The sequence below is a fragment of the uncultured Gemmiger sp. genome (assembly GCF_934561205.1).
In the GTDB taxonomy this organism is placed as follows: domain Bacteria; phylum Bacillota; class Clostridia; order Oscillospirales; family Ruminococcaceae; genus Gemmiger.
Window position 1 is genome coordinate 1 of the sequence record NZ_CAKTFU010000004.1, and the last position, 112,186, is coordinate 112,186.

The 112,186-nt window shown below is 59.9% G+C and carries 117 protein-coding genes, 5 tRNA genes, 1 other RNA gene, 3 riboswitches and 1 other annotated feature; of the genes, 103 read left to right on the forward strand and 20 right to left on the reverse strand.

Annotated elements, in window-relative coordinates; all coding sequences use genetic code 11:
* Window positions 1-211 precede the first annotated feature (211 nt).
* Together Q0I19_RS03255 and Q0I19_RS03260 are read right to left on the reverse strand one after the other, a co-directional pair.
* A complete protein-coding gene (locus tag Q0I19_RS03255; protein ID WP_294759063.1) occupies window positions 212-574 on the reverse strand; it encodes a DUF6054 family protein in 363 nt (120 codons plus the stop codon).
* Between the two features lie 19 nt (window positions 575-593).
* On the reverse strand, window positions 594-776 hold the full coding sequence (locus Q0I19_RS03260; protein WP_294759061.1) for a hypothetical protein: 183 nt from the start codon (window positions 774-776) through the stop codon (window positions 594-596).
* A 133-nt stretch (window positions 777-909) separates the two neighbouring features.
* Here Q0I19_RS03260 and ligA point away from each other — a divergent pair, with 133 nt between their 5' ends.
* The 23 genes from ligA (at window position 910) to Q0I19_RS03375 (ending at window position 19,303) form a co-directional block, all read left to right on the forward strand.
* Entirely contained in the window at window positions 910-2,928 is a 2,019-nt protein-coding gene (gene ligA, locus Q0I19_RS03265) for an NAD-dependent DNA ligase LigA (protein ID WP_294759060.1), read from the forward strand.
* On the forward strand, window positions 2,928-3,746 hold the full coding sequence (locus Q0I19_RS03270; protein ID WP_294759059.1) for a sugar nucleotide-binding protein: 819 nt from the start codon (window positions 2,928-2,930) through the stop codon (window positions 3,744-3,746). The genes ligA and Q0I19_RS03270 overlap by 1 nt, the downstream gene beginning before the upstream one ends.
* A gap of 95 nt (window positions 3,747-3,841) precedes the next feature.
* Window positions 3,842-4,723, forward strand: coding sequence for an ATPase, T2SS/T4P/T4SS family (locus tag Q0I19_RS03275; RefSeq protein ID WP_294759058.1), 882 nt, complete (start codon window positions 3,842-3,844; stop codon window positions 4,721-4,723).
* The gene (locus Q0I19_RS03280) at window positions 4,705-5,193 is read left to right on the forward strand and encodes a hypothetical protein (protein WP_294759056.1); all 489 of its coding nucleotides are present in this window, start codon (window positions 4,705-4,707) and stop codon (window positions 5,191-5,193) included. Before Q0I19_RS03275 ends, Q0I19_RS03280 begins: the two co-directional genes overlap by 19 nt.
* A 10-nt stretch (window positions 5,194-5,203) precedes the next feature.
* Complete coding sequence (spoIIIAC, locus tag Q0I19_RS03285; RefSeq protein WP_294759055.1) at window positions 5,204-5,398, forward strand: stage III sporulation protein AC; 195 nt, start codon at window positions 5,204-5,206, stop codon at window positions 5,396-5,398.
* A gap of 6 nt (window positions 5,399-5,404) precedes the next feature.
* Complete coding sequence (locus Q0I19_RS03290) at window positions 5,405-5,785, forward strand: SpoIIIAC/SpoIIIAD family protein (RefSeq protein ID WP_294759054.1); 381 nt, start codon at window positions 5,405-5,407, stop codon at window positions 5,783-5,785.
* 59 nt (window positions 5,786-5,844) lie between these two features.
* Window positions 5,845-6,801 (forward strand): hypothetical protein, encoded by a 957-nt coding sequence (locus Q0I19_RS03295; protein ID WP_294759053.1) that lies wholly within the window; start codon window positions 5,845-5,847, stop codon window positions 6,799-6,801.
* 5 nt (window positions 6,802-6,806) lie between these two features.
* Window positions 6,807-7,241 carry a hypothetical protein gene (locus Q0I19_RS03300; protein WP_294759052.1) on the forward strand — a complete coding sequence of 145 codons (435 nt, stop codon included), beginning with the start codon at window positions 6,807-6,809 and terminating at the stop codon, window positions 7,239-7,241.
* Window positions 7,238-7,765 (forward strand): stage III sporulation protein AG, encoded by a 528-nt coding sequence (locus Q0I19_RS03305; protein WP_294759051.1) that lies wholly within the window; start codon window positions 7,238-7,240, stop codon window positions 7,763-7,765. Before Q0I19_RS03300 ends, Q0I19_RS03305 begins: the two co-directional genes overlap by 4 nt.
* The gene (locus Q0I19_RS03310) at window positions 7,762-8,379 is read left to right on the forward strand and encodes a SpoIIIAH-like family protein (protein WP_294759050.1); all 618 of its coding nucleotides are present in this window, start codon (window positions 7,762-7,764) and stop codon (window positions 8,377-8,379) included. Before Q0I19_RS03305 ends, Q0I19_RS03310 begins: the two co-directional genes overlap by 4 nt.
* A gap of 132 nt (window positions 8,380-8,511) precedes the next feature.
* A complete protein-coding gene (locus Q0I19_RS03315) occupies window positions 8,512-8,877 on the forward strand; it encodes an Asp23/Gls24 family envelope stress response protein (protein ID WP_294759049.1) in 366 nt (121 codons plus the stop codon).
* 20 nt (window positions 8,878-8,897) lie between these two features.
* Entirely contained in the window at window positions 8,898-9,314 is a 417-nt protein-coding gene (gene nusB / locus Q0I19_RS03320) for a transcription antitermination factor NusB (RefSeq protein WP_294759048.1), read from the forward strand.
* The gene (locus Q0I19_RS03325; protein WP_294759047.1) at window positions 9,308-10,249 is read left to right on the forward strand and encodes a glycoprotease; all 942 of its coding nucleotides are present in this window, start codon (window positions 9,308-9,310) and stop codon (window positions 10,247-10,249) included. The genes nusB and Q0I19_RS03325 overlap by 7 nt, the downstream gene beginning before the upstream one ends.
* Window positions 10,234-11,451: an exodeoxyribonuclease VII large subunit gene (gene xseA / locus Q0I19_RS03330; RefSeq protein WP_294759046.1), complete on the forward strand. Its 1,218-nt coding sequence runs from the start codon at window positions 10,234-10,236 to the stop codon at window positions 11,449-11,451. Before Q0I19_RS03325 ends, xseA begins: the two co-directional genes overlap by 16 nt.
* Window positions 11,448-11,663, forward strand: coding sequence for an exodeoxyribonuclease VII small subunit (xseB, locus tag Q0I19_RS03335; RefSeq protein ID WP_294759044.1), 216 nt, complete (start codon window positions 11,448-11,450; stop codon window positions 11,661-11,663). The genes xseA and xseB overlap by 4 nt, the downstream gene beginning before the upstream one ends.
* Window positions 11,660-12,547: a polyprenyl synthetase family protein gene (locus tag Q0I19_RS03340; RefSeq protein ID WP_294759042.1), complete on the forward strand. Its 888-nt coding sequence runs from the start codon at window positions 11,660-11,662 to the stop codon at window positions 12,545-12,547. Before xseB ends, Q0I19_RS03340 begins: the two co-directional genes overlap by 4 nt.
* Before the next feature lie 31 nt (window positions 12,548-12,578).
* Window positions 12,579-13,049: a divergent PAP2 family protein gene (locus Q0I19_RS03345; protein ID WP_294759077.1), complete on the forward strand. Its 471-nt coding sequence runs from the start codon at window positions 12,579-12,581 to the stop codon at window positions 13,047-13,049.
* 36 nt (window positions 13,050-13,085) lie between these two features.
* Entirely contained in the window at window positions 13,086-14,960 is a 1,875-nt protein-coding gene (gene dxs, locus Q0I19_RS03350; protein ID WP_294759041.1) for a 1-deoxy-D-xylulose-5-phosphate synthase, read from the forward strand.
* Window positions 14,957-15,778, forward strand: a complete 822-nt coding sequence (locus Q0I19_RS03355) for a TlyA family RNA methyltransferase (RefSeq protein ID WP_294759040.1) — start codon at window positions 14,957-14,959, stop codon at window positions 15,776-15,778. The genes dxs and Q0I19_RS03355 overlap by 4 nt, the downstream gene beginning before the upstream one ends.
* 22 nt (window positions 15,779-15,800) lie before the next feature.
* Entirely contained in the window at window positions 15,801-16,640 is an 840-nt protein-coding gene (locus tag Q0I19_RS03360; RefSeq protein WP_294759038.1) for an NAD(+)/NADH kinase, read from the forward strand.
* Between the two features lie 5 nt (window positions 16,641-16,645).
* Entirely contained in the window at window positions 16,646-17,107 is a 462-nt protein-coding gene (locus Q0I19_RS03365) for an arginine repressor (protein WP_294759037.1), read from the forward strand.
* A gap of 24 nt (window positions 17,108-17,131) precedes the next feature.
* Window positions 17,132-18,799 (forward strand): DNA repair protein RecN, encoded by a 1,668-nt coding sequence (gene recN / locus Q0I19_RS03370; RefSeq protein ID WP_294759036.1) that lies wholly within the window; start codon window positions 17,132-17,134, stop codon window positions 18,797-18,799.
* Between the two features lie 12 nt (window positions 18,800-18,811).
* Entirely contained in the window at window positions 18,812-19,303 is a 492-nt protein-coding gene (locus Q0I19_RS03375) for a cob(I)yrinic acid a,c-diamide adenosyltransferase (RefSeq protein ID WP_294759034.1), read from the forward strand.
* A 46-nt stretch (window positions 19,304-19,349) separates the two neighbouring features.
* Here Q0I19_RS03375 and Q0I19_RS03380 read toward each other — a convergent pair whose 3' ends face one another.
* A complete protein-coding gene (locus Q0I19_RS03380; protein ID WP_294759032.1) occupies window positions 19,350-21,290 on the reverse strand; it encodes an NAD(+) synthase in 1,941 nt (646 codons plus the stop codon).
* 156 nt (window positions 21,291-21,446) lie between these two features.
* Here Q0I19_RS03380 and Q0I19_RS03385 point away from each other — a divergent pair, with 156 nt between their 5' ends.
* From Q0I19_RS03385 to Q0I19_RS03395, 3 genes are read left to right on the forward strand one after another with little or no spacing between them, the layout of a single operon-like run.
* Window positions 21,447-21,644: a helix-turn-helix transcriptional regulator gene (locus tag Q0I19_RS03385; RefSeq protein ID WP_294759030.1), complete on the forward strand. Its 198-nt coding sequence runs from the start codon at window positions 21,447-21,449 to the stop codon at window positions 21,642-21,644.
* Window positions 21,645-21,647: 3 nt separating this feature from the next.
* Entirely contained in the window at window positions 21,648-22,124 is a 477-nt protein-coding gene (locus Q0I19_RS03390) for a DUF6773 family protein (protein WP_294759029.1), read from the forward strand.
* Window positions 22,111-23,091 (forward strand): type II CAAX endopeptidase family protein, encoded by a 981-nt coding sequence (locus Q0I19_RS03395; protein ID WP_294759027.1) that lies wholly within the window; start codon window positions 22,111-22,113, stop codon window positions 23,089-23,091. The genes Q0I19_RS03390 and Q0I19_RS03395 overlap by 14 nt, the downstream gene beginning before the upstream one ends.
* A 48-nt stretch (window positions 23,092-23,139) precedes the next feature.
* Here the strand turns inward: Q0I19_RS03395 and Q0I19_RS03400 are convergent, their stop codons facing one another.
* From Q0I19_RS03400 to asd, 5 genes are all read right to left on the reverse strand, one after another.
* The gene (locus Q0I19_RS03400; RefSeq protein ID WP_294759025.1) at window positions 23,140-23,595 is read right to left on the reverse strand and encodes an ACT domain-containing protein; all 456 of its coding nucleotides are present in this window, start codon (window positions 23,593-23,595) and stop codon (window positions 23,140-23,142) included.
* Window positions 23,596-23,615: 20 nt separating this feature from the next.
* Complete coding sequence (locus Q0I19_RS03405) at window positions 23,616-24,824, reverse strand: CapA family protein (protein WP_294759023.1); 1,209 nt, start codon at window positions 24,822-24,824, stop codon at window positions 23,616-23,618.
* The gene (dapB, locus tag Q0I19_RS03410) at window positions 24,821-25,588 is read right to left on the reverse strand and encodes a 4-hydroxy-tetrahydrodipicolinate reductase (protein ID WP_294759021.1); all 768 of its coding nucleotides are present in this window, start codon (window positions 25,586-25,588) and stop codon (window positions 24,821-24,823) included. The genes Q0I19_RS03405 and dapB overlap by 4 nt, the downstream gene beginning before the upstream one ends.
* Before the next feature lie 62 nt (window positions 25,589-25,650).
* Entirely contained in the window at window positions 25,651-26,541 is an 891-nt protein-coding gene (gene dapA, locus Q0I19_RS03415) for a 4-hydroxy-tetrahydrodipicolinate synthase (RefSeq protein WP_294759019.1), read from the reverse strand.
* 20 nt (window positions 26,542-26,561) lie between these two features.
* Window positions 26,562-27,638 (reverse strand): aspartate-semialdehyde dehydrogenase, encoded by a 1,077-nt coding sequence (gene asd, locus Q0I19_RS03420; protein WP_294759017.1) that lies wholly within the window; start codon window positions 27,636-27,638, stop codon window positions 26,562-26,564.
* A gap of 125 nt (window positions 27,639-27,763) precedes the next feature.
* Window positions 27,764-27,939, reverse strand: a riboswitch (Lysine riboswitch).
* Window positions 27,940-28,167: 228 nt separating this feature from the next.
* On the opposite strand from asd, the gene queA reads away from it, so the two are divergent.
* The 5 genes from queA to Q0I19_RS03445 all read left to right on the forward strand — a co-directional run bounded on the left by queA (window position 28,168) and on the right by Q0I19_RS03445 (window position 33,256).
* Window positions 28,168-29,196, forward strand: coding sequence for a tRNA preQ1(34) S-adenosylmethionine ribosyltransferase-isomerase QueA (gene queA / locus Q0I19_RS03425; RefSeq protein ID WP_294759015.1), 1,029 nt, complete (start codon window positions 28,168-28,170; stop codon window positions 29,194-29,196).
* A gap of 25 nt (window positions 29,197-29,221) precedes the next feature.
* On the forward strand, window positions 29,222-30,355 hold the full coding sequence (gene tgt, locus Q0I19_RS03430) for a tRNA guanosine(34) transglycosylase Tgt (protein WP_294759014.1): 1,134 nt from the start codon (window positions 29,222-29,224) through the stop codon (window positions 30,353-30,355).
* Window positions 30,356-30,483: 128 nt separating this feature from the next.
* Window positions 30,484-31,659 (forward strand): phosphopentomutase, encoded by a 1,176-nt coding sequence (locus tag Q0I19_RS03435; protein ID WP_294759013.1) that lies wholly within the window; start codon window positions 30,484-30,486, stop codon window positions 31,657-31,659.
* Window positions 31,643-32,476, forward strand: a complete 834-nt coding sequence (locus Q0I19_RS03440) for a YdcF family protein (RefSeq protein WP_294759011.1) — start codon at window positions 31,643-31,645, stop codon at window positions 32,474-32,476. The genes Q0I19_RS03435 and Q0I19_RS03440 overlap by 17 nt, the downstream gene beginning before the upstream one ends.
* Window positions 32,477-32,494: 18 nt before the next feature.
* Window positions 32,495-33,256, forward strand: coding sequence for an alpha/beta hydrolase-fold protein (locus Q0I19_RS03445; protein ID WP_294759008.1), 762 nt, complete (start codon window positions 32,495-32,497; stop codon window positions 33,254-33,256).
* Window positions 33,257-33,313: 57 nt separating this feature from the next.
* On the opposite strand, the gene Q0I19_RS03450 is transcribed toward Q0I19_RS03445, so the two are convergent.
* The 3 genes from Q0I19_RS03450 to rpmB form a co-directional block, all read right to left on the reverse strand.
* Complete coding sequence (locus tag Q0I19_RS03450; RefSeq protein WP_294759006.1) at window positions 33,314-34,507, reverse strand: ATP-grasp domain-containing protein; 1,194 nt, start codon at window positions 34,505-34,507, stop codon at window positions 33,314-33,316.
* Between the two features lie 17 nt (window positions 34,508-34,524).
* Complete coding sequence (locus Q0I19_RS03455) at window positions 34,525-34,698, reverse strand: DUF4250 domain-containing protein (protein WP_294759005.1); 174 nt, start codon at window positions 34,696-34,698, stop codon at window positions 34,525-34,527.
* 83 nt (window positions 34,699-34,781) lie between these two features.
* Window positions 34,782-34,970, reverse strand: coding sequence for a 50S ribosomal protein L28 (gene rpmB, locus Q0I19_RS03460; protein ID WP_294759002.1), 189 nt, complete (start codon window positions 34,968-34,970; stop codon window positions 34,782-34,784).
* A gap of 242 nt (window positions 34,971-35,212) precedes the next feature.
* On the opposite strand from rpmB, the gene Q0I19_RS03465 reads away from it, so the two are divergent.
* The 32 genes from Q0I19_RS03465 to Q0I19_RS03620 all read left to right on the forward strand — a co-directional run bounded on the left by Q0I19_RS03465 (window position 35,213) and on the right by Q0I19_RS03620 (window position 64,490).
* A complete protein-coding gene (locus Q0I19_RS03465; protein ID WP_294758999.1) occupies window positions 35,213-35,866 on the forward strand; it encodes a site-2 protease family protein in 654 nt (217 codons plus the stop codon).
* Entirely contained in the window at window positions 35,844-36,575 is a 732-nt protein-coding gene (locus Q0I19_RS03470; protein ID WP_294758996.1) for a segregation/condensation protein A, read from the forward strand. Before Q0I19_RS03465 ends, Q0I19_RS03470 begins: the two co-directional genes overlap by 23 nt.
* Window positions 36,568-37,149 (forward strand): SMC-Scp complex subunit ScpB, encoded by a 582-nt coding sequence (scpB, locus tag Q0I19_RS03475; protein ID WP_294758994.1) that lies wholly within the window; start codon window positions 36,568-36,570, stop codon window positions 37,147-37,149. The genes Q0I19_RS03470 and scpB overlap by 8 nt, the downstream gene beginning before the upstream one ends.
* A 6-nt stretch (window positions 37,150-37,155) precedes the next feature.
* Window positions 37,156-37,974: a hypothetical protein gene (locus Q0I19_RS03480; protein ID WP_294758992.1), complete on the forward strand. Its 819-nt coding sequence runs from the start codon at window positions 37,156-37,158 to the stop codon at window positions 37,972-37,974.
* An 18-nt stretch (window positions 37,975-37,992) separates the two neighbouring features.
* Window positions 37,993-38,388: a GerW family sporulation protein gene (ytfJ, locus tag Q0I19_RS03485; protein ID WP_294758989.1), complete on the forward strand. Its 396-nt coding sequence runs from the start codon at window positions 37,993-37,995 to the stop codon at window positions 38,386-38,388.
* A gap of 3 nt (window positions 38,389-38,391) precedes the next feature.
* Window positions 38,392-39,183 carry a pseudouridine synthase gene (locus Q0I19_RS03490; RefSeq protein WP_294758986.1) on the forward strand — a complete coding sequence of 264 codons (792 nt, stop codon included), beginning with the start codon at window positions 38,392-38,394 and terminating at the stop codon, window positions 39,181-39,183.
* Window positions 39,184-39,325: 142 nt separating this feature from the next.
* Window positions 39,326-40,648, forward strand: a complete 1,323-nt coding sequence (locus Q0I19_RS03495; RefSeq protein ID WP_294758983.1) for a carboxyl transferase domain-containing protein — start codon at window positions 39,326-39,328, stop codon at window positions 40,646-40,648.
* A 33-nt stretch (window positions 40,649-40,681) separates the two neighbouring features.
* Window positions 40,682-41,059, forward strand: a complete 378-nt coding sequence (locus tag Q0I19_RS03500) for a biotin/lipoyl-containing protein (RefSeq protein ID WP_294758980.1) — start codon at window positions 40,682-40,684, stop codon at window positions 41,057-41,059.
* A 20-nt stretch (window positions 41,060-41,079) separates the two neighbouring features.
* Window positions 41,080-42,483: an oxaloacetate decarboxylase subunit alpha gene (locus Q0I19_RS03505; RefSeq protein ID WP_294758976.1), complete on the forward strand. Its 1,404-nt coding sequence runs from the start codon at window positions 41,080-41,082 to the stop codon at window positions 42,481-42,483.
* Between the two features lie 172 nt (window positions 42,484-42,655).
* Window positions 42,656-43,534, forward strand: coding sequence for a YicC/YloC family endoribonuclease (locus tag Q0I19_RS03510; RefSeq protein ID WP_294758972.1), 879 nt, complete (start codon window positions 42,656-42,658; stop codon window positions 43,532-43,534).
* Window positions 43,535-43,543: 9 nt separating this feature from the next.
* Window positions 43,544-43,798: a DUF370 domain-containing protein gene (locus tag Q0I19_RS03515; protein WP_294758969.1), complete on the forward strand. Its 255-nt coding sequence runs from the start codon at window positions 43,544-43,546 to the stop codon at window positions 43,796-43,798.
* Entirely contained in the window at window positions 43,795-44,373 is a 579-nt protein-coding gene (gmk, locus tag Q0I19_RS03520) for a guanylate kinase (protein WP_294758967.1), read from the forward strand. The genes Q0I19_RS03515 and gmk overlap by 4 nt, the downstream gene beginning before the upstream one ends.
* Window positions 44,370-46,631 carry a primosomal protein N' gene (priA, locus tag Q0I19_RS03525; protein ID WP_294758965.1) on the forward strand — a complete coding sequence of 754 codons (2,262 nt, stop codon included), beginning with the start codon at window positions 44,370-44,372 and terminating at the stop codon, window positions 46,629-46,631. Before gmk ends, priA begins: the two co-directional genes overlap by 4 nt.
* Window positions 46,632-46,649: 18 nt before the next feature.
* Window positions 46,650-47,165: a peptide deformylase gene (def, locus tag Q0I19_RS03530; RefSeq protein WP_294758963.1), complete on the forward strand. Its 516-nt coding sequence runs from the start codon at window positions 46,650-46,652 to the stop codon at window positions 47,163-47,165.
* Between the two features lie 4 nt (window positions 47,166-47,169).
* Complete coding sequence (gene fmt, locus Q0I19_RS03535) at window positions 47,170-48,090, forward strand: methionyl-tRNA formyltransferase (protein WP_294758961.1); 921 nt, start codon at window positions 47,170-47,172, stop codon at window positions 48,088-48,090.
* Entirely contained in the window at window positions 48,087-49,397 is a 1,311-nt protein-coding gene (gene rsmB / locus Q0I19_RS03540) for a 16S rRNA (cytosine(967)-C(5))-methyltransferase RsmB (RefSeq protein ID WP_294758959.1), read from the forward strand. Before fmt ends, rsmB begins: the two co-directional genes overlap by 4 nt.
* Window positions 49,398-49,431: 34 nt before the next feature.
* Entirely contained in the window at window positions 49,432-50,499 is a 1,068-nt protein-coding gene (gene rlmN / locus Q0I19_RS03545; protein ID WP_294758956.1) for a 23S rRNA (adenine(2503)-C(2))-methyltransferase RlmN, read from the forward strand.
* Window positions 50,496-51,248 carry a Stp1/IreP family PP2C-type Ser/Thr phosphatase gene (locus Q0I19_RS03550; protein ID WP_294758954.1) on the forward strand — a complete coding sequence of 251 codons (753 nt, stop codon included), beginning with the start codon at window positions 50,496-50,498 and terminating at the stop codon, window positions 51,246-51,248. The genes rlmN and Q0I19_RS03550 overlap by 4 nt, the downstream gene beginning before the upstream one ends.
* Window positions 51,241-53,187, forward strand: a complete 1,947-nt coding sequence (gene pknB / locus Q0I19_RS03555) for a Stk1 family PASTA domain-containing Ser/Thr kinase (protein WP_294758951.1) — start codon at window positions 51,241-51,243, stop codon at window positions 53,185-53,187. Before Q0I19_RS03550 ends, pknB begins: the two co-directional genes overlap by 8 nt.
* A gap of 4 nt (window positions 53,188-53,191) precedes the next feature.
* A complete protein-coding gene (gene rsgA / locus Q0I19_RS03560; protein WP_294758949.1) occupies window positions 53,192-54,052 on the forward strand; it encodes a ribosome small subunit-dependent GTPase A in 861 nt (286 codons plus the stop codon).
* Window positions 54,040-54,681: a thiamine diphosphokinase gene (locus Q0I19_RS03565; protein WP_294758946.1), complete on the forward strand. Its 642-nt coding sequence runs from the start codon at window positions 54,040-54,042 to the stop codon at window positions 54,679-54,681. The genes rsgA and Q0I19_RS03565 overlap by 13 nt, the downstream gene beginning before the upstream one ends.
* Window positions 54,668-54,805: a hypothetical protein gene (locus Q0I19_RS03570; RefSeq protein WP_294758943.1), complete on the forward strand. Its 138-nt coding sequence runs from the start codon at window positions 54,668-54,670 to the stop codon at window positions 54,803-54,805. The genes Q0I19_RS03565 and Q0I19_RS03570 overlap by 14 nt, the downstream gene beginning before the upstream one ends.
* Window positions 54,806-54,915: 110 nt before the next feature.
* Window positions 54,916-56,439 (forward strand): SPOCS domain-containing protein, encoded by a 1,524-nt coding sequence (locus Q0I19_RS03575; protein ID WP_294758940.1) that lies wholly within the window; start codon window positions 54,916-54,918, stop codon window positions 56,437-56,439.
* 14 nt (window positions 56,440-56,453) lie between these two features.
* A complete protein-coding gene (gene spoIVA / locus Q0I19_RS03580; protein ID WP_294758937.1) occupies window positions 56,454-57,929 on the forward strand; it encodes a stage IV sporulation protein A in 1,476 nt (491 codons plus the stop codon).
* 24 nt (window positions 57,930-57,953) lie between these two features.
* Window positions 57,954-58,154 carry a hypothetical protein gene (locus tag Q0I19_RS03585; protein ID WP_294758936.1) on the forward strand — a complete coding sequence of 67 codons (201 nt, stop codon included), beginning with the start codon at window positions 57,954-57,956 and terminating at the stop codon, window positions 58,152-58,154.
* Complete coding sequence (locus Q0I19_RS03590) at window positions 58,151-58,408, forward strand: pro-sigmaK processing inhibitor BofA family protein (RefSeq protein ID WP_294758935.1); 258 nt, start codon at window positions 58,151-58,153, stop codon at window positions 58,406-58,408. Before Q0I19_RS03585 ends, Q0I19_RS03590 begins: the two co-directional genes overlap by 4 nt.
* A 60-nt stretch (window positions 58,409-58,468) precedes the next feature.
* Window positions 58,469-58,808: RNase P RNA component class A (gene rnpB, locus Q0I19_RS03595), an RNA gene on the forward strand.
* A 128-nt stretch (window positions 58,809-58,936) separates the two neighbouring features.
* Window positions 58,937-59,839 carry an RluA family pseudouridine synthase gene (locus Q0I19_RS03600; RefSeq protein ID WP_294758934.1) on the forward strand — a complete coding sequence of 301 codons (903 nt, stop codon included), beginning with the start codon at window positions 58,937-58,939 and terminating at the stop codon, window positions 59,837-59,839.
* A 55-nt stretch (window positions 59,840-59,894) separates the two neighbouring features.
* Entirely contained in the window at window positions 59,895-61,676 is a 1,782-nt protein-coding gene (locus Q0I19_RS03605) for a M23 family metallopeptidase (protein ID WP_294758931.1), read from the forward strand.
* Window positions 61,677-61,846: 170 nt separating this feature from the next.
* On the forward strand, window positions 61,847-63,130 hold the full coding sequence (locus Q0I19_RS03610) for a UDP-N-acetylglucosamine 1-carboxyvinyltransferase (protein WP_294758929.1): 1,284 nt from the start codon (window positions 61,847-61,849) through the stop codon (window positions 63,128-63,130).
* Between the two features lie 74 nt (window positions 63,131-63,204).
* The gene (locus tag Q0I19_RS03615; RefSeq protein WP_294758926.1) at window positions 63,205-63,993 is read left to right on the forward strand and encodes an MBL fold metallo-hydrolase; all 789 of its coding nucleotides are present in this window, start codon (window positions 63,205-63,207) and stop codon (window positions 63,991-63,993) included.
* Between the two features lie 11 nt (window positions 63,994-64,004).
* A complete protein-coding gene (locus Q0I19_RS03620; protein WP_294758923.1) occupies window positions 64,005-64,490 on the forward strand; it encodes a 23S rRNA (pseudouridine(1915)-N(3))-methyltransferase RlmH in 486 nt (161 codons plus the stop codon).
* 56 nt (window positions 64,491-64,546) lie between these two features.
* Here Q0I19_RS03620 and Q0I19_RS03625 read toward each other — a convergent pair whose 3' ends face one another.
* Window positions 64,547-66,070 (reverse strand): 4Fe-4S dicluster domain-containing protein, encoded by a 1,524-nt coding sequence (locus tag Q0I19_RS03625; protein ID WP_294758921.1) that lies wholly within the window; start codon window positions 66,068-66,070, stop codon window positions 64,547-64,549.
* Between the two features lie 172 nt (window positions 66,071-66,242).
* On the reverse strand, window positions 66,243-67,541 hold the full coding sequence (gene mtaB, locus Q0I19_RS03630; RefSeq protein WP_294758918.1) for a tRNA (N(6)-L-threonylcarbamoyladenosine(37)-C(2))-methylthiotransferase MtaB: 1,299 nt from the start codon (window positions 67,539-67,541) through the stop codon (window positions 66,243-66,245).
* A 123-nt stretch (window positions 67,542-67,664) separates the two neighbouring features.
* Here mtaB and Q0I19_RS03635 point away from each other — a divergent pair, with 123 nt between their 5' ends.
* From Q0I19_RS03635 to tyrS, 19 genes are all read left to right on the forward strand, one after another.
* Window positions 67,665-68,843: a D-alanyl-D-alanine carboxypeptidase family protein gene (locus Q0I19_RS03635; RefSeq protein ID WP_294758915.1), complete on the forward strand. Its 1,179-nt coding sequence runs from the start codon at window positions 67,665-67,667 to the stop codon at window positions 68,841-68,843.
* Window positions 68,844-68,951: 108 nt separating this feature from the next.
* Window positions 68,952-70,286 (forward strand): glucose-6-phosphate isomerase, encoded by a 1,335-nt coding sequence (locus tag Q0I19_RS03640; RefSeq protein ID WP_294758913.1) that lies wholly within the window; start codon window positions 68,952-68,954, stop codon window positions 70,284-70,286.
* Window positions 70,287-70,337: 51 nt separating this feature from the next.
* Entirely contained in the window at window positions 70,338-70,742 is a 405-nt protein-coding gene (locus Q0I19_RS03645) for a hypothetical protein (protein ID WP_294758911.1), read from the forward strand.
* A gap of 161 nt (window positions 70,743-70,903) precedes the next feature.
* Window positions 70,904-71,404, forward strand: a complete 501-nt coding sequence (locus Q0I19_RS03650; protein WP_294758909.1) for a YceD family protein — start codon at window positions 70,904-70,906, stop codon at window positions 71,402-71,404.
* A gap of 24 nt (window positions 71,405-71,428) precedes the next feature.
* Window positions 71,429-71,614 (forward strand): 50S ribosomal protein L32, encoded by a 186-nt coding sequence (gene rpmF, locus Q0I19_RS03655; protein ID WP_294758908.1) that lies wholly within the window; start codon window positions 71,429-71,431, stop codon window positions 71,612-71,614.
* 142 nt (window positions 71,615-71,756) lie between these two features.
* Window positions 71,757-73,103, forward strand: coding sequence for a DUF512 domain-containing protein (locus tag Q0I19_RS03660; protein WP_294758906.1), 1,347 nt, complete (start codon window positions 71,757-71,759; stop codon window positions 73,101-73,103).
* A 1-nt stretch (window position 73,104) separates the two neighbouring features.
* Complete coding sequence (gene der / locus Q0I19_RS03665; RefSeq protein ID WP_294758904.1) at window positions 73,105-74,448, forward strand: ribosome biogenesis GTPase Der; 1,344 nt, start codon at window positions 73,105-73,107, stop codon at window positions 74,446-74,448.
* 5 nt (window positions 74,449-74,453) lie between these two features.
* Window positions 74,454-75,146: a glycerol-3-phosphate 1-O-acyltransferase PlsY gene (gene plsY / locus Q0I19_RS03670; protein WP_294758902.1), complete on the forward strand. Its 693-nt coding sequence runs from the start codon at window positions 74,454-74,456 to the stop codon at window positions 75,144-75,146.
* A 128-nt stretch (window positions 75,147-75,274) separates the two neighbouring features.
* Window positions 75,275-75,589: an AtpZ/AtpI family protein gene (locus Q0I19_RS03675; RefSeq protein ID WP_296023285.1), complete on the forward strand. Its 315-nt coding sequence runs from the start codon at window positions 75,275-75,277 to the stop codon at window positions 75,587-75,589.
* A gap of 18 nt (window positions 75,590-75,607) precedes the next feature.
* The gene (locus Q0I19_RS03680; RefSeq protein ID WP_294758896.1) at window positions 75,608-76,024 is read left to right on the forward strand and encodes a hypothetical protein; all 417 of its coding nucleotides are present in this window, start codon (window positions 75,608-75,610) and stop codon (window positions 76,022-76,024) included.
* The gene (locus Q0I19_RS03685; RefSeq protein WP_294758893.1) at window positions 76,021-76,878 is read left to right on the forward strand and encodes a FoF1 ATP synthase subunit a; all 858 of its coding nucleotides are present in this window, start codon (window positions 76,021-76,023) and stop codon (window positions 76,876-76,878) included. Before Q0I19_RS03680 ends, Q0I19_RS03685 begins: the two co-directional genes overlap by 4 nt.
* Window positions 76,879-76,909: 31 nt before the next feature.
* Window positions 76,910-77,152, forward strand: a complete 243-nt coding sequence (gene atpE, locus Q0I19_RS03690) for an ATP synthase F0 subunit C (protein WP_294758891.1) — start codon at window positions 76,910-76,912, stop codon at window positions 77,150-77,152.
* A 36-nt stretch (window positions 77,153-77,188) separates the two neighbouring features.
* Entirely contained in the window at window positions 77,189-77,695 is a 507-nt protein-coding gene (gene atpF, locus Q0I19_RS03695; RefSeq protein WP_294758888.1) for a F0F1 ATP synthase subunit B, read from the forward strand.
* A complete protein-coding gene (gene atpH, locus Q0I19_RS03700; protein WP_294758886.1) occupies window positions 77,692-78,228 on the forward strand; it encodes an ATP synthase F1 subunit delta in 537 nt (178 codons plus the stop codon). The genes atpF and atpH overlap by 4 nt, the downstream gene beginning before the upstream one ends.
* A 32-nt stretch (window positions 78,229-78,260) precedes the next feature.
* Complete coding sequence (gene atpA, locus Q0I19_RS03705; RefSeq protein ID WP_294758884.1) at window positions 78,261-79,781, forward strand: F0F1 ATP synthase subunit alpha; 1,521 nt, start codon at window positions 78,261-78,263, stop codon at window positions 79,779-79,781.
* A gap of 33 nt (window positions 79,782-79,814) precedes the next feature.
* A complete protein-coding gene (atpG, locus tag Q0I19_RS03710; RefSeq protein ID WP_366012347.1) occupies window positions 79,815-80,657 on the forward strand; it encodes an ATP synthase F1 subunit gamma in 843 nt (280 codons plus the stop codon).
* Between the two features lie 18 nt (window positions 80,658-80,675).
* The gene (gene atpD / locus Q0I19_RS03715; RefSeq protein ID WP_294758881.1) at window positions 80,676-82,070 is read left to right on the forward strand and encodes a F0F1 ATP synthase subunit beta; all 1,395 of its coding nucleotides are present in this window, start codon (window positions 80,676-80,678) and stop codon (window positions 82,068-82,070) included.
* 12 nt (window positions 82,071-82,082) lie between these two features.
* Entirely contained in the window at window positions 82,083-82,493 is a 411-nt protein-coding gene (atpC, locus tag Q0I19_RS03720; RefSeq protein ID WP_294758879.1) for an ATP synthase F1 subunit epsilon, read from the forward strand.
* A 97-nt stretch (window positions 82,494-82,590) separates the two neighbouring features.
* Window positions 82,591-82,850, forward strand: a binding site (T-box leader).
* A gap of 63 nt (window positions 82,851-82,913) precedes the next feature.
* A complete protein-coding gene (gene tyrS / locus Q0I19_RS03725) occupies window positions 82,914-84,134 on the forward strand; it encodes a tyrosine--tRNA ligase (protein WP_294758877.1) in 1,221 nt (406 codons plus the stop codon).
* 71 nt (window positions 84,135-84,205) lie between these two features.
* On the opposite strand, the gene Q0I19_RS03730 is transcribed toward tyrS, so the two are convergent.
* The 3 genes from Q0I19_RS03730 to Q0I19_RS03740 form a co-directional block, all read right to left on the reverse strand.
* A complete protein-coding gene (locus tag Q0I19_RS03730) occupies window positions 84,206-84,607 on the reverse strand; it encodes a GNAT family N-acetyltransferase (protein ID WP_294758875.1) in 402 nt (133 codons plus the stop codon).
* Window positions 84,608-84,934: 327 nt separating this feature from the next.
* On the reverse strand, window positions 84,935-85,147 hold the full coding sequence (locus tag Q0I19_RS03735; protein ID WP_294758873.1) for a DUF6199 family natural product biosynthesis protein: 213 nt from the start codon (window positions 85,145-85,147) through the stop codon (window positions 84,935-84,937).
* 664 nt (window positions 85,148-85,811) lie between these two features.
* Window positions 85,812-86,873: a mechanosensitive ion channel family protein gene (locus Q0I19_RS03740; RefSeq protein WP_294758871.1), complete on the reverse strand. Its 1,062-nt coding sequence runs from the start codon at window positions 86,871-86,873 to the stop codon at window positions 85,812-85,814.
* Window positions 86,874-86,949: 76 nt separating this feature from the next.
* A riboswitch (FMN riboswitch) is annotated at window positions 86,950-87,087 on the forward strand.
* Window positions 87,088-87,228: 141 nt separating this feature from the next.
* On the opposite strand from Q0I19_RS03740, the gene Q0I19_RS03745 reads away from it, so the two are divergent.
* The 11 genes from Q0I19_RS03745 (at window position 87,229) to Q0I19_RS03795 (ending at window position 101,294) form a co-directional block, all read left to right on the forward strand.
* Complete coding sequence (locus Q0I19_RS03745) at window positions 87,229-87,825, forward strand: ECF transporter S component (RefSeq protein ID WP_294758869.1); 597 nt, start codon at window positions 87,229-87,231, stop codon at window positions 87,823-87,825.
* 120 nt (window positions 87,826-87,945) lie between these two features.
* A riboswitch (SAM riboswitch) is annotated at window positions 87,946-88,042 on the forward strand.
* 98 nt (window positions 88,043-88,140) lie between these two features.
* Window positions 88,141-89,289: a methionine adenosyltransferase gene (gene metK, locus Q0I19_RS03750; RefSeq protein ID WP_294758868.1), complete on the forward strand. Its 1,149-nt coding sequence runs from the start codon at window positions 88,141-88,143 to the stop codon at window positions 89,287-89,289.
* A 164-nt stretch (window positions 89,290-89,453) separates the two neighbouring features.
* On the forward strand, window positions 89,454-91,685 hold the full coding sequence (locus Q0I19_RS03755; protein ID WP_294758866.1) for an ATP-dependent RecD-like DNA helicase: 2,232 nt from the start codon (window positions 89,454-89,456) through the stop codon (window positions 91,683-91,685).
* Window positions 91,682-92,458: a phosphoribosyltransferase family protein gene (locus tag Q0I19_RS03760; protein WP_294758863.1), complete on the forward strand. Its 777-nt coding sequence runs from the start codon at window positions 91,682-91,684 to the stop codon at window positions 92,456-92,458. Before Q0I19_RS03755 ends, Q0I19_RS03760 begins: the two co-directional genes overlap by 4 nt.
* Window positions 92,455-93,513 (forward strand): rod shape-determining protein, encoded by a 1,059-nt coding sequence (locus Q0I19_RS03765; RefSeq protein ID WP_294758861.1) that lies wholly within the window; start codon window positions 92,455-92,457, stop codon window positions 93,511-93,513. The genes Q0I19_RS03760 and Q0I19_RS03765 overlap by 4 nt, the downstream gene beginning before the upstream one ends.
* Before the next feature lie 15 nt (window positions 93,514-93,528).
* Window positions 93,529-96,123: a UvrD-helicase domain-containing protein gene (locus Q0I19_RS03770; protein WP_294758859.1), complete on the forward strand. Its 2,595-nt coding sequence runs from the start codon at window positions 93,529-93,531 to the stop codon at window positions 96,121-96,123.
* 15 nt (window positions 96,124-96,138) lie between these two features.
* On the forward strand, window positions 96,139-96,921 hold the full coding sequence (gene thyX / locus Q0I19_RS03775) for an FAD-dependent thymidylate synthase (RefSeq protein WP_294758857.1): 783 nt from the start codon (window positions 96,139-96,141) through the stop codon (window positions 96,919-96,921).
* Complete coding sequence (locus Q0I19_RS03780; protein WP_294758855.1) at window positions 96,914-97,588, forward strand: thymidylate kinase; 675 nt, start codon at window positions 96,914-96,916, stop codon at window positions 97,586-97,588. Before thyX ends, Q0I19_RS03780 begins: the two co-directional genes overlap by 8 nt.
* A 319-nt stretch (window positions 97,589-97,907) precedes the next feature.
* Window positions 97,908-98,726 (forward strand): hypothetical protein, encoded by an 819-nt coding sequence (locus Q0I19_RS03785; RefSeq protein WP_294758853.1) that lies wholly within the window; start codon window positions 97,908-97,910, stop codon window positions 98,724-98,726.
* A gap of 41 nt (window positions 98,727-98,767) precedes the next feature.
* Complete coding sequence (mltG, locus tag Q0I19_RS03790) at window positions 98,768-100,045, forward strand: endolytic transglycosylase MltG (protein ID WP_294758851.1); 1,278 nt, start codon at window positions 98,768-98,770, stop codon at window positions 100,043-100,045.
* A 19-nt stretch (window positions 100,046-100,064) separates the two neighbouring features.
* A complete protein-coding gene (locus Q0I19_RS03795) occupies window positions 100,065-101,294 on the forward strand; it encodes a U32 family peptidase (RefSeq protein WP_294758849.1) in 1,230 nt (409 codons plus the stop codon).
* 38 nt (window positions 101,295-101,332) lie between these two features.
* Here the strand turns inward: Q0I19_RS03795 and Q0I19_RS03800 are convergent, their stop codons facing one another.
* The gene (locus Q0I19_RS03800) at window positions 101,333-103,693 is read right to left on the reverse strand and encodes an ATP-dependent DNA helicase (RefSeq protein ID WP_294758847.1); all 2,361 of its coding nucleotides are present in this window, start codon (window positions 103,691-103,693) and stop codon (window positions 101,333-101,335) included.
* Window positions 103,694-103,710: 17 nt separating this feature from the next.
* Entirely contained in the window at window positions 103,711-104,277 is a 567-nt protein-coding gene (locus tag Q0I19_RS03805) for a uracil-DNA glycosylase (protein WP_294758845.1), read from the reverse strand.
* A gap of 70 nt (window positions 104,278-104,347) precedes the next feature.
* Between Q0I19_RS03805 and Q0I19_RS03810 the strand changes: the two genes are divergently transcribed.
* The 9 genes from Q0I19_RS03810 to Q0I19_RS03850 all read left to right on the forward strand — a co-directional run bounded on the left by Q0I19_RS03810 (window position 104,348) and on the right by Q0I19_RS03850 (window position 108,972).
* Entirely contained in the window at window positions 104,348-104,956 is a 609-nt protein-coding gene (locus Q0I19_RS03810; protein WP_294758843.1) for a glycerol-3-phosphate acyltransferase, read from the forward strand.
* 178 nt (window positions 104,957-105,134) lie between these two features.
* Window positions 105,135-105,211: transfer RNA gene (locus Q0I19_RS03815), tRNA-Asp, on the forward strand.
* A 3-nt stretch (window positions 105,212-105,214) separates the two neighbouring features.
* Window positions 105,215-105,290: transfer RNA gene (locus tag Q0I19_RS03820), tRNA-Thr, on the forward strand.
* Between the two features lie 45 nt (window positions 105,291-105,335).
* Window positions 105,336-105,411, forward strand: a tRNA-Trp gene (locus Q0I19_RS03825).
* Window positions 105,412-105,540: 129 nt separating this feature from the next.
* Window positions 105,541-105,617: transfer RNA gene (locus tag Q0I19_RS03830), tRNA-Asp, on the forward strand.
* 3 nt (window positions 105,618-105,620) lie between these two features.
* Window positions 105,621-105,696: transfer RNA gene (locus Q0I19_RS03835), tRNA-Thr, on the forward strand.
* Window positions 105,697-105,898: 202 nt separating this feature from the next.
* Window positions 105,899-107,275, forward strand: a complete 1,377-nt coding sequence (locus Q0I19_RS03840) for an MATE family efflux transporter (protein WP_294758842.1) — start codon at window positions 105,899-105,901, stop codon at window positions 107,273-107,275.
* 83 nt (window positions 107,276-107,358) lie between these two features.
* Complete coding sequence (locus Q0I19_RS03845) at window positions 107,359-108,621, forward strand: diaminopimelate decarboxylase (protein ID WP_294758840.1); 1,263 nt, start codon at window positions 107,359-107,361, stop codon at window positions 108,619-108,621.
* 18 nt (window positions 108,622-108,639) lie between these two features.
* Window positions 108,640-108,972, forward strand: a complete 333-nt coding sequence (locus tag Q0I19_RS03850) for a hypothetical protein (protein WP_294758838.1) — start codon at window positions 108,640-108,642, stop codon at window positions 108,970-108,972.
* A gap of 65 nt (window positions 108,973-109,037) precedes the next feature.
* On the opposite strand, the gene Q0I19_RS03855 is transcribed toward Q0I19_RS03850, so the two are convergent.
* Window positions 109,038-109,433: a hypothetical protein gene (locus tag Q0I19_RS03855; RefSeq protein ID WP_294758836.1), complete on the reverse strand. Its 396-nt coding sequence runs from the start codon at window positions 109,431-109,433 to the stop codon at window positions 109,038-109,040.
* Between the two features lie 13 nt (window positions 109,434-109,446).
* Window positions 109,447-109,908, reverse strand: a complete 462-nt coding sequence (rnhA, locus tag Q0I19_RS03860; RefSeq protein ID WP_294758834.1) for a ribonuclease HI — start codon at window positions 109,906-109,908, stop codon at window positions 109,447-109,449.
* Window positions 109,909-110,206: 298 nt separating this feature from the next.
* Between rnhA and Q0I19_RS03865 the strand changes: the two genes are divergently transcribed.
* Window positions 110,207-112,183 carry an RNase J family beta-CASP ribonuclease gene (locus Q0I19_RS03865; RefSeq protein ID WP_294758833.1) on the forward strand — a complete coding sequence of 659 codons (1,977 nt, stop codon included), beginning with the start codon at window positions 110,207-110,209 and terminating at the stop codon, window positions 112,181-112,183.
* The last annotated feature ends 3 nt before the right edge of the window (window positions 112,184-112,186 follow it).

Consider the following 112,186-nt stretch of genomic DNA (forward strand, 5'->3'; position numbering starts at 1 on the left):
ACTTGTGCCGAAGATAGTTGGCTGGAGACGGCCTGTGAAAATAGGTAGATGCCGGCTTCTCGAAACGCCTTATCCCGTAAGGGATAGGGCGATTTTTGTTTTATGCGCAAAATGCAGGAAATACAAGAGAACCCCCGCCCTGACGAGCATCGCCAAGACGGGGGGTTGCATTTTTGAGAAATCGCGCGTGGTAAAGCTGTTTTTGCGTGTATCAGACATCGACCTTTGTAAAGCCGTACTTTGCAAGGGCGGCGGCAAGGGCAGCAGTAAGGTCCGCGTGGGACCCGTAGTTCGTATTCAGAACACCGCTGCCACCGCCTGTGCCGATGATCGTGGCGGTTTGCTCGGTGCCGGAGTCCAGAATTTGTACGGTGGCTGCCGTCGCACTGCTGTTTCTCAGGTAAAATTTTTCAAAAACCATAAGAAAGACGGGGACACCGTTGACGTCCGAAAGCTCTTGGTAGACAAGCTCCGGCGCAAAGGTTTTTCCCTCGAACGAGGCAAGAATATTTACGGGCAGTTCCCGGAAATCCTGACGCGAGGGACGGTTCATTTTGATTGCGGTGCAGCTCATGGCAAACTCCTTTCCAAAATCAGCGGGACTTAGGGATATCAAAGACCATGGCAAGACCCAAGCAGCCCACAATAAGCCCCACAAAAGAAAACGGAAGATCCACCGCACTGTAAAGCAGGGTTGTGTTCAATTCCGGTCCGGCGGTGCTGAGAAGAATGGCGAACAGCAGCAGGGCAATGCCCTTACAGGTTTTTTCGTTCATGGGAAATCCCTCCTTTTTTATCAATATAGCATATTTTTTTTGTCGTGACAAGGGGGAAAAATTATGGAGAAATTGCGTCAGCGGCAAAAATGTGGTATACTGAACTATATAAAAATTACAGGGGAGCCTTGCCATGACCTTTGCAGAATATACACAGCTTGTTAAGACCATCGACCACCATATGGAACTGTATTATAACGAAGATGCGCCGGAAATTTCCGACTTTGAATATGATGCGCTGATGCGCCAGCTTAAGAGTGCCGAGAAGGAGCATCCCGAATGGGTGACGCCCGATTCCCCCAGCCAGAAGGTGGGCGGTCGGGCAACCGGTGCGGCAGAGGGGAAAATCAAGCACAATGTACCGATGCTGTCCATTGAGGACGTTTTTACGCTGGAGGATGTCACCGCGTGGACGGACAAGGTGCGCGCCGTGCATCCCGACGCGGTGTTTTCGGTGGAAACCAAGGTGGACGGACTGAGCCTGACACTGCGTATGCGCGGCGGCGAAAACGGCAAAATGCAGCTGTATATGGCGGAAACCCGCGGCACCGGGTTTCAGGGCGATGACGTGCTTGCCAATGCGCAGGAAATTCCTGATATCCAAAAAGAACTCGATCTGCCGTACAAATATCTGGAGCTGCGCGGCGAGGTCTATATGACCCATGCGGCGTTTGATGCCTACAATGCGGCGCAGGAGGCGGCGGGCAAACCGATTTCCGCCAACCCCCGCAATCTGGCGGCCGGCACGCTGCGCCTTTTGAATCCTGCCCTGACGCGCGAGCGCGGGTTGAGTATGTTTGTTTTTAATGTACAGGACGGTCCGCAGGAGCTGATGCAAAGCCACTGTGCCGCGCTGGACGCACTGGAAGCCGCCGGTGTGACCTGCGTGTACCACAAGCGCTGCGAAACGGACGCGGAAATTTTGCAGACGATCCGCGAAATCGGCGAACTGCGCGCCGAGCTGCCCTACGATATTGACGGTGCTGTGGTAAAAATTGACCAGATCGCCTACCGAAAGGATTTCCCGGCAGGGGCAAAATACAGCGCCGGACACATCGCCTACAAGTACCCGCCCGAGGAGCGCACCGTGACGATGGACGAAATCGAGGTGGCAGTCGGGCGCACGGGCAAGCTGACCTTTACGGGCATTTTCCACGACAGTGAAACCGGAAAGCCCGCGCGGCTGTGCGGCACCAGTGTGTCCCGCGCCACGCTGCACAATCAGGACTATATCAACGAGTACAAGGTCGGCATCGGCGGGCAGTATCGGCTGTACAAAAGCGGCGAAATCATCCCCAAGCTGAACGGCTGCGTCAAGGAGCCGGAGCATATTTTTACAGCGCCGACAACCTGCCCGGTCTGCGGCGAGGCGCTGATCCGTGAGGAGGACACCGCCGATATCCGCTGTGTCAACCCCGCCTGCCGCGCACAGCTTTCGCGCACTATCTCCTACTTTGCGTCGGTCAACTGTATGAACATTGTGGGTTTAGGCGAAACGCTGGTGGACGCGCTGGTGGAGCAGGGCTACCTGACCAGCTACGCCGACATCTACAAGCTGAAAAACCACCGCGACCAGCTGGTCGAGGCGGGTATCATCGGCAAGGAGAAAAACACCGACAAGGTGTTGAAGGCGATTGAAAATTCCAAGAACAACTCGCCGGTGCGGCTGGTGGCGGCGCTGGGCATCCGCAATGTGGGGGTGTCCACGGCGCGGGCGCTGATGGCACGGTTTGCCAGCGTGCAGGCGTTGGCGGCAGCTTCCATCGAGGAGTTGACCGCGATCCAAGACATCGGCGAAACGACGGCAGCCTGCATTTACGAGTTCTTCCGCCACGAGAGCAACGAGAAGATCTTGCAGGAGCTGACGGCGGACGGCGTAAATATGCAGATGCCGCAAAACGGCGATGCTACGCAGAAACTTGGCGGGAAAACCTTTGTGATCACCGGCACGCTGCCCACACTTGGGCGCAAGGAGGCGCAGGAGCTGATCCTGAATAACGGCGGCAAATGCACAGGCAGCGTCAGCAAAAAGACCGACTATCTGGTCGCTGGCGAGGCGGCAGGCTCCAAGCTGACCAAGGCGCAGGAGTTGGGCATCACCGTGCTGGACGAGGCGGCGCTGCTTGCGATGGCAAACGGAGGGAACGAGTAATGCGCGTTCTGGTGACGGGGGCAGGCGGCTTTGTGGGCAGCCGCGTTATGCGGATGTTGGCAGGGCAGTACGAGCTGCACCCGCTGCCCAAGGGGATGGCGGCAGGGAACCCCGATGCCGTTTTGCGTGAGGTCGCCCGCGTGCAGCCGGATATCATTTTGCACACGGCGGCCATCTCCGATACAGGATATTGCCAGCAGCACCCGGAGGAATCTTACCGTTCCAACGTGGTTTTGCCGCTGGCGTTGGCAAAAACCGGCATAAAACTGGTGGCGTTCAGCTCGGATCAGGTGTACACGGGGCTGGGCGGCTGCACACCGTTTGCCGAGGACGTACCCCTGCAGCCGACCAACGTCTACGGGCAGCATAAGCGGGAGATGGAGCAGCGTGTGCTGGATGCTGACCCCGACGCCGTGCTGCTGCGGGCAACCTGGATGTACGATTTTGCCGGGGACGGTCTGCCGCTGCGGGGCAATTTGCCGCTGAACCTGCTGCGCGCCGCGCAAACAGGGGAGACACTGGGATTTTCTGCGAATGACTTTCGCGGTATAACGTGGGTGCGCGATGCCGTGCGAAACCTGCCCGCGGCGATGCGGCTGCCGGGCGGCGTGTACAATTTCGGCTGTGAGAACTCGCTGGATATGTGGCAGACAGTACAGGAATTTTGCAAAATTTTGGACATTGCACCGAAACTTATGCGTCAGGATTGGCAGCGCTGCCTTGCCATGGACACCGCCAAGGCACAGCGCGGCGGCGTGGTGTTTGCCGACACGGTACAGGCATTTCGAGAATGCGCCGAACAATGCCGCCAGAGGTAAAATTCAGGAAAGAGGGCTTCGGCCCTCTTTTTTGTTTTGCGGTTCTATCCCCCCGCGCGGCGTCATACAGTGGCAATGGGGAGGTGACAGAGAAAATGGACGAGTATTATCAGGCAGCGGCGGCTTTACCGCCGCCCTTTGCGGGGGCGCTGGCGTCATTAAGCCCGCGCATCGCCCCTGCCGTGCAGGAGATACGGCTGCGGGTAGGGCAAAGTGTGCAGTTTACCATGCAGGGAAAATTGACCGCGGCGAGGAAGTATCTGCCGAGTTTGGCAGGGGAAATCAGCGAAGAAATGCTGAAAACCTGCTTTTTGCATCTGTGCCGCCACTCGGTTTACGCCTATGAAGATGAGCTTTCGCGGGGGTATTTTACCCTGCCCGGCGGCAGCCGCGTAGGGGTGGCGGGCTGCCGCGGCGGGCGGGGCTTTGGCAGGGTGACTTCGTTGAATCTGCGCATTGCCCGCCCGATTTTGTGCAGCCTGCCCAAAGAACTGACGGATTTTTTGGCGGCGCCGACAGGCGGCGTGCTGGTCGTTGGCGCGCCCGGCAGCGGGAAAACAACCTTCCTGCGCTCGATTTTGCAGTATCTCATCGAGCAGCGTCAGATCGTTGCAGTAGCGGACGAGCGCGGCGAGCTGACAGGTATAGACTGTAAAGGTAAAATGCTTGTCAGGGAAGGGTGCGATGTCTACACCCGCTGCAGCAAGGCGGCGGCGGTGGAAATGGCCCTGCGGTGCATGAACCCGCGCTTTATTTTGTGCGACGAGTTAGGCACGGCGGAGGACGCCGCCGCGCTGGAATGGGGCGTTGCGTCCGGCGTGGTGTTTGCGGCATCGGTGCATTGCGAAAGTTTGCGGTCGCTGCAAAAACGCCCCCAGCTGGCGCGGCTGCTGCAGACGGGTGCCTTTGCGCGGGCGGTGCTTCTGGCGGGCGGGCATCGTCCCGGCGAGGTGGCCGAGTGGAAAACACTGTGCTGAACGCGGCTCTGCGCTTGGTATCGACCCTGCTGCTGTGCGCGGCGGGCGGCGGGCTGGGGCTGGCGGCAGCCCAAAAGCAGGAACGCCGATGGCGGCAGGTACATACCTTTGCACGGCTGCTTTCGTACATGGGGCAGACGCTGCGGTATCTGCCGCTGCCGGCCGATGAATTGCTGGCGCGCGCCGCCGCTTACCCGGAGTTTGCCGCAATCGGTCTGGCGGACTGTACCGCCTTGGCTGCGCTGCCGCCGCCCGCTGCCCTGCCCGCCCCGAAACGGGACGAGGTGCAAAGCCTGTTGTGCGCAGCGGGGGAAAGTGACCGCACGGGGGCGTGTGAAATGCTTACGGCAGCGGCAGCCCTGTGCGAGGAATCTGCCGCCGAGAAAGCCCCGACACTGCGGCAGGTGCGCAGTCTGTGGCCCAGGCTGGGCGTTTGCGGCGGACTGCTGGCGGCGGTTTTGTGGGGATAGGGGGCGCAGCGTGGAAATCGACCTTGTGTTCAAAATTGCGGCGACAGGCATCATTGTGGCGGTGCTGAACCAGCTTTTGATCCGCTCCGGGCGGGAGGATCAGGCCATGATGACCACCCTCGCGGGGCTGGTGGTGGTGCTGACGATGCTGGTGCGCCAAATCAGTGATTTGTTTGTGCTGATCAAGGCATTGTTTGAATTATGACGCTATATGGTGATATTTCAGTGGGCAGTGCTGGCATTTGCGGCGGCGGTGCTGCAGCTTACCTTAAAAAAAGACCAGCCTGCGTTTGCCTTTTTGGTGTCGGTGTGTGCGGCGGCGGGGCTGCTGGGTGCCGTGGCGGGGCAGGTGCGCCCCATCCTTGTCTGGCTGCAGGGGCTGGAGGCGTATTTTCCGGGCGAGGGCTTGGGCTGCCTTGTGCGGGTGCTGGGCATTGCGCTGGTGGCGCAGTTCGCCGCCGACCTTTGTCGGGAAGCCGGGCTGACGGCGGCCGCCTCGGCGGTGGATCTTTGCGGGCGGGCGCTGGCGCTTTTGCAGGCGCTGCCCCTGTTGCAGCAGCTGCTGGATGCCTTTGCGGGGTACTTGCAGTAACGCTTCTGCTGCCGACTGCCGCCTTTGCGGCGCAGCTGCCCGAACAAACGCAGGAAATTTTGCGCACGGCACCCGACATTGCGCAGGTGTCGGGCTGGACGCTGGACGGGCTGTGGGCGGCGGCACTGCGGGTCTTGGCACAGCCTGCCGCCGCACCGCTGCGCTTTTTTGTGCAGCTGTGTGGGTATCTTTTGCTGTGCGGGGTGCTGGGGCTTTTGTGCGGCAAAACGGGCTGGCGCGCCTGTCTGGACTGCCTGGCGGTGCTGGGCTTCGGCGGTGTGAGTTTGTCGGCCATGATGCAGCTGGTGCAAAGGGTGTCGGCCACGGCGCTGGATTGCCGCAACTATCTGGCGGCATTTATCCCCGTGTACAGCGGTGCGGTGGCACTGGGCGGGCAAAGCGCCGGCGCGGCAGCATACAGCGGGCTGTTTTACGCGGTATCGGGGCTGGTGGGCGGCGTCATCGGGCAGGTGCTGCTGCCCGTGATGCAGGTGTATTTCTGTTTTGCGGCGTGCGCCTGCATCTGGGGCGATGCGGGTATTGAGGAGGCGGCGCGGCTGTTTTCGCGCTGCCTTGTCTGGCTGCTCAAGGGCTGCGGGGCGGTGTTCGGGTTTGTGCTGGGGCTGCAAAATATTTTGACCGGCGCGGTGGACAGCGCCGCCCTGAAAACCGGACGCAGCGTTTTGCAGGGGCTTTTGCCGGTGGTAGGGGACGCCGCCGCTGCGGCGCTGACGGGGGCTGCTGCTGCTGTGCATCTGTTAAAAGGCTCGCTCGCCCTGGCGGGCATGGCGGCGTTGACCGCGCTGTTTGCGCCGGGGCTTTTGCAGTGCTTTTTGTATGCGGCGGCGTTCGGCGCGGCGGGGGCGTTGGCGTCCTTCGGCGGGCAAAAGCAGTGTGGGCGGCTGTGCGCCCTGTATGGCGAGGGTGCCAAGCTGTGCGCGTCGGTGCTGGTTTTGTACCTGTTTATGGTGCTGCTGTCCACGGCGCTGCTGCTGTTGACAGGAAACGGAGGTTGACCGAATTGGAAAGTATCCGTCATCTGGCGCTGGGCTGCTGCGTGGTATCCACGGCGGCGGGACTTTTGCGGGTGTTCTGGCCGGACAACGGCTACAAACCCGTCATAAATGCGGTGCTGATGCTGTATATTATAACGGCGGTGTGGCAGTTTGCCCGCACGGCGGACTGGCACGGTCTGGCGGGGCAGCTGCAGAATTTAAGCGCGGCGGCCGAGACCGACTACGAGCCGTATGCCCAATCGCTGGCAGAGCAGGTCAGCGCACAGGCGGTGCGGGAAATTTTGCAGCAAAACGGCATCGAGGCCGCCGTCAGCCTGCGGGACGGCACACTGTATGTGACCCCCGCCCGCCCGGCGGATGCCCCCCGCGTGCGGCAGCTGTTGGAGGAGAACTGCGGCAGCCTGCCCTACGCGGTGCAAAGCGGGGGTGATGCCCCGTGACGGCGCTGTGGCAGCGGCTGAAACCGCTGTGGGACGATGAAAAACGCCGGGTGCAGCTGTTGGCCGCCGTGGGCATGGCGGGGCTTTTGCTGTTGGCTGTGTCCGAGTGGCTGCCCGCCGAAACCACCGCCGAGCCGCCCAATACCGCCGAAATACAGGATACCGACTACGCCGCACAGCTCGAACAGCAGATGGCAGAGCTTTTGACCACGGTCGAGGGGGCGGGCAGCGTGCGGGTCATGGTCACGGTATCTCACCGCGAAAAAACCGTCTATGCCGCCGACACCGAATCCCGCGCCGACGGCAGCGCCGCCAGCACGCCGGTGCTGGTAAACGGCAATACGGCGGGGCTTATCGAGACCGTCTACGCGCCGGAGGTGTTGGGCGTGGCGGTGGTCTGCACCGGCGGTGACGACCCAGCGGTGCAGGCAAACATCACGGCGCTGGTGCAGGCGCTGACCGACGTGGGCACACATCATATCACCGTTGCCAAGATGGCAGCCGACAAGGAGGAAGCACGATGAAACAGCCTGTTATCCGTAAATTCAAAAGCACCGGTGTCACGGCGGCCTTTTTGACCCTGGCGATGGGCGGGGCGGTCTATCTGAACTGGAGCTACGCCCGCGCCCTGCCTGCTGCGGCACAGACCGTGGGCGCTGCGGCAGGGGAAACCGCCGCCGTGACCGACCCGCTTTTGCCCGCCGCTGCCGACGCCGATGCCGAGGGTGCTGCCAAAAACTACGGCGAGGCGCAGCTGGTCAGCGTTGTAAAGGACGCGGGCACGTCTTTTTTTGAGTCGGCGCGCTTATCGCGCGACAAGGCCCGCGACGAGGCGCTGGAAACCCTGAAAAAGGCGCTGAAAAACGCCAAACTCTCGGACGAGGAAAAGACATCACTGACCGAAAAACTCTCCGCCCAGGTCAGCAGCATCACCACCGCCGCCGAGCTGGAAAGCCTGATCAAAGCCAAGGGCTTTGCGGACTGTCTGGTGGCTTTGGACGAAAACGGCGCGAGCGTAACTGTCATGACCGAAACGGGGACTTTGAACGGCGACCAGGTGGCGCGCATACGGGACGCCGTGCTTACCAAATGCCCGCAGCTCTCGGCGCAGCAGCTTACCATCGTGGAAGTAAAATAAAATCGCGCTGTGGTTGCAAAAACATTCATTTTGTGGTACACTACTGTATATCATCAAAGACTATGGCTGGAAAAGGTGCGTGAATTGAAATGTCGCGCACAATAGGCCGTATGCAATGGGAGGGTACACAAAATGGATGTACGCAATACCATCGGCGGCAGCTTGCAGATCTCGACCGAAGTGCTGGCCAAGATCGCACGTCTGGCAGCTTTGGAAGTGGACGGCGTGGCTGATGTCACCGCCGGCGACCCGCAAAAAAATGTACGCGGACTTTTGAGCCGTACCGGTCTGCAAAAGCCGGTCGAGGTCGTTATGGAGGACGGCATTGCCACCGTTACGGTGCATCTGGCCGTCCGCTATGGCACCAAAATTATGCCCCTGTGCGAAAAAGTGCAGGAGAATGTCAAGCAGGCGATCCAGAACATGTCCGGCATTACCGTGGCGCGCGTGGACGTGCAGGTGGTCGGCCTGGCACAGCAAGACAAGGAAACCAACTAAGAAAGACAGGAACGTAACTTATGGACAAAAAGCCTACCCGCCGCGAATCCCGCGAAGCCGCCTTTTTAACCGCCTTTGCCTCGACCTTTGAGCCGGAAATGCCCACCCTGCCCGCCGAGGAGCTGGAAGTGCAGCCCGATGCCTTTGCCGCTGAACTGCTGGCGGCGATGAACGAACACAGCGACGAGCTGGACAGCATCATCACCGACCACCTCAAGGGCTGGACGCTGAGCCGTGTGCCGCGCGTCAGCCTGGTGGCACTGCGCCTTGCCCTGGCCGAAATGCTGTACGGCAAAGAGCAAAAGCCCGGCGTTGCCATCAATGAGGCGGTCGAGCTGGTCAAAAAATACGGCGCTGATACCGACTACCAGTTTGTCAACGGCTTGCTGGGTGCGGTAGCGCGCGAGCAGGGCACCGAGCCCGAAGCATCATGCTGACCCTGGGCATAGATACCAGTAATTACGCAACCTCTCTGGCCGTGTTTGACGCGGATGCCGGAGAGGTTGTTTGCGATTGCAAAAAGTTTTTGCCTGTCAAGGCGGGGCAGCTGGGGCTGCGCCAGAGCGATGCGCTGTTCCACCATACCGCCGCCTTGCCGGAGCTTATGCAAAAAATCAACGATGCCGTGCCGCTTTCTGAAATTCAGGCGGTGGCAGTGTCCGAAAAGCCCCGCCCTGTGCAGGGGTCCTATATGCCCTGCTTTTTGGCAGGGGTCAACGCAGCAACGGCGTTTTCTTTGGCGGGCGGTGTGCCGCTGCACAGGCTGACCCACCAGCAGGGGCATATTGCCGCCGCCCTGTACGCGGCAGGGGATAAGACCCTGTTTGAAAGAGAGAGCCTTGTGTTCCACGTTTCGGGCGGCACCACCGACCTGCTTCTGTGCCGCGGGGCGCAGTCCATCACCCCGCTGGGCACCAGCAGCGATCTGTACGCCGGGCAGGCGGTCGACCGCCTGGGCGTAAAGCTGGGTTTTGCCTTCCCGGCGGGCGTGTATGTCAGCGAGCAGGCCGCCCTGTGCGAGGAACGTATCAAGCCCAAGGTCAGTGTGCGCGGCACCGCGTGCAGCCTTTCCGGGCTGGAAAACCAGTGCGCCAAGCTGCTGGAGCAGGGCAAGACCGCGCCCTACGTCTGCAAATACTGCCTGCTCTGCGTTGCCGAAACGCTGCTGCGTATGGCGCAGAATGCCCTGCAGGAGCATCCGAATCTGCCGGTCGTGTTTGCGGGCGGCGTGATGAGCAGCGACCTGATCCGCAGCTATATCACGGCCCGTCTGCCCGATGCCCGCTTTGTGCCGGCAAAATTTGCCAGCGACAATGCCATCGGCATTGCGGTGCTGGCCGCCAAGGAGTGTGGCGCATGGCCGACTTTATAAAGGTAACCGACCTCAACCGTCTGGCCAAGCAGGTGCTGGCGCAGTGCGACCCGCTGAACGATGTCATCGTCTGCGGCGAAATTTCCGGCTTTGTCCGGCACTACAAAAGCGGGCATATCTACTTTACCCTCAAGGACGAAAACGCCGGGGTCAAGGCGGTAATGTTTCGCAGCCAGGCGCGGCTTTTGCCGTTTGAACCGCAAAACGGGATGCAGGTGCTGGTCTACGGCCACGCCACCATCTATGAGCGCGACGGCAGCTTTCAGCTGTATGCCGACTATATGCGCCCCTTCGGCGCAGGTGCGGCACAGATGGCGTTTGACGCGCTGTACAAAAAACTGGAAACCGAGGGACTTTTTGCGCCCGAGCGCAAGCGCCCGCTGCCCGCCGTGCCAAGGTGCATCGGTGTGGTCACCAGCAAGACCGGCGCGGCCTGGCAGGATGTGCAGAACGTCATTGCCCGCCGCTGGCCTGGGGTGCAGCTGCTGCTGGCACCCGTCAATGTGCAGGGGCTGGAAGCCGAGCGCAGCATTGTGGCGGGCATCCGCGCGCTGGACAACGACCCCCGCCCGGATTTGATTTTGGTCACACGCGGCGGCGGCAGCAAGGAGGATCTGTGGATCTTCAACAGTGAGCGCATTGCCCGCGCCGCCGCAGCCTGCCGCAAACCGCTGGTTTCGGCCGTGGGGCATGAGATCGACACAACGATTTTGGACTATGTCGCTGACCTGCGCGCGCCCACGCCCTCGGCCGCCGCCGAGCTGTGTGTGCCGGATCGCCGCGAAATGCAGCGGAAAATATTCATTTTACAGCAAAATATTCAAAATAATATACAGAATCGCTGCCGGATATGCTATAATAAGGTAGAAAGTCTTTCGACCGGTCAGGCGATGCAGCGCACACGGCAGGCTGTGCAGCGCCGCGCGCAGAATCTGGCCGCCGTCAGCGAGGCCGTGCAGGCGCAAAGTGACCGCCGCATAAGTGCGGCGCAGGCGCAGCTGCAAAGCGCGGCAGCCCTGGCGGCATCGCTGAACCCCTATGGGGTGTTGGCGCGCGGCTACACGGTGGCCAGCGTCGGCGGCACCGTGACTGCGGTAGACCACCTGATGCCGGGGCAAACCGTGACACTGCGCGGCGATAAGGCCGAGGCAGACTGCACGGTGCAGACCGTGCGCAAGCCGGAAAGGAACGCAACGCTATGAAACAGCCGAAATCCTTTGAGGAGGGCATGCAGCGCCTGAACGACCTGCTGACCCAGATGCAGGATGATACGACCCCCTTGGCCGACGCCGTAAAGCTGTACGCCGAGGCGGCGTCGCTGATACAGTATTGCAACAAAACGCTGGAGACCGCCAAGCTGAAGATCGAGGAGATCGACGCCTCGCTGCTGGCCGCACAGGAGGAGCCGCAATGACCGAACAGGAATACAAAGCAACATTCAGCCGCTATCTGGCCGAAACCGAGCAGCGCCTTGTAACGCTGTGCGACGCTTACCTGCCTGCGGGGCGCGCCATCTGCGATGCCGCCCGCTACAGCCTGTTGGGCGGCGGCAAGCGCATCCGCGCCGTGCTGACTTTGGCAGCGTGCGAGCTTTGCACGGGCAGCGCAGAACCGGCGCTGGACTATGCCTGTGCGCTGGAAATGCTGCACTGCTACTCGCTGATCCACGACGACCTGCCCTGCATGGACAACGACGACTTCCGCCGCGGCCGCCCCAGCTGCCACAAGCAATATGACGAAGCTACGGCACTTTTGGCGGCAGACGCCCTGGTGACCGCCGCCTTTGAGGTGGTGGCGAACGCGGAACTTTCCCCCGCAAGCCGTGCCGAGGCTGCCGCCGTGCTGGCCAAGGCGGGCGGTGCGCGCGGGATGCTGTACGGCCAGGAACTGGACAAGCATTTTGAGACCGTCAAGGCGAGCGAGAGCGAGCTTTTGCAGCTGCACGCCCACAAGACCGGCGCGCTGATCGTCGCCGCTGTCGAGCTTGGCTGCACGGCCGCCGGGGAAACCGGTGCCAAGCGCGAGGCCCTGCGCCGTTATGCGGCGGAGATCGGCCTTGTGTTCCAGATCGTGGACGATATGCTGGACGTGACCTCCACCACGCAGGAGCTGGGCAAGCCGGTAGGCAGCGATGCCGAAAACGATAAAACGACCTTTATTACCCTGTACGGTCTGCAGGGCGCAGGGGAAAAGGCCCGCACCCGCAACGCTGCGGCGCTGGCCGCCCTGGAACCCTTGGGCGAAAACGCGGAGTTTCTGCGGATCCTCGCACAGGAGCTTTTGACCCGAAAAAAATAACTACTATACCGTGAGGACGTGAGCGATCTTGATGCATCTGCTGACCACTGCGCTGAACTGGAACTATGTGCTGGTAACGGCCATTTCCGCTTCGCTTACGGCGCAGTTTATCAAAGTTCTACTCAATCTTTTTATTTTTCACCGCTTTATTGCCGAGCGCATGTGGGGCGCGGGCGGTATGCCCAGCTCCCACTCGGCAACGGTCTGCGCCATGGTCGTGGCGACGGGGCGCTACTGCGGCGTAAACTCCGCCGTGTTTGCCGTGGCGGCAGTGCTTTCCATCATCGTTATGTACGATGCTATGGGTGTGCGCTACGAAACCGGCGAACAGGCCAAGCTGCTGAACCGTATGTTTGCCGAGTGGATGGACCAGGAAAGCGAAGCCCTGCCCTTTTTGAAAAACGGAAAAAAGCTCAAGGAGATGGTGGGACATACCCCCATCGAGGTGCTTACCGGCGCCGTGCTGGGCATATTGATCGGCTTTGCGATGCCGATGCCGTAACAGGCAGTAAATACAAAAAAAGAGGTGTCTATCTGTATGCAGACTGATCTTCTGGACAAGATCCAAGCACCGGGTGACATAAAAAACCTGCCGGCAGAGGATATGCCGGCTTTGTGTGAAGAAATCCGAAATTTCCTGATTCGCAGCGTCACCGCCACAGGGGGGCATCTGTCCTCCAACCTGGGTGTGGTCGAGCTTACCGTGGCGCTGCACCGCGTCATGAACTTCCCGCAGGATAAACTCCTGTTTGACGTGGGTCACCAGTGCTACACCCACAAGTTGCTCACAGGCCGCCGCGCAGGCTTCTCGCAGCTGCGCGGAAAAGACGGGATATCGGGTTTTCCCAACCCCAAGGAAAGCAACTGTGACAGCTTCATTGCCGGGCACGGCAGTGCGGCGCTTTCGGCTGCCATCGGCATGGCGCAGGCCAAAAAAATCAAGGGCGAGCGCGGCAAGGTGGTCGTCATTATAGGCGACGGCGCATTCACCGGCGGTATGGTCTATGAGGGCATGAACAATGTCAGCAAGCTGGACAATCTGGTCGTGATTTTGAACGACAACAAGATGTCTATCTCCAAAAACGTCGGGCAGATGGCCAACTATCTGACCCGCCTGCGCACCGACCCCAAATATTTCCACGTTAAGGCGCATATGGAAACCGCGCTCGAGCGCATTCCCGTAGTCGGTGATGCCATGGTCAGGGTGCTGCAGGACGGCAAGCAGTTTATCCGCCGCGGCATCTACAAGCAGGCCACCCTGTTTGAGGAGATGGGCTTTCAGTACATCGGCCCTGTGGACGGTCATGACGTCGAGCTGCTCAGCCGTATGCTTTCCAATTTGCGGGAGCAGTATGCCCCGCTGTTTCTGCATGTCGTCACCCAGAAGGGCAAAGGTCTGAAACCGGCCGAGGAAAACCCCGGCGAGTTTCACGCCGTGGGCAAGCTGGACCTAAGCCACCTGACCGACCCCGAACTTTCGCCGTCGGACTCCTTCTCGTCCACCTTTGGCCAGACGCTGGCAGAGCTGGGCAGCGAGGAACCGCGCCTGTGCGCCATCACGGCCGCCATGAAATACGGCACGGGGCTGAACTTCTTCAAGCAGGCGCACAAGGAACGCTTTTTTGACGTCGGCATGGCCGAAGAACACGCCGTCACCTTCGCGGGCGGCCTGGCAAGCCAGGGGCTGCTGCCGACCGTGGCCATTTATTCAACGTTTTTCCAACGTGCCTACGACCAAATTATCCACGACGTCAACCTGATGCAGCTGGATGTACTGTTTTCCGTGGATCGCGCGGGGCTTGTGCCCGGCGACGGCGAAACGCATCAGGGCATCTATGACCCGGCATTTTTCTCCGGCGTCGGCATCCCTGTGTACGCGCCCGCCAACTATGCGGAGCTGCGCTACTGGCTGGGCGTGCTGGTCAGGGAATGCCGCGGCCCGCGCGCCATCCGTTACCCGCGCGGCGGCGAAAGCACCGCACTGGCAGCACTCGGCTGCAGCGAGCAGCCGTTCGATATTTACAAGGGGGCAGCGCCCGCCAAAACGGCCATCATCAGCTACGGCGCCGAAACCGAGGAAGTCCTGTCGGCGTGTCAGGAGCTGGCAGACAAGGGCTGCCGCGCCGACGCCGTCAAGCTGGTGCAGCTGTACCCGCTGCCCGAAGGGCTGGTGCAGGCCCTTTGCGGGTATGACACCATCCTGTTTGCCGAGGATACCATCCGCACCGGCGGCATCGGCCAGCAGCTGGGCTTTGCCCTGCAGCAGGCGGGCTGGCAGGGACGTTACCTGCTGCACGCCGTAGATAACGCACATCTTTTGCACGCCAAGGTGCCGGAGCTGCGCGCCGACCAGAAGCTGGACGCCGCCGCACTCTGCCGCGCCCTGCTGCAAACTGAGGAGAATCCGCAATGAGTAAGATACGCCTGGATCAATACCTGTGCCAGAACGGGCTGGTGCAAAGCCGCGAACGCGCCAAGGCGCTGATCATGTCCGGCATCGTCTTTGTCAACGAGCAAAAGGCAGACAAGGCGGGCGAGATGATCGCCCCCGATGCCAAGGTCGAGGTGCGCGGGCACGACATCGGCTATGTCAGCCGCGGCGGGCTCAAGCTGGAAAAGGCCATGCAGGTGTTCCCGATGCGCCCGGACGGCAAGGTCTGTATGGACATTGGTGCCTCCACCGGCGGCTTTACCGACTGTATGCTGCAAAACGGCGCCGTCAAGGTGTACGCCGTGGACGTGGGCTACGGGCAGCTTGCGTGGAGCCTGCGCACCGACGAGCGCGTCATCAATATGGAGCGCACGAATATCCGCAATGTCACGCCGGAGGATCTGCAGGAACCCGTTGAATTTTTCAGCGTAGATGTGTCTTTTATTTCGCTCAAGCATATTTTCCCGGTGGCGGATGCCATCTGCACGCCGGGCGCTGTGGGCGTATGCCTGGTCAAGCCCCAGTTTGAAGCCGGGCGCGAAAAGGTCGGCAAAAAGGGCGTTGTGCGCGAAGCTGCCACCCACCGCGAGGTGTTGGAGATGGCGCAGGGCTACGCCCTTGCCAACCACTTTGCCCCGGCAGGCCTGGATTTTTCGCCCATCAAGGGCCCTGAGGGCAACATTGAATTTTTGTTGTTTGTGCAGCACTGCGAAACCCCGCAGCCGCTGCCCGACGGCGTGATCGAACAGGTCGTGGCAGCCGCCCATGCGGCGCTGGACAAGACCCCCAACCTGCACTAAAGACGAAAGGGGAGCCGGGCAAATGTCGGTTCTGTTGATCCCAAACCCCACCAAGGACGAGGGGCTGACCGTCACCCGCTGTGCCGCGCAAATTTTGCAGCAGGGCGGACAGACGGTACTTATGCCCGATACCCTGCAAAGCGGGCAGCCGCTGCCGGGTGTTGTCTATCTGCCGGAAGCCGACGCCTACGCCAAAGCCGACCGTGTGGTAACAGTCGGCGGGGACGGCACACTGCTGCGGGCGGGCAAGACCTGCGCGCGGCTGGGGCTGCCGGTCTTGGGGGTAAACCTGGGACGAACCGGCTTTCTGGCAACCTGCGAGGTCGCCGAGCTGGAGGATAAGCTGCAGCGGCTGGCTGCCGAAGAATTTTCCGTCAGCCCCCGCCTTATGTTAAAAGCCGAAACCGAGGGCTGGCAGGCAGAGGCAGTCAATGACGTGGTCATTTTCGGGCACAGCCGTCTGCACCCCATGGACTACCGCGTCCTGTGCGACGGCACCCCCGTGGGGCGCTACCGCAGTGACGGGCTGATTTTTGCCACGCCCACCGGCAGCACGGCGTATTCGTTTTCGGCGGGGGGGCCGGTGCTGGACGCCGATGCCCCCGTACTGGTGCTGACCCCCGTTTGCAGCCACGATGCAGGGGCTGCGCCCATCGTGTTCGGCCGCGGCCGAACGCTGGAGGTCACGGCGGATGCCGACAACCGCGACCTTTGTTATGCCTGCGCCGACAGCGACGCCCGATGCGATCTGCACCCCGGCGAAACGCTGCGTATCACCGCAGCCGAAAATACATTGAATCTTGTCAGCTTTGCCAAAGCTGAACAATTCGACGCACTTGCCAATAAATTGATGAGGAGATGACCTTGATGAAAAGCGCGCGCCATCAAGCAATTTTGGATCTGATCACCCAGCATCCGATCGACCGCCAGGAGGAGCTGATCGCCCACCTGCGCGAGGAAGGCTATGACGTTACCCAGGCCACCGTGTCCCGCGATATCCGCGAGCTGCAGCTGGTCAAGACCGCCATGCCCGACGGAAGCTACCGCTACATGCCCGCCGCCGCATCCGGCAAGGTGGCACATTCCCCCAGCCGGTTTGAGATGATTTTCCGCGAGTCGGTGCTGAAAATCGACTACGCGGGGCATATGGTGCTGGTCAAATGCTTTTCCGGTATGGCCAACGCCGCCTGCGAGGTATTTGACGCCAAGCAGTGGGACAACGTTGTCGGCACACTTTCCGGCGATGACACGTTCTTTATTCTGATGCGCAGCGAGGAGGACGCCGCAGCCATCTCCAAAGAGCTGCAGCGCTATCTGCGCAAAGTCTGATACCGTAAACTGGGGGACTGACCGATGCTGTCAAACCTGAAAATTGAAAATGTAGCCGTCATCGAAAAAGCCGAGGTGCATTTTACCCCCGGCTTTAACGTGCTTACGGGTGAGACGGGCGCGGGCAAGTCCATCCTGATCGACTCCATCAACGCCATTTTGGGCAACCGCACCTCCCGCGAGCTGGTGCGCAGCGGTGCGCAAAAGGCGTGTATTTGGGCGACGTTTGAGGATATCCCGCAGTCGGTAAAAAAGCAGCTGGAAAAATGCGGCTATGAGGCTGCCGACGACCTGCTTTTGTACCGTGAGATCAACGCCGAAGGCAAGGGCAGCTGCCGTGTCAACGGTATGCCCGCGACGGCGTCGGTGGTGCGCGATATCTCGGCAGGGCTGCTTTCCATCCACGGTCAGCACGACAGCCAAAGCCTGACCAACCCCGCCTTGCACCTGGGGCTGCTGGATCAGTACGCCCGCAACCAGGAGCTGTTTGCACCCTACTACGCGCAGTACCGCGAGCTGATCGGCATCAAGCGGCAGCTGGACGCGCTGAACGCAGGCGAGGCAGACAAGCAGCGCCGCATCGAAGCCCTGACGGCGGAAATCGACGCCATTGACGCCGCCGCCCTGCAGCCGGGCGAGGAAAAAACCTTGCAGGAACGCAAAAATGTGATCACCCACGCCCAAAGCATTTTGCAGGGCATCACCGCCGCGCATATGGCGCTGGCAGGGGACGAGGACGGCGAACAAAGCGGTGCCGCCGACCTTTTGGGTGGTGCCGTGGACGGGATGCAGAACAGCGCCCGCCTGGATGAATCGCTGGTACCCTTATCCGAGCGCTTGAACGAGCTGTACTATAACGCCCGCGACCTGGCCACCGAACTGGCCGACAGGCTGGACGCCTACGGCTTTGACCCCGGCGAGCTGGATCAGATCGAAAGCCGGCTGGATGTCATCTACCGCATCAAGCAGAAATTCGGCATGGAGGTCGAGGAGCTGCTGGAACGGCGGGAGGCAGCCGCCCGCGAGTTGGAAACCTTCCAGACCTCCGGCGAAAAAATCGCCGAGTTGAAGGCCAAAATGCAGGCGCTGTACGCCGACGCCAAAAAAAGCGCCGAGGCGTTGACCCAAAGCCGCCTGCAGGGCTTTGCCGCCATGAACCGCGAAATGCGCGCCGCACTGGAATTTCTGAACATGCCGGGTATCCGCTTTGCCCTTAAACACAGCAGGGGGGCGCTTGGCTCCCACGGGCAGGACACGGTGGAATTTCTCATCTCCACCAACCCCGGCGAGGACCCCAAGCCGCTGGCAAAAATTGCCTCCGGCGGCGAGCTTTCCCGCATTATGCTGGCGTTCAAAAGCGCCCTGGCCGACCGCGACGCGCTGCCCACCGTCATTTACGATGAAATCGATACCGGCGTATCGGGTCTGGCGGCGGGGCGCATCGGCCAGCTGCTGCATCAGACGGCGGCAGGGCATCAGGTGCTGTGCATCACCCACACGCCGCAGGTGGCGGCCTTTGCCGATAACCAGCTGCTGATCCAGAAAAACGTCAGCGGCGAGCGCACCTACACCGAAATTCACACCCTGGATATGGACGGCCGTGTGCAGGTATTGGCGCGGATGATTTCCGGCGATAAAGTCAGTGACCTGAGCCTTGCCAGCGCGCGGGAGCTGATTGAAAAATCCCGATAAAAGGGGGCTGTCATGCTGCATCTGTATTTTGGTAGCGGCAAGGGCAAGACCACAGCGGCGGCAGGGCTTGCGCTGCGCGCGCTGGGACACGAAAAAAAGGTCGTCATCGTGCAATTTTTGAAGGACGGCACCAGCGGCGAGATCGAACCCCTGCGCCGTTTGGGCGCAGCCGTTTTTGCCTGCCCCAACGCAAAATTCACCTGGTTGATGACGCCGCAGGAAAAGGCGGCGGCGCTTGCCCACAACACAAAAACGCTGGAAGTCGCCCTGCAAATGCCCTGCGACCTGCTGATTCTGGACGAGGCGTGCGCCGCGCTGCGCGCAGGGCTTTTGCCCGAAACACTTTTGCAAAAGGCGGTTCTGAACGCACCCTATGAAGCCGTTTTGACGGGGCGCGACCCGGCAGACTGGATGCTGCAAAGCGCCGATTACATCACCGAGTTCACCGCCCGCCGCCACCCGTATGAAAAAGGCATCCCCGCCAGAGAAGGCATAGAGTACTAAAAAATCCCTGTAAAGCAACTTCGCTTTACAGGGATTTTTACTTTATTTAATCCGCTTGCAGGGTTTCCAGCTCTGCCATCCACAGGGTGTTGCAGGCATCGCTCGGCATACGCCAGTCGCCGCGGGGCGACAAAGTCACCGAGCCGACCTTGGGACCGTCCGGCAGGCAGCTGCGCTTAAATTGCTGCGCAAAGAAACGGCGGTAGAAGTTTTTCAGCCACGCCAGCAGTACCTCCGGCTCGTATTTGTCCGCAAAGGCGGTGCGGGCAAGGCGGTAAATTTTGGCAGGCGGGAAGCCGAACCGCAGCACATAGTACAGGTAGAAATCGTGCAGCTCATACGGGCCGACCAGCTTTTCGGTCTGCTGGGCAATGGTGCCGTCGGCGGCGGTGGGCAGCAATTCGGGGCTGACCGGCGTGTCCAGAATATCCAGCAGCACGCTGCGCAGGGTTTCCTGCCCGCAGGTGTCGGCGACATACTGCACAATGTGGCGCACCAGCGTTTTGGGTACGCCCGCGTTGACGCCGTACATGCTCATATGGTCGCCGTTGTAGGTCGCCCAGCCCAGGGCCAGCTCGCTCAAATCGCCGGTGCCGATGACAAAGCCGCCGTTTTTGTTGGCGTAGTCCATCAACTCCAGCGTGCGCACGCGGGCCTGGCAGTTTTCAAAGGTGACGTCATAGCTTTCGGGGTTCTGACCGATATCGGCAAAGTGGCTTTGTACGGTCTTTGTAATATTGATTTCCCCAAAGCTCACGCCCAAGGCCTCGCACAGGATTTCGGCGTTGGAGCGTGTGCGCCGGGTCGTGCCGAAGCAGGGCATCGTCAGGGCGACAATGTCCTTGGCGTCGCGTCCCAGCACCTTGCAGGCGCGCACCGCCACCAGCAGGGCAAGGCAGCTGTCCAGCCCGCCGGAAATGCCCACCACTGCGCACTTGGCGTGGGTATGCTCCATCCGCTTGGCAAGCCCCTCGGCCTGGATGCGCAAGATCAGCTCGCAGCGCTCGGCGCGGGCGGCGGTGTCCTGCGGCACAAACGGCGTGGGGGAAACCGGGCGCGTCAGGCTGATTTCCGCGTCACGCAATTCAAATTCCACGGTGGTGTAGCCGGAGGTTTCGGGGCAGAAGCTTGTATTGCGCATACGCTCCTGCTGCAGGCGGCTCACGTCCAGCTCGGTCACGGCGGCACCGCCCGCAAACGGGCGGGCTTCGCTCAGCAGGCTGCCGTTTTCGGCAATCAGGTTGTGGGCGGCAAAGGTCATATCGGTGGTGCTTTCGCCGTGTCCGGCGTCGGCATACAGGTAGGCGGCCAACAGACGCGCGCTCTGCCCGCAGACCAATGCACGGCGATAGTCCGCCTTGCCGACGGTTTCGTCGCTGGCGGAAAGATTGGCGATCACCGTTGCGCCCGCCAGCGCGTGGCGGCAGCTGGGCGGCACGGGCGCCCACAGATCCTCGCACACTTCAACGCCCAGCACAAAATCCGGCAGCTGCTTGCAGGCAAACAGCAAGTCGGTGCCGATCAGCGTTTCCTGCCCGGCAAACTCGATGCACTCAGCCTCGCGCATGGCGGGCACAAAGTGCCGCTTTTCGTAAAATTCGCCGTAGTTGGGCAGATAAGTCTTGGGTACAAGCCCCAGCAGCTCGCCGTGGCAGACGACCGCCGCGCAGTTGTAAAGCTTGGCGTTGTGGCGCACAGGCAGCCCCACCAGCGTGAGGATGTCCAAATCCACGCTGGCGCTCAGAATATCAGCCAGACCTTTTTCGGCACCCTGCAAAAGGGTAGCCTGCAAAAACAGGTCGCTGCAGGTGTAGCCGGTCAGGCAGAACTCCGGCAGGCAGAGCAGCTGCACGCCGTTGGCGGCGTGGGTGCGCATGGTGTCGATAATTTGCTGTGCATTGTAGGCGCAGTCCGCCACGCGCAGGGCAGGGCTGGCAGCGGCTGCGCGGACAAAACCGTTTTCAAAAGCGGAAAAACTGTACTTCATAGGAAAGCTCCCTTGTATCAGATATATATTCTATGATAGCACAGCGGGCGGCTGACCGCAAGTAAAATTATATCAAACAAAATGTAATATATACTTGACATAATGAAAGAAATATGATACGGTATAGCCACAGCAAAACAAAAGGAGCATATCACTATGGCAAAAAACCTGATGCTGAAGGCCGCCCGCGCCCAAAAGGATATGACGCAGGCAGACCTGGCGGCGGCGGTGGGTGTGTCGCGGCAGACCATCAACGCCATTGAAAAAGGGGAGTATAACCCTACGATCAACCTGTGCCGCAGCATCTGCAGGGTGCTGGGCAAGACATTGGACGAGCTGTTCTGGGAGGAATAAGCAATGAATCTGAAGGAATTTTTTAAGCACGACAATCTGGACGAAATGCAAAAACAGACCCTTTTAAAAATCGAGTCCCGTGGCTTCGGGGCGTTGTGGGTGCTGCTGCTGGCGGCGCTGATTATCGAAAGTCTGCTGGGCTTTACCCCGCGGGAGATGGCGGCGGAATTCTTTATCTTTATGCTGGGGTGCGCCTATACGCTCATTAGTGATCTGCGTGCCGGTATCTGGGATCGTCACCTGAAGGCGAACACGAAAACCAATGCGGCTGTGGCCGTTGTGGGCGGTGCTGCCGTGTTTGTGTGGGGGCTTATCAAATTTGTGGAGTTTGGCGTGGGTGTTGCGGTGCTGTTGGCGGTATTTATGGGGGCGTGTACCTGGGTGCTGTGCTTTGCATTGCTGCAGCTCAGCATGCAGGCTTACAAAAAACGCCACGCGGAACTGGAAAACCCGAAGGAGGACGACGATGAAAACGAATAAAAAAGAGCTGACTGTCTTTGCGCTCTGTGCTTACGCAATTCCGTTTCTGATGATGCCGCTTTTGTACATCTGCCTGCAGAACGGGCAGGACACCTCGATTTTTGCCAACGCCCAGATGTTCTACCCGGCGGCGGGTGTTATGCTGGCGTTTTTGCTGGCAAAGCGGCAGGATATCCCGAAGCGGTTTTACATATTGCACCTGCTGGCTACAGCTATTATGCTGATTATGAGCGTGCTGTCCGCCGTTATGCCGCAGGCACCGTGGCTGGGGATTGCCAACTTCGTTATTATTATTGCGTCGGTGCTGGGCTGGATTTTCCTGCTGACCGAGAAAAAGGAAAAGCGCGAAGCCTACGGGCTGCGCCTGCACGGCAAGCTTATAACAGCGCTGGGCATCTGCGTTTATTTCCTTGCGGTCAAGACCGGTATGGTCTTTCTTTCGATGGCGATGCAGGGCGGCGATAGCTGGGCTGAATATCTGGCTTATTGGCGCACAGCTGCACCGTGGGTCATCGCGGTGGCACTTATACCGAACTTCTTTTTGAGCTTTCTGCCGTTTTTTGGCGAGGAATACGGCTGGCGCTACTACCTGACGCCCGCCCTGCAAAGCCGCTTCGGCGCACGGCGCGGCGCGTTGGCGGTGGGTGTGCTGTGGGGGCTGTGGCATCTGCCGCTGAACCTTTTCTTTTACAGCCCGGAAACCTCCCTGCAGAGCATCGCGTCGCAGCTGATTGTCTGCGTGACGATGGGCGTGTTCTTCACGTTTGCTTATGAAAAATGCGGCAAAAACATCTGGGTGCCCGTACTGCTGCATTACCTGAACAACAATATGATCCTCGTCTGGACAGGCACGGCGGATATCGGCAATCAGGTCATCGCATGGGGCGATGTTGCAATCAGCGCCATTATGTATGGGGTTGCATTCCTGCCGTTTCTGGCGGCAAAGTGCTACCGTAAAAACAAATAAAAAACAGGTGCAGCCCTTCAATGGGGCTGCACCTGTTTTTGACTGTCGTTAAACGGCAAATGCCTTGTGCAGGGCGGTCAGGGCACCGTCCTCGTCCTGCTGGCGGATCAGCAGCGAAATATCAAGGTCGCTGGTGGTGATCAGCGCGATCTCGATATCGACCTCCGCCAGCGCCGCCAAGGCGCGGGCGGCAACGCCGCAGCTGGTGACCATATCCTCGCCGAACAGGTTGATTTTGCAGTACCCGCCCGAAACCAGCGGGGGATTGACCTTGGCGGCGGCGGGCAGGGCTTTCATGACGGCGGCAAAATTGTCGTTGGCGGTGGTAAAGCTGAAATCCACCGCGGCGCCGCGCGGGGCGCTCTGGCAGATCATATCCACCACAATGCCCGCATCGGCGAACACCTTCAGGTAGCCCGCAAGGCTTTGGGCGCTGTATTTTGCGCCGGGAAACGTGGTAAGCAGGATATCCTGCTCGCTGCTGATTTTGCTGACACCGTACATAAAAATGCCGTCCTTTCGTATTATTCTAACGTAAGATACTGCTCGTCAATGCTTTGCCGCAGCACGTTTTCTATGTAGTCGCGGCTTAAAGTAAAGCAGCCGTGCGCCGCGCCCAGCTCGTCCGTGTAGGCGGGGTAAGGGTAGACGCGGATATTCTGGTACCCGGCTTCGTATTGCGTCACAACGCAGTGCAGCTTGGGGTCCAGCATCGCCACGGCGCTGCTGCCGTCGGGCTGGGTGGTCTTTTCAAAGGTGATGTCCAGCACCGCGCCGATGACATTGTCCGCGCTGGACTGGGCGTTGGCAAAGTTGCCCAGGCTGTACGCCACAAAGGTCCGGTTGCCGTTGGCCCCCGTCAGCCATTCGGCGTTCTGGGTCACATGGGGGTGGGTGCCGATGACAAGGTCAACGCCCTGATCCGCCAGCCACTGGGCGGTGTCCTTCTGAAAATCATTCACCGTGTGGCTGCCCTCGGTACCCATATGGCAGCTGACGATCAGCACATCGCAGTGGGGGCGCATATCGGCGATCTGCTTGGCAATCGTTTCGCGGTCGCTTAAGTAGATCACGCCGTGTTCGGCTTGGCTCGGCGTCGGGATGCCGTTGGTATGCTCGGTGTAGGAAAGATAGCCGAAGGTAATGCCATTCACGGTCTGGTAGACGTACTCGGTGGGGTCCGCCAGCGTGTAAAAGCCCATGTAGCGCACGTCCTCCGGCATGGCTTCCCAGTGCTGCAGCGAAGCCTCAATGCCCGCCGCGCCCTTGTCGTAGCTGTGGTTGTTGGACAGGCTGAACACACGGAACCCCAAATCATACAGCGCATCGGTAATGTCGCCGGGGGTGGAAAAGCACGGGTAGCCGCTGGGGGCAAATTCGTCGTTGACCAGCGTTTCCTGATTCAGCCAGTTTACATCAAACTGGCTGTAGAATTCCCGCATATTCTCATACACATAGGAAAAATCATAGTACCCGTCGGTGCCGCGCTGGCGCGCCTGAATATACAGCCCGTCGTGGATCAAGTCATCCCCCGTGGCGGAAAACCGCACCGTGTCCACCGTGGGGGTGGGTTCGGGCGTCGGCTCCGGCGTGGGTTCGGGGGTGGGCTGCACGGTCGCTGTCGGAACAGGGGCGGAAACCGGCGCGGTCGGCTCGGTCAAAAGCGAACCTGCCACCACGCCGCAGACCCCCAGCGCGATCACGCAGCAGGCCAGAATTTCGTTACTTCTCATTCGCACGGCAGCTTACCTCGCAGCAAATCGGTCATGGCATACATACCGGGCTGCTGCCCGTCCAAAAACAGCGCTGCCTGAATGGCACCCTCGGCAAAGACGGTGCGCGCCCCGGCGCTGTGGCTCAGGGTCAGGACTTCCTCGGCGCCGCAGAACAGCACCTCATGCTCGCCCACAATGCCGCCGCCGCGCACGGCGCTGATGCCCAGCTCCTTGTCGCCGCGCTTTTGCCGCACCTGCGAGCGGTCGTAGACATATTCGTACTGCCCGCCCGCCTCGGCGTTGATGGCGTCGGCGATCATCAGGGCGGTGCCGCTGGGGGCATCCAGCTTGTTGCGGTGGTGCTTTTCAACGATTTCAATGTCGTACTCACTGCCCAGAACGCGGGCGGCCTGCTTGGCAAGCTCGATCAGCACATTGACGCCCAGCGACATATTGGCGCTGCGGAAGATCGCCGTTTTTTCGGCAGCCTTCTGCAAAATGTCCAGCTCCTCACTGCCCAGACCCGTGGAGCAGATGACGCAGGGCATACCGTGCTCTGCGCCCCAAGCGGCGGCGGCTGCCGCCCCGGCGGGGGAGGAAAAATCGATCACAATGCCATTGCAGGCAACGTCCTGCCAGCTTGCGTACACCGGGATCTCTCCCACGCGCCCCGCCTCGCGGTCCACACCGGCGGCAACGCGGCAGTCCGTGCGGGCGGCAATTTTTTCCACAAGGGCGCGACCCATGCGCCCGTAAATGCCCTGAATGATAATGTCCGTCATATCGGAAAATTCCTTTCGTGTTTTACAAAATCAGCCCGCGGCGTACCTGCGGGCTGAAGGGTTTATGACAGCAAACCGAACGCACGCAGGGCGCTGTCCAGCTGTGCCTGCACGGCTTCATTCGGGTCGACCAGCGGCAGGCGGCAAGCCCCGGCGTGCCAGCCAAGGCGGTTCATCGCCCACTTGACCGGGATGGGGTTTACATCGGCAAACAGCGCCTTGCACAGCGGCAGGGCGGCCAGCTGCATCGCAAGGCTGCCGGCGGTATCGCCCGCAAACCACTTGGCGCAGATGTCATGGGTGTAGCGCGGCGCCACGTTGGACAACACGCTGATCACGCCCTTGCCGCCCAGCGCCAGCAGCGGGACGATCTGGTCATCGTTGCCGGAGTAGATGTTCAGCTCCTCCCCGCAGGCTGCGGCGATCTCCGCCACCTGGCTGATGTTGCCGCTGGCCTCCTTCACCGCGTTGATGTTGGGGTGCTTGGCAAGCTGTTTAAGGCTTGCGGCGGTCAGGTTGCAGCCGGTGCGGCTGGGGACATTGTACAAAATGCAGGGCAGGTCCACGGCATCCGCAATGGCGGTGTAGTGGGCAATCAGACCGGCCTGGCTGGTTTTGTTGTAGTAGGGGGTGACCAGCAGCAGGGCGTCGGCGCCGTCCGCCTGCGCCTGACGGCTGAGCCAGACGGCGTACTTGGTATCGTTGGAGCCGGTGCCCGCAATGACAGGAACCCGCCCGGCGGTCTTTTTGACGGCGTAGCGGATGCACGCGGTATGCTCCTCATCCGTCATGGTGGGGGACTCGCCGGTGGTGCCGCAGATGACAATGGCATCGGTGCCGTTGTCGATCTGGTCGTCAATGATGCGCCCCAGCTCCTCAAAATCCACGCTGCCGTCGGCACGCATGGGGGTGATGATCGCCACGGCGGCGCCGGTAAAAACGGGCTTCTTCATAGGGAACACTCCTTCAAAAATCAGTCAAAATAGCCCTTGGCTGCCAGCAGCTCGGCCAGCAGCACACCGCCGCCGGCAGCGCCGCGCAGCGTATTGTGGGAAAGGCAGACAAACTTGTAATCGTACTGGGTATCCTCGCGCAGGCGTCCGATGCTGACCGCCATACCGTTTTCCAGCATACGGTCCAGCTTGGGCTGCGGGCGGTCGTTTTCCTCAAAATAATGCAGGAACTGCTTGGGGGCGCTGGGCAGTGCCAGCTCCTGGGCAGGACCGCGGAAGGTTTTCCATGCTTCCAGAATTTCCTCCTTGGAGGGCTTATGGGCAAAGCGCACAAAGACAGCGCCCATATGCCCGTCGGACACCGGCACGCGCAGGCACTGCGCGGTAAAGCGCGGACCATCGGCGCAGACGATCTTGTCGCCCTCGATGTGACCCCACAGCTTCAGCGGCTCCTGCTCGCTCTTCTCTTCCTCGCCGCCGATGTAGGGGATGACGTTATCCAGAATATCGGGGAAGGTTTCAAAGGTCTTGCCCGCGCCGGAAATTGCCTGATAGGTGCAGACCAGCACGTCGGTGATGTCATACTTGCGCAGCGGGTGCAGGGCGGGGACATAGCTCTGCAGGCTGCAGTTGGACTTTACGGCAATAAAGCCGCGCTTGGTGCCAAGACGCTGGCGCTGGGCGGGGATGATGTCGATGTGGTCGGCGTTGATCTCCGGCACGACCATCGGCACATCGGGGGTAAAGCGGTGGGCGCTGTTGTTGGAAACCACGGGGCATTCTGCCTTGGCGTAGGCTTCCTCCAGCGCTTTGATCTCCTCTTTTTTCATATTGACGGCGCAAAAGACAAAGTCCACCTTGGCGGCGACCTCTGCCACGTTGGCGGCGTCCAGCACCACCAGCTTTTTCGCCTGTTCGGGCATGGGGGTCTGCATCAGCCAGCGGCTGCCCACAGCCTCCTCATAGGTCTTGCCGGCGCTGCGGGCGCTGGCTGCCACAGCGGTCAGGCGGAACCAGGGGTGGTTTTCCAGCAGGGTTACAAAACGCTGCCCTACCATACCGGTTGCGCCGATGACACCTACATTGTACTGTTTCATTGTTCCTTTACCTACCTTTCTCATCCCACTCTATGCAAAAACAACGGTTTTGCCACCAAATTTGCATAGATAATAAAAAAACCGGTTGAAAACCGGCACAAAATGCAATATAATATCATATTGCATAACCACACAGCGCAACACGCCTTTTGGGCGTGACAGTCCCGCGTCTGTTCGACCGCGGACCCAGGTCGGTATGTGCCGCATACCGCCTTCGGCGAAACGCCCTTTTGCCTATCCTATGCCCTTGGCAGGGCTTGCAGAACAGGCTACTGATGCGTCCCGCACCTCTGTGCTTGGGTTTATTATAGTATCCCCGCAAGGGAATGTCAAGGCAATACCGCATATTTCTAAGTGCCGATACGGCGAGCGAGGTGCGGCAGCTGCTAAGCCAAAAGCGCAGATAATACTGGATGTCTTATCGAGCATTTTGGCAACGCAGATGCCGTGCCGCAGCCGCCGGAGCGGTGCTTAAGCCGTAAGGCGGGAAGTATGCGGTATTGACAAAAAGACTAAAGGAAAGAAAATCATGTTAAAAAAAGATTTTTGGTACGACCTGCCCAAAGAACTTATTGCGCAGGAACCCGCCGAGCCGCGCGATGCCGCCCGCCTGATGGTGCTGGACCGCAAGAGCGACAAGATCCTGCACTCGGTCTTTCACGAGCTGCCCCATTATCTGGAAAAGGGCGACCTGCTGGTGGTCAATAACTCCAAGGTCCTGCCCGCCCGCCTGATGGGTACCAAGGTGCCCACGGGCGCGGTTTGCGAGCTGCTGCTGCTGCGGCAGATAAAAGGGGATACCTGGGAGTGTCTGGCCCGCCCCGGCAAGCGTATGCAGGTGGGTACCAGGGTGGCATTCGGGGACGGCAGCCTGACCGCCACCGTGGACGAAACCCTGCCCGACGGCAACAAATATGTGACCTTTCAATATGACACCGAAACGCTGTACGAAAAGCTGGACGAGTTCGGCAAAATGCCGCTGCCGCCCTACATCACCAAGCAGCTGGAGGATCAAAGCCAGTACCAGACCGTCTACGCCAAGGAGCTGGGCAGCGCCGCCGCCCCCACGGCAGGGCTGCATTTTACCCCGCAGCTGCTGGATACCATCCGCTCGCGCGGCGTAAAAGTGGCGGAGGTCACCCTGCACGTCGGGCTGGGTACCTTCCGCCCCGTCAGCGAGGAAACCGTCGAGGCGCATCAGATGCACAGCGAGTGGTACAGCGTCAGCGAGGAAACGGCAAAGCTCATCAACGAGACCCGCGCCGCCGGGCATCGCGTCATTGCCGTGGGTACGACCAGCTGCCGCACGCTGGAATCCGTCTGGGCAAAGTACGGCAAGATCGTACCCTGCAGCGGCAACACCAGCATCTTTATCTACCCCGGCATTGAGCTGCACGCCATCGACGGGCTGATCACCAACTTCCACCTGCCCGAAAGCACGCTGATCATGCTGATTGCCGCCTTCTACGGCTACGACAAGACCATGGCTGCCTACAAGGTGGCTGTGGAGCAAAAATACCGCTTCTTCAGCTTCGGCGATGCTATGTTCATCCGCTGACACGACCCAGAAAGGAGTTTGCCCCATGCCTTACCGCCTTATCAAACAGGAGGGTACCGCCCGCCGCGGCGAATTTACTACGGTACACGGTACCGTGCAGACCCCCGCCTTCCAGAACGTTGCCACCGCCGCTGCCATCAAGGGCGGGCTTTCGGCGCTGGATCTAAAGGACATCCGCGCACAGGTCATGCTGTGCAACACCTACCACCTGCATCTGCGCCCCGGCGACAAGCTGGTGGCCGATATGGGCGGGCTGCACAAGTTCACCAAGTGGGACGGTCCCATTTTGACCGACAGCGGCGGGTTTCAGGTGTTCAGCCTGGCCAAGCTGCGCCAGATCACCGAGGAGGGCGTGACCTTCAACTCCCACCTCGACGGTCACCGCATCTTTATGGGACCCGAGCAGAGTATGCAGATCCAGGCCAACCTCGGCTCCACCATCGCCATGGCGTTTGACGAGTGCGTCGAAAATCCCGCCACCTACGAGTACGCCAAAAACAGCTGTGCGCGCACCGCACGCTGGCTGCTGCGCTGCAAGGACGAGATGGCGCGCCTCAAGCATGAGGAAAAGGCGGTCAACCCTGACCAGCTTTTGTTCGGCATCAATCAGGGCTGCACCTTTGCTGATCTGCGCGTGGAGCATATGAAGCAGATCGCCGAGTACGACCTGGACGGCTACGCCATCGGCGGCCTGGCCGTGGGCGAGCCTGCCGAGGTGATGTATGATATCATTTCCGCTGTCGAGCCTTTTGCCCCCAAGGACAAGATCCGCTACCTGATGGGCGTGGGCACGCCCGGCAATATCATTGAGGGCGTCTACCGCGGCGTCGATCTGTTCGACTGCGTTATGCCCAGCCGCAATGCCCGCCACGGCCACCTGTTCACCTGGGACGGCATCATCAACATCAAGAACCTGAAATATGAGCGCGACGAGTCGCCCATTGACCCTCACTGCGACTGCCCGGTCTGCCGCAATTTCAGCCGCGCCTATATCCGCCACCTGCAAAAGGCGGACGAAATTCTCGGTATGCGTCTGGCGGTCATGCACAACCTGTATTTCTACAACCACCTCATGGAGCGCATCCGCGAGGCGCTGGACAACGGCACCTTCCAACAGTTCCACGACACCTATGTAAAGCGTCTGGACACCCGCATCTGACACGCCACCCCCGCAGGACGGTTCGCCCGCCCGGCGGGGGTGTTTTGTGTGCATACTTTACTTTTTTCTGCGTTTCGGGTATAATACAATCAAATATACCCACTGCATCGAAGTAAGGAGAAACCACTATGGCAAAACGAGTTTTCCTGATCGTTCTCGACAGCTTCGGCATCGGCGCCGAGCCGGACGCCGCCGCGTTCGGGGATGCCGGCACCAACACGCTGGGCAGCATCGCCGCCCACCCCGCCTTCAAGGGCGAACACCTTGCCGAGCTGGGACTATTCAACATCGACGGCGTACAGGGCGGCACCCCCGCCGCCGCACCCTTGGGCAGCTTTGCCCGCCTGCGCGAAGCCAGCGCCGGCAAGGACACCACCATCGGGCATTGGGAAATTGCGGGGCTGCTCAGCGCCGAGCCGCTGCCCACCTTCCCGAACGGCTTCCCCCGGGAGCTGCTGGACGCCTTTACCGCCAAGACCGGCTACAAGGTGCTGTGCAACAAGCCCTATTCCGGCACGGACGTCATCCGCGACTACGGCGAGGAGCACATGAAAACCGGTGCGCTGATCGTCTACACCTCCGCCGACAGTGTGTTCCAGATCGCCGCCAACGAGGCGCTGGTTCCCGTGGAAAAGCTGTATGAAATTTGCGCCGCCGCCCGCGAGCTGCTGGTGGGCAAATACGGCGTGGGGCGCGTCATCGCCCGCCCCTTTGTGGGGGACTGCGCCGCCAACTTTACCCGCACCGCCCGCCGCCACGATTACAGCCTTGTCCCGCCGCATGACACCATGCTGGACGCTTTGCAGGCTGCCGGCAAACAGACCATCGGCGTGGGCAAAATTTACGATATTTTTGCGGGCAAAGGCATTGGCGAAACCATCCGCACCGCCGGCAATACCGAGGGGCTGCAGGTCACGCTGGCGCTGGCAGACCGCGACTTTGAGGGGCTTGCCTTTGTCAATCTGGTGGACTTTGATATGCTGTACGGCCACCGCCGCGACATTGCGGGCTACGCCGCCGCCGCTGCCGAGTTCAACGACTGGCTGCCCGGCTTTATGGGCAAAATGCGCCCCGGCGATATCCTGATGATCACCGCCGACCACGGCTGCGACCCCGGCTACACCAAGACCACCGACCACACCCGCGAGTATGTGCCGCTGCTGATCTACGGCGACGAGGTCCGCCCCGGCGTCAACCTGCATACCCGGTACAGCTTCGCCACCATTGCCGACACCGTCTGCAAGGCGCTGGGCGTGGACTATTGCCCCGCAGGCTGTGGGGTGTACGATGAAATTGCCAAGTAAAATGGGCGTTGTACTGCTGAATTTTCTGGCGCTCGCCTTGGCTGTGTACGCCGTGGGGCTGGCATTTACCAGCAACTTTAATATGGGCAACCTGCTGGTGTGGCTGCTGGCGGCGGCGGTGGCGGGGTACGCGGTATTCCGCAAGCCGCTGAACGTCTGGTTCTCCCACGGGGCAGGCAGGGTCGTGCTGGTGCTGTTGTGCGCCGGGCTTGCCGTGCAGGCGGGCATCATCGGCTTTCTGGCAATCAGCGGTTATGCCGACCGCCCCACAGGGCAGGAACAGGTCATGATCGTGCTGGGCGCAGGGCTTCGCAAGGATAAGCCCAGCACCCTTCTGCGGATGCGGCTGGATGCGGCGTATGCCTACGCCGAGCAGCACCCTGAACTGCTCATCGTCACCAGCGGCGGGCAAGGGCGCGACGAGACTGTGGCAGAGGGTACCGCCATGCGGGACTATCTGATCCAAAAGGGGATAGACCCCGCCCGCGTTCTGGCGGAAACCAAGTCCACCTCCACAGAGGAAAACTTCGAGTTTTCGCTGGATATCCTGCGCGGGTACGGCGTCAGCGAAACTACGCCCATCGTCTATGTTAGCAATGCGTTTCACTGCTACCGCGCAGGGCGCTACGCCGAAAAAGCGGGCTTTACCCATGCGGCGGCGCTGCCTGCCCGCACCCCGCCGCGCAGTCTGCTGCCCTGCTACCTGCGCGAGGTCTTTGCGGTTTTGTATTACTGGGTGTTCAAAACCTCCGAAAGCGGCTTTATGCACGCGATGGTGGGGGTCCTGAGCCTGAACAAGCGCTTTTTCTACAAATAAACGGAGGAGGGAACTGCCATGCAGATCCGCTACTACAAAGAATACAGCCGGTTTTTGAACCGTTTTATGGAGTTTAAGGTCTACGGCCACGCCGGACGCCCGATTTTGATTTTCCCCTGCCAGAGCGGGCGCTTTTATGACTGGGAGGATCGCAATATGTGCAACCTTGCCGCGCCGTGGATCGACGCGGGCAAGCTGCAGATCATCACGGCGGACAGCATCGACCCTGAAAGCTGGGACAACCACGGCCCCTGCCGCCCGCGCATTGAGATGCAGGAGCGCTGGTACAACTATGTCTGCGAGGAGCTGACCCCCCGCTTGCTGGAGATCAACCGCGAGCAGGGCCCCGACCACACCGGGCAGGTGCTGGTGGGCGGCGCCAGCATGGGCGGCGGTCATGCCGTGAACTTCTTCCTGCGCCGTCCGGATTTATTTAACGGCACTATTGCCCTCAGCGGGCTGTATTCCTCCGGGATGTTCTTCGGCGATTACATGGATGACCTCGTCTACCGCAATTCCCCCTGCGATTACATGCGCAATTTCCCGGAAAATCACCCCTACAAAAAGCTGTTCGCCAAAGCGGACAAGTTTATTCTCTGCTGCGGTCAGGGACAGTGGGAGGAGGATCTGCTTGCCTCCACCAGGGAATTGCAGGCCATTCTCGAAAGCAAGGACATCCACCCCTTTGTGGACATCTGGGGTACCGATGTTTCGCACGACTGGTACTGGTGGGAAAAGCAGTGGGTCTATTTCCTGCAGATGACGCTGGGCGATGCCTGATTTTAGACTTACAAACAAAAACGGCTGCACCCCTTTGCGGGGCGCAGCCGTTTTCTCTTACTTTACTTCCTGCACATACCGGATAAACGCATCGCGCTCGGCGGTGGATTTGACCACGGCGGTGTACATCATATCGCCCATGTCCAGCCGCAGGGCTTCGGGCAGACGCTCATACATTTTGATGCGGCTGCCGTAGCGGTTCATGATCTGCTGGTGGCTGTGCTTGTACATGTGGCAGTCGCGGCGGGCAGCGTATACGCAAAAATACTTCGGTCCGTTCAAATCAAGATTGCGCACCTCGTCATAGCATACCATGTCCGCCCAAATCTGGTAACAGTCCACCGAGTTGGCAAAGTTGATCATATCGGGGGTGTAGCCGCCGGCGGGGCGCATATTGACCTCCAGCGCGACGTAATCGCCCTTTTTGCCAAGACCCGGCTTGTCCTCATTCAGCTGGAAAAACTCGCAGTGGAAAAACCGACTCTTGGCGCCGAACGCCTTGATGGTGCGAAAGCCCACGTCCTTTAAGGCGGCGGGCACCTTTTTCTGCGTCCAGTAGCACAAGTCTCCGTTGCTGCTCACGATATCCAGCAGCGGGGTGGGGAATACGTTGCTGGTGTAAAACAGCGGCACACAGTGGCTGTCTGCCACGCCGTCAAAGCTGACGATGGTGCCGTTGATAAATTCCTCCATAATATAGGGCACGGCGTGGGGTTTTGCGTAAAATGCTTTCAGCTCGGCAAAGTTTTTCAGCTTGTAGGTCGCCTCTGCCCCGCAGCCGTTGTCCGGCTTTACGATGACAGGGTAGCCGACCTCCTTAATAAAAGCCCGTGCCGCCGCAAGCGTGCTGACCATATGGTGGCGTGCCACCGGCACCCCGGCGGCGATGTAGCTTTCCTTCATGCGGCTTTTGTACTTGATGCGCTCGATAAAATCGTTTTTGGCGCCGGAATTGATGTTAAAATCGGTGCGCATCTGGGCGTCCATTTCCAGCCAGTATTCGTTGTTGGATTCCACCCAGTCGATCTTGCCGTAGTGGAAGGTAAAATACGCCATCGCGCGCAGCATCTCATCGTAGCTGCCCAGATCGTTGACCCGGTAATATTCGGTCAGGCAGTGCTTTAACTCCCACGGAATCTCATCAAAAGAAGCATCCCCGATACCCAGAACGTTTACGCCGTTGCGGTGCAGGCGGTCGCAAAAATTCCAATAGGTACGGGGAAAATGGGGGCTGACAAAAACAAAATTCATAACGGTTGAAACTTCCCTTACACAAACTGATTATGCTCGGCGTCGTACTCGTAGCCGATCTCCGCCAATTTGGCGCACAGGGTGGCCTTGTCGGCGTTTTCCTGTTCACACAGGGCATCCAGCGCGGGGCAGCGATCCCGCAGTTGGGTGTTTACATAGCTTAAAAGGATCACAGGGTCCTGCGGCAGCATAACAATAACCCCTCTCAAAAAACAGTACAGTATAAAAGAGAAAAAGCCGGTCACACGATGTGACCGGCATTTTTTCTTTCCAATCAGACCGCGCGGGTAACTTTACCAGAGCGCAGGCAGCGGGTGCAGGCGTAGATATACTTCGGGGAACCGTCCACGATTGCCTTCACACGCTTGACGTTGGGGTTCCAGGTACGGTTGCTCCGACGATGAGAGTGAGAAACCTGAATGCCGAAAGAAACGCCCTTATCACAGCAAGAACATTTGGCCATAATTGCTTGCACCTCCTTTTCAATAGCTGTACTATTATACCTGATAATTTGACGGATTGCAAGCCCCCTTGGCCTAAAATTTCAACTTTTTTGCAAAATTTTTTGGCGCAGCAGCGCACAGGGGCAAAAAGTGCGGCTTGCTGCCGCTGCGGGACTTGTGTTTGACGCGCTTTTACGCTATAATAGGAACAGTATATTTTAATGGGGCGGTGTTTGTTCTGAACGGGTTACTCTCTCCGACAATGGTTTTGCAGTACCTTCTGCGGGCCATGGTGGTGCTCATCGCGCTGCCGTTTCACGAGTCGGCGCACGCGCTGGTCAGCCACTGGCTGGGGGACGATACCGCCAAGCGGCAGGGGCGCATCTCGCTGAACCCGCTGCATCATCTGGACCCCGTCGGCGCAGTGTGTATGTTGGTGGGCGGCGTCGGCTGGGCCAAGCCTGTGGGCATCAACGCAGCCAACTTCCGCAACCCCAAGGTGGGCATGGCGGTTTCCGCTGCGGCGGGTCCCGCGTCCAACCTGCTGCTGGCGTGGCTGAGTATGGTTTTGTACCGCATCGGCTATTGGGCGGGCTGGCAGCAAACCCTGCCCGTGGCGATGATGTTCCTTTATTATATGATCGTGATGAATTTAAGCCTGGCGGCGTTCAACCTGATGCCGCTGCCGCCCTTTGACGGCAGCCGGGTCGTGCTGCTGTTTTTGCCGCAGCGGCTGTACTTCCGCGTCATGCAGTACGAGCGCTATATCATGCTGGCCATGCTGTTTCTGACCTTTACAGGTCTATTGGACCGCCCGCTGGCGGCGGTGGTCAACTTTTTGTGGGGCGGGCTGGTAGACGCAACCAACTTTGTAGATACAATCGGGGGTTATTTTGCAAGAGGCATTAACGTTTAAGATAGAGGATTTTGAAGGCCCGCTGGATATGCTGCTGTATCTGGTCGGCAAAAATAAGATGAACCTCTACGACATCAACCTGATGACCCTCATCGACCAATATACCGAGGCAATCCGCACCCTGCAGCAGGACCGTATGGACATCGCCAGCGAGTTCATTGATATGGCGGCGCATCTTGTCCAGATGAAAAGCGCGCTGCTTCTGCCCCGCAGCCCCGAGGCCGAGCGCATGAAAGCCGAGCTGACCGGGCGCTTGATTGAGTACAGCGCCTGCAAGGAGGTCGCCGCCCAGCTGGGCGGCCGTGCGCGGGATATTACCACCTTTGTGCGCGAGCCGATGCCGCTGGTCGGCGCGGCAGAGTACACCCGCCCGCACGACCCCTACAAGCTGGTGCAGGCGTGGTTCGGTCTGATGGGACGCGGCACCCGCAAGCGCAAGCCCACGCAGGAACGCTTTGAGCCGCTGGTCACCGCGCCGTTTGTGTCGGTGGCCAGCCGTGTATCGCACATGCTGCGCGGACTGCTGAAAGGCTCGCTGCACAAGATGGGGCAGCTATTCAGCGCCGAGGAAAGCCGCAGCACCAACGTGGCCACCTTTTTGGCACTGCTGGAGCTGATCCGCGCAGGGCGTGTGCAGGTGGCCGACGACGGCGGGCTGAATTTAGACCGCACCCACCGCCGCAGAAAGGAGAACCCCACCCATGAATGAGAACCAACATCTGGGCGCACTGGAAGCCATGCTGTTTGCCCACGCCGAGCCGGTGGAAACCGCCCGCCTGGCCGATGCCCTGCGCCTCGAAAAAGCGCAGACCGAGGCGCTTTTGCAGCGCTTGCAGCAGCGCTATGACGAGCAGGAAAGCGGCCTTGCCCTTTTGTATTTTGCCCCCGACCGCTGGCAGATGACCACCCGCCCGTACTACGGCGAACTGGTCAAGCGAATTCTGGACACCCGCCGCAATGCCCCGCTTTCGCCCGCCGCGCTGGAGGTGCTGGCGGTCATCGCCTACAACCAGCCGGTGTCCCGCAGCTTTATTGAGCAGGTGCGCGGCGTGGATTCCTCCGGTACGGTGGCGAAGCTGCTGGAAAAAGGTCTGATCGAGGAAGCCGGGCGTCTGGACCTGCCGGGCAAGCCGGTGGCATTTCAGGTCACCGACACCTTCCTGCGGGTATTCGGGCTGGGCAGCCTGGCCGATCTGCCGCCGCTACACGGCGAGGTGGGGGAGGACACCCCCGAACCCGACCCTGACCCCGACGCCGAGGCAGAACAGCTGGAATGGAAGTGACAGCCCGTGACGATACTGTTGGTGATCCTTAAAATTTTGGGCGCTGTGCTGTTGCTTTTGCTGCTCTTGCTGCTGGCGGCGCTGCTGCTGCCGCTGGGGCTGGATATCCGATACAAGGCGGGACGCTGGCAGGTGCAGGCGCGGTATGCGATGCTGCACTTCACACTGTACCCGCCCAAAAGTGCACCGCAGCAAACGCCAAGCCCCGCACCCGAAACACCCAAAGAAAACCCGCCCGCCGCGGAAAAACCAAACCCGCCGTCCGCAACCGAGGCGGAACCCGCGCAGAATACGCAAAAGGCGGACAAGCCCCAGCCGCCCCCAAAGCAGCCGCCGGAGACGAAACCTGCCGCCAAGGCACAGGCAAAGCCGGAGCCGAAACCCCAAGCTGGGGGGCTGCCGTTCGGCATCGGGGCGCGTCTTGACGCCGCCCTTGCGCTGCTGCAAAGGGACCCGGTTGCGTTTGTAAAATGCGCCTTCGGGCATCTGGGCTGGCTGGGCAGGGGGCTTGCCAAAAGCCTGCGCCTTGACCATGTAACGGTTTTCTGGACGGTCACGGGGCAGGATGCCGCCGCCACCGCCGTAAGCTACGGCGCGCTGCTGGGGGCGCTGAACACCGCGTGGGCGCTGCTGCAGCAATCGGTGCGGGTACAGGCGGACAGCCTGCGCCTGGAACCCGATTTTACAGGGCAGCAAAAGGCAAACCGCTGTATCTCTTTGCAGGTGCGTTCCTGCGCCGCCGTTTTGCTGTGGCTGGCGCTGCGTTTCGCACGGCGTTTATACAAAGAACCCCTCTGGCAGCCTCAAAAACAAGAAACATGTTGATATAAGGAGGAATCTACTATGGCAGAGCATCCTATTCAGGGTATGATGGGCGTTACCATCGACAAAATTCGTGAAATGGTGGACACAAGCACCATCATCGGTGAGCCTATCCACCCCGACGAAAAAACCACCATCATTCCCGTCTCCAAGGTGACCTTCGGCTTTGCCTCCGGCGGGTCGGATGTCGGCCCCCAGTCGAGCAAGCAGATGTTCGGCGGCGGCAGCGGCGCCGGTGTGTCGGTAACGCCGGTGGCATTTCTCGTCATTTCTGACGGCAATGTGCGCACCGTGCAGCTGATCGACAAGGTTACGGCCGTCGATAACGTCGTGGCGTCGCTGCCCGAACTGGTGGACAAGGTCACCGCACTGATCAAAAAAGAAAAACCCGCCCCCGCGCAGGACAACAAGGAGTAAATGATGGCAGAACAACGCATCCAAAAAGTATTGGCAGATCAGGGCATCTGCTCCCGCCGTGAGGCCGAGCGCCTGATCGCCGCCGGCAAGGTCAAGGTCAACGGCCACCCCGTGGGTCTGGGCGACAAGATGGACCCCGATTTTGACAAGGTGTCCATCGACGGCAAGACCCAGCGCATCGTGCGCAAGCGCCAGTACACCTATATCATGCTGCACAAGCCCCGCGGCTTTTTGACCACCCGCAGCGACGACCGCGGCCGCAAGACCGTTATGGATCTTGTGGCGGACGTGCCCGCCATGCTGCGCCCGGTGGGCCGCCTGGATAAGGACAGCGAGGGTCTTTTGCTGCTCAGCGATGACGGCGCGTTCATCAACCTGCTGACCCACCCGTCCGGCGGCGTGGGCAAGCTGTACCGCGTTACCGTCAACCCCCGCGCCACCGAGGAACAGATCATCGCCATGTCCAGCGGCATCGTGCTGGACGACGGCGTCAAGACCCAGCCCTGCGTGATCCACGTTGTCACCGATGAGCCGGGCCGCACCGTGCTGGAAATTACCCTGCACGAGGGGCGCAACCGCCAGATCCGCCGTATGTGCAGCGCCGTGGGGCTGCAGGTCGTGCGCCTCAAGCGCACCGCGCAAGGCCCCGTCAAGCTCGGTATGCTGCAGCCCGGCGAGTACCGCGAGCTGAAAAAGAGCGAGGTCAGCGCCCTGCGCAACGCCGCGCAGAAATCCGGCGGCAGCGCCAAGGCGGCACCCCGCCGCCCCGGCCCGCTGCCCACCAAGGAAAACTGACGGCAAAAATTTGGCAAAAAACCTGAAAAATGCAAGAAATTCTCTTGTCTATTTTTACACAAAGTAGTATAATCGTTGTATATGGCAGATTTTTGTAACAAGGTTATAGCGTCTGCCGCTTTTACCATAGGGAGGAAACTGTATGGCAGCAAATAAGCCCGGCAAGGCAGAGATCCTTGCAGCATTTTTTGACGGCGGTGTCTACTCTCCGCTGTTTACGGACGGTGCCGTAAGTGCAGCTTTCGGCAGCGCCAACGGCCAGAGCACCTACGCCGTTTTTGAGGATGGCAGCGCTGTGGGCGTGCAGGACATCGAAAAAAATATCCGCGTGCTGGAAATGGCCGCACAGACCGGTGCGCCGGTCGTGACCTTCTACGACTCTGTCGGCGCTAAGCTGGAGGGCGGTCTGGAGCTGCTCAACGCCAACGCCCGCCTGACCGCCGAGATCGCCCGCGTGTCCGGCGTTGTGCCCCAGATCGCCGTTGTCACCGGCACCTGCGCCGGCACCAACGCCATCAACGCCGCCGCCGCTGACCTGTGCATTATGGCCGAGGACGCCGAGCTGTTCCTCAACGCGCCCTTCAATGCCGAGGATAAGCTCGCAGGTGCCGGCTCCGCCGCCTTTGCCGCCAAGGCCGGTGTGGCTGCCGCCACCGCCGCCGACGCCGTCGAGGCTGCCAAGAAGGCTGCCGAGATCGTCGCCCTGATGCCCGCCAACAACCTGGCCGGCCCCGCGCTGTTCGACTTCGCCGCCCCCGCCGCTGCGCTGAACACCGCCGCCTACACCGCCGCCGATGCCGTCAAGGCTCTGGCCGATGAGGGCACCGCCGTCACCCTGTACGAGGGCTACGGCAAGAACATTGTCACCGCGCTGGCTACCGTCAACGGCAGCACCGTGGGCATCGTCGCCACCGAAAAGGCTGCCCTGTGCCACAAGTGCACCGCCAAGGCTGCCCGCTTTGTGCGCCTGTGCGATGCATACAGCATCCCCGTAATCACCGTCGTCAACACCGAAGGCTTTGTCAAGAGCGAGGGTGACGATCAGGCCGGCGGCATCCGTCAGGCTGCCCGTATGGCAGGTGTCTACGCCGAGGCTACCACCGTCAAGGTGGCTGTGCTGGCGGGCAATGCCGTGGGCGCTGCCTACACCGTTTTTGCCGCCAGCGCTGACTGGCGCGTTGCCGTCAATGGCTGCACCGTGGCACCCCTGGCACCCGAAGCCGCTGTCACCGTTCTGTACAAGGACGAGATCTTTGCTTCCGACAATATCGTGAACGCCACCAAGGCGAAGGCTGCCGCCTACGCCAAGGACGTTTGCAGCGCCGACGCCGCCGTCAAGAACGGTGCCGCCGATCTGGCTGTGAACGCCGCCGATGCCCGCGCCGCCGTTGTGCAGGCGCTGGATATGCTGGCCAGCAAGCGCGCCGTCCGCCTTGCCAAGAAGCACGGCAACATCACGCTGTAAAAATCAACCCGCTGATTTAAGGAGGATATTCCTATGAAAAACCTGATCGTTACCGTAAACGGCGTTGCTTATAATGTCACCGTTGAGGAAGGCACCGGCGCCCCCGTGGCCGCTGCTGCCCCCGCCGCCGCTCCTGCCGCTGCCCCCGCACCCGCTGCGGCTCCGGCTCCCGCCGCTGCCCCCGCCGGTGCTGCCGGTGCTGTTTCCGTCAATGCCCCCATGCCGGGCAACATTCTGGATGTCAAGGTCAAGCCGGGCGACTCCGTCAAGGCCGGCGACACCCTGCTGATCCTCGAAGCCATGAAGATGGAGAACGAGATCAGCGCTCCCCAGGATGGCACCATTGCAAGTGTCAACGTTCGCAAGGGCGACGTGGTCAACTCCGGCGACCTGCTCTGCACCATGAACTGAGAAAGACGGGGTGAATGACATTGGCTAAGAAACCCATCAAGATTACTGAGGTCGTTCTGCGCGATGCCCACCAGTCTCTGCTGGCCACCCGTATGACGATGGACGAAATGCGTCCCATCCTGCCTGAAATGGACAAGATCCCTTACTTCTCCGTAGAGTGCTGGGGCGGCGCAACGTTTGACTCCTGCATCCGTTTCCTGGACGAAGACCCGTGGGAGCGTCTGCGCATCCTGCGCAAGGAGCTGCCCCACCAGAAGCTGCAGATGCTGTTCCGCGGCCAGAACATGCTGGGCTACCGTCCCTACGCTGACGACGCTGTCGAGTACTTTGTCAAGAAGTCTGTCGCCAACGGCATTGACGTTATCCGTATTTTCGACGCCCTGAACGACCCCCGCAACCTGCAGACTGCCATCAAGTCCGCCAACAAAGAGGGTGCTCATGTTCAGGCATGCATCAGCTACACCTTAAGCCCTGTCCACAATAACGAGTACTTTGCCCAGTACGCCAAGACCCTGGAGGAGATGGGCGCTGACTCCATCTGCATCAAGGATATGGCCGGTCTGCTCAAGCCCTACACCTGCTCTGAGCTGGTCAGCGAGCTGAAAAAGACCGTCAGCATCCCCGTGGACATCCACAGCCACTACACCGCCGGTCTTGCCTCCATGTCCATCCTGAAGGGCATCGAGGCCGGTGCCGACATCGTCGACACCGCCATGAGCCCCTTGGCTCTGGGCACCTCCCACATGCCGACCGAGAGTCTGGTCGCTGCCCTGCAGGGTACCGATTACGACACCGGTCTGGATCTGAACCAGCTCAATGTCGTGCGCGCTTACTTCAACAAGCTGCGCGAGAAGTACATCGCCAACGGTCAGATCAACCAGAAGTCCCTGGGTGTTGACGCCAACACCCTGCTGTATCAGGTTCCCGGCGGCATGTTCTCCAACATGCTCAAGCAGTTGAAGGACGCCGGCAAGGAGGACAAGCTCCAGGACGTTCTGGAGGAGATCCCCCGCGTTCGCGAGGATGCCGGTTACCCGCCGCTGGTCACCCCGACCAGCCAGATCGTCGGTACGCAGGCCGTGTTCAACGTGATCATGGGCGAGCGCTACAAGATGGTCACCAAGGAGTTCAAGGGTCTGGTTCACGGCGATTACGGCAAGACGCCCGCCCCCATCAAGAAGGAATTCAGCGACTTTATCCTCAAGGGCGAGCAGCCGATCACCTGCCGCTTTGCCGACACGCTGGAGCCTGAGATGGAGAAGCTGAAGGCCGAGGCCGCCAAGTACGCCATCCAGGAGGAGGACGTGCTGACCTACGCCATGTTCCCGCAGGTTGCGCCCAAGTTCTTTGAAAAGCGCAACGCCCGCCTGCAGGGTGTCGATGCACTGCACGCCGACTACGAGAACAAATCCCACCCCGTTTGATCTGTAAAAGCATTTGCCGCCTCTGCCGCAGGGCAGGGGCGGCTTTTTTGTGTCCAAGCTGTAAAAGAACGCCCTTTTTGCTTGCATCTTGCGGTGAAAAATAGTAAAATATATGATATATATGTGTGCCCGGCGGCAGAGCTGCCGAATATGATACCGAGGTGTAAGGCGTATGGTTTTAAGTATGACCGGTTACGGCCGCGCAGGGGCTTTGCTGCATGGCCGTGATATCAAAGTAGAGCTGCGCAGCGTCAATGCGCGTTTTTTTGAGTATTCCTCCCGTCTGCCGCGCTCCTGCGCATTTTTGGAGGACAAGCTCAAAAAACTGGTGGCTGCCAAGGTCAGCCGCGGCAAGGTGGAATTGAGCCTGTCCATCCAGACGGTCACGGCGGCGGACACGGTTGTGTCGGTCAACTGGTCGCTGGCGCAGGGCTACCGCGCCGCGCTGGATTCCCTGATTGAGAAAATGGACCTGAAAAACGACGTCACAGCGGGCATGATCGCCCGTTTTCCCGAAGTTTTGACCCAGACGGCCGCCCCCACCAACGAGGACGAGCTGTGGCAGGACGTGCAGAGCGTGGCGTTGCAGGCAGTTGATGCCTTTGTGGCGATGCGCGCCGTCGAGGGCGAAAAGCTCAAGGCGGACGTGGCAGGGCGTCTGGACACGATCGAGGAATTGGTTGCCAAGATCGAGCAGGGAAGTGCGGGCCGCGTACAGGCATACAGCGACAAATTGTACGCCCGCCTGCAGGAGCTGCTGGGCGACCGCAGCATTGACGAAAGCCGCCTTGTGACCGAGGCCGCCATCTTTGCCGACAAGACCGCCATTGATGAGGAAACCGTGCGTCTGCACAGCCATGTGGCGCAGTACCGCGAAATTCTGGCGCTGGATGAGCCGGTGGGACGCAAGCTGGACTTCCTGACGCAGGAGCTGAACCGCGAATCCAACACCATCGGCTCCAAATGCCAGGACGTTGCCATCACCCGTCTGGTCGTTGAACTGAAATCCGAGATCGAAAAGATCCGTGAGCAGATCCAGAACATCGAGTAAGGAGCCGCCATGAAACTCATCAACATCGGCTTTGGCAACATGGTCAACGGCGACCGCGTCATCGGCATCGTCAGCCCGGATTCAGCCCCCATCAAGCGTCTGGTGCAGGACGCCCGCGAAAAGGGCGCACTCATCGATGCATCTTACGGGCGGCGCACCCAGGCTGTTCTGATTATGGACTCGGATCATGTGATATTATCGGGCATCGCGCTGGAAAGTCTGACCGGCCGTTTTGCCCAGGAAGAAGAGGAAAAGAACGTATGAAAGGCGAAAAATACCTGTTTGTCGTGTCCGGCCCGTCCGGCACCGGCAAGGACACCGTGGTGGCCAGTCTTTTGAAAAAGCACCCGGAGATCCAGCACACCGTTTCCGCCACCACCCGCACCCCGCGCGAGGGTGAGAAGGACGGCATCAACTACCACTTTATGACCACGGCGGACTTTGAGAACCACCTTGCCAACGACCAGATTGTCGAGCATACGCAGTATTGCGGCAACTACTACGGCACACTGCGCAGCGAGATCGAGGGGCGTATGGCGCTGGGCATCCCGGTGATTTTGGTCATCGAGGTCGAGGGCGCGGGCAACATCAAAAAGATCTACCCCGGTGCCACCACCATCTTTGTGCTGCCCCCCGATATGGAGGAGCTGGAGCGCCGCCTGCGCAGCCGCGGCACCGAGAGCGAGGAAACCATCCGCCGCCGCCTGCAGCGCGCCGAGACCGAAATTGCCAACTCGGTCAACTATGACGAGCATATCGTCAACAATCAGGTCGAGGCCTGTGCCGACGGCCTGTATTCCATCATTCAGTTCAAGCTGAAGCACGGCGCCGAGGAATGAGCCTGCAAGTTGCCCAGGCGGCCGTAAATGATGCCAACATCCATTTTGACAGGCTGTATTCCTACTGTGTGCCGCCCCGTCTGGTGGGCAGGATCTGGCCCGGCAGCATGGTGCTGGTGCCCTTCGGACGCGGCAATAAACCGCGTATGGCCGTCGTTTTAGACGTGCAGGAGGTCGAGGACGCGCCCGACAAGCTGAAAACTCTGCTGGATGCCGCGCCCGAGGAAGCCCGCCTGACCCCCGACCTGATGGAATTGGTGCGTTTCTTGAAGGAGCGCACCTTCTGCACCTGGTTTGAGGCGGTCAAGGCGGTCATACCCTACGGTGCGCAGTACCGCCCGGCCACGGAGAACGGCCGCCCCGTCATGCAAAGCAGGCTGAGCCGTTCCACCGAGCGGCTGTACACCCTGGCCGGTGAACTGCCCGCCGCCCCCAAACCAGGCCCGCGCCAGCTTGCGGCGGTACAGGCGCTGCGCCAAGGCCCCCTGACGGCCCGCCGGCTGGACGAGGTGGGCATCTCCAAGTCAACGCTGGACACCCTTTGCAAAAAGGGCGTGCTTACCGTCAGTGAGCAGGACAAGGAAATCGACCTGTTTGCCGACATTCCCTTTGACCCCAAGCCCATCACCCTTTCGCCGGAGCAGCAGGCCGTTTTTTGGGAGCTGCTGCCGAAATTGGAGGACGCGCAGCCCCATGCGGCGCTGCTGCACGGGGTCACGGGCAGCGGCAAGACGGTGGTTTTCCTGAAGCTCATCGAGCGCACGCTGGAATTGGGGCGCAAGGCGCTGGTGCTTGTGCCGGAGATCAGCTTAACACCGCAGATGATCCGCCGCTTGAAATCCACCTTCGGCAGTCGGCTGGCTGTGCAGCACTCGGCGCTCAACAACACCGAGCGCCTTCTGCAGTGGCGGCGCATCCAGCAGGGGAACGCCGATATCGTGGTGGGCACCCGCAGCGCGGTGTTTGCGCCGCTGCAAAATGTCGGGCTGATCATCATGGACGAGGAGCAGGAGCACACCTACCAAAGCGAGTCCGCCCCGCGCTACGATGCCCACGACATCGCCAAAAAGCGCGCTGCGATGGAAAATTCCCTGCTGTTGTTCGCGTCTGCCACGCCGCTTACGGAAACCTACCACGCCGCGCAAAGCGGCCGCCTGCAGCTGGTACAGCTAAAACACCGCTACGGCGGCAAGCCGCTGCCGCAGGTGGATTTCGTCGATATGCGCGCCGAACTGGCGGCGGGCAACCCGCGCGAGGTCAGCGGGCGGCTGGCGCAGGAGCTGCAAAAAAACCTCGACAACGGGGAACAGAGCATCCTGCTGCTGAACCGGCGCGGCTACCGCACGGTGGCCATGTGTACCGCCTGCGGCCATGTGCTGAAATGTCCCCATTGCAGCGTGCCGCTGGTCTACCATAAGCCCCAACAGGCGCTGATGTGCCACCATTGCGGGCACACCGTGCAGCCTGCGCCCACCCTTTGCCCCGACTGCGGCGGCAAGCTGGCATACAGCGGGTTCGGCACCCAAAAGGTGGAGGAAGAACTTGCCCGTCTGCTGCCCGCCGCGCGCATTTTGCGGATGGATCAGGACTCCACCACCAAAAAGAACTCCCACGAAACGATGCTGGCACAGTTTGCGCGGCACGACTACGATATCCTACTGGGTACGCAGATGGTCGCCAAAGGGCTGGACTTTGAAAGGGTCTCGCTGGTGGGTGTTCTGGGCATCGACTCGCTGCTGTTCGGGCAGGGGTTCCGCGCGTATGAAAGCGTGTTCAGCCTGGTCACGCAGGTCATCGGGCGGGGCGGGCGCGCCGATATCCCCGGACGGGCGCTGATCCAAACCACCGTACCCGACCACCCCGTTTTGCAGCTGGCCGCCGCGCAGGATTACGAGGCGTTCTACCGCGAGGAGATCACCTTCCGCAAATTCGGGCTGTACCCGCCGTTCTGCGCGTTCTGCGTGGTGGGCTTTGTGGGGGACAAGGAGCAGGAGGTATTGGCCGCCGCCGTGCGGTTTGGCCAACTGCTGGGCGAAACCGCCGCTAGGACCCCCAAAATGCCGCTGCGCATCCTCGGCCCTGCGCCCATGAACATTGTGATGCTCAACAGCAAATACCGCTACAAGCTGACCCTGAAATGCCGCAACGACGCACAGTTCCACGCCGTGATGCGGCAGACACTGGATGCCTACGACAAGGAAAAGCTCCCCGCCAAGGCATCGGTGATTTTGGACTTCAACTCTGACGGAGATATTTAATTCAGGAGGAAACTATTTATGGCACTGCGTACTATCGTGCAGGACGGCGACCCGATTTTGAAGAAGGTTTGCCGCCCCGTAACCAAATTTGACGACCGTCTGGGCATTTTGCTCGACGATATGAAAGAAACTCTCATCGACGCCAACGGCTTGGGTCTGGCAGGCCCGCAGGTGGGCATGATGCGCCGCCTGTTCATCTGCCTGGATGACCGCGACATGCCCGAGGAAGTACCCGCCAACTACGAGTACAAGTTTATCGAGTTCATCAACCCCGAAATTCTGGAGCTGAGCGACGAAAAGGTCGAGCTGTACGAGGGCTGCCTGTCCTTCCCCGGCCACAACGGCGCGATTTCCCGCTCCAAGCACGTCAAGGTCAAGGCACAGGACCGCCACGGGGAATGGTTCGAGATGGAGGCCGACGATATGCTTGCCCGCTGCATCCAGCACGAGAACAACCACCTGGACGGCATCACCATCATGGATCTGGCAGAGCATTTCTATGAGGACGACTACCCCGAAGAAAAAGAGGACTGATTCTATGCGCATCCTTTTTATGGGCACACCCGATATCGCCGCCGACAGCCTGGCCGCCCTGCTGGGGGCCGGGCATGAGGTGTGCGCCGTGTTTACCCGCCGCGACAAGCCCGTGGGGCGCAAGCAGATTCTGACCGCGCCCCCGGTCAAGCAGCTGGCGCAGCAGCACGACATACCGGTCTACCAGCCCCGCACGCTGCGCGACGGTTCGTCCGACGCGCTGATTGAGCAGCTGGCACCCGACATCATCGTGGTGGTGGCGTATGGCTGCATCATTCCGCCGCAGCTGCTGCATACCGCCAAGTACGGCTGCATCAACCTGCACGTTTCGCTGCTGCCCAAGTACCGCGGCTCGGCACCCATCCAATGGGCGGTGCTGAACGGCGATGCCGAGACCGGTGTTTCCATTATGCAGCTGGACGAGGGGCTTGACACCGGCGATGTGCTGATGGTCGAGCCGGTCGCCATCGACCCCGAGGAAACCAGCGGCGAATTGTTTGACCGTGTCAGCGCCGTGGGTGCTAAGACGCTGGTCGATGCGCTGGCAAAGATCGAGGCAGGGCAGCTTACCCCCGTGCCGCAGGACCACAGCAAGGCAACACTGGCGCCGCCGCTGTCCAAGGACACGGCCCGCTTTGCCTTTACCGAGGACGCCGCCCACATCCACAACTGGGTGCGCGGTATGAACCCGTGGCCCACCGCCTGGTTTGAGCAGGACGGCAAGCGCATCAAGGTCAGCGAGTGCCGCCTGGCAGAAAACCCGCAGAACGCCGCGCCCGGCACCGTGCTGGCGTTGAAGCCGCTGACGGTGGCGGCACAAAACGGCGCGGTGGCCCTGCTCAGCGTTACGCCCGAGGGCGGCAAGCCGATGGCGGGTACCGCCTGGGCGGCAGGCCGCCGCCTGAAAACGGGGGACTGCCTGTGACGCCCCGCCGTCTGGCGGTGCAGGCGCTTTTGCATCAGGAACAGGCGGGCTACGCCAACCTGGTGCTGGACGCCGAGCTGAAAAAATGCACCCCGCCACTGTCCCCACGCGATGCCGCCTTTGCGGCGGGCATCTTCTACACGGCGGTGGAGCGTATGCCCCTGCTGGACTACCTGCTGGGGCAGTTCCTCAAAAAGCCGCTGGCAAAGCTGGATGCACCGGTGCGTGCGATCTTGCGCGCAGGGCTGGCGCAGGCGCGGTTCATGCAGGTGCCGGTCTCGGCAGCGGTGAACGAGAGCGTCAAGCTGACCAAGGCGTTTGGCAAAACCAGCGCCGCCGGTATGGTCAACGCGGTCTTGCGCCGCGCCGCCGCGCAGCCTGTCAGCGAGAGCGATTTTGCCGACCCGCTGCAGCGGCTGCAAATCTACTACTGTCTTTCCGCGCCCGTGGCGGCGCTCTTGTACAGCCAGTACGGCGACGAAGCATTTGCCATGGCAGCGTCCTTTTTTGAAAAGCCTGCCGCCGCCGTGCGGGTCAATACCTTAAAAACCACCGATGCGGCGCTCACCGCGCGCCTGCAAAGCGAGGGCTGCGATGTCACGCACGGGCCGTGGGAACACTGCCTGCTGACGAAATTCAGCGGCTCCCCGGCGGCGACAAAAGCCTTTGCCGAGGGTCTTTACCATGTGCAGGGGCTGGCCAGCCAGTATGCGGCGCTCTGTGTGCAGGCACAGCCGGGGCAAAAGGTGCTGGATCTGTGTGCCGCGCCGGGCGGCAAAAGCCTGACGCTGGCGCAGTGCATGCAGGACAAAGGGCAGCTGATCAGCGGCGAGTTTGTGGCAGGGCGTGTCTCGCTTTTGCGCAAGGCGTTTGACCGCTGCGGCGTACACTGCGCCGAGGCCGTACAAAACGATGCCGCCGTGCCCCGCCCGCAGTGGGGTGTGTTTGACCGTGTTTTGTGCGATGTACCGTGTTCGGGTCTTGGTGTCATAGCCAAAAAACCGGATATTCGCTGCAAAGATTTGGCAGGTATGGAGAATTTGCTCCAAACCCAGCAAAAAATCCTGCAAAACGGGGCAGATTCCCTTGCTGAAAACGGGCGTTTGGTGTATTCTACCTGTACAGTCAATCGGGACGAAAACGAGCGTCAGGTGCAAAAATTCCTGGCAGCCAACCCCGATTTCACACTGGCTGCCCCGCCGCTTGCCTACCCCGGCACGGTGGATACCGGCTATGGTACGCTGTTTTTGCCGCACAAGACGCACACCGACGGCTTTTTTGCGGCCGTTCTGCAAAAAAAGCATTGATTCTTTCGTTTATACGATTTAGGAGGACTCCCGCATGGAACAGGCCGCAGGAATTTGCCTTTCGGATATGACCCTGGACAGGCTGACGGCGTATATCGTCAGCCTGGGTCAGCCGAAATTCCGCGCCAAACAGATTTTTAAGTGGCTGCACCAAAAGCTGGTGACCGAGTTTTCGCAGATGACCGACCAGCCCAAAGCGCTCATCGCCCTGCTTGAGCAGCAGTGCACGATCGCCGCGCCCGCCATACGCCGCCGTCAGCAGTCGGCGGACGGCACGGTCAAATATCTGCTGCAGCTGGCGGACGGCAACTGCATTGAAACGGTTCTGATGCGCTACAAATACGGCAACACCGTCTGCGTGTCCACCCAGGTGGGCTGTGCGATGGGCTGCCGCTTTTGTGCATCCACCCAGGCGGGGCGTGTGCGCGACCTGACGCCGGGGGAGATCGCCTCCGAAATTTATACCGCACAAAAGGATACGGGGGAGCGGGTGTCCCACATCGTCCTGATGGGCATCGGCGAGCCGCTGCATAACTTTGACAACGTGATGGACTTTCTGGAGATCATCTCCTGCCCAGAGGGCGTCAACATCGGTATGCGCAACATCAGCCTGTCCACCTGCGGTTTGGTGCCGAAAATCGACGAGCTGGCCAAGCGGCATTTGCAGCTGACGCTGTCGGTGTCGCTGCACGCGCCCGACAACGCGGTGCGTTCCTCGATGATGCCGGTCAACGATGCCTTCCCGCTGGAGCAGTTGATCCCGGCCTGCCGCCGCTACCAGAAGGAAACGGGGCGCCGCATCAGCTTTGAGTATTCGATGGTGCGCGGCGTCAACGACTCCTCCGAGATGGCGCAGAAACTGGCGGACTTGATTCGCGGCATGGGCGCGCATGTCAATCTGATCCCCATCAACCCCGTGGACGGCAGCCCCTATTCCGCCACAGATGACGCCAACGTCCACCGCTTCCGCAAGGAGCTGGAGGCGCTGGGCGTCAATGCCACGGTGCGCCGCCGTCTGGGCACCGATATCAGTGCCGCCTGCGGGCAGCTGCGCCGCGAGGATGCCCAAGAGACTTTACAAGGAAAGGACGAAACGCAATGAAGATTGCAGCCATCACCGACATCGGCAGCTGCCGCCAGGAAAATCAGGACAACTATTGCGCGCAGCAGCTGCCGGGGGGAACTGCATGGGGCATTGTGTGCGACGGCATGGGCGGCGTAAACGGCGGGCGGGTGGCCTCCCGCATTGCAACCGACACCATGCAGCAGTATTTTGCCAGGGAACTGCCGGAATTGCAGCCCGGTGCAGAAAAAGCCTTTTTGCTGCGCGGATTCGATATTATCAACCGCGCCGTGTACGACAAGGCAACGGCCTCCCCCGAAATGCTGGGCATGGGTACCACGGGTGTCTGTGCCTATGTGGGGGCAAACGGCATGGCGCATATCGCACATGCCGGGGATTCCCGTGCGTATCTGTACCACGCGGGGGAGCTGACGCAGATCACCCACGACCACTCGATGGTGCAGCAGCTGGTGGACAGCGGCCAGATCACCCGCGAGCAGGCCGCCCAGCACCCGCAGAAAAACCTGATCACGCGGGCGTTGGGGGTGTCTGCCAACATCGTGCCGGAATACAGCCGCTGCCAGGTGGCGGTGGGGGATATCCTGCTTTTGTGCACAGACGGGCTGACCAACATGATACCGGATACAGAAACTGCGCGTATTTTGCGCGATGCAACGTTCTTTGATGCCACAAGAATTCTTGTGGATCATGCTTTGCAGGCCGGCGGCCAGGATAACATCACCGTCCTGCTGATGGGTGTGGAGACTACGGAGGTCAACAATGGATAATATGATCGGTAAGCGGCTGGACGGCCGCTATTCCATAGAGGGTCTGGTAGGCGTCGGCGGTATGGCCAACGTCTACCGCGGCACCGACCTGAAAACCGGCAACCCGATTGCCGTCAAGGTGCTCAAGGAAGAATTTCTCGACAATGAGGAATTGGTGCGTCGGTTCAAGAACGAGTCCAAGGCAATCTCCATTTTGGATCACCCCAACATCGTCAAGGTGTACGATGTTTCGGTCACCGACAAATTGCAGTATATCGTCATGGAGTACGTCGACGGTATCACCTTAAAGGAATACCTGCGCCAGCGCGGCGGTGCGCTTACCTGGAAGGAGGCCGTCTACTTTGCCTCCCAGGTACTCAGCGCTTTGCAGCATGCCCACGCCAAGGGCATCATCCACCGCGACGTCAAGCCCCAGAACATCATGCTGCTGGCCGACGGCTCCATCAAGATGATGGACTTCGGCATCGCCCGCTTCTCCCGCGCGCAGAGCCAGACCGTCAGTGACAAGGCCATCGGCTCGGTGCATTATATCAGCCCCGAACAGGCCAAGGGCGAGCGCACCGATGCCCGCACCGATATCTACTCGGTGGGCGTTATGCTGTACGAGATGCTGTCCGGCAAGCTGCCGTTTGACGGCGACGGCGCGGTTTCCATCGCCATTATGCAGATTTCCGATAAAGCCCGCCCGCTGGCGGAGGTTGCCCCCGACGTGCCGGAGGGCATCCGCCAAATTACCGAGAAGGCCATGGAAAAGGACCCCGCCAAACGGTTCCAGAGTGCCGCCGAAATGCTGGATGCCATCGAGGCGTTCAAGAAAAACCCCTCCATTCACTTTGAGTACGAGTACAGAAATATGCAGGACAATCCCGAAAAGCAAATCAGCCGCGTGGTGAACAGCGCCAAGCCCGGCAGCAACCTGCGCACAGGCAGCGCCCGCCGTGCAGGGGCCGCCGCAAGCGGCACCAAAAAGAAAAAGAAAAACCGCAAGGAGCCTAAGCCCTTTGCCATGTTCCCGATTTTTGCGGGCATGGCGGTGGCGTTTGTCATCGGTGCGGCCATTCTTGTCTACCTGATCTTCACCAATTCCAACAACCTCCTGTTCTCCAACCGTGAGGACGTGACGCTGATCAACTTTGTCGGCATGACCAAGGACGAATACCTGGCCTCCGACTACAACAAGCTGCTGAAAGCCGAATTTGACGAAACCTACGACAGCTCCAGCGCGGCGGGCACCATCATCCGCCAGACGCCCGGTGCCGGGCGAACCGTCAAGGAAAAGCAGAAGGTGACCCTGACCGTAAGCCTCGGCACCGAGTATGTCACCGTGCCCGAAACCAAAAACATGGACGCCGACGATGCCAAGCAGACCCTGCTGGACAAGGGCCTGCGTGTGACCAAAAAGCCCATTGTGGACGCTACGGTCGCCACCGGTGCGGTGGCTTACACCGAACCCGCCGCAGGGGAAACGGTGGAGGGCGGCTCCACCGTCATCATGTATGTCAGCCGTGAGGCGGCCCAGACCGAGGCCGTTGTGCCCAGCCTGAACGGACGCACCATCGAGGAAGCCCGCGAAGAGATCAAGAACAGACTGATTTCGCTGTCGGTCGTCGAGCAGGCCAGCGAGCAGCCGGCCGGCACGGTCATCAACCAGTACCCGGAGGCCGGTACCAAGGTGCGCATCGGCAGCGGCATCACCGTGTATGTTTCCACGGGTGTGCCCGAAGTGGTCCCGGAAACGCCGACTGAACCCCAGCCTGTTCCCGGTCTGCCCGAGGGCACGATGGGTGACCCGAATGAAGGTGCGACCTGGGCCGAAATGTACTGGTTCCCCGACGGCACCTACGAGTGGCGTGCCGTGTACGAGCACGACTATGCCGTGTACTGGTACGGCACAAACGAGCCTTACGTCAATAACGCCCCGACCACGTCCGGGGGTTGATGCCATGGACTATATCACAAAGGGCATCGGCGGCTTTTACTATGTAAAAACGCCCGACGGTATCGTGGAATGCAAGGCCCGCGGCGTGTTCCGCAAGCGGGGCATCACCCCGGTAGCGGGCGATAAGGTGTGCCTGTCGGCAGACCGCGCGGCCATTGAGGAGATCCTGCCCCGCAAAAATGTTTTTATCCGCCCGCCCATTGCCAACCTGGATGTGCTGTTTATCGTTGCCAGCACGGTGCAGCCGGTGCCCAGCACGCTGGTGCTGGATCAGCTGGCCGCAGCGGCCGTGTACAAGGATGTGCAGCCGATACTCGTCATCACCAAGGCGGATCTGGCGGCGGCCGACACCCTGCAGCAGGCCTACGCCCACAGCGGCATTCCGCTGATCATGCTCAACTACGAGACCGGCGAAGGGCTGGACGAGATACGCGCGCATATCAAGGATCATCTGTGCGCGTTCTGCGGAAACTCCGGCGTGGGCAAGTCGACGCTGCTCAATCATTTAGCACCTGAATTGCAGCGCGAAACAGGGCAGATCAGCCGCAAGCTGGGCCGCGGCCGCCACACCACCCGCGAGGTGGAAATCTTTGAGATTTGCGGCGGGCGTCTGGCCGACACGCCGGGCTTTGCCAGCCTGGAGGCACAAAAGCTCTGCCGCATCCCCAAGGACGAATTGCAGCACACCTTCCCGGAATTTGAACCGTATTTCGGGCAGTGCAAGTTTACCGGCTGCTCCCACCGCAGCGAGACCGGCTGCGCCGTGCGTCAGGCGCTGGAGGCGGGCAAAATCAGCCAAAGCCGCTATGCGAGCTATCTTGCCATGTACGCCGAGGCCGAAACGAGGAAAGAATGGGAAAAATAACAAAAAACGCCGTTATTCTTTCGGCTGTGCCGGTGGCGTCGGAAATGCGGCGCTACCTTGCGCCGGACGCCTTTGTGGTGGCCTGTGATGCGGGCTACCGCAATGCCGAGCGTCTGGGTGTGCGGCCGGATTTGATCGTGGGGGATTTCGACTCTGCCCCGCGGCCGCAAACCACCGACGAGACCATTGTCTTGCCCCACGTCAAGGACGATACCGACACCCACTATGCCGCCCGTTACCTGCTGGAGCAGGGCTATACCCGCATCACAATGCTGGGGGCTTTGGGCGGGGCACGGCTGGAACACAGCCTGGCCAACATCGCCACGGGGCTGTTTCTGGCGCAAAACGGGGTCGAGGTCCTGCTGGCGGACGCCAAAAGCGAGCTGCATTACCTGCTGCCGAACGCGCCGCTGACCCTGCAAAAGGGGGACTGGCAGTATCTTTCGCTGTTTCCCTTGCAGGGGACTTTACAGGGCGTGACGCTTGCGGGCGTCTACTACCCGCTGCAAAATGCAGCCCTTACGGCTGATTATCCGCTGGGCGTCAGCAATGAATTTGTGCAGGACACAGCCGTGATTTCCTGCACGGCGGGCTGCGGCCTGGCAGTGCTGACCCGTGCCGACGGGTAACACAACCGCCGTGTGCGGCATACTATGGCACAAACCCGAAAGCGAGGTGTGCGCCATGAATGTTGTTGTGATCCGCTGCCCCAAGGCGCTGCGTTGGCTGCTGCGCGTGACGTTCAAGGTATAAAGGAAAAACCTCCGCTGCCCTTTTGGGGCGGCGGGGGTATTTTTTTGCCCCTGCGGCCATATAGATACACAAGAGGTTTTCCGCTGCCGGAAAAAAGGGAGGTATCGTTTATGGAACTCAAGGTGTTCAAGGACACCGTGACCGCCTATGCGGGGCGCTGGGAAACACGGCTGGAGCTGCCTGTGGAGACCGAGATCCTCATCCCCGACTATCAGCCCGCCGTGTTCAAAATTGTAAAATGCCTGATAACACCGGTCATTCTGCAAAATGCCGTGGCCGACGGCCGCTGGACGGCGCAGGGATATCTGCGCTGTACCGTGTATTATCAGAGCGATGAACCGGGCAGCCGCCTGTGGCGCATGGAACAGAAGCTGCCCTTTGAAAAATCGGCCGAGCTGCCCGCCGATACCTGCGCCGAGGGTGCGGCTGCCGTGGACGGCGAGGTGGAGTATTGCAACTGCCGTGCTGTCAGCGAGCACCGTCTGGATCTGCGCGGAGCGTACATTCTTGCGGTGTCGGTGCCTACTTTCCGCACGGGTGAGGTGCTGACCGCCCTGGCCGACTGCGGCATAGAGCAGCGCACCGCCGAACTGCAGGGGCTGCAGCGCATCGCCGCCGAGGAAAAGACCTTTACCGCACAGACGGGTGTACCCCTGCAGGGCGGCGAGACCGTGCTGGACGTGGACGGCATGTTTGTGTCCGGCAGTGCTGTGGCGGGCGCGGGGCAGCTGCATATTCAGGGAACGCTGCGGGTGCAGCTTTGCTGCCAACCGCCTGACAGCGAGGCACTGACAACCATTTCCAAGGAGCTGCCCGTGCAGCAGACCCTGGAGCTTGCCGCCGTGCAGGACGAGGATCGTGTGCTTTTGTGGGGCGATGTGCCCGCCTGCACGATCAGCAGCGACGATGCCGGCGAGACCTCGCTGGCTGTCACCTGGCGGCTGCACACCGAGGTGTGGCGGCAGCAAAAACGCACCGTGGTGGCAGACGCCTACTCGACCGTCTGCCGGACCCAAACCGTGGGCACGGTTTTCCGTATGCTGGAGGAAACCGCCGACCTTTCAGGGTGTGTTTCCGTCACCGTGGAGGACGACCTCCCGCAGGAGGATATGCTGGTTCGGGGCTGCTTTGTCACGCTGGGCGCGGCGGGTATCGTGCCGACCGACAAGGGGCTGCAAATTGAGGGCAGGGGCACGGCGCATGTGCTTTGTTCCGATGAACGGGGCGAACTTGCCTGCTATGACAAGCCGTTTTCCTGGCAGACGGGCAGTGCCTTTGGCGGCAAACCGGAGGACTGCTGCCTGTGTCTGCATGCGGCAGCGGCGCATATCCAGAGCAGCAAGGCGGGCACAAGGCTGCGGGTGGAGCTGGATATCGAGACCACGGGCAGCCTTTTGCAGGCAAGACCGATGCAGCTGCTGACTGACGTGGAAACGGGGGAGGAATACCCCGCCGACGACATTGCGCTGTATCTTTACTACGCGCGGCAGGGCGAACCCATTTTTGACATTGCCAAGCGCTACCATGCCCGCGCCAAGGATCTGGCACAGGCAAACGGTATGGACTGCGCCGACACCGCCCCGCAGGAGCTGACGGCCCAAGCCGCCGTTTTGCTGATCCCGGCGGCACTGTAAAGGAGGAACGGCCTGTGACACAGGAACAAATCTACGAAAATATCGCCAAGCGCACAGGCGGGGATATCTACCTGGGGGTCGTCGGCCCGGTGCGCACCGGCAAAAGCAGCTTCATCAAGCGCTTTGCGGAGCTTATGCTGCTGCCGCATATCCAAAACGACGCCCGCCGGACCCGCGCGCAGGATGAACTGCCCCAGTCTGCCGCGGGGCGCACCATCATGACGACCGAGCCGAAATTCATCCCCGAAAAAGCCGTGTCGGTCGAGCTTTCCGGCGGGGTAAAGTTCCGCGCACGGCTCATCGATTGTGTGGGCTACATGGTGCAGGGGGCTTTGGGCAACGAGGAAAACGAGGCCCCGCGCCTGGTCAAAAGCCCCTGGTTTGACAAGGAGGTCCCCTTTGATCTGGCCGCCGAGACAGGCACCCGGCGGGTCATCCGTGAGCATGCCACCGTGGGGGTCGTTGTGACAACCGACGGCTCGATCGCGGATCTGCCGCGCGAAGCCTACTGTGAGGCCGAGCAGCGCATTTTTGCCGAGCTGGACGACATCGGCAAGCCCTATGTGATCTTAGTCAACTGCACCGAGCCGAGCAGTGACGAGGCCCGTAAACTGGCGGCACAGCTGAGCGAGCAGACCCACCACACAGCGCTGCCCATCAACTGCCTGACAATGACCGCCGAGGATCTGGACGGCGTATTGCAGGCGCTGCTGTATGAATTTCCCCTGCAGGAGATCGCCGTGCAGATGCCCGGCTGGGTCACCCTGCTGGAGTCGGGGCATTGGCTGCAGACCGCTGTGTACGAAACCATGCGGGAGCTTGCCGAACGGCTGCGCAAAATGGGGGACGTAACGGGGAGCAACCTGCGCCCCGACTGCCCGTATATTACCGAGCTGCGTCTGCTGGCTGTGGAACCCGCCACCGGCCGTGTGCGGGTCGCGGCTGCATTGCAGCCGGAGATCTTCTATAAGATATTGGGTGAGCAGACGGGGCTGGATATCGTGGATGAGGCGGGGCTTTTGCCCTGCATCGTAAGCCTGGCCAAGGCCAAGCGCGCCTATGACAAGATCAAGCCCGCACTCGATCAGGTCGAGGCCACGGGCTACGGCATCGTGATGCCGGGGTTGGAGGAACTTACGCTGGAAGAACCGCAAATCGTAAAGCAGGGCGGGCAGTACGGTGTCAGGCTGAGTGCCAGCGCCCCCAGCCTGCACATCATGCGTGCTGCTATCCGCACCGAGCTTTCGCCCACGGTGGGCAGCGAACAGCAGGGGGAGGAGCTGATCAAAAATCTGCTGGCGGATTTTGAAACCGACCCCGGCAAGCTGTGGAACACCAATATCTTCGGCAAAAGCCTGGACGTTCTGGTCAACGAGGGGGTGCAGGCCAAGCTGCTGCACATGCCGCAGGCAGCGCGCAACCGGCTGCAGCAAACGCTGGAACGCATCATCAACGAAGGCTGCGACGGGCTGATCTGCATTTTGCTGTAAGGGGGTGGCGGGGTGTTTCACCGCATGACAAGGCAGGAAAAACAGCGCCGCGCCGCCAAGGCGGAGCTGACGCGCACGATGCAGGCGTTACGGCGCAACGAAAGCGAATTTAACGAGGCGCAGGAGCCTTTTTATATCGAGCAGCTTACCTACCAGCACGCCGCGCTGCAATGCCGCTGCCGCGCCCTGCTGCGCCTTTTGCGCAGCGAGGGGCAAAACGTATGAGCTGGGGCATCTATGCGGCGGCGGGGGCGATCCTGCTGGTGCTGCTGCGCTGTGCTCTGGCGCAAAAGCGCGGTGTGCGGTGCTTTTTGGCGGGCAGTGTCTGCGGGCTGGGGGCGCTGGCGGTGCTGGCGCTTTTGCAGCCCGTGACGGGGATCGACCTGCCCCTGAACCGTTTTACCGCCTTTGCCGCCGCCGCATTGGGGGTGCCGGGCGTGGCGGCGGTGCTGGTACTGCGGGTGATTTTGCGCGTGTAAGCGCTGCCAAATATTTCCGCTTGCCAAAGAAAAGGCGGTATGGTATAATAACCAAGAAAACGAGTGGAACATACGGCGGCGGGACAGCCCGCAAGGGCTGCCTGAGGAAAGTCCGGGCTTCACAGAGACAGAGTAACTGCTAACGGCAGCCGGGGGTGACCCCAGGGATAGTGCAACAGAAAGAAACCGCCGCATTTTGCGGTAAGGATGGAAAGGCGAGGTAAGAGCTCACCAGCGCACTGGCGACTTTGCGGCTATGTAAACCCTGCTCGAAGCAACATCCGTATGGGACATTATGCGGAGTCTCGCGCGTCCCGGTGATGGCGTGAGCCTTGCGGCAACGCAAGGCCAAGATAGATCGTCGTTTGATACAGAACCCGGCTTACGGTCCAGTCGTTTTTTGTGGGAAAATTGCGGCACATTTGCTTGAAATTTTTGGGCAAATGTGCCGTTTTTGCGTGGAATAATTGCATCTTAGCGCAAATTGTGGTATACTGTAATGGCTTAGACGTAAAAAGGGGAGCATCTATGACTCAGCTGGAATATACGCTGCCGCCCGATGCGGCACCGCAGCGGCTCAACCTTTTTTTGCGCGCACAGGGTCTGACCGCCGGGCTGATCAAGTCGGTCAAATATGACGGCGGGGGCTTTTTCTGCGGCGGTGCCTCGGTACATACAGACTATATCGTGCACCCCGGCCAGACCGTCCGCTTTGCGTTGCCGCCTGAGCAGCAGACCGATGTTGTGCCGCAGGATATCCCGCTGCACATCGCCTATGAAGATGATTTCGCCGCCGTGCTGGACAAGCCGGCGGGCATTGCCGTGCACCCCACGCTCAACTACCCCGACGGCACCTTGGCCAACGGCTGGCTGCACTACCTGCAAACGCAGGGGCGCAGCGGTGTGTTCCGCCCCGTGAACCGGCTGGACAAAAACACAAGCGGCCTTGTGCTGTGTGCCCAAAACGCCTTTGCGGCGCCCGCCCTGGCTGCCACGGCGCAAAAGACCTATCTGGCGGTCGTGGCGGGTCGGCTGCCGCAAAGCCACGGCTATATCGAGGCCCCCATCGGCCGGCAGGGGGATTCCATCATCGGCCGATGCGTCACACCGAACGGCAAATACAGCCTGACAGAATACACCGTGCTGGCGGAAAACGACCGCTGCACACTGGCGGCCTGTCGGCTGCACACCGGCCGCACCCACCAGATTCGGGTGCACATGGCCTATATCGGCCACCCGCTGGCAGGGGACAGCCTGTACGGCGGCTCTGTGCAGGACATCGCCCGTCAGGCGCTGCACTGCGCCGTCATGCGCTTTCAAAACCCTTATACCCATGTGCCCGTGCGGGTGCAAAGCGCACTGCCGCCCGACATGGCAGCGCTGCTGGAAAAAGAGGGGCTGCTTGACAAATGGCAGCCGGATGCGCTATAATGCAGCATTTGTGGGGGTATAGCGCCCCCTGAAACAGATAAAGGAGCAACTTGTTTTGAACCCTACGCAAACAGAACATCAGGCTGAAGGCCGTACACAAAAGCCCGGCATAAAGCAGCGCATGGTCGCCTTCTGGGTCGACAATGCGGTGGGCGATTTCCTGTACCGCGTCGGTTTCCTGTTTGAATATGTGCTGGTCTGCCTGGGCCGCAAGGTCTATACGGTGGCGCGCGGCTTTGCCGTCACGGTGCGCAACCTGCTGGCCATGATCCTGCGCCCCATTCTGCTGGGGCTTATCACCCTGCTGGAGGATCTGCTCAGCCCGTTTATGCATATGGCATCGGGCTTTAAGCATATTCGGGAGCTGCCGCAGACGCTGGAGGAACAATCCGACACCGAACTGCAGCCGCAGGAGATCCGCATTGCCAAAATCGAATATTTTTTCCGCGGCGTCAGGCGCTATCTGCCCACGGTCTGGACGGCGGCCACCTACTTTTTCCCCGCGCTGGCGGCAGCCGCGCTGGTCATGGTGGTGCGCCGCGGTTTAAGCCTGCAATTTGTGCTGGAAGTACAGGTCAACGGCGAATCCGTCGGCTATGTGGCCAGCGAACAGGTGTTTGAAAAGGCCCGCGACGATGTGCAGGGCCGTATCCTTACGGCCGAGCGTCTCTTGCAGGGTACCGACGACGCAAAGACCGACTGGGAGGTAAACCCCACCTTTACGCTGGCCGTGGCAGGGCAGACGATGACCGAGCGCGAGATCGCCAACGCCATCCTGAAAACCGCCAGTGACGAGATCGTCAACGCCACGGCTGTGTACATCGACGATGAGCTGCAGTTTGTCACCACCGAGGGCGACCATCTGCGCAGCTATCTGGAAAACATCAAGGCCCCGTATGAGGACGCGTTTGATGCATCGGTAACGACTGCCTTTGTCCATGACATCCGCATGGTGGACGGTGTGTTCCTGCAGAAATCCGTCAGCTCCTACGCGGACGTTATCAAGGCGTTGAACCAGGGCGCAGGTCTTACCAAGTATACCGCCCACGAGGGCGACACCGTGCAGGATGTGCTGGATGCCACCGGCGTCAGCTTTGACTCGCTGGCACAGATCAACCCCGAACTGCACACGCTGGATCAGGAAATTCCGGAAGGCACCACGCTGGTAACGGGGGCCGTCAACGCAGACCTGCTCAAGGTCAAGGTCGTGCGCTATGATACCGAGACCATTCCCGTTGCCTACGAGACCGAAAACTCCACCTCCTCCGAGTACGCCTACGGCAAGGTGGTCGTTGTGCAGGAAGGCGTGGAGGGCACGGCCGACATCACCTACGAAACGACCTACATAGACGGTGTGCCTGTGGATCGTCAGGCTGTGGAATACACGGTCATTACCCAGCCCGTCAACAAGATCACCATCACCGGCACCAAGCTCAAAACCGGCATGGTGGCGCAGGTCGGCTCCGGCAGCTTTATGTGGCCGGTGCCCGGTTACAGCTATGTCAGCCGCTGGGCCAGTCTGCCCGGCGGACACCGCGGCGCGGATATCTGCGCACCCTACGGCACGCCCATTCTGGCGGCGGACTCCGGTTCTGTGGTGGCGGCGGGCTGGCACTGGTCCTTCGGCAACTATGTCGAGATCGACCATGGCAACGGCTACCGCACACTGTATGCGCACATGTCCAGCATCAGTGTGACGCAGGGGCAGGCTGTAACGCAGGGGCAGGAGATCGGCAAAGTCGGCTCCACAGGCAACTCCACGGGTAACCACTGCCACTTTGAGGTATCCAGCGGCGGTACGCTGATCAGCGCGCGCCAGTTCTTCCCCGGTATGTAAGGCATGCTGTTTTCGGAAAAGCCGCAAAATCTTTGCGGCTTTTCTGCCGGCAGGACTTTTCAAGTCGGTGAAATTGGTGTATAATATAATGTGTATAATCATGTAAGATATAGCGATTTTGCCGTGCAGCACAGGGCTGTGGGCAGCCGGCAGCACAAAGGAGAGCTATCTTGGAAAAATATGTTATTCACGGCGGAAAACCGCTGTCGGGCGAGGTCGTCATCGGCGGCGCCAAAAACGCGGCGGTCGCCATTTTGCCCGCCACCATTTTGGCGGGGGGCAAATGCCTGATTGAAAACCTGCCCTGCATCAGCGATGTTATGGCATCGCTGCAGATATTGAGCGAGCTGGGGGCCGGCATCCGCATGGTCACCCGCAATATTTACGAAATCGACACCACCAACATCAACAGCACCGAGGTGTCCAACGAGCTTTCGCGCCAGATGCGCGCCAGCTATTATTTCCTGGGTGCACTGCTGGGACGGTTCGGTTCCGGCCAGGTGGCCATGCCCGGCGGCTGCAATCTCGGCCCGCGCCCCATCGATCAGCACCTGAAGGCCTTTACCGCCTTTGGGGCCGAGGACTCGGTGGAGTACGGCCAGATCCGCGTCAAGGCCGACCGTTTGGTGGGCAGCCATGTGTTTTTTGACACTGTATCGGTGGGCGCTACCATGAACGCCATGCTGGCCGCCGCCACGGCACAGGGCACCACCGTGCTGGAAAACGTTGCGCGGGAGCCGCATATCGTCGACTTGGCCAACTTCCTGAACATGATGGGGGCCGATATCCACGGTGCGGGCACCGATGTCATCAAAATCCACGGCGTCAAGCAGCTGCACGGCTGCAACTATTCCATCATCCCCGATCAGATCGAGGCAGGCAGCTACATGGTGGCCGCTGCCATCACAAAGGGTGATGTGACGCTGCGCAACGTTACCCCGAAGCATCTGGAGCCGATTACCGCCAAGCTGCGGGCAGCCGGCTGCGATATTGAAGAATATGACGATGCACTGCGCATCCGCCGCACCGGCGATCTGCACCCGCTGAAGGTCAAGACCATGCCGCACCCCGGTTTCCCCACCGATATGCAGCCCCTGATGACCACACTGCTGACGATGGCGGACGGAACCTCCATCGTGACCGAGGGCATCTGGGAAAACCGTTTCCGCTATGTGGATGAGCTGCTGCGCATGGGTGCAAATATCCAGGTGGACGGGCAGGTGGCCGTGATCGAGGGCGTTAAGAAGCTGCGCCCCGCGCCGCTGCGTGCTACTGACCTGCGCGCCGGTGCCGCCATGGTCATGGCAGCGCTGTCAGCCGATGGCATCAGCGAGGTGGACGAGACGATCCACATTGAACGCGGCTACGAAAACATCGTCGAAAAATTGCAGCTGCTGGGCGCGGATATCCGCCGTGTCGAGGCACCCCCCAGCGCCATCAACCGCGCCATGTAACCGTAATATTTCCGGGCCGACCCTTTGCGGCGGCCCGTTTTTTGTGCGCCTGTCAAAGAAAGAGGATTCCATCTATGGCACTATTTACTACGCTGTACTCCGGCTCCTCCGGCAACTGTGCCCTGGTTCGTTCCGGGCAGCAGTATCTGCTGGTGGACATGGGCAAAAGCTGCCGTACCACGCTGTCGGCATTGAAAACACTGGAACTTCCCGTCAGTGACTGCGCCGGTATCCTGCTGACCCACGAGCACTCGGACCACGTTGCGGGGCTGGACACCTTCCTAAAAAAGCATCCGCTGCCGGTCTACGGCTGCGCCGATACGCTGGATACGCTGGATTCCCGCGGAACGCTGCCCCCCGCGGTGGAGGCAACGGCCATTGACGGGCAGACGGTGGATATCGGCGGCTTTACCGTGACCTGTTTCCCCACCAGCCACGACGTGCCCTGTTGCGGCTACCGTATCCGCACGCCGGATGGCCGCGTTATGGCGCTTGCCACCGACCTTGGGGTGCTGACCAAGGTAGTCATTGACAACCTTTCCGGCTGCGATCTGGTGGCCTTGGAGGCTAACTACGACGCATTCAGCCTGCACGGCGGGCCGTATCCCTACTACTTAAAGGTGCGCATTGCCAGCGACCGCGGACATCTGGACAACAAGGCCTGCGCTGCCGAGATCCTGGACCTGATTCAGGACGGCTGCAAAAAGTTTGCGCTGTGCCATCTCAGCCAGACCAACAATTCCCCCGAACTGGCGCTGACCACCGTCTACAACGTGCTGCTGGCGGCGGGCATCCAGCCGGGGCGCGATGTGCTGATCCAGGCGCAGGAGCGCAACGAGGTCAGCCCGTACATTGAGTTTTAAGGAGGGTGTGTATGCAGAACATTGACCTGATCTGCATCGGCAAGATGAACGCCGCCTACTTTGCCGCCGGGGTCGAGGAATACCGCAAGCGGCTGGGCGGGTTCTGCAATTTCCGTATCATCGAATTGCCGGAGTACGCCATTGCCGACAAAAACGCCGGCGACAAGCAGATCGCCAAAGCCCTGCAAAAGGAGGCGGACGCCATTCTTGCCTCGGTGCGCAAGGGGGCGTATCTGGTGGCGCTTTGTGTGGAGGGCAAGCAGATTTCCAGTGAGGAGCTGGCCGAAATGCTGGCGCAGCGCGCGGGCAGCGGGGCAGGGGATATCGCCTTTGTCATCGGTTCCTCTCACGGGTTGGACGACCGCGTCAAGCAGGCTGCCAAGACGCGCATCAGCATGGGACGCATCACGCTGCCCCACCAGCTGGCACGCCTTGTGCTGACCGAGCAGCTTTACCGCGCCTGCACCATCAATGCAGGGATGAAATACCACAAATAACAGCAAAAAGCCCGCGCCTTTGCAAACGCAAAGGCGCGGGCTTTACTTATACCGTATTAGTAGTGCAGAAGATCCAAGGAATCCTGGAACGGGGTCTCGGTGGCGACCTTCATCTCAGCCTCTGCCTTGTACTTGTTCAGCATGGCAATGCTCTTGGCGGGGTCAGCCAGCGTACCGGCACCGGCAATGCAGCCGCCGGGGCAGGCCATGCCTTCCAGCAGGTAACCGTTGTACTTGCCGGCCTTGGCCATGGTCATCATCTTTTTGCACTCGGCCAGACCCTGGGCACTGGCAACCTTGACCTCGCGGTCGGGGTCCATCTTCTTGATGGCGTTGACAACCGCCTGGGCAACGCCGCCGGAGGTGGCAAAGCCGCGGGCGTCGGCACTGGCGCTGTGGAAAGCATCCTCGGGGTTGTCGGGCAGGTCGGCAAAGTTGACCTGCTTGGCCTCAAACAGACCCATCAGCTCCTCAAAGGTCAGCACGAAGTCGACCTCACTGCGCACGGAACGGCGGCTGGCCTCCAACTTCTTGGCGGCGCAGGGGCCGACGAAGCAGATGCGGGCGTTGGGGTGCTCCTTCTTGAGCAGGCGGGCAGTCAGAACCATGGGGGTCATGGCCATGCTGATGCACTCTGCCTGCTGGGGGAACAGCTTCTTGGCCATAACGCTCCACGCGGGGCAGCAGGAGGTACCCATGAAGGGAATCTTGGCGGGGACTTCTTCCATAAAGTCCTTGGCCTCGTCGATGGTGCACAGGTCGGCGCCGATGGCAACCTCGGTCACATCGCTGAAGCCCAGACGGCGCATGCCTTCCTTCAGCTTGGAGGGGGTCATGCCGGGGAACTGGTTGATGAAGGCGGGGGCCACGATGGCAATGACATCATCGCCGCGCTTGATGCTCTGGATCAGCTGGAAGATCTGGCCCTTGTCCACGATGGCACCGAAGGGGCAGTTGACCAGGCACATACCGCAGGATACGCACTTATCGTAATCGATCTCGGCACGACCATGCTCGTCAGAGTGGATGGCACCCATGCCGCAGGCGGCGGCGCAGGGACGCTCGGTCTTGACGATGGCGCTGTACGGGCAGCTGTTGACGCAGCGGCCGCACTTGATGCACAGGCTCTGGTCAATGTGGCTCTTGCCGTTGCGGAAGCTGATGGCGTGCTTGGGGCAGACCTCCTGGCAGGGGTGAGCCAAACAGCCCTGGCACATGGCAGTGACCTTGATGACCTTTTCCGGGCAGGCGTTGCAGGCGAACTTGATGACGTTGATCAGTGGCGGCTCGTAGTACTTGTCGGCGCTGATGGTTTCCTTCAGACCGGCAGTGGCAGGCACGCTCTCGTCCAGAGGACGCAGGGACATACCCATGGCCAGGCGAACGCGCTCGGACACGATGGCTCTCTCCAGGAAGATGCTGCTGCGCAAAGATTTTTCCTCACCGGGAATGATCTTGAAGGGCAGCTCACGCATCAGATACTCGAAATCGTGCATCTCGTTGACCTCATAGGCCATGCGGGCGACTTCGGTGAACACCTTACGACGGATATCCGTTACGGGGGTGTAAATGCCTCTCATTGTTTTTGCTCCTTTTTGCTCTGATTACTCTCAATGCTCTCTATCAAGCGCCGGCACAAGGCTATGGCGCTCCTGTTAAAATTTTACCAAAAAACCGCGCCTTTGGCAAGGGGCGCGGCAACGTTTTTTGTGAAAAAGCGAAAGATTTTACACGCTTTTTGCCAAAAGGGCATTAGATCAGCTCGGCACGGCAGCGTTTTCCGTCCCATTCGCCTAAGGCGACACGCACGATATCACCCGATGCGTGCCCGGCGGCGTTCACCAGAACCGGCAGATACTGCTTGGTGTAGCCGGTAAACAGCGTGGCGGACAGTGGTGTTTCCAAAAGCACCTCGGCGCTGCGCCCCTGCATGGCAGCGGCCTGCTCGGCGCGCATGGCTTCTACGGCCTCGGTCATGCGGCGGCTGCGGGCTTCCTTTTCATGCTCCGGCAGCTGGTCGGCAAAGTCGTAGGCGGGCGTACCCTCGCGGCGGGAATAGGGGAAAACATGCACCTTCAGGAACTTTTGCGAAAGCACAAAGTCCATGCTGGCCTGAAAATCCTCCTCGGTCTCGCCGGGAAAACCCACGATCACGTCGGTGGTGAAGCTGACGTTTTCTGCGCCGAACGCGGCGCGCAGCTTGGCGGCGATATCGGCAAAAACGGCGGTGGTGTAGGGGCGGCGCATGGCGCGCAGGGTCTTGTCGCAGCCGCTCTGCAGGCTTAAATGGAACTGCGGGCAGAGCTTCTTGACGGCTGCCATACGGCGGATATCCTCATCGTGCAGCATGTCGGGGTCCAGGCTGCCCAGACGCAGGCGCTCGATGCCCGGCACGGCGGCGGCCTTCTCGATCAGCTCGACAAGGCTGGTGCCGGTGTCGGTGCCGTAGCTGGGCAGGCTGATGGCAGTCAGCACGACCTCCTTGTAGCCTGCGTCCGCCAGGCGGCGCAGCTCCTGCAAAATGCTCTGCTCATCGCGGCTGCGCACGGGACCGCGCGCGCGGGGGATAACGCAGTAGGCGCAGCGGCGGTTGCAGCCGTCCTCGACCTTGACAAAGGCGCGGGTGTGGTCGGCAAACTTATTCATCGGCAGTTCCTCGAACTGCTCGCCCTTTTCGTGGGGGCGGATATCCACCACGCGCTCGGCATCGCCGTTCAGCACCTTCTGCACGTCGGTCAGCACGGCGTGGCGGTTGCCGGAGCCGGTCACCACGTCCGCCTCGATGATGGCGGCAGCCTCCTCAGGGAAAGCCTGCGGATAGCAGCCGGTCAGCACCGTGACGGCACCGGGGTTCTCGCGCTTGGCGCGGCGCAGCCATTTGCGGCTTTTCTGGTCACCGAAATTGGTCACGGTGCAGCTGTTCACCACATACACGTCCGCCGGTTCGTCATTGGGCACCACGGTGTAGCCGTTTGCTTCAAACAGCTGCTCCATGGCGCCGGTTTCGTTCTGGTTGACCTTGCAGCCCAAGGTATAAAATGTTACCCGCATAAATACGTTCCTTTTCTCTATATTAATACCTCTATTATAATAAATGCGCCGCAAAAGCGCAATACTAATCTGACCCATCGCTGCATAGGCTGAAATAAAGCCATAGCATGGGGGTGACCTGCGATGAAAAAGAAAATCGTGCTTGCCGTTTTATGCCTGCTGCTGGCGGTAACGGCGGTGCTGCGCAGCTATGCCGATGCAGTGCCCGATGTGCGGCCGGCAGGGGTGCAGGACTTTGATGTGCCCTGCGCCGCCGCCGTGCTGATCGACGAGGATTCCGGCACTGTCTTGTACGAGAAAAACGCCGATGACCGCCGCCCGGTGGCGTCCATCACCAAAGTGATGACGATGCTGTTGACCTTTGAGGCGTTGCAGGCAGGAAAAATTTCCTTGACCGATATTGTCCCGGTCAGTGAGCACGCCTACCATATGGGCGGCAGCCAGATCTGGCTGGAACCGGGGGAGCAGCTGACCCTGCAGGAGATGCTCAAGGCGGTCTGCATTTCCAGTGCCAACGATGCCGCCGTGGCGGTGGCGGAGTTTGTGGCAGGCAGCGAGCCGACTTTTGTAGAAAGAATGAACGCCCGCGCCGCCGAGCTGGGCATGACCGCCACCCATTTTGCCAACGCCTGCGGCCTGGACGAGGAAGGGCATCTTTCCAGTGCGCGGGATGTCGCCGTGATGAGCCGCGAAATGCTTTTGCACCACCCCGAGGTGCGGGACTACTGCACGGTCTGGATGGACACCCTGCGCGGTGGCAAGACCCAGCTTGTCAATACCAACAAGCTGCTCAAAAGCTACCCCGGCATTACGGGGTTAAAAACCGGCACCACCGGCAAGGCGGGGGTGTGTATCACCGCCAGCGCCGAGCGCGACGGTCTGCGGCTGATCGCCGTTGTGCTGGGTGCGGCCTCCGGCAAAGAGCGCTTTGAAGCCGCCAAGGCGCTGCTGGACTACGGCTTTGCCCACTACGACAGCGCCGAGGTCGCCCTGCCCGACGATGCGCCCGAAACGCTGCGGGTGCAGCGCGGCACTGCCGAGACCGTGCCGTTGGATTACGCCGCGCCTGAGCGCCTTCTGGTGCCCAAGGGCGAGGGCGGCGGCTTGCAGACGAAAATCCTGCTGCCCGACGATGTGCCCGCACCGATAGAGCAGGGGACCCCCGTGGGCAGCTGGCAGCTTTTGCGCGGAGAAACCGTTTTGCAGGAACTGCCCATCTGCGCCGCACAGGACGTTCAGGCGTTGAGTTTTGGATATTGCCTGCAATATCTCCTCCATGGGATACTGATAAACGGACTGTGATTTGTGCATAATAAATGAAAACTTGGAAAAATTCCCGCATTTTTGCTTGACAATGACCAGATAAAACAGTATCATTGTGGTATATAAAAGACAAAGGAGGAACGGAACATGGCTGTTGCATTTAACGGCAAGCATCTGACTAAATTTATCCGTCCTGAAGAATATGAATCGATTTTCCCGCAGGTCAAGCTGGCACACGATCAGCTGGAGTCCAAGACCGGCTCCGGCAATGATTTCCTGGGCTGGCTTGACCTGCCTGTTACTTATGACCGCGAGGAGTTCGCCCGCATCAAGCAGGCGGCGGAAAAGATCCGCTCCGACTCCGACGTGCTGCTGGTAGCCGGCATCGGCGGTTCCTATCTGGGCGCCCGTGCCGTCGTCGAGGCCGTCAAGGGTCAGTTCCACAACGAGACCGAGGATGGCCCCAAGATCTACTTCTGCGGCAACACCATCTCTCCGTCTGCCCTCAATGACATCATCAAGCTGACCAAGGGCAAGCGCTTCTCCATCAACGTCATCTCCAAGTCCGGCACCACCACCGAGACCGCGCTGGCATTCCGCGTGCTGCGCAAGCTCCTGGAAGATTCTGTCGGTGCCGAGGAGGCCAACAAGCGCATCTACGCCACCACCGACCGCGCCAAGGGCACGCTGAAACAGCTGGCCGATGAGCAGGGCTGGCCCACCTTTGTGGTGCCCGACGACGTCGGCGGCCGCTATTCCGTGCTGACCGCCGTGGGTCTTTTGCCCATCGCCTGTGCCGGCATCGACATCGACGCCCTGATGCAGGGCGCTGCCGACGGCCGCGAAAAGTTCGGCAAGTGCACCATGGACAACGATGCCTACCGTTACGCCATGACCCGCAACATCCTGTACCGCAAGGGCAAGAGCGTCGAGACGCTGGCTTGCTTTGAGCCTGACTTTACCATGATGAACGAGTGGTACAAGCAGCTGTTTGGCGAGAGCGAGGGCAAGGATCAGAAGGGTCTGATGCCCACCTCCTGCATCTTCTCCACCGATCTGCACTCGATGGGTCAGTTCCTGCAGGACGGCAGCCGCATCATGTTTGAGACCTTCGTGGACGTCAAGAACACCCGCGAGGACTTCTACATTGAGCCGCTGGAGGGCAACTTTGACGGCCTGAACTTCCTGGCTGACCAGAATATGAGCGTCGTCAACCGCAAGGCGATGGAGGGCACCATTCTTGCCCACACCGACGGCGGCGTGCCGCTGGGCTTGATCGAGGTGGACAGCCTGGACGCCCACGATGTCGGCGAGCTGATCTACTTCTTCTGGAAGGCCTGCGCCGTGTCCGGCTACCTGCTGGCCGTCAACCCGTTTGACCAGCCCGGCGTCGAAAGCTACAAGAAGAACATGTTCGCCCTGCTGGGCAAGCCCGGCTACGAGGACCGCAAGGCGGAACTGGAAGCAGCCCTGAGCGAATAAACCCAAGGAACCATGGCGCGCAAGCGCTTACGAAATAAGGAGGTAACCCCTATGTTGAAACTCATCGTTGGTACCAAAGGCTCCGGCAAAACCAAAACTATGATCGAGATGATCGATAAGGCCACCAAGACCACTTCCGGCAACATCGTTGTCATCGAAAAATGCATGAAGCTCACCACCGAGATCAACCACGCTGCCCGCCTGGTTGACGTGGACGAGTATGGCGTTGTCGGTGCCGATATGCTGTACGGCTTTGTTGCAGGCGTTCTGGCCGGCAACTACGATATCACCGAGCTGTTCATCGACGGCATCCTGCGCATCATCGACCACGACATGGCCGCTGCTGCCAAGGTTCTGGCTGCCATCGACAAGATCACCCAAAATATCGAGGTCGTCGTCACCGTGTCTGCCAATGTGACCGACCTGCCCGAAGAACTGAAGAAGTACGTTGTCTGATCGGGTCTTTGACCGCAAAAAGTCTGATTTTGGGGCAGGAAAGCTGGCTTTCCTGCCCTTTTTTTCGTAAAATAATAAAAAATCGCAACTTTTTGGGTTTTAGTTGTTGACAACCCCCCGCAACTTGTGTATACTATTTAAGCAACCTTTTGAGGTGTACTATGCAATTTGATCTGCGTTCCTTTTTAGACGGTGCCCGCAAACCCTATGAAACAGAATTTGCAGCAGATTTGTCTATGGCGGATTTCGGCGCTTTTACGCTGAATACCCCCGCACAATGTACCTTTACGGCAACGCCCACCGAGGATGGCGCGGCGTTGCTGCTTTGTGTAAAGGCGGATATCCAGTCCGAATGTGCCCGCTGCCTGGAACCTCTTTCCCGCAGCTATGACTTCGAGAGAGAGTATTTTGTGCGTCGGCGCGATTTGGATGACCCGGATTTTGAATTGCCCTGCAACGAACAAGGTTGTCTCGATCTTCAGGAACTGGTTTTTCAGGAACTGCTGTTCGAGGTCCCGTCGGTGCTGCTTTGCAGTGCGGATTGTCAAGGCCTATGCCCCGTCTGCGGAAAGAAAAAGTCGGCAGGATGCTCCTGCCAAACGGCAGAAGAAACTGCCCCTGTGGATGCACGGCTTAGCATATTAAAACAACTGCTCAGTTGAATTTCGCCAAGGAGGTGTCCGATTATGGCTATCGTACCCAAGAGAAAGCATTCTCAAGCCCGCCGCGACAAACGTCGCTCTAATGTCTGGAAACTGGAGGCGCCTACGCTGGTGAAGTGCCCGCAGTGTGGCGAACTGAAGGTTCCCCATAAGGTTTGCGGCAAGTGTGGCTACTACAAGGGCCAGGAAATCATCAAGAAAGAGGCTTGATCTCTTTTTTGAAGGATATGGCTTTTCCACTCCTGCGCGGTTGATATTCAGCCGGGGAGTGTAAGGAGACATGCAGGGGAGGGCGTAGCCTTCCCCATTTTTTGTTAGTTATTGTCATTCTGACGCGAAAGGAGGCCGCCCGATGCCGCTATACGTCACGGCGGTGGACGAAAATTCCCCCGCCCAAAAGCTGGGGCTGCAGCCCGGCTGCGCACTGTTGGCCATCGACGGCCATCCGCTTGCCGATGCACTGGACTACCAATTTTATACAACGCCCCCTGCCTTTTCGCTGGAGATCTGCGCGGACGGGCAGCAGCGCACCCTGCAGGTGCAAAAGGGCGAGTACGAGCCGCTGGGCTGCAACTTCAAAACCTATTTGGGCGACGAAAAGCACAGCTGTTCCAACCACTGCATGTTCTGCTTTATCGACCAGCTGCCCCCCGGTATGCGTGAACCGCTGTATTTTAAGGATGACGACGAGCGTTTGTCCTTTTTGTTCGGCAACTATATCACGCTGACCAACCTCTCGGAGCATGAGATCGACCGCATCATTCAGATGCACATCAGCCCGATTTTCGTCTCGGTGCACACGACCAACCCCGCACTGCGCGTGCGGATGCTGGCCAACAAACGGGGCGGGGAAGTACTTGACTATCTGCCCAAATTGGCGGCGGGCGGCATCGAGCTGAACTGCCAGCTGGTTTTGTGCCGCGGCATCAACGACGGTGACGAGCTGCGCCGCACGCTGAACGACTTGCTGGCGCTGCGCCCGCAGGTGGGCAGCATCGCCGCCGTGCCCGCCGGTGTGACCGACTACCGCGAGGGGCTGTACAAGCTGACCCCCTACGATCAGCAGTCCGCCGCCGAAACGCTGGATATTCTGGAAGAATTTGCCCAAAAATGCCGCGCCGAGTACGGACGCAGCATCGTGTATCCCAGCGATGAGTGGTACCTGACCGCCGAAAGGGAAGTGCCGCCCGCCGAATTTTACGACGAGTTTGCCCAGCTGGAGGACGGCGTGGGAATGTGGCGGCTCTACCATGACACCTTTTTGCAGGAGCTGGAGGACTACCGCGGCCTGGTCCTGCCCCATGCGCTGGACGTTGCTACCGGCACGCTGGCTGCCCCTTTAATAAAGGAATGTATGCAGGCGCTGATGCAGCGCTACCCGCAGGTGCATGTCACGGTACATGCCATCGAGAACCGCTATTTCGGCGGCAACGTCAGCGTGACCGGACTTGTGACCGGCACCGACATCGCCGAGCAGTGCCGCGGCGCCTTGCAAAGCGGTACGCTGGCGGTACCTGAGGTCATGCTACGGGACGAAAAAGACCGCTTTCTGGATGACGTGACCCCCGCCGGTCTGGGCGAAAGTCTGGGCTGCCGGGTCATCACCATCCCCACGGACGGCGCAGGCTGCTGCAAGGCGGTCCTGGCCACCCCCCGCCGCAAACGATTGATACGAAAACCAACGAGGGAGGAAAGCTGATATGGCAAAACCTATCGTAGCCATCGTGGGCCGCCCCAATGTGGGCAAGTCCACCATCTTTAATAAGCTGACCGGCCAGCGTCTTGCCATTGTGGAGGACACCCCCGGTGTCACCCGCGACCGCATTTTCTGCGATTGCGAATGGTGCGGCCACAAATTTCTGCTGGTAGATACAGGCGGTATCGAGCCGCGCATTGACGACGGTCTGCTGGCGCATATGCGCGAACAGGCGCAGATCGCCATTGACTCGGCGGACTGCATCGTCATGGTCACCGAGCTGACCAACGGCGTCACCCCGCAGGATCAGGACATTGCCGGTATGCTGATGCGCAGCGGCAAGCCCGTGGTGCTGGCGGTCAATAAGTGCGACAAAGTCGGCGAGCCGCCCATGGAATTGTACGATTTCTACTCGCTGGGTCTGGGCGAGCTGATTCCCGTTTCCGGTGTGCACGGACACGGCACCGGCGATCTGCTGGACGCCGTGTGCGAGCATCTGCACTTTGATGATGAAAACGAGGACGAGGACGACCGCATCTCGGTAGCTGTCATCGGCCGCCCCAACGTGGGCAAGTCCAGCCTCATCAACCACATTCTGGGCGAAAACCGCCTGATCGTTGCCAACGAGGCAGGCACCACCCGCGATGCCATCGACACGATGGTCGAGAATAAGTACGGCAAGTTTATCTTTACCGACACCGCCGGTCTGCGCAAAAAGGGCAAGGTCGAAAGCGGCGTCGAGCGTTACAGTGTGCTGCGCAGCCTGGCCGCCGTGGAGCGCAGCCGCGTCTGCGTCATTATGATCGACGCCACCGTCGGCTTTACCGAGCAGGACTCCAAGGTCGCGGGCTACGCCCACGAGCAGGGCAAGGCGTGCATCATCGCTGTCAACAAGTGGGATGCCGTCGAAAAAGACAGCTACACCATGGACACCATGCGCAAAAAGCTGCAGGAGGACTTCAGCTTTATGTCCTATGCGCCGATTCTGTTTATCAGCGCCAAGACCGGGCAGCGCGTGGACAAGCTGTTTGAAACCATCCACTTTGTGGATGTCCAGAACGGCACCCGCATCCCCACCGGCGCACTGAACGAGATGCTCGCCCGCGCCACCGCCAAGGTGCAGCCGCCCTCCGACAAGGGCAAGCGCCTGAAGCTGTTCTACATCACCCAAAGCTCCACCCGCCCGCCGACGTTCGTCTGCTTCGTCAACCAGAAGGTCTTGTTCCATTTCTCGTACCAGCGTTATATCGAGAACCAGATTCGCGAGACCTTCGGCTTGACGGGTACCCCTATCCGTATGATCACCCGTGAACATGGCGACGGCGTAGCCCGCGCCGGAAAGGTGTAACGGTTATGAACATTCTGCACATCCTTGCCGCCTGCCTGCTGACTGCGCTGGGCGGGTACCTGCTGGGCAGCATCCTGTTTGGCGTCCTGATTTCCAAGGTGCTGTACAATGATGATGTGCGCAGTCACGGCAGCGGAAACGCCGGCATGACCAACGTTTTGCGTACCTACGGCAAACTGGCGGCTGTCTTGACCACGCTGGGCGATGTGGGCAAAAGCGTTGCCGCCGTCCGGCTGGGGCGCTTTATCTTCGACGCCCTGCTTTCCGGCACGGGCGCAGCCTGGCAGAACCCGCTGGACCCTGTCTGCGGTGCCTATCTGGCTGCCATTTTCTGTATGATCGGACACAGCCGCCCGCTGTTTTTCGGCTTTAAGGGCGGCAAGGGCGTGCTGGTGGGTGCCGGTGCGGCGCTTGCCACCGAGCCGCTGGTCTGCGCCGTCCTGCTGGGGATCTTTTTGGTAGAATTTGCCATCACCCGCATCGTGTCCCTGGGCAGCATTATCATTGCCGCGCTGTACCCGGTGGCGACGCTCATCAACCTGCTGGCGCACGGCGCCGATGCCGCAACGGTCGCCTTCAGCACGGTGTGCTGCGCCATTATGGCAGCGATGGTCATCTGGCTGCACCGCTCCAACATCGAGCGCCTGAAAAACGGCACCGAGTACCGTTTTGGCGAAAAAAAGAACAGCAGCAAATAAATTTTCAGCGTTCGCGCCTTGGCGCGGGCGCTTTTTTTGTACATTGCTTCCAAATGTGAATAATCTGTTAAGTTGCACAAAAAATAAAAATTGCACGGCAAATACCTGTTGAAAAGTCCGGCGGTTTCGTGTATACTGGTAATAAATCTTGGGTCTGGATCGGGGTGCGCGTTGTTATGAAAACCTTCTATGACATCGCCCGCCATCTGGTCTGGCTGACCCAGTTCGGTATGTCGGTGGCAGTGCCGCCGGTGCTGAGCCTGTGGGGGGCTGTGTGGCTGCAACGCCGGTTCGCCTTGGGCGGCTGGGTCGTGGCGGCAGGCTTCATTGTGGGTCTGCTGGCGGCGGTCGGGGGGCTGCGCAGCTCGCTGAAAGCCATCGACCGGCAGGCGAAGCCCCCCAAGAAACCCGACCCGCCCCCGGTATCATTCAACCGCCACTAAGGCAGAAAGGAGCCGCCTATGCAGAAACAACGGGAGGTTTTTCAGGAAATTGCCCGTGTGGCGGCGGCGCTTGCTGTGTGTGAGGGGCTGATGCTGGTTGTGTATGCGCTGGCAGGGCAGTTTACGCTGCGCACGCTGGCGGGTGCGCTGGTGGGCTTTGTGCTGGCGTTGGGCAATTTTGCGGCGCTCAGCATCACGGTGTCCAACGCCATGGACCGCGCAGCCCAAACCGGTGACGCCAAAAAAGCCCAGATGGAGATACAAGGCTCCAGCGTGGTACGCCCGCTGATCTTGTTGGCGGTGTATGTTCTACTCTTTCGCATGGATCTGTGCGAGCCGGTGCCGGCGATCTTGCCGCTGCTGTTCGCCCAGCTTTCCTTAAAAATTTTGGAATTTTTCCGCAAGGACACAAAAGGCGGTGAAGCTGCAAAATGAACGGACCGAAAATTTACTGGACCCTGCCGCTGGGCATTACCATCACCCAGACCACGGTCGCCAGCTTTGTGGTCATGGTGCTGCTGTGTACGGCAGCGGTGGTGTTGGGGCGCAATCTGGAAAAACGCCCCGGTCGCAGGCAGGTGCTGGTAGAAAAAGGCGTAACGATGCTGTATGACATGGTGGGCGACACCATGGGCAAGCACAACCTGTACTGGGCGCCGTATATGGGGGCGTTGTTCCTGTCCTCGGTATGCGGGTCTTTTATCGGTATGACGGGTATTTTCCGCTCTGCCACGGCAGACCTTTCCACCACGGCAACGTGGGCGATCATGACAAGCGTGCTGTGCTGGGGCTGCTCCATCAAGCGCAACGGCGTCGGGGGCTGGCTCAAGGGCTTTACCGAGCCTGTGGTGGTCATGACGCCGATGAACCTGGTTTCTGAAATCGCACAGCCGCTGTCGATGGCGTTCCGTCATTTCGGCAACATCGCGGGCGGCAGCGTGCTGACAAGCCTTGTCTACACCGCGCTGGCGACCTGCTCTGCCTTGCTGCTGGGGCTTGTGGGCAAAAGCGTCGTCATCGGCGCAGCGGTGCTGGTCATCGGCATGGCGCTGCTGGTCGCGGGCGTTAAAAACAAGAAGCTGGCAAAGAAGATTTTCGGCATTGTTTTTATCGCCACCGGCGCACTCTCTCTTTTGGGGCTGACAGGCGTTCCTTATCTGGAGGTCGGTATCCCCGGCATCCTGAGCCTGTATTTTGATGTATTCTCCGGCGGGGTTCAAGCCCTTGTTTTCAGCCTGTTGACAATGGTGTATGTGGGCAATGCCTGCCCGCCGCCGGAAGAAGCATAACAACGTATTTTATAACTGGGAGGATTTCAATATGGAAACTGCAATCGTAAAAGCCGCCTGTGCGATCGGTGCCGGTATTGCCATTGGTTTTGGCGCTATCGGTCCTGCTATCGGTGAAGGCAACGCCGTCGGCAAAGCTCTGGAAGGTATGGCACGCCAGCCCGAAATGGTCAGCGACCTGCGTACCAATATGATCCTTGGCTGCGCCATTACCGAATCCACCGGCATTTACTCGCTGGTCATCTCCTTGCTGCTGCTGTTCGTTTTCCACTAATCGGGAAAATGAACATCACGAAAGGAGGGACAGCAAGTGACAGGCTTTGAAAGCTTTGTAGGCATCAATCCGTGGACAGCGCTGTTTACCTTTTGCAATATGCTGATCACCTTTTCTGTGCTGAAACATTTTTTGTTTGAGCCGGTCAAAAAGATGATCGACGACCGCCAGAACGAGATCGACACGATGTACGCCGATGCCGACGCGGCCAAGCAGAAAGCGGCTGCGCTGGAAAGCGAATATCAGGCGCATCTGCAGTCCATCAAGGACGAGCGCGATGCCATGCTGCGGGAAGCGACCCGCCGCGCGCAGAAGCGTGAGGAGGAGATCGTGGGCGAGGCCAAGACCGAGGCCGCGAACATCCGCGCCGCTGCCGAAGCGGATATTGCGCAGGAACGCAAAAAAGCAGTCAATGACCTCAAGAACGAGATCGGCGGTATGGCCGTTGAGATCGCCGGCAAGGTCGTTGAGCGCGAGATCAAACAGCAGGATCATCAGGCACTCATTGACGAATTTATTCAGAATGTGGGGGATGCGTCGTGACCGAAACAGCCAAACGGTACGGCGGCAGCCTGTATGAGCTTGCCAAAGAAGAACAGCTGACCGACGAGCTGCTCAGCGAATTGGAAACCGCTGTGATCTGCTTTGGTGAAAATGCGGACTATATGCGCTTGCTCACGGCAGAAAATCTGCCCAAGAAAGAGCGCTGCGATCTGCTGGACGCGGCGTTTGAGGGTGCGCATCCGTACCTGATCAACTTTATGAAGCTGCTGTGCGAGGAAGGTCTGCTGCCGGAGCTTTTCGGCTGTGTGCAGGCGTACCGTGCGCAGTATAACGCTGACCACGGCATAATCGAGGTTACGGTGGTCTCGGCAGTGCCTTTGCAGGATGCCAGCCGCGAAAAGCTGCTGGCCAAGCTGGCGGCGCTGACCGGCAAGACCGTTACCCTGAAAGAAAAAGTCGATCCGTCCGTGCTGGGCGGTTTGCGGCTGGATATGGATGGCAAGCGCTTGGACGGCACCGTGCAGCGCCGCCTGGAAACGATGCGGGATGAGATCGCCGGCGTCGTGATGTAAAGCAAATAAAAGATTGCGTGGTGAACCAAACAGTGCAACTGAAACCTGAACAAATTTCCCGAATCATTCGCTCGCAAATTAAATACTATCAGAATGCCATCGAGCAGACTGAAACCGGCACTGTGACCATGGTCGGTGACGGCATTGCCCGCGCCGCCGGTCTTGACAACTGCATGGCAGGTGAGCTGGTCCAGTTTGACGGCGGCACCTACGGTATGGCGCAGAACCTGGAAGAAAACAGCGTTTCCATCGTTCTGCTGGGCGATGATTCCGGCATCAAAGAGGGCAGCGTCGTCAAGCGCACCGGCAAGGTCGTTTCCGTGCCGGTGGGCGAGGGGATGATCGGCCGCGTTGTCAACGCGCTGGGTCAGCCCATTGACGGCAAGGGTCCCATTGACGCCGCCGAGTATCGTGCCATTGAATCCCCGGCACCCGGCATTCTGGATCGTCAGCCCGTCAAGCAGCCCCTGCAGACCGGCATCAAGGCGATCGACTCGATGATCCCCATCGGCCGCGGTCAGCGTGAGCTGATCATCGGTGACCGTCAGACCGGTAAGACTGTTATCGCAACCGATACGATCCTGAACCAGAAGGGCAAGGATGTTTTGTGCATCTACGTTGCCATCGGTCAGAAGCGCTCCACGGTTGCCTCTCTGGTCGAAAACCTCGAGAAAAACGGCGCTATGGCGTACACAACTGTGGTTTGCGCCACGGCATCCGAGCTGTCGCCGCTGCAGTATATCGCCCCCTACGCCGGCTGCGCCATGGGCGAATATTTCATGCATCAGGGCAAGCACGTCCTCATTATTTATGATGACCTGTCCAAGCACGCTGTCGCGTACCGTGCGCTTTCTCTGCTGATCCGCCGTCCCCCGGGACGTGAAGCCTACCCCGGCGACGTTTTCTACTTGCACAGCCGTCTGCTGGAACGCGCGGCGAAACTCAGCGATGCCAAGGGCGGCGGTTCCTTGACCGCACTGCCCATCATCGAAACGCAGGCGGGCGACGTGGCTGCGTATATCCCGACCAACGTCATTTCCATCACCGACGGTCAGATCTTCCTGGAAACCGAGTTGTTCCACGGCGGTATCCGCCCGGCTGTCAACCCCGGTATCTCTGTTTCCCGTGTCGGCGGCAACGCCCAGATCAAGGCAATGAAAAAGGTCGCAGGTACGCTGAAACTGATCTACTCCCAGTATCGTGAGCTGCAGGGCTTTGCCCAGTTCGGTTCCGACCTGGACGCCGATACCAAGGCGCGTCTTGCCCAGGGCGAGCGCATTGTGGAGGTCCTCAAGCAGGACCGCAACAGCCCCGTACCCGTCGAAAAGCAGGTGGCGATCCTGTACGCCACCATCCACGGCTATCTGAAGGATGTTGCCGTGGCGGACATTGCCGAGTACGAGCAGACGCTGTACACCTATCTGGACGAGAACGTCACCGCAGCGGGCGTGATGGAAACCATCCGCACCACCGGCGACCTCAAGCCCGAAACCGAGGAACAGCTCAAAGCCGTACTGGCGGATTTTACCGCAAGCTTCATCAAGAACAAATAAACTGCAAAGGGGGTGCTGCCGGTGGCCGGTTCAATGAAGGAAATCAAGCTGCGCATCAAAAGTGTGCAGAGTACCATGCAGATCACCAAGGCTATGGAGCTGGTGGCGTCCAGCAAGCTGCGCCGCGCCAAGGAGCGCGTGGAACACAGCCGCCCGTATTTTGAAACGCTGTATACCACGCTGTTCGACATCGCCAACGCCGATTCTGAATTCAGCAGCCCGTATCTTGCCAAGCGCGAGGGACATCGGCGGCTGTATATCGTCATCGCCGGTGACCGCGGTCTGGCGGGCGGCTACAACGCCAACATCTTAAAGGCTGTGGCGGCGGACGCCGGGGACAGTGACTACTGTGTTCTGCCCATCGGCAAAAAGACCGTTGAGCATTTCGAGCGCCGGGGCGTACCCCTGCTGACTACGGCTTTTGCCGAGGCGGGCAGCCTTTCGGTGAGCGACTGCTTTGAAATTTCCCGCCTTGTCTGCACAAAATTTCTGGCAGGGGAGTTTGACGAGATCCGCCTGGCGTTCACGCAGTTTGTTTCTATGCTGACCCAGACGCCGTCGGTGCTGTCGGTACTGCCTTTTGATGCGCCGCGTCCCAAACCGGGACACGAGCATAAGAGCCTGATGCTGTACGAGCCGAGCAGCGAAGCGGTCTTTGACGCCATCATCCCGGAATATTTGGCAGGTGTCGTCTACGGCGCCCTGTGCGAGAGCGTTGCCAGTGAGCAGGGCGCCCGCCGCACGGCAATGGATGCCGCCACCAAGAACGCCGGTGAGATGATCGACCATCTGAATCTGTATTATAACCGTGCCCGCCAGGCTGCGATCACGCAGGAAATTACCGAGATCGTTGCCGGCGCGGACGCCGAAGCCTAAAACAAAGGAGTGTGCGCTATGCCGGAAAAACACACCGGTAAGGTAGTGCAGGTCATGGGTCCTGTTCTGGACATTCGTTTTCCGGAAGGGGAGCTGCCCGCACTGCTGAACGCCATTGAATTGGATAACCACGGCAAAAAGCTGGTGGTCGAGGTTGCACAGCACATTGGCGACAATGTGGTGCGCTGCATCGCCATGGCCGCTACCGACGGTCTGGTGCGCGGCACCGAGGCTGTCGATACCGGCGCACCCATCAACGTACCCGTGGGTGAAGAATGCCTGGGTCGCGTTTTCAACCTGCTGGGCGAGCCTGTGGACGAGCAGCCCGCCCCGCAGAACACCGAGCGCTGGCCCATCCATCGCCCTGCTCCCAGCTATGACGAGCAGGAATCCTCCACCGAAATTCTCGAAACCGGCATCAAGGTCGTTGACCTGATCTGCCCCTACGCCAAGGGTGGCAAGATCGGTCTGTTCGGCGGCGCCGGTGTCGGCAAAACCGTTCTGATCCAGGAGCTGATCTACAACATCGCCACCGCGCACAACGGCTATTCCGTCTTTACCGGTGTCGGTGAGCGCACCCGTGAGGGCAATGACCTGTACGGTGAAATGCGCGAAAGCGGCGTTCTGGACAAGACCGCCTTGGTCTACGGTCAGATGAACGAGCCGCCGGGAGCGCGTATGCGCGTGGCGCTGTCCGGTCTGACGATGGCGGAGTATTTCCGCGATGTCAAGCATCAGGACGTGCTGCTGTTTATTGATAACATCTTCCGCTTCACGCAGGCAGGCTCCGAGGTTTCGGCGCTGTTGGGCCGTATGCCCTCCGCCGTCGGCTACCAGCCCACGCTGGCCACCGAAATGGGCGCCCTGCAGGAGCGTATCACCTCCACCCGCAAGGGTTCCATCACCTCGGTGCAGGCGGTCTATGTGCCTGCGGACGACCTGACCGACCCCGCGCCCGCCACGACCTTTACCCACCTGGACGCCACCACGGTTCTGAGCCGTGACATCGCCTCGCAGGGTATCTACCCCGCCGTGGACCCGCTGGATTCCACCTCCCGCATCCTTTCGCCCGAGGTCGTGGGTCAGGAGCATTACGAGGTGGCGCGCGCCGTGCAGGCGGTGCTGCAGCGCTACAAGGACCTGCAGGATATCATCGCCATTATGGGTATGGACGAGCTGTCCGAGGAGGACAAGATCACCGTCAACCGCGCCCGTAAGGTGCAGCGTTTCCTGTCCCAGTCCTTCCATGTAGCCGAGCAGTTCACCGGTATGCCCGGTCAGTATGTGCCGCTGAAGGAAACCCTGCGTGGCTTCCGTATGATTTTGAACGGCGAGTGCGATTCCATCCCCGAAAGCTGCTTCCTGTTTGCCGGCACCATCGATGACGTGCTGGCCAAGGCAAAGCAGCAGTAAGGAGGCGCGCCGATGACAGCCTTTCCGTTAAAGATCCTTACGCCGGACGGTGTCGCGTATGACGGCACGGTCACGGCTGTGTCCTGCCGCACGATCGACGGGCAGATCCAGCTGTTGGCGAACCATATCGACTACACCACCGCCTTGGGTATGGGCGAGGCGCACATCACCCGCGAGGACGGCACCAAGCGCCGTGCCGCCTGTATGGGCGGTATGGTCAGCATGATCGACGGCGAGTGCCGTCTGCTTGCCACCACCTTTGAGTGGGCAGAGGACATCGACAAGGATCGTGCCGAGCGCAGCAAGGCGCGTGCCGAGGCGATTTTGGCGCAAAAGGCCGACGCCCGCGAAATGGAGCTGGCACAGGCACGCCTGAAGCGCGCGTTGGTGCGCAGCAGCGTCGCCGCCCGCAAGGGACTGTAACTGAATCCGAAACGCCGCCCTGTGGTTGGGGCGGCGTTTTTCGGTGATATAAGCCCCCCCTTGACGGAACGCAAAATTTATGGTATAACTAAACATATCAAATGCTTAGATGGGAATCAGTACCCGCGGCATAAGCGCTTCAGAGAAGCCCCGGTTGGTGCAAGGGGTCGGCGCGGGCAGCGGGGAATACAGCCCGGAGCAGCAGGCTGAACGCCGTTTGGGTCAGTAGGCTGTGCCGTGTGCGCACGTTACAGCGTTTGGGTGTCGCAGCGTATCCTTTGGCTGCCGCACCCGCGAAGGCCCGCCGCCGCGAGGGACGGGCAAACAGAGGTGGTACCGCGAAATTTCGCCCTCTGCCAAATTTCACATTTGGCAGGGGCTTTTATTTTTGCCCTTGCCGCAACAAAACGGAGGTCTATTATGACGATCTATGACGAACTGAAAGCCCGCGGTCTGATTGCCCAGGTCACGGACGAGGAAGAGATCAAGGAAATGATCAACAACGGTAAGGCTACCTTTTACATCGGCTTTGACTGCACGGCCGACAGCCTGACCGCCGGTCATTTTATGGCGCTGACCCTGATGAAGCGCCTGCAGCAGGCGGGCAACCGCCCCATTGCCCTGCTGGGTGGCGGCACCACGATGATCGGCGACCCCTCCGGGCGTACCGATATGCGCAAGATGCTGACCAAGGAGGACATCGACCACAACGCCGAGTGCTTTAAGCGCCAGATGGAGCGCTTTATCGAGTTCGGCGAGGGTAAGGCGATGATGCTGAACAACGCCGACTGGCTGTTGAACCTGAACTACGTTGACCTGCTGCGCGAGGTGGGCGCCTGCTTCAGCGTCAACAATATGCTGCGTGCCGAGTGCTACAAGCAGCGTATGGAGAAGGGTCTGTCCTTCCTGGAATTTAACTACATGATCATGCAGAGCTACGACTTCTACCACCTGTTCCAGAATTACGGCTGCAATATGGAGTTCGGCGGCGACGACCAGTGGAGCAATATGCTGGGCGGCACCGAGCTGATCCGCCGCAAGCTGGGCAAAGACGCCTACGCCATGACCATCACGCTGCTGACCGACTCTCAGGGCAAGAAGATGGGCAAGACCGCCGGCAACGCCGTCTGGCTTGACCCCAACAAGACCAGCCCGTTTGAGTTCTACCAGTACTGGCGCAACGTCGGTGATGCCGATGTGCTGAAGTGCATCCGTATGCTGACCTTCCTGCCGCTGGAGCAGATCGACGAGATGGACACCTGGCAGGGCGAGCAGCTGAACAAGGCAAAGGAAATCCTTGCCTACGAGCTGACCAAGATGGTCCACGGCGAGCAGGAGGCGGAAAAGGCGCAGAACACCGCCCGCACGCTGTTCAGCGGTGCCGCCGACCACGAGCATATGCCCAGCACCCAGCTGGACGCCGCTTTGGTCAAGGACGGTGCCGTCGGTCTGCTGGCAGCGATGGTGGCTGCCGGGCTGTGCGGCTCCAACCGTGAAGCCCGCCAGCTGGTGCAGCAGGGCGGCGTGCTGGTGGACGGCGAGAAAATCACCGACCCCAAGGCGGTTCTGACCACCGAAGCATTGACCGAGGGCGTTGTCATCAAAAAGGGCAAAAAGGTTTACCACAAAATTACGCTGTAACGAACAAAAGCCCGGCGCAAAAGCGCCGGGCTTTGTTGTTTGCAGGCACGGGAACTTGAAAAGGGAAGGCATCAGGCTCTCATAAAACCACAACATCCCATCTCCGAGAAATTCAAGAATCCGAGTGATTTATAAAAGGCTACGGTTTTGGGGGTATTATCGGTTACAAGTTGAAGCTGTCTGACATCCGAGTACCTATCAAGAACAGCTTTAAGAAGGGCAGTTCCGATTCCTTGCCGTTGATATTTTGGATACACCAGAATATCCTGAACAAGGATGATGGTGAATTTGTCGCCGACAACTCTGGCAATGCCGAGAAGTTCATCGTTTTCGTATGCTGCTAATACAAGTAAAGAGTTTTTATATCCTTGCTCCAGGGCGGGCATATTCTCGGTATATGCAGTCCAGCCAACTTGCGTATAGAGGTCTAAGACTTCGTTTGGCTTGAATTCTGTATATTCTTTTATTTCCATTTTGCTCTCCTTTGGGGCAGTAATGTAGGGATGGGTAGAATTCGGATTTCCGGCAGGTTTGTAGGGGACGCATAGTTGCGTCCCGCAGCTTGTAGAAAAAGCCTGTTACCGGAAGATTTGTAGGGATGGGTCTATCTCCGCGCTAAGAGCCGCCGCTGTGCGGCGGTTGCGCTCCGAAACGCGCCTGCGGGCGCAGTGACCCATCCGCACATCTGGCCGCGCGCAGCGCATAAAATCGCGCCGAATGGCGCGCGGTTTTCTCGTTACGTCGTGCTTTTGGCAAGGCAGCACTGTTTGCAGGCAAGGAAATTTATAAAACGGAAGGTGTCACTCCAAAATCAACGGCAGCAGGATCATAAAAATTCCGCACAAGGCAAATAAAACGCCGCCGATTTTTGTGACCTTCAAGTAGAATGCAGAGGGTTCATCGGCGCGGTAGGATTTCCATTCTTCGGTTAGTTTCCACACCAAGTCCGGTTTCAGAAAGAGAAACATCCCAAGGGCAAAGAGGAAAATCCCGCCGCCAATCGACCAGAGCATATTTGCCATCTCCTTTATGTTTTTTGATAATCCCCACATCCAACCGCAATTTGCATGGCAGGGGGAATTTCCCGATATATCGTACTAGTGGCTGTACTGCACGGAACGGTCAAGACCGTTCCCTACAAACCAACCGAAGGTTCGCTATTATCAAAAAAATCCGGCAGCAACCAAATTCCCCGGCGGGGTGGGGTCACCCCGCCCTACAGGGCAATAAAAACGTTTCGGCGGTAGGGGCGGGGCAAGCCCCGCCCGCGGTCAAATGGCAACGCAAAAATCACGGGTACTCCGTAGGGGACGCATATATGCGTCCCGTGCTGCTTACCCGTTATATAGCGTTACCGGGATGGCTGCAACGGGCGGTCAATGACCGCCCCTACACGGGAACCTGAGAATTACCATTTCCCTTTAGCAAGTCGCCCGCCGAGCAGAATAACAGAAAATACAGCGGCAAAGAACAGGAATGTGAGCCAGATTGGGCTTAACACCCACAACCAAGACCACGAAATCAGTCCGGTTATTTTTAGTAGAACTAAAATCATTGTCAAGGCAATGATTGGATCTCTTCCGGATCGTTTGTTTCTTTTCTCTGTGTGCATAATAATACCTCCCAATCTCCAGAATCATCCAACCGCAATTGCAGGGCTCCCCCCGCCGGAAACCGTCACTTATCTTTTGCCATCTCCACGGTGGTGGTCGGGAAGGCAAATTCGCACCCGGCGTTTTTCACGGCCTGCATAATCAGCAGGTTCAGGCGGTGGCGCTCCTTCAGATAATCGGCATAGGGCAGGGTGGTCAGGTAGACGCGCACCAAAATATCCAGGCTGTAATCGTTGAACTTGTCCAGCGTCACGGTCACACCGTTGGGCTGCACGGTGGGCTGGCTCTGCAAAAGCTGCGTCAAATCCTGCGTCAGGCGCTGAATCTGTTCCTCCGTCGTGTCGTAGGTCAGCCCTAAGGTGAACTGCCACAGGCGGCTGGTGCGCTGGTTGGCGTTTTGGATATACTCGGCGCAGACCTTGGAGTTTTCTATCGTGATAACGACATTGTCCGCATTGCGGATGCGGGTAGAGCGGAAGGAAATATCCTCGACCGTACCCTCAACGCTGCTTAAAATGATATAATCCCCGATGCCGAAGGGATGCTCCAACACCAGCGTGATGCCGGCAATCAGGCTGGACAGGGTGGACTGCGCCGCCAGCGAAATGGCAAGACCTGCCACCCCGGCACCGGTCAAAAGCCCGGTAACGGGAACGCCCAGCTGATCCAGCGCCGCAATGCCCGCAAACACAACGACCAGCACCTTGTAAATATTCTCAAAAAAGCGCCCCATCGTCTTGTTGGTGGCAAGGTCAAGGTGATTTTCGGCGCTGCGCAAAAGCAGGCGGCACATCGGCGCTGCCTGCCACGCACCGTACCCGATAAAGAAGATCACGCACAGCCTGAAAAACAGCGCCAGCACGCTGTACACGGGGAATTTTTCGGCAAACTGAACGGGCAGGGCGTGCAGCGCGGCGTACCCCAAGAAGGTGCGCAGCAAAAGGGTAGTGGGTTCCAGATACGCCTCGGTCAGAATTTGCAGGACCTCCGGCATAAGAGCGTGCAATTTTTGGAGCAGGCTCTTGGCAAAGCGGCGGTAGAGTACGGGCAGCAGGTAGGCGGATGCGCCCAGAATCAGCGCGGGCAGCAGCGCCGCCAGCGAAAAGTCAACAGATTCGATCAGCATAGAAAATCCTCCATTTGGCAAGATTATATCATTTTTCTTGCAATTTGTAAATTCTGTGGTATAATCTTTTACAGAAAGTCTGTTTCAGGGCGGGGTGAAATTCCCCACCGGCGGTAAGCGGCGTAAGCCGTAAGCCCGCGACCGGTCGCTTTGCGGCCGCTGACCCGGTGCAAATCCGGGGCCGACGGTATAGTCCGGATGAAAGAAACGGAAAGCTGTTTTTCTGTGCTTTTTGTTGCGCCCTGCCATCGTTTTTGGCAGGGCGTTTTTGTTTGGCACGGACCTGTCGGAAACGGCCTCCCGAAGTATGAAATCACAAACCGGCTTTCAATACTTTTTATTTGGAGGCATACTTATGCAAAAATCCACCAACCGTACCCGTGTCCTGACCGGCACCGCCATGCTGGGCGCTGTGGCAGCCCTTTTGATGTATCTGGAATTTCCCATTCCCATTATGCCGGCGTTTGTCAAGCTGGACGTGTCCGAACTGCCCGCCCTGCTGGCCAGCTTTGCCTACGGCCCGGTGTCCGGCATTGTCGTCTGCCTGATCAAAAACCTCATCAAGCTGCCCAGCACCTCCACCGCCGCGGTGGGCGAGCTGTTCAACTTTGTGATGGGCGCCGTGTTTGTGGGCACGGCGGGTCTGGTCTACAAGTTCAATAAAAGCCGCAAGGGCGCCATCATCGGCGCCGCGGTGGGCGCGCTGGTTATGGCGCTGGTGTCGGTGCCGTACAACTATTTTATCGTGTATCCGGCGTATGTGACCTTCTACCACCTGCCGCTGGAGGCGATCATCGGGATGTATCAGGCCATCAACCCCGGCGTGGACGGGCTGTTGAGCTGCCTGCTGGTGTTCAACCTGCCGTTTACCTTCTGTAAGGGCGCTTTGGACGCTGCTTTGTGCTTTTTGATTTACAAACCGCTCTCTCCGCTGCTGCACGGACGCCGCTGATTTCGGTACGCCGCGCCGCATTTGTGCGACTTTTGGGCAAAAACAGGGATGTGTCCGACACAGCATCGTTGACTTTCTGCCCGATATCTGCTACAATAACACACGTCACAACAGAATAGCAACTTATCAAGAGTGGCTGAGGGAACAGGCCCGATGAAGCCCGACAACCTGCTGTACAGCAAGGTGCCAAGTCCTGCGGGGAACCGAAAGATAAGCGTAACGCGCGCAGTCTTTTGGCTGCGCGCTTTTTTCTTCCTGACAGTTGCCTTTCTGCCCAAGACCATCATATTTTTTATTTTAGGGAGGCAACCAACTATGTCCAAGTTCCTGTTCACGTCCGAGTCCGTCACCGAAGGGCATCCCGACAAGATCTGCGACCAGATCTCTGATGCCATTCTCGACGCCATCCTCGAGCAAGACCCCGGCGCGCGTGTCGCCTGCGAAACCACCTGCTCCACCGGTCTTGTCCACATTATGGGCGAGATCACCACCAGCTGCTATGTCGATATCCCCGCCATCGCCCGCGAGGTCGTGCGTTCCATCGGCTATGACCGCGCCAAGTACGGCTTTGACTGCGACACCTGCGGCATCATTACCAACATTGACGGGCAAAGCCCCGACATTGCGCTGGGCACCAACGATGACGTGGCCGGTGCCGGCGATCAGGGTATGATGTTCGGCTACGCCTGCGACGAAACCCCCGAACTGATGCCCCTGCCCATCAGCCTGGCCCACAAGCTGGCAAAGCGCCTGACCGAGGTGCGCAAGAACGGCACCCTGAGCTACCTGCGCCCGGACGGCAAGAGCCAAGTCACCGTGGAATATCAGGACGGCAAGCCCGTGCGCGTGGACACCGTGGTCATTTCCAGCCAGCACAGCCCCGAAGTCACGCAGGAGCAGCTGCACGCCGACATTCTGCGCGAGGTCATTCGGCAGGTCATCCCCGCCGAGCTGCTGGACGAAAACACCAAGTATTTCATCAACCCCACCGGTCGCTTTGTCGTGGGCGGTCCGCAGGGTGACTCCGGCTTGACCGGGCGCAAGATCATCGTCGATACCTACGGCGGCTATGCCCGCCACGGCGGCGGTGCCTTCAGCGGCAAGGACCCCAGCAAGGTGGACCGCTCTGCCGCTTACGCTGCCCGCTGGGTCGCCAAGAACGTTGTGGCTGCCGGGCTTGCCACCAAGTGCGAGGTAGAGTTGGCTTACGCCATCGGCGTGGCGCAGCCGGTCTCCATCATGGTGGACACCTTCGGCACCGGCACCGTGGCGGACGAAACCATTGAGAAGGCCGTCGAGAAGGTCTTTGACCTGACCCCCGCCGCCATCATCCGCGATCTGGACCTGCGCAAGCCCATCTACCGTCAGCTGGCGGCTTACGGCCATATGGGTCGTGAGGATCTGGGCGTCAAGTGGGAGAACACCGACCGCGCCGATGCCCTGAGGGCTGCCGTGGCAGAATAAAAATCCGAAAGAAGTTTCCTAAAAAGGACGCTGCACCGTACAGGGCGGCGCCCTTTTTGTATGCCGCCGACCTTGCCAAAACCTGCAATTTGGGGTATAATACAACTAATACTGTGTAAGTGTGTCAAAATCCGCATTATTTTTGAAGAAAGGAGGGGACACCTGTGGAAAATCAGCAAGCAGAGCTGCAAAAGCTGGAGGGCATGGTCGAGCGCGTCATCTACGAAAATGCCGAAACCGGCTACGCCGTGTTTGAGGTGGACGCCGGCGGCACCGATGTCGTTGTGGCGGGAAATGTCGGCAGCATCGACAACGGCATGAGCGTGACGGTCTACGGGCATCTGGTCAATCATCCCAGCTATGGCGAGCAGTTCAAGGCCGAAACCTGTGAAGCCAGCCTGCCGCAGGACACGCAGGCGCTGCTGAGCTATCTTTCCAGCGGGGTGCTGCCGTACATCGGACCCTCCACCGCGAAAAAAATCGTTGAAAAATTCGGCGAGGAAACGCTGACCGTCATTGCCGAAACACCCCAGCGCCTGTGTGAGCTGCGCGGCATCACCGAAAAAAAGGCGGCAGCTATCTCGCAGGAATTTCGCCGTATGTACGGCGTGCGGGAGGTCGTGGCGTGGTTTGCCCGCTACGGCCTGTCGGCGCAAAATGCCGTGACCGCCTACCGTTCGTTCGGCCCGCACACTGTCGAGGCGCTGACCCAGAACCCCTACCTTTTGTGCGGCGAACCGCTGCAATTAAAATTTTCCCAGGTGGACGGCATTGCCGCCGCCCTGCAATTTGAGCAGGGCAGCAGTCTGCGTATCTCGGCGGGGCTGCTGTATGCCCTGCGTCACAATGCGGGCAACGGCCACACCTGCCTGCCGCGCGAAAAGCTGCTGCAAAGCACGGCACAGTTTTTGCGCGTTGCGCCCGAAGAAATCAGCCGCGGTCTTGACGAACTGCTGAAAACGGAGGAACTGCGCGAACAGCAATTTGACGGAACGGCGTATATTTATCTGCCGGATCTGCTTTCTGCCGAGGCGGATATCGCCGCGCGTCTGGGCGAGCTTTCGACCTTTCCCACCGAGGCGCCCAAGACGCTGGACAGTGACATCCGGGCGATGGAGATCGTGCAGGGCTTTGCCTATGCGCCCTTGCAGCGCGAAGCGATCCGGCTGGCGCTTTCCAGCCGGGTGATGGTGCTGACCGGCGGTCCCGGTACCGGCAAGACCACGACGGTCAACGCCATTTTGAGCCTGTACGAGGCACAGGCAGACCGGGTGGCGCTGTGTGCGCCCACGGGCCGCGCCGCCAAGCGGCTGAGCGAGCTGACCGGGCATACGGCGTCCACCATCCACCGCCTGCTGGAGGTGGACTACACCACAGGCAATGTGCGGTTTATCCACAACGAAAAGAACCTGCTGAAATACGACGTCATCATTCTGGACGAGATGAGTATGGTGGACGCCAAGCTGTTTCAGGCGCTGCTTGCCGCGGCGCGCTACCACTGCCGCATCATCATGGTGGGGGACGCCGACCAGCTGCCCAGCGTGGGTGCGGGCAATGTGCTGGGCGAAATTCTGCGCGCGGGGGTCGTACCCACCGTAAGGCTGACCGAGATTTTCCGTCAGGCGCAGAAAAGCCTGATCGTGCAGAACGCCCACCGCATCGTCGAGGGGCAGATGCCCCAAAAGGGCAGCGCGCAGGACGACTTTTTTATGATAGAATCGGCGGGGCTTGCCTGCCAGAAGCTGGTCTGCGACCTTGTCAGCACGCGTTTGCCCAAGGCCTACGGCTTTGACGCGGTCAAAGACATTCAGGTGCTGTGCCCGACCAAGGTCGGACCCACCGGCAGCGTGGAACTGAACCGCCGCCTGCAGGAGATCCTCAACCCACCGGCGTTCGGCAAGCCGCAGATCGGCAGCGAAAAAAGCGGCAAGATCCTGCGCCTGGGCGACAAGGTCATGCAGATCAAAAACGACTACGACATCACCTTTGAGCGCGCCGGGGCCGAGGCGGGCGTCGGTGCCTACAACGGCGATTTGGGCATCATCACCGCCGTGGACGCCGAGGCGCAGAGCGTCACGGTCATGATGGACGACCGCAAATACGTCTATGGTGCCGACCAGCTTAACGAACTGGAGCCCGCCTACGCCGTGACGGTACACAAGAGCCAGGGTTCGGAATTCCCGGCGGTCATACTGCCGGTGGCGGACGTGCCCGCAAGGCTTTGCTACCGCAACCTTTTGTACACCGGCGTGACCCGCGCGCGCAAGCTGTGTGTGCTGACAGGTACCGCGCGCACCGAGCAGACGATGGTGCAGAACGTGCGGCAGAATATGCGATACAGCGGGCTGCGGTATCTTTTGCGGCAGGCTGCGTCCTCACGGGTGGAGGAAACATGACCCGGCGGGACGCGAGGGGGCTTTTCCAACGCGCGGCCAACCTTTTGTACCCGCGCGTGTGCCCTTTTTGCGGCACACTTTTGGGGCGGGACGCCAAGGACGCCGCCGTGTGCCCCGCGTGTATTGCCGAGGAAGAACGCCTTTCGCATCAGCCGCCCCGCCTGCCGGACGGCGACCACGATTTCTACGCCCTGAATGACAAGATGGCGGCCTATTATTATGCAGATGATGTGCGCACTGCCATTTTGCGCTGCAAGCGCGGCGGGCAGTGGCACTATGCCAGGGAACTGGCCGACCGCATGGCTGTGCGCATCTGGGGCGCCGATCCCGCACAAAAGCCGGGGCAGCGCCCGCAGTATGTCGGTGTGCCCGGCATGGCACTGTACGGCTGCATCGTGCCGGTGCCCCGACGGGACGCGGCAAGCAGGGAACCGTCCCTGCCCGCGCTTTTGGCAAAGCGGCTGGGCGAGATTTTGCAAATCCCGGTCATAGATGCGCTGCAGACCACCCGCCCCCTGAGCCCGCAAAAGAAACTGACCCGCGCCGAGCGCATCATGAACGTGCGCAATGCTTACGTCTGCCGCCCCGATGCGGACATTACCGACATGCGGGTGCTTGTGGTGGATGATATCATCACGACCGGCTCCACGGTGTCGGCGTGTGCGCTGGCGCTTTTGCAGGGCGGTGCGTTTGAAGTACACGCGGCCGCCGTTGCCGCCGATGAGGACTTACCCAAGAACAAACAAAGGTTATCTACGGAGAACAAACCATGAAGCAACAGGATATCGGCATTGACCTTGGCACGACCTCGGTCATTATAGCTACCGAACAACAGGGCGTTGTGTTCTGCCAGCCGACCATCGGCGCGGTAGACACCCGCACAAATTCGGTCATTGCCGTGGGGGACGAAGCTCTGCGTATGGTGGGGCGCGCCCCTGCCAACATTGATCTGGTGCGCCCCTTGCAGGACGGCGTCATCCATGACCACCGCATGACCAACGAGTTGATCTTGCGCTTTGTCAACGAGGTCTGCCGTTCCCGGCTGTTCAAGCCGCGCGTGGCAGTCTGTGTGCCGGCGGCCATCACGGGCATCGAGGCGGACGCCGTCGTCGAGGCCGTGTACACGGCGGGTGCCAAGCAGGTCTTTTTGGTTGACGAGCCTGTGGCGGCGGCGCTGGGCGCGGGGCTGCCCATCCGCGAACCGCGCGGCTGCATGGTCATCGATATCGGCGGCGGTTCCACCGACATTGCCGTTATCAGCATGGGCGGGCGGGTACGCGCCGCCAGCGTGCCGGTAGCGGGCAATGCCTTTGACCGCGCCATTGCCCAGTATGTGCAGGAAAAATTCCAGATCGCTATTGGCCCCCTGACCGCCGAGGCGCTGAAAAAGCAGGTCGCCTGCTGCGCCAAAAGCGAGTTTGAGGGTGTCATGGAAGTGCGCGGCCATTCGTGGGAGACGAACCTCCCCGCCCGCAAGGTCATCTACACCCGCGACTTATACGAGCCTGTGCAGGAGCTTGCCTCCCGCATTGCGGCGGCCGCCAGAAGTGTGCTGGAGGCCACCCCGCCGGAATTGCAGGCCGACATCGCGGACGGCGGCGTGCTGCTGACCGGCGGCGGCTCGCTGCTGCGGGGGCTGGCCGGGTATCTGGCACAGACCCTGCACATCAACGTTACCATCGCGCCCGATCCGCTCAACTGTGTGGCGCGCGGCACAGCCATCAGCCTGAGCGAGGGCAAACATTTAAGCGCGGGCTTCCGCGATGCCACCCCCAAGGCATGGTCGGGCCGCCAACAGCTTCGCCGTGACACCTTTACCGCCGAATAACCGAAAGGAACCCCTATGTCCGATTTGAATCAGGAATACCTCGCTCTGCGCGATCAATATATCGAAGCACGCTTTTCCAAGCTGAATCCCATGCAGCAAAAGGCGGTCTTTTCCACCGAAGGCCCCTTGCTGATCCTGGCAGGTGCAGGCTCCGGCAAGACCACCGTGCTGGTCAACCGCATCGCCAACATTATCCGTTTCGGCAGCGCCCACGGCAGCAGGGAACTGACCCGCCCCGTCACGCAGGAGGATCTGGACGCCCTGCGCACGGCGGTGCAGATGGGCCGTGACCTGCCGCGCGAGGCGGCGTATCTGGCGGTGCGTCCTGCGCGCCCCTGGAACGTGATGGCCATCACCTTTACCAACAAGGCGGCGGGCGAGCTGAAAGACCGTCTGCGCGCCATGCTGGGGGACACCGTGGGCGGCGATGTGTTCGCCTCCACCTTCCACTCGGCGTGTGTGCGGATGCTGCGCCGCGATGCCGAGCGCATCGGTTTCCCCAAGAGCTTTACCATCTACGACACCGACGACCAGCAGCGCGTCATGAAGCTGATCTATAAAGACCTGATGATCGACGAAAAGTTCCTGCCGGTCAAGTCTGCCGCCGCGCAGATCAGTTCCTTCAAGGACAAGCTGCTCTCGGCAGAGGATATCGCCAAGGAACCGCCCGCCAACACCAAGGCGGCGCTGGTCTCCAAAATTTACACGGCCTACGCGGGCCGCCTGAAGTCCGCCGGTGCGATGGACTTTGACGACTTGATTTTTTACACCGTGCGGCTTTTGCAGCAGGACGCCGAGGCGCGGGAATACTACCAGCAGAAATTCCGCTATGTCGTCGTGGACGAGTACCAGGACACCAGCGTTGCGCAGTTCCATTTGGTGCGTCTGCTGGCGGGCGGCACCAACAACGTCTGCGTGGTGGGCGACGACGACCAGTCCATCTATAAATTCCGCGGTGCCACGATTGAAAATATCCTGAACTTTGAACAGGTGTTCACCGGCGCCAAGACCATTCGTCTGGAACAGAACTACCGCTCCACCTCCAACATACTGGATGCCGCCAACAGCGTCATCAAAAACAACAACGGCCGCAAGGGCAAGACCCTCTGGACGCAGAACGGGGACGGCGAAAAAGTCCACCACTACACCTCCTCCAACGAGCAGGACGAAGCCAGCCATATCGCCGACGTCATCGGCGAACACCTGCGCGAGGGCGCCCATCTGCGCGACCACGCCATCCTGTACCGCATGAACGCGCAGTCCAACCCCATCGAAACCTACTTTGCCCGCGCGGGCATCCCGTACCGCATCGTGGGCGGGCAGCGCTTCTTTGACCGCAAGGAGGTCAAGGACATCAACTCCTATCTGGCGCTGATCGCCAACCCCCGCGACGATGTGCGTCTGCGCCGCATCATCAACGAGCCTGCCCGAAAAATCGGCGGCACGACGCTGGATAAAGTGGCCGAGCTGGCTGCAGCCGAGGGTGTGCCGATGCTGAAAATCGTCGCAGACTCGCGCAATTACCCCGCCTTGCAGCGCGCAAGCGCCGCGCTGGAGCGCTTTTACGAGATGTACCGCGAGCTGTGCGACCTTTCGGTCACGCTGCCGCTGGACGAATTTGTGGGCGAGGTCATCCGACGTTCGGGGTATGAGGCAATGCTCAAAGCCCAGAACGAGGAAGGGCAGACGCGTCTGGAAAACTTAGGCCAGCTTGTCAGCAGCATCAAGACCTACGCCGACCAGAACGGCGAGGACGCGACGCTTTCCGGCTTTTTGGAGGAAGTTGCCCTGATTTCCGACCTGGATAGCTACGATACCGACGCCGACAGCGTCACGATGATGACCATCCACTCCGCCAAGGGGCTGGAATTTCCGTATGTCTTTGTGGTGGGCATGGAGGACGGGGTATTTCCCGGCGATTTGGCCCGCTACAATGAGGCCGATATGGAGGAAGAACGCCGCCTTTGCTATGTGGCCATCACCCGCGCCAAAAAAGAGCTGTATCTTTCCTCCTCCCGCAGCCGTATGATCTTCGGGCAGACCAAGCGCAACCCGCCGTCCTGCTTTTTGTCGGAAATTGACCCCGCGCTGCTGGACGAGACGCAAAGCCCCGACCTTGCTTACAGCAGCGGTTTTGGGGCGGGCTACGGCAGCTATGGTGCCACGGTGCCCGGCGGGCGCAGCGGCTATTCGGGGGCAAGCCGCGGCTATCTGAACAGCGAGTACAACGCCCGCCCCGGCGGCTTTGGTTCCGGTTACGGCTCCGGCTTTGCCAGCGGCGGACATGAAAGCCCCAACTACACGGGCGGCCGTCACGGTGTGCAGCCGGCCGGTTTTGGGGCAGGCTACGGCAGCTCCCGCAAGGTGATGCCCGCCGGGGCAGGAACCTCTACACTGGCAGGTCTGCAAAAGGCGGACGCTGCCCCCAAGGCCAAGAGTGCGGGCTACAAGGCGGGGGACGTGGTGGAACACCGCGTTTTCGGCAAGGGCACCGTCATCAAGGCCACCCCCATTGCAGGGGACTGTATCGTCGAAATCCAATTTGACCGTGTGGGCGTCAAGCGCACCATGGCCAACTACGCGCCGCTGAAAAAACTCAACGAAGAATAAGAAGGGGAGAACGCCATGCTGGTTCAACTGATCGCCCATACCAATGACCCGGAAAAAACCATTGCCGCCGCCGCCAAGCTGTGCTATTCCGATGCGCACATCGAAACGCTGCTTGACGGCCTGACGCCCGAAAAAACCACGGCATTTCTGCAAAAGCTCAGCGATTTGGGCCATGCCAGCCCCATCGAACACGCCAGCTTTACCTTTGGCATCGAGGGGGTGTCCCGTACCTTTTTGGCGCAGGTGACCCGCCACCGCATCGCCAGCTTCAGCGTGCAGAGCCAGCGCTATGTGCGGCTGGAGGATTTCCGCTACGTTATCCCGCCGGAAATCGAGTGCATCCCCGAGGCAAAGGCGCAGTTCATCCGTTCGATGAACGACGATGCGCAGAAATATCTGGAGCTGGTCCACACGCTGGAGAACGCCCACACCGCCCGCCTTATGGCACAGGGTATGTCCGAAAAGGCCGCCCGCGCCAAGGCAAGCAAGCAAGCCAATGAGGATGCCCGCTTTGTGCTGCCCAACGCCTGCGAAACCAAGATGGTTATGACGATGAACTGCCGCAGCCTGCAAAACTTCTTTAACCTGCGCTGCTGCAACCGCGCCCAGTGGGAAATTCGCGCCGTGGCGGACGAAATGCTGCGTCTGGTTCTGCCGCTGGCTCCGCATGTCTTTGCCTACGCCGGCCCGCGCTGCCTGACCGGACCCTGCCCCGAGGCACACATGTGCTGCGGCAAACAGGCCGAGGTACGCGAAAAATACGAGCAGCTGAAAAGTGAGGCACTGAAAAATGGGTAAGCTGATTATCTTTGAAGGGCTGGACGGTTCCGGCAAGGGCACACAGACCCAGCTGACGGCCGAAAACCTGCGCGCCGAGGGGCAGGATCTGCGCCAGATCACATTCCCTGACTACAAAAGCCCGTCCAGTTCGCTGGTGAAAATGTATCTGGGCGGGGAGTTCGGCCAGCGGCCCGACGATGTCAACGCCTATGCGGCGTCCAGCTTTTACGCAGTGGATCGCTATGCCAGCTACAAGACCGACTGGGGCTGCTTTTACCGCGAGGGCGGCTTGATTCTGTCCGACCGATACACCACCTCCAATGCCGTGCATCAATGCTCCAAGCTGCCGCCGATGCACTGGGACGGCTTTCTGAACTGGCTGTTTGACTTTGAGTATAAGAAAATCGGCATCCCCGCGCCGGACGCCGTTGTGTACCTGGCGGTCGACCCCGAAGTATCCCAAAAGCTGATGACCGAGCGCTACCACGGCGACGAGAGCAAAAAGGATATCCAGGAAAAAGACCGCGAGTATATGGCGCGCAGCCGCGCCGCCGCCGAATACTGTGCCCGCACGTTGGGCTGGCACCGCATTGAGTGCACCAGGCTCGAAAGCGGCGTAAAATCCATGCGCACCGTGCAGGATATCAACGCCGAGATACTTGCGCAGATTCGGCCGCTGCTGTAAAATAAAGGCAACACCGCAAAATTTCCGCCTGACGGCTCAAGCACCGCTCCGGCGGCTGCGGCACGGCATCTGCGTTGCCAAAATGCTCGATAATGTCGGGTTGCGGTACCCGCATCGTGCTTCGGGGGCAAAAGCCCCTCGCACTCTGCGACCGCTGCCCCTGCTTCGGTTCGCTGCATCCGCCACTGGCGGCGCTCACCTTTGCAGCATCCAGTATTATCTGCGCTTTTGGCTTAGCATCTGCCGCACCTCGCTCGCCGTATCGGCACTTAGAATTGTGCGGTGTTGCCTAAACAGATAAAAAGGGGAGGCGAGTTTTATGCTGCGCAGGGCAACCGTGCAGGATATTCCCGCGTTGGCGGCGCTGCGCTGCCAAACTGCCGACACCACCCCGCAGGAGGCAGCCGCCTGGCTGCAATCGGTGGCGGGCATCGAAAATATTCTGGTGCTGCAAAAGGATGACACCCCCGTCGTTATGCTGGCGGCGGTGCCGGTAAATTACTATCAGCATAAGGGGCTTTGGTTCTGCGGCTTTGCCGCCCAAAAGGGTCTGGACGGCAGTACCATTCTGCCCAAGCTGCTGGCGGGGTGTCTGCGCGCGTATGCGGCGTCCGGCATAGAATTTGCCGTTATCAACCCGTATGATGCCAGACAGGCCGCCGAGCTGCAGAAGCTGGGCTTTCAGGGGCTTTTGCCGCTGCGCGTGCTGCAAAAGGAAATCCCCCGCAACGTGGTGGCACAGGCCGTGTTTGACAGCCTGACCGTACACAAGCTGCTGCAGCGCCGCAGCCTGTACCAGCCCGGCTGCGTCAGCCTGCCGGAGCCTGCCATGACCGAGGTCATGACCCAGCTTTACCGCCGCGGGCTTACGGTGGTGTCCTCAAACAGGGGATATGGGTTATACTATGTGCAGGACGGCGTTGTGCAGTGCATTGAATTGCAGGCCGACAACGACTACTGCGCCGATGTGCTTTTGCAGGCCGTGCGCGAAAAGACAGGGGCCGAAAAAGCCCGCATACTGCTTTCCGAAAACCAGACCCTGTACACGGGGGCGGGGCGGCGCTGTGCCTACGGCATGATCGCCTTTTGCGCAAAGCCGTTCCCCGTGACCGATATGTATTTCCGGGTGCTGCTGTAAGTATCCCGGCCTATCGTTGAAAAATAAAGGAGCAACAGCTTATGAAGATCAATCGAAATTCCGGTGCCGAGCAGCCCAACCCGCTGCCCCAGCAGCCCACGCCGGTGCACCGCGCACCCAAGGCTGCCCCTGTCCGGCAGGAAACCTACGATGACACCGAGCCGTATGAGGAGGATGACGAGGATGAACGCCCCCGCCGCCGCTTTCCCTTCGGCTGCCTGATCGTCCTACTGATGCTGGCGCTGGTCGCATTTGGCGGCTACAAGGTCTACCAGTTCTATGGCGAGGTGGACGGCAGCGGCAACCTGGGCAAGGAGCAGAGCGTTTCTATCCAGAAAGGCGCATCGCTGGCCGATGTTTCCGCCGCCTTAAAAGAGGACGGCATCATTGAATATGACTGGCTGTTCAAGCTGTATGCCAAGTACAGCGGCAACGCCGGCGCGCTGCAGTACGGCAAGTTTACCCTGCGCTCCGGCATGAGCTACAACGACATCATCACTACGCTATCCGAGGTGCAGCGCCGCAAGACGGTGGATATCACCATCCCCGAAGGCACGACCGCCGTGGGCGTTGCCAAAATTTTTGTCAACGCAGGGCTTGTACCCGATGTGGACACCTTCTTAAACTGCGCCAACGGCACAGACGGCTCGGATTTCAGCCAGTATGATTTCTGGAACAATATCCCCGATAACGGCCGCCTGATGAAGTGCGAGGGCTACCTCTACCCCGACACCTACAACGTCTTTGCGGACGAGGACGTCTACTATTATGTTGACACCCTGTACGCAGAGTTTGCCAGCAAGACCTCGCAGCTGGCAACCGAGCTTTCCAGCAAGGGCGTCACGCTGGACGATGTCGTCATCCTTGCCAGCTTTATTCAGGAGGAGGCGGGCATTGCCTCCGAGGACGCCAAGGTCAGTGCCTGCTTCCACAACCGTATGGAAAGCACGGACCCGCAGTGGAGCAGCCACCGGCTGGAGTCCAACGCCAGCAGCTATTTTATGTACGACACCGAGAACAACTACCTCTGGAACTCGCCCACGGCGGAGTATTACGGCTGGCCCGCTGCCGGTGCCATCCCTGAGGATGTGCTGAACAAGTACGACACCTACCGCGTCAGCGGTTTGCCGGCGGGTCCGCTTTCCAGCCCCGGCTTTGACTGCCTGAATGCCGCGCTGAACCCCGACCAGCAATTTATTGACGAGGGATATTATTTCTTTGTCACGGGCAACCCCAGCGGCGATTATCCGGGCCAGTTCTTCTATGCCCGCACCGATGCCGAACACGAAGCCAACTGCGTCAAGGCAGGCTGGCGCTGATCCACACAGGAGGAATATTATGCTGCAACAGCCTGAGCTGCTGGCCCCTGCGGGCAGCTTGGAAACCTTAAAATACGCGGTGCTGTACGGCGCGGATGCCGTCTACTGCGCCCTGCCGGAGTTCGGTATGCGCGCCGCGCCCGTCAACCTGACGGTGGACGAGCTGCGCGAGGGCTGCATTTTCGCCCACGCCCGCGGCAAAAAGGTCTACCTGACGCTGAACACCCTGCCCACCAACGCCGAACTCCAAAAGCTGCCCGAATATATTGAGGCTGCCGCCGAGGCGGGCGTGGATGCCTTTATCATTGCCGACTTGGGCGTTCTGCGCCTTGCCAAAAAGTACGCCCCGCAGGTGGAACGCCATGTTTCCACCCAGGCGGGCATCACCAACTACGAGGCGGCGACCGTGGCGTATGAGCTGGGCGCCAAGCGCGTGGTGCTGGCAAGAGAGCTGCCCCTGACCGAGATCGCCCTGATTCGCGACAACTGCCCCAAGGAGCTGGATCTCGAAGCCTTTGTCCACGGCGCCATGTGCATGAGCGTGTCGGGGCGGTGCCTGCTTTCCAGCTATATGACGGGGCGCAGCGGCAACCGCGGCGAGTGCGCCCAGCCCTGCCGCTGGAAGTATAATCTGGTCGAGGAACATCGCCCCGGCCAGTACATGGAAATCGGAGAAAACGAAAACGGCAGCTATATCCTGAACGCCAACGACCTGTGCACCGCGCCGTTTATTGACCTGATTTGCAAGGCGGGCATCGACTCGCTGAAAATCGAGGGACGCGCCAAGACGTTCTACTATGTGGCATCGGTCACAAGCGCCTACCGCCGCGCGCTGGACACCTACCTCAAGGCCCCGTGGCAGGACGACTTCACGCTGCCCGATTCGGTCATTGAGGAGCTGAACCGTACCAGCCACCGCCACTACTCGCCGGGGTTCTACTTCGGCAAGGAGCAGGCGCTGCAGACCCCCAGCCACACCTATGTGCGCAGCTGGGATTTTATCGGCACGGTGGAATCCTGGCAGGACGGCGTTGCCCACTGCACCCAGCGCGGCAAATTCTCGGTGGGGGATACCCTGGAGGCTTTGCAGCCCGACGGCAGCGTGGTCACGCTGAACCCCGCCTGGATCGAAAACGCCGACGGCCAGCGTGTGGACGCCACGCCCCACCCGATGATGCAGTACACCATCCCCAGCGAAACCCCGCTGCAGCCCTACAGCCTGCTGCGTATGCAAAAAACCGAAGCCTGAACAAAAACCACCCCCCCGAGCAGGAGGGTGGTTTTCGTTTATTTGCCCCAAAAGGCTTGCAGTTCTTTTTGCAGCGCCGCGCAGCTGTTCACGATCCCCAAATCCGCCCAGTGCGGGGGCATCAGGCGGCGGGTGTCGGGCGCGGCAAAGCGGTCATCGATCAAAAGCACCACGCCCTTGTCGTCGGGGGTGCGTATGACCCGCCCGGCGGCCTGTAACACCTTGTTCATGCCGGGAAAACGATACGCATAGTCAAACCCCGCGCCGCGCGTTGCATCAAAATACTCCCGCAGCTGCTCCTGACGCGGTCCTACCTGCGGCAATCCGGGGCCGATGACCGCTACGCCGATCAGTCGGTCACCGATCAGGTCGACTCCCTCGCCAAAGACACCGCCCATCACGGCAAAGCCCAGCAGGGTGCTGTCGGGGTGTGGGGCAAACTTTGCCAAGAACTCGGCGCGCTGCATCTCCTCCATGCCGGAGGTCTGGCACAGCGTGTCCGTGTCGGGGCAAAGCTGCACAAAGGCCTCAAAAACCTTTTGCATATAGTTGTAACTGGGGAAAAACGCCAGATAGTTGCCGGGCTTGGCGTTTGCCATTTCGGCCAGCAGCTCGGCGATCTGCGTTATGCAGCCGTCGCGGTCCTTGTAGCGGGTGCTGATGTGGCTGGCGCACCACAGCCCCAGATTTTCCCGCGGAAAGGGGCTGCGCAGCGCCACCGCCTTAGCGTCGGGAATACCGCAAAGATCCTTATAGTATCCGGCGGGGGAGAGCGTTGCGCTGAACAGCACCGCCGCGCGGCCCTTGGCGAAGTCCTGCGCAAGAAAAGCACTGGGGTCCAAGCACAAAAGGGCGGCGCGCACCTCACTGCCGTGGGCAGAGGTCTGAAACACAAAGTGGTCGTCAAATGTGTCGGCGCAGCGCAGAAATCCGCGCACGTTAAAATACAGCTGCAGCATCGCATCGTGTGCCTCATTCGGGTCACGATGCTCGTCCAGCCAAATCTCCAACGGGTCACACAGCTTGGTCAGGGCGCGCACAAAGGCCTCGGGCAGTTCCTTGGCGAACACCGTGCGGTGATTGCCCGCTTCTTCACAGGCATGCCGCCATTCGATGAACTGCGCATTTACCTTGTTCAGTGCGTTTTTCAGGCTGCTTTTGCCCTTGCCCAAGACCTTCTTGGCCTGCATAAACTCGCTTTTGCACAGCGCGGCACTGTGCATATCGCGGGCGCGGCCGGGCAGATTGTGCGCCTCGTCCAGCAAAAACAGGTAGTCGCCGCGCAGTTCAAAAAAGCGCTCCAGCCGCACCACGGGGTCAAACAGGTAGTTGTAATCCCCGATAATGACATCGCTCCAAAGGCTCAGATCCAGCCCTAATTCAAAGGGGCAGACGCGGTGCTTTTCGGCGGCGGCGCGCAGCGCGTCTGCCGTCAGCTCCGGCGTGTCCAGGGTGTCCCACAGTGCGTCCTTGGCGCGGTCATAGTAGCCGTTGGCATAGGGACAGGCTTCGGGGGTGCAGTCCCGACGGGGCAGCATACAGATTTTATCCTTGGCGGTCAGGCTGATGCTGTGCAGCGGCAAGTCCGGGTCGGCTTTGCGCAGAATATGCAGCGCATTCTCCGCCGCCAGGCGGGCCGTGCCGCGCGCCGTCAAGTAGAAAATCGGGCCGCCGTCGCCGACGGCTTTCAGCGCGGGGTACAAAACGCTCATCGTCTTGCCGATGCCTGTCGGGGCCTGGCACAAAAGCTGCCCGCCCTGTTGGCAGGTGGTGTACACGGCGTTCATCATGGCGCGCTGCCCCGGGCGATACCCGGAAAAAGGAAACTTCAGCACCTGCAGAGCAGCCCTGCTTTCCTCCCGTCGGAGCGCCGCCCGCTTGGCCCACGGCGCATAGCGCGTCAGCAAATCCGTGACGATATCCTGCAGCGCCGAAGCCGAATACTCGTGGGCAAAATCAAATTCCAGCTCCTCATCTACCTGGTAGTAGGTCAGCTGAACGCGCATACACGGCAAATCGTTTTGCTGCGCGTAGATGGCGGCGTAGATCTGCGCCTGCGCCCAGTGTTCGGGGAACTGCTCACCGGTGATCAGCTCGGGGGGCTGGGTGGTGGTCTTGATCTCGTGGATGGCTGCCGTGCCGTCTGGGTCGGTAAAAATGCCGTCGGCGCGGCCTTCCAGCGTGTAGTCGATGCCGCTTACCGCATACTGTGCCCGCAGCGTGACCTCGGCTTTGTAGTCGGGGTGTCTTTTTACCGCTGCCTTTTGTAGCTTGCGATGCAGGCGGGCACCCTCCAATGCACGGTCAAAGCCGGAAAATCGGCTGTCGATACTGCCGGTGCGCAGCAAAAACTCCGCCAACTGTCGGATAGACAGAGTCAGTGTCAAATTCTCCGACATCGGCGGTCATCTCCTTTTTAATAGGTGTGGGTGCAGCGCTCGCAAATTTTTTCGCGCAGGGCTGCAAAATCGCCGAAAACGGCGGGCTTGTTGACAGGGTAGCGCAGCAGGGCGGCGGGATGATAGGTTGCCATGAACAGTGTGCCGCCTTTTTCCACAAATTTACCGTGGTCATGCGTCACCGAATAGCCGGGGTCGATCAGCTGCTGGGCCGCCACGCGCCCTAAGCAGACGACGATTTTGGGTTGCAAAAGCTGGAACTGCCTGCGCAGCCACGGCAGACACGCCTGTGTTTCCTCCGGCAGGGGGTCGCGGTTCTGGGGCGGGCGGCATTTGACAATGTTGGCAATAAACACGTTTTTGTCGCGGCTTAAATCGACAGCCTCCAGATAGTGGTCCAGCAGCTGGCCGCTGCGCCCCACAAAGGGCAGACCCTGCTCGTCCTCACTGGCGCCGGGGCCTTCGCCGACAAACAGCACCTCGGCGTTGGGTACGCCCTGCCCGAACACCACATGGGTGCGGGTCTCGCACAAAGGGCAGCGGCGGCAGGCAAGACATTCGTTTTGCAGCTCTGAAAGTTCCATAACAAAGCTCCTTCTCTTATGATTGTGCCCGCAGAAAACGGGCCAGAATATCCGCAAAGGGGGAAAGATCATGCGGGAATACGGTTTTTGCTTGCGGGCAATTTGCCTTTTGACAGGGTATCTTCTGGGCGGTGTTTTGACCGCTGAGGCAGTGGCCCGAAGCCTGACGGGGCAAAGCGCGCGGGCGCTGGGCACGGGCAACCCCGGCATGGCCAACATCATGGCGCAGCTGGGCAAGCCGGCGGGCTTTGCCGTGCTGGCGGGGGACGCCGCCAAAACCGTGCTGGCTGTTTGGTTCTGCGTGCGGTACGCCGCGCCCGAACTGGGCCGCACCGCCGTGCTGTACGCAGGGCTTGGGGCGATACTCGGCCATAATTGGCCGCTGTGGCATGGCTTTCGGGGCGGCAAGGGGGTGGCTGTGACCTGTACCTGGCTGATTCTCTACCTGCCCGTGACAGGGATCTTATGCTGCATCGCAGGCGGGGCCGCCACGATTTTGTGGGGCTATCTGCCGGTGGGGGCTGTGCTGATCCCGCTGCTGGCGGTGCCCGTTGCGGCAATACAGTACGGTACAGAGGCGGGTCTTGGCACGGCAGTGGCTGCAGCCGTTATGGTGGGTCGCCACGCCAAGGGGCTGCGGGGTGTTTGGCAGGGCAGGGAACCGCGGTTCTTCCGCTGACAGCCTTTGCTGAAATTATAGCATAGAACCCGCAGGTTTGCAATTACAGCCTCAAACGGCGCAGGCGGGCGCAAAAGAAAAATTTGAAATTTTTTGAAAAACCTATTGACTTTTTGGCACCTGCCTGCTATAATAACTAACGTTGCAGCCGCCGCAACGGCGCAATAAGTTGGAGCATGGCCCGGTAGTTCAGTTGGTTAGAACGCTAGCCTGTCACGCTAGAGGTCGTCAGTTCGAGCCTGATTCGGGTCGCCATTTGCTGCTATAGCTCAGCTGGTAGAGCGCATCCTTGGTAAGGATGAGGTCAGCAGTTCAAATCTGCTTAGCAGCTCCAACTCAAGCGCCCACAATGCCAATTTGCATCGTGGGCGTTTTCCGTAGGGGCATAGCTCAGTTGGTAGAGCAGCGGTCTCCAAAACCGCGTGCCGAGGGTTCGAATCCTTCTACCCCTGCCAAAAAGGCATCGATGATTCGGTGCCTTTTTTGTTTTGTGCCGAAAAATAGAAAAAAAGGGGCTTGACATTTCCGGCACTATCCGCTATAATAACAAAGTTGCCCCGTGACGGGGCGATTCGTTGGAGCATGGCCCGGTAGTTCAGTTGGTTAGAACGCTAGCCTGTCACGCTAGAGGTCGTCAGTTCGAGCCTGATTCGGGTCGCCATTTGCTGCTATAGCTCAGCTGGTAGAGCGCATCCTTGGTAAGGATGAGGTCAGCAGTTCAAATCTGCTTAGCAGCTCCAGCGCAAAACACCCGCAATGTCATTTTGCATTGCGGGTGCTTTTTTGTACTTTTTTCACGAAAGAAAGACAAAAAATGCGCTCAATTTCTCGCCGCTGCACCCTTGATTTTACCGCCAGCCGTGCTATAATACCACTCGCAGTAAATGCAGTGCCGAAACGCGGGCGCTGCAATATAGAGGGAAAAACAATAGAGGTACTACTATGACAAAGGACTTAACACACGGCAGCCCGATGCGGGTCATCCTGCTGTTCACGTTTCCGCTGGTGCTGGGCAACCTGTTTCAGCAGTTTTACTCGCTGGCGGATACCATCATCGTGGGGCGGTTCTGCGGCGTCAGTGCGCTGGCGTCCGTCGGCTCCACCGGCTCGGTCAACTATCTGATCCTGGGCTTTGTCATCGGCATCTGCAACGGCTTTGCCATCCCCATTGCGCAGCTGTTCGGCGCCAAGGATTTTTCGGATCTGCGCCGCCATGTCGCCAACGCCGCGTGGCTGTGCATTGCGCTGTCGGTGGTGCTTACCGTGCTTACGGTGGCGCTTACCCGCCCGATGCTGGAGCTGATGCAGACCCCGGACGATATTCTGGACGGGGCTGTGCTGTACATCGGCTGGATCTTTGCGGGCATCCCGTTTATTTTTCTGTACAATATGGTCGCGGGCATTATGCGCGCCCTGGGCGACAGCAAGACCCCGCTGTACTTTTTGATTCTGACCAGCGCGCTGAACATCGGTCTGGATATTTTGCTGATCGTGCCGTTTCATATGGGGGTGCTGGGCGCAGCGCTTGCCACCGACATTGCACAGGCCGTCTCCGGTGTGCTGAGCCTTGCGGTGCTTTGCCGTAAATTCACCGACCTCAAAATGAACCGGGAGGAGTGCGCTTTCAGCAAAAGCGCCTGCGTGCGCCTGATGGGCATCGGTGTGCCGATGGGGCTGCAGTGCAGCATTACCGCCATCGGCAGCGTTATCATGCAGTCTGCCGTCAACGTGCTGGGCAGCACTGCCGTGGCAGCCGTCACCGCCGCCGGCAAGACGATGAGTCTTTTGACTGTCCCGCTGGAAAGCATCGGCACTGCTATGGCTACCTATGCAGGGCAAAACCTCGGTGCAGCCCGCATGGACCGTGTGCGCAAGGGCGTGAACAGCGCGCTGATCATCGCGGCCGTCTATGCCGTGGCGTCGCTTATCATCCTGCACTACGCCGATATCACCATCATGGGGCTGTTCCTCGACACCTCCAAGGAGGTCGAGATCGTGGCCATGGGTCGGCAGTATCTGTTCTGGAACAGTGTGTTCTTTATCCCGCTGGGCTGGCTGATCGTCTGGCGGTACACCATTCAGGGGCTGGGCTTTTCCAGCCTGGCCATGCTCGCGGGCGTGGCGGAAATGGTCGCCCGCACCGCCGTGGCACTGGCACTGGTGCCGCTTCTGGGCTACATGGGGGCGATCATGGCAAACCCCGCCGCGTGGGTGGCGGCCTGCCTGTTCCTGTACCCCGCCTATATCTGGACCTGCCGCCAGCTGGATAACCGCCTGCTGGCCGCCAAGCTGCATATGCAAGGCCCCCACGCGGAGTGAAGGTGTTTCCAAAAATATCTTGCCCCGCGGCGCAAAAAGGCATATAATAGAGCCATAGATTGTTGGGAAAGGAATGACCGTATATGCCGCAGAAAAAGCCGTTTATCACCCTTGCACAGGCAAAGCAGATTGCTGCCGATATCCCCACGCCCTTTCACCTGTATGACGAAAAGGCCATTCGGGAAACCGCCCGCCGCGTAAATGCCGCCTTCAGCTGGAACAAGGGCTATAAAGAATACTTTGCCGTCAAGGCGACCCCGAACCCCTACCTGCTCAAAATCTTGCAGGAGGAGGGCTGCGGCGTTGACTGCTCCAGCTATACCGAGCTGCTGATGAGCGAGGCTTGCGGCTTCGCGGGCAGTGATATCATGTTTTCCTCCAACGACACCCCCGCGCAGGATATGCAAAAGGCGTATGAGTTGGGCGCGTACATCAACCTGGACGATCTGACCCATGTGGACTTCCTCAAAAACGTGGCAGGGGTGCCCAAGACCGTCTGCTGCCGCTACAATCCGGGCGGCGTGTTTGAGCTGGGCAACGGCATCATGGACAACCCCGGTGACTCCAAATACGGCATGAGCGAGGATCAGATGGCCGAGGCCTACACCCGCCTGATGGCACTGGGGGCAGAGGAGTTCGGCATCCATGCGTTTTTGGCCAGCAACACCGTGACGGACGAATACTACCCCAAGCTGGCGGGCATCCTGTTTGAGCTGGCCGTGCGGCTGCACCAGCGCACGGGTGCTAAGATCAAGTTCATCAACCTGTCGGGCGGCGTGGGCGTTGCCTACCGCCCCGACCAGCGCGCCAACGACATTGCCGCCATCGGCGAGGGCGTGCGCCAAATGTATGAAAAGATCCTTGTGCCCGCCGACATGGGAGACGTCGCCATCTTTACCGAGATGGGGCGCTATATGCTGGCACCCTACGGCGCACTGGTCACCACCGTTTTGCACGAAAAGCACATTTATAAAGAGTACATCGGCGTGGACGCCTGTGCCGCCAACCTGATGCGCCCGGCCATGTACGGCGCCTACCACCACATCACCGTGCTGGGCAAGGAGGACGCCCCCTGCAATCACAAGTACGATGTCACCGGCGGGCTGTGCGAAAATAACGATAAGTTTGCCATCGACCGTATGCTGCCTGAAATAGAAATCGGGGATATCCTGTTTATCCACGATACGGGCGCCCACGGCTTCTCGATGGGCTACAACTACAACGGCAAGCTGCGCAGCGCCGAGGTGCTGCTGAAAGAGGACGGCACCCATCAGATGATCCGCCGCGCCGAAACGCCGCAGGACTATTTCGCCACCTTTGATTTTTCGCCGTTTTTCCAGAAATAAGACCGGGAGGGGAACACCTTGTTTGAATTTTTGTTTGTCATCGGTCTGATCCTGGCTTTTTACGGCTACACGGTCATGAAAAATCCCCGTACCTGGGGCGATCAGGGGCGTGATGAAATTCGCCCCGAAAACTGGAACGGCTATGTGCTGCGCAACGGGCAGTTCATCATGTATGCGGGCTTTTATCTGGCTGCGCTGGCGGCGCTGGACGTGATCTTCACGTTTGCCACATGGCTGTATATCCTGATCCTGGTGGGCGGGCTTGCGCTGATTTTGTACCCGCTGTGCCACTGGATGCACGAAAAAGAGGGCAAATGGTGGCCCTGGCCCAAGCACAAAAAGAAAAAATAAAAACCAAAAGCTGCCCGGTTCCAAACGGAACCGGGCAGCTTTTTGCGGTATTGTGCGGTTTGGCGTCAGGACTCGCTCTCGGCCAGGATATCCCGCACATCCTCGCGCGTGAACTCGCCAAGGGGCAGCACCAGACGTGCCAGCAGTGCTTCGTCCACGCCGCGCAGCAGGTCGCTTTGGTCAGCGTTGGCGTCCACGGCGGGCAGGATGCGGCAAACGCCGTCGGCGTCGGTTTCGGTGCGGGCGTAGTGGGCGGTGGCAATAAAAGCGCAGTCCAGCTCGGCGGCCTTTTCGGCCAGTGCGGCCAGCAGGGCGGCGGTGTTGGCAGGCGCGTCTGCGACAAAGGTCTGCACCGCAAAGCCCTGCTGACGCAGGATCAGCGCGGCCGCAGCGGCTTCGGGGGTGCCGTTTTCGCCCAAAAGAATCTTGTCCTGTTTTTCAAACGTGTTGAATCCGTCCATAGTATGCTCCTTTTTATTGCTGGCGTCCGCCGTATTTTTTGCTCTGCTCTACGGCCAGGCGGTCGCAGCGCTCGTTTTCGGGGTGCCCTGCGTGACCCTTGAGCCAGTGGTAGGTGATTTTGTGCTTTTCACTTTCCGCCAGCAGGGGTGCCCACAAATCAGGGTTCAGGGCAGGGGATTTGTCGGCCTTTTTCCAGCCGCGGGCGCGCCAGCCCTTCGCCCAGCCTTTTTCCAGGCCGTTGATAACATACTGGCTGTCGCTGTACAGGTCGATCTCGCACGGCTCCTTCAGCTGGCGCAGCGCCTCCAAAAAGGCGGTAAGCTCCATGCGGTTGTTGGTGGTGGAGGCGTCGCCCCCGGAAATTTCCTTCTCGTACACCTTGTCGCGGGTGGTAAAGTGCAAAATGGCGCCCCAGCCGCCCGGGCCGGGGTTGCCGCTGCATGCACCGTCGGTATAAATTTCTATATGCTTCATCGTGTTTCTCCGTGTGTTGTTCCGGCTATACTGTAACCGGGTAGTAAAACATATTATATACGCTTTGTTTGCGCGTGGCAAGTGTTTGACAAGTGGCCGCAATGCGTTTATAATAAAAGGTACTTGCAATGTGTGTTTTTATCAGGCCCGGCCGCGCCTTTTCAGGCGGGCTTTCGCGCCTAATCCAACGGCAACCGAGCCAAGTGCTCCCAAAAATACATAAATCGCAAATTCGCCAAGGGACAGACCGATCTGCGCAGAAGGTGCAGATCAGCCCTTGCAGTATATGGAGGGTTATATGGAAGAACTTAAACCGAAACGCCGCAACAGTGCTCCGCGTCAGAACAATGCCGAGACCGCACCCCGCCGCCGTGCCGCGCATCCCCGCGCTGCCGCCCCCGCCGCTGAGGGCACTGCCGCCCCCGCCGCCAAGCAGCCCCGCCGCCGCGCTCCGCGCCCGGCCCAGAACCCGGCTGCCGAAACCGCCGCTGCCCCGCAGCAGCCCAAGGCACCCCGCCCGCGCCGCAATGCGCAACCGGCCAACGGCCAGCCCCGCGCCCCGCACAACCGCCGCAAGCCGCGCCTGCCCGAACATCTGGAAATGACCCCCGCCATCCCCATGCACATCTGCCCGCTGGGCGGTCTTGGCGAGGTGGGCAAGAACATCACCCTGTATGAGTGCCAGGGCGACATGATCTTAGTCGACTGCGGCCTGGTATTCCCCGACTCCGATATGTTCGGCGTCGATCTTGTTATCCCCGATTTCACCTATGTGCTGGAAAACAAGGACCGCATCAAGGGTCTCTTTATCACCCACGGTCATGAGGATCACATCGGCAGCCTGCCGTATCTGCTCAAAAAATTCAACGTGCCCATCTATGCGGCGCGTCTGACCATCGGCCTTATCAAAAATAAGCTGGAGGAGCACGGCCTTGCCTCCAGTGCCATTTTCCACGAGATCCGCCCCCGCCAGAAGGTCAGCCTCGGCTGCTTTACCGTGGAGCCGATCCACGTCAACCACTCCATCCCGGATTCGCTGGCGTTTGCCATTGCCTGCCCGGCGGGCGTGGTCATCCACACCGGCGACTTCAAGGTGGACTACACGCCGCTGTCCGGCGACGCCGTGACCGACCTGCCCACCATTGCCGAGTACGGCCGCAAGGGCGTGCTGGCGCTGCTGGCAGATTCCACCAACGCCGAGCGTCCCGGCTTTACCGAGACCGAGCAGACCGTGGCCGAGGGTGTGCGCCGCCTGTTTGTCAAGGCGGGCAACCGCCGCATCATCGTGGCGACCTTTGCCTCCAACATCTATCGTGTGCAGCAGATCATCGATCTGGCGATAGAATCCGGCCGCAAGGTGGCCGTAAGCGGCCGCAGCATGGTCTCCAACACCGAGATGGCCAAGGAGCTGGGCTACCTCCATGCGCCCGATAATGTGCTGATCGACATCTCCGAAATCAACAAATACCCGCCGGAAAAGGTCGTGCTCATCACCACCGGCAGTCAGGGCGAGCCGCTGTCGGCGCTGTCCCGCATGGCACAGGCAAGCCACCGCCAGGTCAAGGTCGGCCCCAATGACTTCATCATCATCTCGGCCCGCCCCATTCCCGGCAACGAAAAGACCGTTACCAAGGTCGTCAACGGCCTGCTGAGCCTGGGTGCCGAGGTCATCTACGAAAACATGTACGCCACCCACGTCTCCGGCCATGCCTGCCAGGAGGAGCAAAAGCTGATGCTGACCCTGGCGCACCCGCAGTATTTCCTGCCTGTGCACGGCGAGTTCAAGCAGCTCAAGCGCCACGCCGAGACGGCCGAGCATCTGGGCTATATCCCCAAGCAGAACATCTATATTGCCGAAAACGGCCAGAATATCCGCATTTCCGAGGACGGCATGACGGTGGAAAACACCGTGACCGCCGGGGCTGTCATGGTGGACGGCTACGGTGTGGGCGACGTGGGCAACGTGGTGCTGCGTGACCGCCACCATCTGTCCGAGGACGGCATCATCATCGTGACCGCCGCCATCGACGGCTCGACCGGGCAGGTGCTGTCCGGCCCCGATTTGGTCAGCCGCGGCTTTGTCTATGTGCGTGAGAGCGAGGAATTGATGGAGGGGGCCCGCCATCAGGTGGAAATGGCCCTTGACCGCAGCCTTGCCGACAATATGCACGACTGGGCCGGCGTAAAGGCCCGTGTGCGGGAGGCACTTTCCGGCTATATCTACCGCCGCACCAAGCGCAGCCCGATGATTTTGCCCATCTTGCTGGAAGTCTGATAG

Excerpts from the sequence above, each read along its gene's own strand:
- dxs (WP_294759041.1), top strand. The coding sequence starts at position 13,086 with ATGCAGACTGATCTTCTGGACAAGATCCAAGCACCGGGTGACATAAAA.
- rsgA (WP_294758949.1), top strand. The coding sequence starts at position 53,192 with ATGGACTATATCACAAAGGGCATCGGCGGCTTTTACTATGTAAAAACG.
- Q0I19_RS03615 (WP_294758926.1), top strand. The coding sequence starts at position 63,205 with ATGGCACTATTTACTACGCTGTACTCCGGCTCCTCCGGCAACTGTGCC.
- xseA (WP_294759046.1), top strand. The coding sequence starts at position 10,234 with ATGGCCGACTTTATAAAGGTAACCGACCTCAACCGTCTGGCCAAGCAG.
- Q0I19_RS03855 (WP_294758836.1), bottom strand. The coding sequence starts at position 109,433 with ATGGACGGATTCAACACGTTTGAAAAACAGGACAAGATTCTTTTGGGC.
- Q0I19_RS03510 (WP_294758972.1), top strand. The coding sequence starts at position 42,656 with ATGGTTTTAAGTATGACCGGTTACGGCCGCGCAGGGGCTTTGCTGCAT.
- atpG (WP_366012347.1), top strand. The coding sequence starts at position 79,815 with ATGAAGGAAATCAAGCTGCGCATCAAAAGTGTGCAGAGTACCATGCAG.
- Q0I19_RS03405 (WP_294759023.1), bottom strand. The coding sequence starts at position 24,824 with ATGAGAAGTAACGAAATTCTGGCCTGCTGCGTGATCGCGCTGGGGGTC.
- Q0I19_RS03795 (WP_294758849.1), top strand. The coding sequence starts at position 100,065 with ATGCTGCAACAGCCTGAGCTGCTGGCCCCTGCGGGCAGCTTGGAAACC.
- Q0I19_RS03375 (WP_294759034.1), top strand. The coding sequence starts at position 18,812 with ATGCTGCATCTGTATTTTGGTAGCGGCAAGGGCAAGACCACAGCGGCG.
- rpmF (WP_294758908.1), top strand. The coding sequence starts at position 71,429 with ATGGCTATCGTACCCAAGAGAAAGCATTCTCAAGCCCGCCGCGACAAA.
- priA (WP_294758965.1), top strand. The coding sequence starts at position 44,370 with ATGAGCCTGCAAGTTGCCCAGGCGGCCGTAAATGATGCCAACATCCAT.
- Q0I19_RS03845 (WP_294758840.1), top strand. The coding sequence starts at position 107,359 with ATGCCGCAGAAAAAGCCGTTTATCACCCTTGCACAGGCAAAGCAGATT.
- Q0I19_RS03390 (WP_294759029.1), top strand. The coding sequence starts at position 21,648 with ATGAATCTGAAGGAATTTTTTAAGCACGACAATCTGGACGAAATGCAA.
- Q0I19_RS03385 (WP_294759030.1), top strand. The coding sequence starts at position 21,447 with ATGGCAAAAAACCTGATGCTGAAGGCCGCCCGCGCCCAAAAGGATATG.
- Q0I19_RS03785 (WP_294758853.1), top strand. The coding sequence starts at position 97,908 with ATGCTGCGCAGGGCAACCGTGCAGGATATTCCCGCGTTGGCGGCGCTG.
- Q0I19_RS03365 (WP_294759037.1), top strand. The coding sequence starts at position 16,646 with ATGAAAAGCGCGCGCCATCAAGCAATTTTGGATCTGATCACCCAGCAT.
- Q0I19_RS03270 (WP_294759059.1), top strand. The coding sequence starts at position 2,928 with ATGCGCGTTCTGGTGACGGGGGCAGGCGGCTTTGTGGGCAGCCGCGTT.
- Q0I19_RS03440 (WP_294759011.1), top strand. The coding sequence starts at position 31,643 with ATGAAATTGCCAAGTAAAATGGGCGTTGTACTGCTGAATTTTCTGGCG.
- Q0I19_RS03290 (WP_294759054.1), top strand. The coding sequence starts at position 5,405 with ATGGTGATATTTCAGTGGGCAGTGCTGGCATTTGCGGCGGCGGTGCTG.
- Q0I19_RS03645 (WP_294758911.1), top strand. The coding sequence starts at position 70,338 with ATGTTGAAACTCATCGTTGGTACCAAAGGCTCCGGCAAAACCAAAACT.
- Q0I19_RS03865 (WP_294758833.1), top strand. The coding sequence starts at position 110,207 with ATGGAAGAACTTAAACCGAAACGCCGCAACAGTGCTCCGCGTCAGAAC.
- Q0I19_RS03805 (WP_294758845.1), bottom strand. The coding sequence starts at position 104,277 with ATGGAACTTTCAGAGCTGCAAAACGAATGTCTTGCCTGCCGCCGCTGC.
- recN (WP_294759036.1), top strand. The coding sequence starts at position 17,132 with ATGCTGTCAAACCTGAAAATTGAAAATGTAGCCGTCATCGAAAAAGCC.
- atpE (WP_294758891.1), top strand. The coding sequence starts at position 76,910 with ATGGAAACTGCAATCGTAAAAGCCGCCTGTGCGATCGGTGCCGGTATT.
- rnhA (WP_294758834.1), bottom strand. The coding sequence starts at position 109,908 with ATGAAGCATATAGAAATTTATACCGACGGTGCATGCAGCGGCAACCCC.
- Q0I19_RS03735 (WP_294758873.1), bottom strand. The coding sequence starts at position 85,147 with ATGCTCTGGTCGATTGGCGGCGGGATTTTCCTCTTTGCCCTTGGGATG.
- Q0I19_RS03650 (WP_294758909.1), top strand. The coding sequence starts at position 70,904 with ATGCAATTTGATCTGCGTTCCTTTTTAGACGGTGCCCGCAAACCCTAT.
- atpC (WP_294758879.1), top strand. The coding sequence starts at position 82,083 with ATGACAGCCTTTCCGTTAAAGATCCTTACGCCGGACGGTGTCGCGTAT.
- Q0I19_RS03635 (WP_294758915.1), top strand. The coding sequence starts at position 67,665 with ATGAAAAAGAAAATCGTGCTTGCCGTTTTATGCCTGCTGCTGGCGGTA.
- Q0I19_RS03680 (WP_294758896.1), top strand. The coding sequence starts at position 75,608 with ATGCAGAAACAACGGGAGGTTTTTCAGGAAATTGCCCGTGTGGCGGCG.
- Q0I19_RS03360 (WP_294759038.1), top strand. The coding sequence starts at position 15,801 with ATGTCGGTTCTGTTGATCCCAAACCCCACCAAGGACGAGGGGCTGACC.
- Q0I19_RS03770 (WP_294758859.1), top strand. The coding sequence starts at position 93,529 with ATGTCCGATTTGAATCAGGAATACCTCGCTCTGCGCGATCAATATATC.
- Q0I19_RS03490 (WP_294758986.1), top strand. The coding sequence starts at position 38,392 with ATGGCAGAACAACGCATCCAAAAAGTATTGGCAGATCAGGGCATCTGC.
- Q0I19_RS03585 (WP_294758936.1), top strand. The coding sequence starts at position 57,954 with ATGACAAGGCAGGAAAAACAGCGCCGCGCCGCCAAGGCGGAGCTGACG.
- Q0I19_RS03445 (WP_294759008.1), top strand. The coding sequence starts at position 32,495 with ATGCAGATCCGCTACTACAAAGAATACAGCCGGTTTTTGAACCGTTTT.
- Q0I19_RS03315 (WP_294759049.1), top strand. The coding sequence starts at position 8,512 with ATGGATGTACGCAATACCATCGGCGGCAGCTTGCAGATCTCGACCGAA.
- Q0I19_RS03575 (WP_294758940.1), top strand. The coding sequence starts at position 54,916 with ATGGAACTCAAGGTGTTCAAGGACACCGTGACCGCCTATGCGGGGCGC.
- pknB (WP_294758951.1), top strand. The coding sequence starts at position 51,241 with ATGGATAATATGATCGGTAAGCGGCTGGACGGCCGCTATTCCATAGAG.
- tgt (WP_294759014.1), top strand. The coding sequence starts at position 29,222 with ATGCCTTACCGCCTTATCAAACAGGAGGGTACCGCCCGCCGCGGCGAA.
- queA (WP_294759015.1), top strand. The coding sequence starts at position 28,168 with ATGTTAAAAAAAGATTTTTGGTACGACCTGCCCAAAGAACTTATTGCG.
- Q0I19_RS03810 (WP_294758843.1), top strand. The coding sequence starts at position 104,348 with ATGCGGGAATACGGTTTTTGCTTGCGGGCAATTTGCCTTTTGACAGGG.
- dapA (WP_294759019.1), bottom strand. The coding sequence starts at position 26,541 with ATGAAGAAGCCCGTTTTTACCGGCGCCGCCGTGGCGATCATCACCCCC.
- ytfJ (WP_294758989.1), top strand. The coding sequence starts at position 37,993 with ATGGCAGAGCATCCTATTCAGGGTATGATGGGCGTTACCATCGACAAA.
- nusB (WP_294759048.1), top strand. The coding sequence starts at position 8,898 with ATGGACAAAAAGCCTACCCGCCGCGAATCCCGCGAAGCCGCCTTTTTA.
- Q0I19_RS03565 (WP_294758946.1), top strand. The coding sequence starts at position 54,040 with ATGGGAAAAATAACAAAAAACGCCGTTATTCTTTCGGCTGTGCCGGTG.
- rlmN (WP_294758956.1), top strand. The coding sequence starts at position 49,432 with ATGGAACAGGCCGCAGGAATTTGCCTTTCGGATATGACCCTGGACAGG.
- Q0I19_RS03730 (WP_294758875.1), bottom strand. The coding sequence starts at position 84,607 with ATGGAAATAAAAGAATATACAGAATTCAAGCCAAACGAAGTCTTAGAC.
- plsY (WP_294758902.1), top strand. The coding sequence starts at position 74,454 with ATGAACATTCTGCACATCCTTGCCGCCTGCCTGCTGACTGCGCTGGGC.
- Q0I19_RS03255 (WP_294759063.1), bottom strand. The coding sequence starts at position 574 with ATGAGCTGCACCGCAATCAAAATGAACCGTCCCTCGCGTCAGGATTTC.
- Q0I19_RS03760 (WP_294758863.1), top strand. The coding sequence starts at position 91,682 with ATGACCCGGCGGGACGCGAGGGGGCTTTTCCAACGCGCGGCCAACCTT.
- tyrS (WP_294758877.1), top strand. The coding sequence starts at position 82,914 with ATGACGATCTATGACGAACTGAAAGCCCGCGGTCTGATTGCCCAGGTC.
- rpmB (WP_294759002.1), bottom strand. The coding sequence starts at position 34,970 with ATGGCCAAATGTTCTTGCTGTGATAAGGGCGTTTCTTTCGGCATTCAG.
- Q0I19_RS03840 (WP_294758842.1), top strand. The coding sequence starts at position 105,899 with ATGACAAAGGACTTAACACACGGCAGCCCGATGCGGGTCATCCTGCTG.
- ligA (WP_294759060.1), top strand. The coding sequence starts at position 910 with ATGACCTTTGCAGAATATACACAGCTTGTTAAGACCATCGACCACCAT.
- thyX (WP_294758857.1), top strand. The coding sequence starts at position 96,139 with ATGCTGGTTCAACTGATCGCCCATACCAATGACCCGGAAAAAACCATT.
- Q0I19_RS03590 (WP_294758935.1), top strand. The coding sequence starts at position 58,151 with ATGAGCTGGGGCATCTATGCGGCGGCGGGGGCGATCCTGCTGGTGCTG.
- metK (WP_294758868.1), top strand. The coding sequence starts at position 88,141 with ATGTCCAAGTTCCTGTTCACGTCCGAGTCCGTCACCGAAGGGCATCCC.
- der (WP_294758904.1), top strand. The coding sequence starts at position 73,105 with ATGGCAAAACCTATCGTAGCCATCGTGGGCCGCCCCAATGTGGGCAAG.
- Q0I19_RS03765 (WP_294758861.1), top strand. The coding sequence starts at position 92,455 with ATGAAGCAACAGGATATCGGCATTGACCTTGGCACGACCTCGGTCATT.
- Q0I19_RS03745 (WP_294758869.1), top strand. The coding sequence starts at position 87,229 with ATGCAAAAATCCACCAACCGTACCCGTGTCCTGACCGGCACCGCCATG.
- Q0I19_RS03620 (WP_294758923.1), top strand. The coding sequence starts at position 64,005 with ATGCAGAACATTGACCTGATCTGCATCGGCAAGATGAACGCCGCCTAC.
- Q0I19_RS03660 (WP_294758906.1), top strand. The coding sequence starts at position 71,757 with ATGCCGCTATACGTCACGGCGGTGGACGAAAATTCCCCCGCCCAAAAG.
- Q0I19_RS03355 (WP_294759040.1), top strand. The coding sequence starts at position 14,957 with ATGAGTAAGATACGCCTGGATCAATACCTGTGCCAGAACGGGCTGGTG.
- fmt (WP_294758961.1), top strand. The coding sequence starts at position 47,170 with ATGCGCATCCTTTTTATGGGCACACCCGATATCGCCGCCGACAGCCTG.
- Q0I19_RS03740 (WP_294758871.1), bottom strand. The coding sequence starts at position 86,873 with ATGCTGATCGAATCTGTTGACTTTTCGCTGGCGGCGCTGCTGCCCGCG.
- Q0I19_RS03515 (WP_294758969.1), top strand. The coding sequence starts at position 43,544 with ATGAAACTCATCAACATCGGCTTTGGCAACATGGTCAACGGCGACCGC.
- Q0I19_RS03465 (WP_294758999.1), top strand. The coding sequence starts at position 35,213 with ATGGTTTTGCAGTACCTTCTGCGGGCCATGGTGGTGCTCATCGCGCTG.
- def (WP_294758963.1), top strand. The coding sequence starts at position 46,650 with ATGGCACTGCGTACTATCGTGCAGGACGGCGACCCGATTTTGAAGAAG.
- Q0I19_RS03380 (WP_294759032.1), bottom strand. The coding sequence starts at position 21,290 with ATGAAGTACAGTTTTTCCGCTTTTGAAAACGGTTTTGTCCGCGCAGCC.
- Q0I19_RS03495 (WP_294758983.1), top strand. The coding sequence starts at position 39,326 with ATGGCAGCAAATAAGCCCGGCAAGGCAGAGATCCTTGCAGCATTTTTT.
- scpB (WP_294758994.1), top strand. The coding sequence starts at position 36,568 with ATGAATGAGAACCAACATCTGGGCGCACTGGAAGCCATGCTGTTTGCC.
- Q0I19_RS03685 (WP_294758893.1), top strand. The coding sequence starts at position 76,021 with ATGAACGGACCGAAAATTTACTGGACCCTGCCGCTGGGCATTACCATC.
- Q0I19_RS03395 (WP_294759027.1), top strand. The coding sequence starts at position 22,111 with ATGAAAACGAATAAAAAAGAGCTGACTGTCTTTGCGCTCTGTGCTTAC.
- xseB (WP_294759044.1), top strand. The coding sequence starts at position 11,448 with ATGAAACAGCCGAAATCCTTTGAGGAGGGCATGCAGCGCCTGAACGAC.
- Q0I19_RS03435 (WP_294759013.1), top strand. The coding sequence starts at position 30,484 with ATGGCAAAACGAGTTTTCCTGATCGTTCTCGACAGCTTCGGCATCGGC.
- atpD (WP_294758881.1), top strand. The coding sequence starts at position 80,676 with ATGCCGGAAAAACACACCGGTAAGGTAGTGCAGGTCATGGGTCCTGTT.
- mtaB (WP_294758918.1), bottom strand. The coding sequence starts at position 67,541 with ATGCGGGTAACATTTTATACCTTGGGCTGCAAGGTCAACCAGAACGAA.
- Q0I19_RS03600 (WP_294758934.1), top strand. The coding sequence starts at position 58,937 with ATGACTCAGCTGGAATATACGCTGCCGCCCGATGCGGCACCGCAGCGG.
- Q0I19_RS03550 (WP_294758954.1), top strand. The coding sequence starts at position 50,496 with ATGAAGATTGCAGCCATCACCGACATCGGCAGCTGCCGCCAGGAAAAT.
- mltG (WP_294758851.1), top strand. The coding sequence starts at position 98,768 with ATGAAGATCAATCGAAATTCCGGTGCCGAGCAGCCCAACCCGCTGCCC.
- Q0I19_RS03780 (WP_294758855.1), top strand. The coding sequence starts at position 96,914 with ATGGGTAAGCTGATTATCTTTGAAGGGCTGGACGGTTCCGGCAAGGGC.
- Q0I19_RS03275 (WP_294759058.1), top strand. The coding sequence starts at position 3,842 with ATGGACGAGTATTATCAGGCAGCGGCGGCTTTACCGCCGCCCTTTGCG.
- Q0I19_RS03640 (WP_294758913.1), top strand. The coding sequence starts at position 68,952 with ATGGCTGTTGCATTTAACGGCAAGCATCTGACTAAATTTATCCGTCCT.
- Q0I19_RS03500 (WP_294758980.1), top strand. The coding sequence starts at position 40,682 with ATGAAAAACCTGATCGTTACCGTAAACGGCGTTGCTTATAATGTCACC.
- gmk (WP_294758967.1), top strand. The coding sequence starts at position 43,795 with ATGAAAGGCGAAAAATACCTGTTTGTCGTGTCCGGCCCGTCCGGCACC.
- asd (WP_294759017.1), bottom strand. The coding sequence starts at position 27,638 with ATGAAACAGTACAATGTAGGTGTCATCGGCGCAACCGGTATGGTAGGG.
- Q0I19_RS03450 (WP_294759006.1), bottom strand. The coding sequence starts at position 34,507 with ATGAATTTTGTTTTTGTCAGCCCCCATTTTCCCCGTACCTATTGGAAT.
- Q0I19_RS03455 (WP_294759005.1), bottom strand. The coding sequence starts at position 34,698 with ATGCTGCCGCAGGACCCTGTGATCCTTTTAAGCTATGTAAACACCCAA.
- Q0I19_RS03260 (WP_294759061.1), bottom strand. The coding sequence starts at position 776 with ATGAACGAAAAAACCTGTAAGGGCATTGCCCTGCTGCTGTTCGCCATT.
- Q0I19_RS03400 (WP_294759025.1), bottom strand. The coding sequence starts at position 23,595 with ATGTACGGTGTCAGCAAAATCAGCAGCGAGCAGGATATCCTGCTTACC.
- Q0I19_RS03625 (WP_294758921.1), bottom strand. The coding sequence starts at position 66,070 with ATGAGAGGCATTTACACCCCCGTAACGGATATCCGTCGTAAGGTGTTC.
- Q0I19_RS03800 (WP_294758847.1), bottom strand. The coding sequence starts at position 103,693 with ATGTCGGAGAATTTGACACTGACTCTGTCTATCCGACAGTTGGCGGAG.
- Q0I19_RS03340 (WP_294759042.1), top strand. The coding sequence starts at position 11,660 with ATGACCGAACAGGAATACAAAGCAACATTCAGCCGCTATCTGGCCGAA.
- Q0I19_RS03310 (WP_294759050.1), top strand. The coding sequence starts at position 7,762 with ATGAAACAGCCTGTTATCCGTAAATTCAAAAGCACCGGTGTCACGGCG.
- Q0I19_RS03345 (WP_294759077.1), top strand. The coding sequence starts at position 12,579 with ATGCATCTGCTGACCACTGCGCTGAACTGGAACTATGTGCTGGTAACG.
- Q0I19_RS03325 (WP_294759047.1), top strand. The coding sequence starts at position 9,308 with ATGCTGACCCTGGGCATAGATACCAGTAATTACGCAACCTCTCTGGCC.
- dapB (WP_294759021.1), bottom strand. The coding sequence starts at position 25,588 with ATGACGGACATTATCATTCAGGGCATTTACGGGCGCATGGGTCGCGCC.